General features: G+C 65.6%; 73 protein-coding genes. 32 read left to right on the forward strand and 41 right to left on the reverse strand.

Features of this window, described 5'->3' with window-relative positions; all coding sequences use genetic code 11:
* Nucleotides 1-68 precede the first annotated feature (68 nt).
* From G0A00_RS18200 to G0A00_RS18250, 11 genes are all read right to left on the reverse strand, one after another.
* On the reverse strand, nt 69-878 hold the full coding sequence (locus tag G0A00_RS18200; protein WP_164183326.1) for a metallophosphoesterase: 810 nt from the start codon (nt 876-878) through the stop codon (nt 69-71).
* Nucleotides 879-955: 77 nt separating this feature from the next.
* Nucleotides 956-1288 (reverse strand): RidA family protein, encoded by a 333-nt coding sequence (locus G0A00_RS18205; protein WP_066111803.1) that lies wholly within the window; start codon nt 1286-1288, stop codon nt 956-958.
* Nucleotides 1289-1302: 14 nt separating this feature from the next.
* Nucleotides 1303-2796 (reverse strand): amidase, encoded by a 1494-nt coding sequence (locus G0A00_RS18210; protein WP_164183324.1) that lies wholly within the window; start codon nt 2794-2796, stop codon nt 1303-1305.
* Nucleotides 2793-4112 carry a D-serine ammonia-lyase gene (locus tag G0A00_RS18215; protein ID WP_164183322.1) on the reverse strand — a complete coding sequence of 440 codons (1320 nt, stop codon included), beginning with the start codon at nt 4110-4112 and terminating at the stop codon, nt 2793-2795. Before G0A00_RS18215 ends, G0A00_RS18210 begins: the two co-directional genes overlap by 4 nt.
* Nucleotides 4109-4921, reverse strand: a complete 813-nt coding sequence (locus tag G0A00_RS18220; RefSeq protein WP_164183320.1) for a sulfite exporter TauE/SafE family protein — start codon at nt 4919-4921, stop codon at nt 4109-4111. Before G0A00_RS18220 ends, G0A00_RS18215 begins: the two co-directional genes overlap by 4 nt.
* Nucleotides 4922-4923: 2 nt before the next feature.
* Nucleotides 4924-6312 carry a M20 family metallopeptidase gene (locus G0A00_RS18225; RefSeq protein WP_164183318.1) on the reverse strand — a complete coding sequence of 463 codons (1389 nt, stop codon included), beginning with the start codon at nt 6310-6312 and terminating at the stop codon, nt 4924-4926.
* A gap of 24 nt (nt 6313-6336) precedes the next feature.
* On the reverse strand, nt 6337-7908 hold the full coding sequence (locus G0A00_RS18230; RefSeq protein ID WP_164183316.1) for a gamma-glutamyltransferase: 1572 nt from the start codon (nt 7906-7908) through the stop codon (nt 6337-6339).
* Nucleotides 7905-9569 carry an ABC transporter ATP-binding protein gene (locus G0A00_RS18235; protein WP_164183314.1) on the reverse strand — a complete coding sequence of 555 codons (1665 nt, stop codon included), beginning with the start codon at nt 9567-9569 and terminating at the stop codon, nt 7905-7907. The genes G0A00_RS18230 and G0A00_RS18235 overlap by 4 nt, the downstream gene beginning before the upstream one ends.
* The gene (locus G0A00_RS18240) at nt 9569-10492 is read right to left on the reverse strand and encodes an ABC transporter permease (protein ID WP_203595433.1); all 924 of its coding nucleotides are present in this window, start codon (nt 10490-10492) and stop codon (nt 9569-9571) included. Before G0A00_RS18240 ends, G0A00_RS18235 begins: the two co-directional genes overlap by 1 nt.
* A 16-nt stretch (nt 10493-10508) precedes the next feature.
* Entirely contained in the window at nt 10509-11426 is a 918-nt protein-coding gene (locus G0A00_RS18245) for an ABC transporter permease (RefSeq protein ID WP_164183312.1), read from the reverse strand.
* Nucleotides 11427-11486: 60 nt separating this feature from the next.
* On the reverse strand, nt 11487-12995 hold the full coding sequence (locus tag G0A00_RS18250; RefSeq protein ID WP_164183310.1) for an ABC transporter substrate-binding protein: 1509 nt from the start codon (nt 12993-12995) through the stop codon (nt 11487-11489).
* A 98-nt stretch (nt 12996-13093) separates the two neighbouring features.
* On the opposite strand from G0A00_RS18250, the gene G0A00_RS18255 reads away from it, so the two are divergent.
* Nucleotides 13094-13765: a GntR family transcriptional regulator gene (locus G0A00_RS18255; RefSeq protein ID WP_164183308.1), complete on the forward strand. Its 672-nt coding sequence runs from the start codon at nt 13094-13096 to the stop codon at nt 13763-13765.
* A 15-nt stretch (nt 13766-13780) separates the two neighbouring features.
* Here the strand turns inward: G0A00_RS18255 and G0A00_RS18260 are convergent, their stop codons facing one another.
* Nucleotides 13781-14392 carry a TetR/AcrR family transcriptional regulator gene (locus tag G0A00_RS18260; protein WP_164183306.1) on the reverse strand — a complete coding sequence of 204 codons (612 nt, stop codon included), beginning with the start codon at nt 14390-14392 and terminating at the stop codon, nt 13781-13783.
* Between the two features lie 149 nt (nt 14393-14541).
* Here G0A00_RS18260 and G0A00_RS18265 point away from each other — a divergent pair, with 149 nt between their 5' ends.
* The 7 genes from G0A00_RS18265 (at nt 14542) to G0A00_RS18295 (ending at nt 20926) form a co-directional block, all read left to right on the forward strand.
* Nucleotides 14542-15612: a putative urea ABC transporter substrate-binding protein gene (locus tag G0A00_RS18265; RefSeq protein WP_164183304.1), complete on the forward strand. Its 1071-nt coding sequence runs from the start codon at nt 14542-14544 to the stop codon at nt 15610-15612.
* Between the two features lie 21 nt (nt 15613-15633).
* Entirely contained in the window at nt 15634-16452 is an 819-nt protein-coding gene (locus tag G0A00_RS18270) for an ABC transporter permease (RefSeq protein ID WP_164183301.1), read from the forward strand.
* Nucleotides 16452-17213 (forward strand): ABC transporter ATP-binding protein, encoded by a 762-nt coding sequence (locus tag G0A00_RS18275; protein ID WP_164183299.1) that lies wholly within the window; start codon nt 16452-16454, stop codon nt 17211-17213. The genes G0A00_RS18270 and G0A00_RS18275 overlap by 1 nt, the downstream gene beginning before the upstream one ends.
* A gap of 65 nt (nt 17214-17278) precedes the next feature.
* On the forward strand, nt 17279-18592 hold the full coding sequence (locus G0A00_RS18280) for an NtaA/DmoA family FMN-dependent monooxygenase (RefSeq protein WP_066111832.1): 1314 nt from the start codon (nt 17279-17281) through the stop codon (nt 18590-18592).
* Between the two features lie 65 nt (nt 18593-18657).
* Entirely contained in the window at nt 18658-19452 is a 795-nt protein-coding gene (locus G0A00_RS18285) for a creatininase (RefSeq protein WP_203595434.1), read from the forward strand.
* On the forward strand, nt 19449-20216 hold the full coding sequence (locus G0A00_RS18290; RefSeq protein WP_164183298.1) for an SDR family NAD(P)-dependent oxidoreductase: 768 nt from the start codon (nt 19449-19451) through the stop codon (nt 20214-20216). The genes G0A00_RS18285 and G0A00_RS18290 overlap by 4 nt, the downstream gene beginning before the upstream one ends.
* Nucleotides 20213-20926, forward strand: a complete 714-nt coding sequence (locus G0A00_RS18295; protein WP_164183295.1) for an SDR family NAD(P)-dependent oxidoreductase — start codon at nt 20213-20215, stop codon at nt 20924-20926. Before G0A00_RS18290 ends, G0A00_RS18295 begins: the two co-directional genes overlap by 4 nt.
* Before the next feature lie 9 nt (nt 20927-20935).
* On the opposite strand, the gene G0A00_RS18300 is transcribed toward G0A00_RS18295, so the two are convergent.
* Together G0A00_RS18300 and G0A00_RS18305 are read right to left on the reverse strand one after the other, a co-directional pair.
* A complete protein-coding gene (locus G0A00_RS18300) occupies nt 20936-21718 on the reverse strand; it encodes a transglutaminase family protein (protein WP_164183293.1) in 783 nt (260 codons plus the stop codon).
* A gap of 254 nt (nt 21719-21972) precedes the next feature.
* Nucleotides 21973-22866, reverse strand: a complete 894-nt coding sequence (locus tag G0A00_RS18305) for a LysR family transcriptional regulator (protein ID WP_164183291.1) — start codon at nt 22864-22866, stop codon at nt 21973-21975.
* A gap of 203 nt (nt 22867-23069) precedes the next feature.
* On the opposite strand from G0A00_RS18305, the gene G0A00_RS18310 reads away from it, so the two are divergent.
* The 5 genes from G0A00_RS18310 to G0A00_RS18330 are packed head-to-tail and all read left to right on the forward strand — an operon-like array spanning nt 23070 to nt 30131.
* A complete protein-coding gene (locus tag G0A00_RS18310; protein WP_164183289.1) occupies nt 23070-24635 on the forward strand; it encodes an ABC transporter substrate-binding protein in 1566 nt (521 codons plus the stop codon).
* A 12-nt stretch (nt 24636-24647) separates the two neighbouring features.
* Nucleotides 24648-25571, forward strand: coding sequence for an ABC transporter permease (locus G0A00_RS18315; protein WP_066111844.1), 924 nt, complete (start codon nt 24648-24650; stop codon nt 25569-25571).
* Nucleotides 25572-25583: 12 nt separating this feature from the next.
* Nucleotides 25584-27596, forward strand: a complete 2013-nt coding sequence (locus G0A00_RS18320; protein ID WP_164183287.1) for a dipeptide/oligopeptide/nickel ABC transporter permease/ATP-binding protein — start codon at nt 25584-25586, stop codon at nt 27594-27596.
* A gap of 1 nt (nt 27597) precedes the next feature.
* On the forward strand, nt 27598-28695 hold the full coding sequence (locus G0A00_RS18325) for an ABC transporter ATP-binding protein (protein ID WP_164183285.1): 1098 nt from the start codon (nt 27598-27600) through the stop codon (nt 28693-28695).
* A gap of 50 nt (nt 28696-28745) precedes the next feature.
* Nucleotides 28746-30131 carry an LLM class flavin-dependent oxidoreductase gene (locus G0A00_RS18330; RefSeq protein ID WP_164183282.1) on the forward strand — a complete coding sequence of 462 codons (1386 nt, stop codon included), beginning with the start codon at nt 28746-28748 and terminating at the stop codon, nt 30129-30131.
* Between the two features lie 182 nt (nt 30132-30313).
* Here G0A00_RS18330 and G0A00_RS18335 read toward each other — a convergent pair whose 3' ends face one another.
* The 7 genes from G0A00_RS18335 to G0A00_RS18365 all read right to left on the reverse strand — a co-directional run bounded on the left by G0A00_RS18335 (nt 30314) and on the right by G0A00_RS18365 (nt 38741).
* On the reverse strand, nt 30314-31681 hold the full coding sequence (locus G0A00_RS18335) for an LLM class flavin-dependent oxidoreductase (RefSeq protein WP_164183281.1): 1368 nt from the start codon (nt 31679-31681) through the stop codon (nt 30314-30316).
* 99 nt (nt 31682-31780) lie between these two features.
* Nucleotides 31781-33520: an ABC transporter substrate-binding protein gene (locus tag G0A00_RS18340; RefSeq protein WP_164183334.1), complete on the reverse strand. Its 1740-nt coding sequence runs from the start codon at nt 33518-33520 to the stop codon at nt 31781-31783.
* Nucleotides 33521-33572: 52 nt separating this feature from the next.
* On the reverse strand, nt 33573-34616 hold the full coding sequence (locus G0A00_RS18345) for an ABC transporter ATP-binding protein (RefSeq protein ID WP_164183279.1): 1044 nt from the start codon (nt 34614-34616) through the stop codon (nt 33573-33575).
* Nucleotides 34613-35689, reverse strand: a complete 1077-nt coding sequence (locus tag G0A00_RS18350; protein WP_164183278.1) for an ABC transporter ATP-binding protein — start codon at nt 35687-35689, stop codon at nt 34613-34615. The genes G0A00_RS18345 and G0A00_RS18350 overlap by 4 nt, the downstream gene beginning before the upstream one ends.
* Nucleotides 35664-36608 (reverse strand): ABC transporter permease, encoded by a 945-nt coding sequence (locus tag G0A00_RS18355; RefSeq protein WP_164183277.1) that lies wholly within the window; start codon nt 36606-36608, stop codon nt 35664-35666. Before G0A00_RS18355 ends, G0A00_RS18350 begins: the two co-directional genes overlap by 26 nt.
* A gap of 4 nt (nt 36609-36612) precedes the next feature.
* The gene (locus tag G0A00_RS18360) at nt 36613-37581 is read right to left on the reverse strand and encodes an ABC transporter permease (RefSeq protein ID WP_066111858.1); all 969 of its coding nucleotides are present in this window, start codon (nt 37579-37581) and stop codon (nt 36613-36615) included.
* A gap of 218 nt (nt 37582-37799) precedes the next feature.
* Complete coding sequence (locus G0A00_RS18365; protein ID WP_164183276.1) at nt 37800-38741, reverse strand: LysR substrate-binding domain-containing protein; 942 nt, start codon at nt 38739-38741, stop codon at nt 37800-37802.
* 346 nt (nt 38742-39087) lie between these two features.
* Here G0A00_RS18365 and G0A00_RS18370 point away from each other — a divergent pair, with 346 nt between their 5' ends.
* The gene (locus G0A00_RS18370; RefSeq protein ID WP_164183275.1) at nt 39088-40524 is read left to right on the forward strand and encodes a ferric reductase-like transmembrane domain-containing protein; all 1437 of its coding nucleotides are present in this window, start codon (nt 39088-39090) and stop codon (nt 40522-40524) included.
* Here G0A00_RS18370 and G0A00_RS18375 read toward each other — a convergent pair.
* The 6 genes from G0A00_RS18375 to G0A00_RS18400 form a co-directional block, all read right to left on the reverse strand.
* A complete protein-coding gene (locus G0A00_RS18375) occupies nt 40509-40799 on the reverse strand; it encodes a hypothetical protein (protein WP_164183274.1) in 291 nt (96 codons plus the stop codon). The genes G0A00_RS18370 and G0A00_RS18375 overlap by 16 nt on opposite strands.
* Before the next feature lie 71 nt (nt 40800-40870).
* On the reverse strand, nt 40871-42367 hold the full coding sequence (locus G0A00_RS18380; protein WP_164183273.1) for an amidohydrolase family protein: 1497 nt from the start codon (nt 42365-42367) through the stop codon (nt 40871-40873).
* A gap of 23 nt (nt 42368-42390) precedes the next feature.
* Entirely contained in the window at nt 42391-43932 is a 1542-nt protein-coding gene (locus tag G0A00_RS18385; protein ID WP_164183271.1) for an amidohydrolase family protein, read from the reverse strand.
* Nucleotides 43929-44711, reverse strand: a complete 783-nt coding sequence (locus tag G0A00_RS18390; protein WP_164183269.1) for an ABC transporter ATP-binding protein — start codon at nt 44709-44711, stop codon at nt 43929-43931. Before G0A00_RS18390 ends, G0A00_RS18385 begins: the two co-directional genes overlap by 4 nt.
* Nucleotides 44712-44714: 3 nt before the next feature.
* Nucleotides 44715-45611, reverse strand: a complete 897-nt coding sequence (locus G0A00_RS18395; RefSeq protein WP_157374386.1) for an ABC transporter permease — start codon at nt 45609-45611, stop codon at nt 44715-44717.
* Nucleotides 45612-45649: 38 nt separating this feature from the next.
* The gene (locus tag G0A00_RS18400) at nt 45650-46708 is read right to left on the reverse strand and encodes an ABC transporter substrate-binding protein (RefSeq protein ID WP_164183267.1); all 1059 of its coding nucleotides are present in this window, start codon (nt 46706-46708) and stop codon (nt 45650-45652) included.
* 483 nt (nt 46709-47191) lie between these two features.
* Here G0A00_RS18400 and G0A00_RS18405 point away from each other — a divergent pair, with 483 nt between their 5' ends.
* From G0A00_RS18405 to G0A00_RS18445, 9 genes are all read left to right on the forward strand, one after another.
* On the forward strand, nt 47192-47887 hold the full coding sequence (locus tag G0A00_RS18405; protein ID WP_235953166.1) for a GntR family transcriptional regulator: 696 nt from the start codon (nt 47192-47194) through the stop codon (nt 47885-47887).
* Nucleotides 47888-48220: 333 nt separating this feature from the next.
* Nucleotides 48221-49273 carry an extracellular solute-binding protein gene (locus tag G0A00_RS18410; protein ID WP_164183265.1) on the forward strand — a complete coding sequence of 351 codons (1053 nt, stop codon included), beginning with the start codon at nt 48221-48223 and terminating at the stop codon, nt 49271-49273.
* A gap of 13 nt (nt 49274-49286) precedes the next feature.
* Complete coding sequence (locus tag G0A00_RS18415; RefSeq protein ID WP_164183263.1) at nt 49287-50366, forward strand: ABC transporter ATP-binding protein; 1080 nt, start codon at nt 49287-49289, stop codon at nt 50364-50366.
* The gene (locus tag G0A00_RS18420; protein WP_164183260.1) at nt 50363-51193 is read left to right on the forward strand and encodes an ABC transporter permease; all 831 of its coding nucleotides are present in this window, start codon (nt 50363-50365) and stop codon (nt 51191-51193) included. The genes G0A00_RS18415 and G0A00_RS18420 overlap by 4 nt, the downstream gene beginning before the upstream one ends.
* The gene (locus G0A00_RS18425) at nt 51190-51990 is read left to right on the forward strand and encodes an ABC transporter permease (protein ID WP_164183258.1); all 801 of its coding nucleotides are present in this window, start codon (nt 51190-51192) and stop codon (nt 51988-51990) included. The genes G0A00_RS18420 and G0A00_RS18425 overlap by 4 nt, the downstream gene beginning before the upstream one ends.
* A gap of 4 nt (nt 51991-51994) precedes the next feature.
* The gene (locus G0A00_RS18430) at nt 51995-52894 is read left to right on the forward strand and encodes a polysaccharide deacetylase family protein (RefSeq protein WP_164183256.1); all 900 of its coding nucleotides are present in this window, start codon (nt 51995-51997) and stop codon (nt 52892-52894) included.
* Nucleotides 52891-54246, forward strand: coding sequence for an amidase (locus G0A00_RS18435; protein WP_164183254.1), 1356 nt, complete (start codon nt 52891-52893; stop codon nt 54244-54246). Before G0A00_RS18430 ends, G0A00_RS18435 begins: the two co-directional genes overlap by 4 nt.
* Nucleotides 54246-54989: an aspartate/glutamate racemase family protein gene (locus tag G0A00_RS18440; RefSeq protein WP_164183252.1), complete on the forward strand. Its 744-nt coding sequence runs from the start codon at nt 54246-54248 to the stop codon at nt 54987-54989. Before G0A00_RS18435 ends, G0A00_RS18440 begins: the two co-directional genes overlap by 1 nt.
* A 309-nt stretch (nt 54990-55298) precedes the next feature.
* Nucleotides 55299-56315, forward strand: coding sequence for a phosphatase PAP2 family protein (locus G0A00_RS18445; RefSeq protein WP_164183250.1), 1017 nt, complete (start codon nt 55299-55301; stop codon nt 56313-56315).
* A 52-nt stretch (nt 56316-56367) separates the two neighbouring features.
* Here G0A00_RS18445 and G0A00_RS18450 read toward each other — a convergent pair whose 3' ends face one another.
* The 5 genes from G0A00_RS18450 to G0A00_RS18470 all read right to left on the reverse strand — a co-directional run bounded on the left by G0A00_RS18450 (nt 56368) and on the right by G0A00_RS18470 (nt 63003).
* Complete coding sequence (locus G0A00_RS18450) at nt 56368-57297, reverse strand: 3-keto-5-aminohexanoate cleavage protein (protein ID WP_164183248.1); 930 nt, start codon at nt 57295-57297, stop codon at nt 56368-56370.
* Between the two features lie 15 nt (nt 57298-57312).
* Nucleotides 57313-58245, reverse strand: coding sequence for a 3-hydroxyacyl-CoA dehydrogenase (locus tag G0A00_RS18455; protein WP_164183246.1), 933 nt, complete (start codon nt 58243-58245; stop codon nt 57313-57315).
* Nucleotides 58246-58258: 13 nt separating this feature from the next.
* On the reverse strand, nt 58259-60775 hold the full coding sequence (locus tag G0A00_RS18460) for a branched-chain amino acid ABC transporter ATP-binding protein/permease (RefSeq protein ID WP_164183244.1): 2517 nt from the start codon (nt 60773-60775) through the stop codon (nt 58259-58261).
* Between the two features lie 13 nt (nt 60776-60788).
* Nucleotides 60789-61664: a branched-chain amino acid ABC transporter permease gene (locus G0A00_RS18465; RefSeq protein ID WP_066111909.1), complete on the reverse strand. Its 876-nt coding sequence runs from the start codon at nt 61662-61664 to the stop codon at nt 60789-60791.
* Between the two features lie 94 nt (nt 61665-61758).
* Entirely contained in the window at nt 61759-63003 is a 1245-nt protein-coding gene (locus G0A00_RS18470; RefSeq protein ID WP_164183242.1) for an ABC transporter substrate-binding protein, read from the reverse strand.
* 176 nt (nt 63004-63179) lie between these two features.
* On the opposite strand from G0A00_RS18470, the gene G0A00_RS18475 reads away from it, so the two are divergent.
* A complete protein-coding gene (locus G0A00_RS18475; RefSeq protein ID WP_164183240.1) occupies nt 63180-63920 on the forward strand; it encodes a GntR family transcriptional regulator in 741 nt (246 codons plus the stop codon).
* Nucleotides 63921-64129: 209 nt separating this feature from the next.
* On the forward strand, nt 64130-64330 hold the full coding sequence (locus tag G0A00_RS18480; RefSeq protein WP_066111915.1) for a hypothetical protein: 201 nt from the start codon (nt 64130-64132) through the stop codon (nt 64328-64330).
* Nucleotides 64331-64457: 127 nt separating this feature from the next.
* Here the strand turns inward: G0A00_RS18480 and G0A00_RS18485 are convergent, their stop codons facing one another.
* Genes G0A00_RS18485 through G0A00_RS18500 form a run of 4 tightly spaced genes read right to left on the reverse strand, consistent with a single transcriptional unit; the run spans nt 64458 to nt 69608 of the window.
* The gene (locus G0A00_RS18485) at nt 64458-65531 is read right to left on the reverse strand and encodes a tartrate dehydrogenase (protein WP_164183238.1); all 1074 of its coding nucleotides are present in this window, start codon (nt 65529-65531) and stop codon (nt 64458-64460) included.
* An 11-nt stretch (nt 65532-65542) separates the two neighbouring features.
* Nucleotides 65543-66625 carry a tartrate dehydrogenase gene (locus G0A00_RS18490; protein WP_203595435.1) on the reverse strand — a complete coding sequence of 361 codons (1083 nt, stop codon included), beginning with the start codon at nt 66623-66625 and terminating at the stop codon, nt 65543-65545.
* A 13-nt stretch (nt 66626-66638) separates the two neighbouring features.
* On the reverse strand, nt 66639-68642 hold the full coding sequence (locus tag G0A00_RS18495) for a tripartite tricarboxylate transporter permease (RefSeq protein ID WP_164183236.1): 2004 nt from the start codon (nt 68640-68642) through the stop codon (nt 66639-66641).
* 9 nt (nt 68643-68651) lie between these two features.
* Nucleotides 68652-69608, reverse strand: a complete 957-nt coding sequence (locus G0A00_RS18500) for a tripartite tricarboxylate transporter substrate binding protein (RefSeq protein WP_164183234.1) — start codon at nt 69606-69608, stop codon at nt 68652-68654.
* A 225-nt stretch (nt 69609-69833) separates the two neighbouring features.
* Here G0A00_RS18500 and G0A00_RS18505 point away from each other — a divergent pair, with 225 nt between their 5' ends.
* The 3 genes from G0A00_RS18505 to G0A00_RS18515 all read left to right on the forward strand — a co-directional run bounded on the left by G0A00_RS18505 (nt 69834) and on the right by G0A00_RS18515 (nt 73010).
* Nucleotides 69834-70772, forward strand: a complete 939-nt coding sequence (locus G0A00_RS18505; RefSeq protein ID WP_164183232.1) for a LysR family transcriptional regulator — start codon at nt 69834-69836, stop codon at nt 70770-70772.
* A 69-nt stretch (nt 70773-70841) separates the two neighbouring features.
* On the forward strand, nt 70842-71744 hold the full coding sequence (locus tag G0A00_RS18510) for a LysR family transcriptional regulator (RefSeq protein WP_164183229.1): 903 nt from the start codon (nt 70842-70844) through the stop codon (nt 71742-71744).
* A 102-nt stretch (nt 71745-71846) separates the two neighbouring features.
* Nucleotides 71847-73010 carry a mandelate racemase/muconate lactonizing enzyme family protein gene (locus tag G0A00_RS18515; RefSeq protein WP_164183227.1) on the forward strand — a complete coding sequence of 388 codons (1164 nt, stop codon included), beginning with the start codon at nt 71847-71849 and terminating at the stop codon, nt 73008-73010.
* 63 nt (nt 73011-73073) lie between these two features.
* Here the strand turns inward: G0A00_RS18515 and G0A00_RS26405 are convergent, their stop codons facing one another.
* Complete coding sequence (locus tag G0A00_RS26405) at nt 73074-73244, reverse strand: hypothetical protein (RefSeq protein WP_203595436.1); 171 nt, start codon at nt 73242-73244, stop codon at nt 73074-73076.
* 357 nt (nt 73245-73601) lie between these two features.
* Between G0A00_RS26405 and G0A00_RS18520 the strand changes: the two genes are divergently transcribed.
* Nucleotides 73602-73880: a hypothetical protein gene (locus G0A00_RS18520; protein ID WP_203595437.1), complete on the forward strand. Its 279-nt coding sequence runs from the start codon at nt 73602-73604 to the stop codon at nt 73878-73880.
* A 75-nt stretch (nt 73881-73955) separates the two neighbouring features.
* Nucleotides 73956-74933, forward strand: coding sequence for a murein L,D-transpeptidase catalytic domain family protein (locus tag G0A00_RS18525; protein WP_164183225.1), 978 nt, complete (start codon nt 73956-73958; stop codon nt 74931-74933).
* A gap of 72 nt (nt 74934-75005) precedes the next feature.
* Here G0A00_RS18525 and G0A00_RS18530 read toward each other — a convergent pair whose 3' ends face one another.
* A complete protein-coding gene (locus G0A00_RS18530) occupies nt 75006-76178 on the reverse strand; it encodes an amino acid ABC transporter substrate-binding protein (protein WP_164183223.1) in 1173 nt (390 codons plus the stop codon).
* A complete protein-coding gene (locus tag G0A00_RS18535; RefSeq protein WP_164183221.1) occupies nt 76153-77154 on the reverse strand; it encodes a PQQ-dependent catabolism-associated beta-propeller protein in 1002 nt (333 codons plus the stop codon). Before G0A00_RS18535 ends, G0A00_RS18530 begins: the two co-directional genes overlap by 26 nt.
* A 212-nt stretch (nt 77155-77366) precedes the next feature.
* Here G0A00_RS18535 and G0A00_RS18540 point away from each other — a divergent pair, with 212 nt between their 5' ends.
* Nucleotides 77367-78941, forward strand: coding sequence for a PQQ-binding-like beta-propeller repeat protein (locus tag G0A00_RS18540; RefSeq protein ID WP_255455359.1), 1575 nt, complete (start codon nt 77367-77369; stop codon nt 78939-78941).
* A gap of 66 nt (nt 78942-79007) precedes the next feature.
* Nucleotides 79008-79595 carry a c-type cytochrome gene (locus G0A00_RS18545; RefSeq protein ID WP_164183217.1) on the forward strand — a complete coding sequence of 196 codons (588 nt, stop codon included), beginning with the start codon at nt 79008-79010 and terminating at the stop codon, nt 79593-79595.
* Nucleotides 79596-79612: 17 nt separating this feature from the next.
* On the opposite strand, the gene G0A00_RS18550 is transcribed toward G0A00_RS18545, so the two are convergent.
* Entirely contained in the window at nt 79613-80389 is a 777-nt protein-coding gene (locus G0A00_RS18550) for an ankyrin repeat domain-containing protein (protein WP_164183215.1), read from the reverse strand.
* A gap of 131 nt (nt 80390-80520) precedes the next feature.
* Nucleotides 80521-80940 (reverse strand): hypothetical protein, encoded by a 420-nt coding sequence (locus G0A00_RS18555; RefSeq protein WP_164183213.1) that lies wholly within the window; start codon nt 80938-80940, stop codon nt 80521-80523.
* Nucleotides 80941-81092: the final 152 nt, after the last annotated feature.

Consider the following 81092-nt stretch of genomic DNA (forward strand, 5'->3'; position numbering starts at 1 on the left):
AGTCCCTGAAGCGAATAGCCCCCGGCCAGATGGCCGGGGGCTTTTTCATGCGCTGACCGTTGCGCCGCTCAGAGGTCCTTCAGCAGGTCATAAGTGGCGGAGCCCCGCCGCAGCGTGTCGACCCCGGCGCGCAGCAGGCTGCGCTGGGTCGGGCTGAGTTCGACGCTCGGCTGCCAGACCTCGGCCCGGCCCAGCCCCTTCACCCGCACACCATTGGGCAGCACGCTCTCGTACGACAGGTGGTGGTGGCCGTGCACGATCAGCCCCGCGCCCATGTCGCCGGCCAGCCGGTCGATGAAGGAGAACCCGTGGCGGTTGCAGCTTGGCGCTTCGTGGCTGACCAGCACATCGGCGCGCTGCAGCCCGAGCTTGGCCACGTCCGAGGGGAAGATCGTGCTGCGGTGGCGGCGCGGCAGGCCGCCTCTGTGCAGGGCGGAGGGGTGGCTGGCGGCGATCATATCCTCGGGCGAATGCACCTGCGCCGGGCCTCTGCCATCCCAGACCCGGCCCCGCACCACGCCGCCCAGCCCGGCGATCGCGGTGCCCATGCCGGTGGCCTGCACAACCTTGCCGTCGAGCAGGTTGCCCGGCATCTCGTCATGCAGCAGATCGCAGATCTCGTCGGTTTCCGTGTCGTGATTGCCCGAGATCGTCCACCATTTGATGCCGCGCGCGCGCACGTCCTGCAGCGCGCGGCGGGCGGTCTCGACCTGCGCCGGATCCTTCGCGGCATCGGCCAGATCGCCAAGGATGATCACCTCTTTGGTCTCGGGTCCAAGCGCCTTCAGCAGCGGATCCCAGCGGCCATGCGGATCGCCATAGAACAGCACCCCCTCGAGCAGGAGAGCCCATTCGGACTGGTTGAGATCATCTTGCATGGCAGGTCCTTCCGGCGGCAGTGATCCAGCTAGACCACGCAGCCGCCGGGAATGCAAACCTGCCCCAAAGGCGCGGATCAGCCCTCGGCGATCACCGTGATCTCGACCTTGGCGTCGATCATCAGCGCGCAGCCGATGGTGGTGCGCACCGGGTAGGGCTCGGGGAACATCTCGGCATAGACTTTGTTGAAGGCCGGGAAATCCGCCGGATCGGTCAGGTAGCAGGTCGCCGACATGACATGCGACAGGTCGAGCCCTTCCTTGGCGAGCGTCGCCTTGATGTTCTCGAGGCACTGGCGCGTCTGCGCCTCGATGCCGTCGGGGATTTTGCCGTCCGGCCCGAAGCCGAGCTCGCCGGAAAGATAGAGGGTGCTGCCAGAGCGGCGGGTCTTGGAGAGGGGGATGCTCATGAGTTGTCCTTGGATCAGTCGAAGGTGAGAAAGCCGGGCGCGTCCGACAGCTTCGGCGCCTTGGCCAGTGCCGCGATGTCGGGTCCGCGCGGGGCGAGATCGGAGAGGCCAGCGATCACTGCCTCAAGCTCTGCCGCCACCGCCAGCACGCCCAGATCGTCGTGCCGCTTGCCGATGATCTGCAGCCCGAAGGGCATGCCATTGGCATCCGTCCCGCAGGGGATGGTGATCGAGGGGTGGCCCGCGATGGTCGACGCATAGGCCATGGCGAGCCAATGGTAATAGCTCTTGGTCGGCACGCCGTCGATCTCGGTGGGATAGAGCTCGTGCCAGTCGCGCGGCGAGATGCAGACCGCCGGAGACAGCAGATAGTCGGTGGTCTCGAAGAAGCCTTGCCAGTCGCGGTAAAAGCGCGCCTGCCCAAAGATCGCCTGCGCCACATCCTCGGCGGAATAGCTGCGGCCCTCGGCAACGTTGTCGCGGACGTTGGGGCCGACCAGTTCGGGCTGCTCGTCCACCAGTTTCGCATGCACCCCAAGGAATTGCACCGCGCGCAGCACCGAGAAGATGCGGTCGGCGTCGCTGCAGTCGGGGGTGGCGTCCTCGACCTGCCCGAAGAAGGGCGCCAGCTGCGGCATGATCTTGCGGAAGTGGTCGCGGATGAGGCTCTCGGTCGGGGCAAATCCGAAATCCTCGGTCACCGCGATCTTCAGTGACGACAGATCGCGGCGCGGCAGATTGGCGAAATCACCGGCGGACCAGAGCGTCTTGCCGTCCATCACCGTGGTGAAAGGATCATTGCGGTCGGGACGCGCGAGCACCGAGAGCATCAGCGCGCAATCGGCCACGTTGCGCGCCATGGGGCCGGAGGTGGGCAGCGGGATCAGCCCTGCCGCGCGGGTGTTGCCGGGCACCACGCCGGGGCTGGGGCGATAGCCGACGATGCCGCAAAATGCCGCCGGGTTGCGCAGGCTGCCGCCGGTGTCCGAGCCGGTGGCGAGCGGGGCATAGCCGCAGGCCAGCGCCACCGCCGAGCCGCCCGAGGATCCGGCGCAGCTGCGGGTGATGTCATGGGGGTTGGCCGTCACCCCGTAGACGCGGTTGCGGGTGTTGGCCCCGGCGCTCCATTCGGGGTTGTTGGTCTTGCCCATGGGAAAGCCGCCCGCTGCGCGCATGGCGGCGACGATGGCGTCATCCTTGGTGGCGATATTGTCCTTGAACGCCTCCGAGCCAAAGGTGGTGGGCAGGCCGGTGACGTCGATCATGTCCTTCACGCCGAAGGGCAGACCGTGCAGCGCCCCCAGTTCCTTGCCTGCGGTCACATCCGCTTCGGCCTGTTTCGCGGCCTTGCGCAGCCCGTCGAAATCGCGGGCGATCAGCGCGTTGACGGCGGGGTCCACCGCTTCGACGCGGGCGATGCAGGCCTCGGCCAGTTCCACCGGCGACAGCTGCTTGCGGGCGATCAGGCTGCGCGCCTCAATGGCCCCGAGGTCGGCGGGATTGGTCATGACGAAACTCCTTTCAGATCGAAGCGCGGGCCGAGCGCGCGGCCCTTCGCGACAAAACCTTGGTACTGCTCCTCGGGCACGAATGCGCCGCCGGTGGTCCAGATCACATGCACGGCGCGCGCCGGATCGACGGTGGGCATATGCATGGCCCGGAAAGCGCGGCCCTCATGGGTGTTCATCAGCATCTGCGGCCCGCCAAAGCCCGAGGCGGCCGAGGGCTCCAGCCGCAGCCCCTTGGTCTCGGCCAGCGCGAGCCAGCGGAAGAGATCGTCGTCACCGACGGTGAAGACCCCCGCCAGCCGCCGCTGCATCCGCTCGGCCACCAGTTGCGACATGGTGGCGACGGCCATGCCGTCGGCCTCGGTGCGGTTCGACAGGCCAAGCTCGTAGACCGAGGTTTCGCGGCCCAGCCCCTCGCGCATCTGCACGAGCGCCGAAGGGGCCTGCACCGGCTCGACGAAGAACGGGTGCACGTCGGAGCCAAAGACACCGCGCGCGCCATGAGCAATGCCGCCCGGTGCGCCGCCGATGCCGCAGGGCAGATAGAGGATCAGCGGACGGTCGGCGCCGATGGAAATGCCCTGCTCGGCCAGTTGCTCTTTCAGTTCGGCGGCGGCGGCGCTGTAGCCCTTGAACAGCAGCAGCGAGTCCTCGTCGTCGACGAAATGGGTCAGCGGATCGCGTGCGGCGATCTCGCGCGCGGCGGCGACGGCCTGCGAATAATCGGTCTCATGCTGCACCACCTCGACGCCGAGGCTCTGCAGCCGCGCCACCTTCCATGGCTTGGCGTCATGCGACATATGCACCGTCGCCTTATAGCCAAGCGCCCGCGCCGCGATGCCGACGCTGAGCCCGAGGTTGCCGGTGGAGCCGACGGCGATGCGGCGCTCGCCAAAGAAGGCGCGGGCATCGTCGCCCGCGAGTTTCTCGATGTCCTCGCCATCATAGAGCAGCTCTGCGCCGCGCGCCTGACTGACGGCGATGCTGAGCACTTCGAAGACGCCGCCGCGCGCCTTGACCGACCCGGCGACGGGCAGCGCGTGGTCTCCCTTGACCAGCAGCGTGCCGTATTCGGGAGCATCGTAACCAAGCGCGGGGCGCAGATCGGCGATATCGGTGAGGGTCGAGCGGATCACGCCCGAGGGCGCCAGTTCCGGCCAAAGCTCGGCCATCAGCGGCGCGAAACGAGCCCATGCGGCCTTGGCCCCCATGACGTCGGCCATCGCCTGCGGGTCGGTCTGCGGGGCATAGCCGGGATTGGTCCAAAGCACCGGCTCGGCTGCACGCAGCCGCTGCAGGAGGGTCTCGTCGCTCATCCCATCAGCGCCTTGCGCAGCATGTTCCCGGCCAGCACCAGCACGGTCAGCGCAAACACCAGCCGCAGGCGGGCGGGGCTGAGGCTATGTGCCAGCTTCACGCCGGTCGGCACGGTCAGCAGCGAGGTCACCATGATCAGCAGCACCGCAGGCAGGTTGACGTAGCCCACCGTGCCCGGCGGCTTGCCGGTGATTTCCCAGCCGGTCAGCAGAAAGGCGATGAAGCCGGGGATCGAAATCAGCAGGCCGAAGCCGGGCGAGGTGCCCACGGCGCGATGCGGCGGCACGTTGTAGGCGGTCAGCAGCGGCACGGTGAAACTGCCGCCGCCGATGCCCATCAGGGCCGAGAAAAAGCCGATGATGCCGCCGTAGATGGCGCTGAGCCCGCGCCCCGGCAGCGTGTCCGACAGCCGCCAGCTTTTCTTGCCGAGCAGCATGTAGAGCCCGAGGCAGACGCCGACGATGCCGAACACCAGCTGCAACTGGTGGCTGCGCAGCACGGTGGCGGCCAGCACGCCCAGCACCGAGCCGATGGCGATGAACGGCCCCCACGTCTTGATCAGCTCGACGCTCACCGCGCCGCGCTTGTGGTGCGAGGTGACCGAGCGCAGCGATGTGACGATGATCGTGCCGGTGGAGGTGGCGACGCAGATCTGCATGAGCTGGTTCGGCTCATAGCCGAGCCCGGTGAAGACGTAATAGAAGGCGGGTACGAGGATGATCCCGCCGCCCACGCCAAGCAGCCCCGAGATGATCCCGGCCACCGCGCCCGCGGCGGCGATGACCGCGAAGAGAATAAGATATTCCATGCTCAGTCCTTCGGCGCGCCGTGCTCGGCGAGGTCACAAAACAGCCCGGTCATGCCGATCAACGCCTGTTTCGAGAGCGGCTTCAGCACATGCTCGTTCGGAGCGTGCTGGCTGCAACCGGCATAGGAGTGGGGCACCCAGATGGTCGGCAGGTCGAGCACTTCTGCAAAACAGTCGTTGGGCAGCGAGCCGCCGAGGTTGGGCAGGATATGCGGGCTCTGGCCGGTGCTCTTCTGCAGCGAGGCCGCGGCGAAGCGCACCCAAGGGTGATCGGGGTCGAGCCGGGTCGCGGGGAAGGATCCGCGGTCGGCAGAGGTGATCTGAACCTGCTGGAAACCGTGCGTGTCGAGATGGCGGCGCAGCGCGGGCAGAATGTCATCCACATCGGTGCCGACGACGAAGCGCAGCTGGCAGGTGGCGCGCGCCCAGCCCGCGATGGCATTCACCGGCGCCTCGGGCACGCCCGAGATCATCGCCAGCACCGCAAAGCTGTTCCAGCCAAAGACGCGCTCGGACATGGTCAGGCTCTCTTCGCCCCAGTCCGGGTCGAGCGCGATGCCCGATTTCACCTCAGGCAGCGCCGCCAGCACCTCGCGGATGCGCGGGGTCAGGCTGTCGGGGCGCCATTCGGGCACGTTGATCTGGCCGCGCCGGTCGGTGATGCAGGCCAGTGCATGGGCGAGGATGATCGCAGGGTCGGCCAACAGACCGCCGAAGTTGCCCGAGTGGTTGGCCCCCTCGCGCAGCTCGACCTTGAGATCGAACAGCGCCCCGCCGCGCGAGCCGGTGAAGATCGTCGGCGCGTCGGGCGACAGGCGCGGCCCGTCCGAGGCGATCAGCACATCGGCGGCCAGAAGCTCTTTGTGTTCTTCGCAGAAGGTCTTGAGGCCGGGCGAGCCGTTCTCTTCGCCCATTTCGATCAGCACCTTGGCGTTGAACCCCAGCTTGCCCTGCGTCTCGATCAGCGCCGCCATGGCGCGCAGGTTGATCAGGTGCTGGACCTTGTTGTCCGCCGAGCCGCGACCATAGAGCCGGTCGCCCTCTTCGGTGAGCGTGAAGGGCTCCAGCCCCTCTCGCCACTGGCCCTCTTGCGCGCGGATCACATCGCCATGGCCATAGGTCAGCACCGTGGGCAGACTCTCATCCTCGATACGCTGGCCGACGAGCAGCGGGCCGGTGCCCTCTTGCGGGTTGTCGAAGATCTGGCAGCTGAAGCCCATCGCCTCCAGCATCGGCGCCATCGCCTCGGTGAGATAGGCCATCAGATGCGGCGCACCGCGCGGGTCCTGACTTTCGGTGGGGCGGGCGACCAGATCGGCAAGTTCGCTCTGGAAGCTGCCGCTGTCGAAATACTCGGTGATGGCCGCAAGGGCGGTGTCGCGGGGGGACATGGGGTCTCTTTCTTGCTTCGTCGGTCAGTCGGCAGCGATCCCGTCGCCCCAGGGCGAGAAGGTCTCGGTGGTGCCGGAATTGGTGGTGCCTTCGCGCAGAACCCCGGCGGGGCAGGCAAAGGCGAAGGGGAAGGGCAGGCGCTGGACCATGGCCAGCGGGTGCGCGGCGGCGAGCGCCTCGGTGACGGGACCTTCGAGGCGTTCGTCGGCCACCACCTGCGCCCCGCCCGAGACGTCGATGCGCGGCGCTTCGATGGCCTCCTGCATGGACATGCCCTGCTCGATGATATGGCCCGAGATCTGCCCGACGGCGGGCATGATCTTGCGCCCGCCGCTGGCCCCGAGGGCAAAGCGCTTGCCGGGGGCCTCGCCGATCACCGGGCAGACGTTCATCAGGCAGCGTTTGCCGGGGGCGAGGCTGTTCGGCCCGCCCGGTGCGGGATCGAACCACATGATACCGTTGTTGAGCAGCATGCCGGTGGAGGGCGAGACCACGCGCGAGCCGAAGATCGACAAGAGCGTCTGGGTCATCGCGACCATATTGCCGTGACGGTCGACGATCGAGAAATGCGTGGTGCAACCGGGGGCCTTGGCCGATTCATGGTCGCCCATCCCCTCGAGCCGCGCGGCATAGGCGGCCTTGAGCGCCTCCGCGCGGGCCAGATGCGCCTTGGGCGCGGCGGCCTCGGCGGCGTCATAGCCCTTGGTCCAGCCGGTGACGGCGTGGCTCAGCGTCGGTCCGGCGGTGAGCCCGGGCAGGGCAAAGAGCCGCCCGTCGCGATAGGGGATTTCCAGCGGGTCGGACCATTGCGGTGCATAGGCCGCGAGATCGTCCATGGTCAGAAAGCCGCCCTTGGCGGTCACATCGCCCGACAGCATCGCGGCGATATCGCCCTTGTAGAAGTCCTCTGCGCCCGCCTGCGCCAGATGCTCCAGCGTGGCGGCGTGGCGCGACTGGTCGAGGCGAATGTCCGAAAGCGCCGTCCAGCCAGAGCCCTTGGGCCATTGCCCGTCTTCGAGGAACATGGCGGCGGCGTCCGGGTCCTGCGCAAGATCGCGCGCCGAGGAGGCGATGACCAGCGCCGCGTACCAATCCACGTGCAGGCCTTTCTTGGCGAAACCGATGGCCGGCGAGAGCAGGTCTTTCCACGGCATCCGGCCATAGCGCCCATGCGCGGCGGCGATGCCCGCGACGGTGCCGGGCACCGCGACCGACGAGCCGCCGATGACGTTGCGGTCCTCGACCACCGCGTCCCACGGAAAAAGGTCCGAGGCCTTGCCCGCGCCCGACAGCGGATAATGCGCCGGATCGAGCGCGGCGGAACTGCGCATGCCGTAGTTCAGCGCATGGGCGCGGCCCTCGTCCTCGCGCCAGATCATCATCGCGCCGCCGCCCATCGGGCCGGACATCCATGGCTCGAGCACACCGATGGCGAAGCTCACCGCCACGGCGGCATCAAGCGCATCGCCGCCCGCCTTCAGAACCTCGGTCCCGGCCTTGGCCGCAAGCGCGTGTTGGGCCGCGACGACGCCGCCCGAAGTGGCGGTGACGCCGGGCTTGCGGGTGGTCTGCGATGGAGAGAACGAGCCGCTCATGCCAGACCTCCCATACCCATGACGCCGGTGGCGGGGGGCAGTTTCGACACGTCCGGCACGTCCCAATCCTGTCCGGGCTGCGCCGCGAGCAGCTTTTGCGTATAGGCATGGCTGGGGTTGCCAAAGACCTGATCGACCGAGCCGCGCTCGACGATCTCGCCCTGCTGCATGACGATGAGATTGTCGCAGACCTGCGCCGCGACGCGCAGGTCGTGGGTGATGAAGAGCACGGTCAGCCCCATCTTGTCGCGGATTTCATTGAGCAACTTGAGCACTTCCTTCTGCACCGACACGTCGAGCGCCGAGACCGCCTCGTCGGCGATCAGCACCTTGGGTTCGACCATCAGCGCGCGCGCAATGCAAATGCGTTGACGCTGACCGCCGGAAAACTGGTTGGGGTAGCGGTTGAGCGCATCGGGATCGAGCCGCACGATCTTCATCAGCTCGCGGGCCTTTTCCATCGCCTCGGCGCGGTCGCGGCCAAAGTTCACCGGCCCTTCGACCAGTTGGTCGCCGATGGTGCGGCGCGGGTTGAGCGAACCATAGGGATCCTGAAACACGATTTGGATCATCTTGCGGTAGGGATGCAGCGCGCGCTTGGAATAGGCGGCAATGTCAGTGCCCTCGACCCAGACGTGGCCCGCGTCGGGATCCTCCAGCCGGATCAGGCATTTGACCAGCGTCGACTTGCCCGAGCCGCTCTCGCCGACGATGCCGAGCGTCTCGCCGCGGCGCACGGCAAAGCCGACGTCCTTGCAGGCGTGCACGATGCGGCCGGGGCGGAACATATTGCCCTTCACGTGGTAGGTCTTTTCCAGCCCTTCCACCTTCAGCATCTCGACCCGCCCTTCGAGGCTGGGCTGCGCGGCGCGCTCGCGGCGCGGCACCGCGTCGATCAACAGGCGGGTGTAGGGGTGCTGCGGGCGGTTGAGCACCTCTTCGGCGCTGCCCTGCTCGACGATGCGCCCGTGCTGCATGACCACCACCCGGTCGGCAATCTCGGCCACCACGTCGAAGTCATGGGTGACGAACATGATGCCCGCCGAATGCTTTTCACGCAGTTCCTTCAGCAGGTGCAGGATCTGCGCCTGCGTCGACAGATCGAGCGCCGTGGTCGGCTCGTCGGCGATCAGCAGCGCCGGGTCGAGCGCCAGCGCCATGGCGATCACGATGCGCTGCCGCTGCCCGCCCGAAAGCTGGTGCGGGTAGCTGGAGTAGATGCGCGCCGGATCGGGCAGTTGCACCTCGTCCAGCAGCTTGATCGTCCGGGCCTTGCGCTCGGCGGCGGGCAGGCTGGTGTGCTGCTCGAACATCTCTTCGATCTGGTTGCCGACGGTGTAGCAGGGGTTCAGCGCCGACATGGGCTCCTGAAAGATCATCGCCATGCGGCGCCCGCGCAGTTTCGAATGCTCGGACGGGGGCAGTTTCAGCAGGTCCTTGCCGTCAAAGATCACCTCGCCCGACGAGGGCACCAGCGCTTTCGGCAGCAGCCCCATGGTGGTGAAGGAGGTGATCGACTTGCCCGAGCCGGACTCGCCGACGATGCAGACGATCTCCTTGGGCATGATCTCGAGGCTCAGCCCCTCGACCGCATGGGGCCGGTCGCCGCCCTTGGGCAGATCGACGGTGAGATTGCGGATGGACAGGATGGGATCGGTCATCAGTTTCTGCCTTCGGGTGCGGTGACGTCGCGGATGCCGTCGCCGAGCATGTTGATCGACAGGACGAGGAAGAACAGCGCCACGCCGGGAATGGTGATGAGCCACGGCTCGAAGAGCAGCATTTCCTTGCCCTCCGAGATCATCAGCCCCCACGACGGGGTGGGCGGCTGCACGCCGAGGCCAAGGAACGACAGCGCCGCTTCGAGGATGATGGCATGGGCCATCTCCAGCGTGAAAATCACGATCAGGTGGTTCATCACGTTGGGCAGGATGTCCTTCCACAGCACCCGCGGCAGCGAGGCCCCCAGCACTTCGGCGGCGGCGACATACTCGAGCTTGCGCACCTGCATGGTGGCGGCGCGCAGCACCACGGCGAAGCGGTCCCAAAGCAGCAGCCCCAGCACCGAGACCACCACCATCAGCGAGCCGCCGAAGAGCGCGACCACCGCCAGCGCCACCAGCACCACCGGCATCGCAAGGCGCACATTGATCAGGAAGGTCACCGCCATGTCGACGCGGCCTCCGAAGTAGCCCGCGAGGATGCCCAGCACCGAGCCGATCAGCGCCGAGATGGTGGCGGCCAGCAGCCCGATCATCAACGAGATGCGCGCGCCATAGGCCAGCCGGGCCCAGAAGTCGCGGCCCAAGGCATCGGTGCCCAGCCAATGCGCCTCGTCACCGCCCATGAAGACGGGCGGTTTCATGCGGGCCAAGAGGTCCTGATCATAGGGGCTGTAGCTGGTGAGCAGCGGCGCGCAGAGCGCGACAAAGATGATGAGGCCCATCACCAGCGCGCCGAAGATCAGCCCGCGGTGACGCAGGGCGCGGCGCAGCATCGCCTGACGGGGCGAGAGCGGGGCTTCCTTGGGGGCGGCGTTGGAGGCGGTCATGGCGGGGCTTTCGGATGCGGTCGTGTCGGTCATGTCGAGGCGCCTTCGGTCAGCCCACGCGCAGGCGCGGGTCCATCCACGCGTTCAGCACGTCGGCGAGGAAGGTGAACAGGATGTAGAACATGGAAAAGACGAGGATCAGCGCCTGCATCACCGGCAGGTCGTTGCGGCTGATGCTCTCCCACGCCAGATAGCCCGCGCCATGCAGCGCAAAGATCGACTCCACGACGATCGAGCCGCCCAGCATGAAGCCCATCTGCACCGCAGCGAGGCTGATCACCGGGATGATGGCGTTGCGCAGCGCGTGTTTGAACAGCACCTTGCGCGGTGCGAGACCCTTGGCGCGGGCGGTGCGGATGTAATCGGCGGACAGCACCTCGATCATCCCGGCGCGGGTCAGGCGCATGATCGCGGGCGTGGCGTAATAGCCCAGCACCACCGTGGGCAGGATGAAGTGTTTCCAGCTGTCCGAGCCCGAGGCGGGCACGAGGCCGAGCTTGATCGAGAAGACCACGATCAGGATCAGGCCGAACCAGAACGACGGGATCGCCTGACCCACGACCGAGATGAAGAGCGCGGCGCGGTCGATCAGCGAGTTCGGCCTCACCGCCGCCGCAACGCCCATCGGGATGGCGAGGATCAGCGCAAACGAGATCGCCAGCAGGCCCAGCGTCATGGTCACGCCAAGCCGGTCGCCGATGATCTCGGTGGTCGGCAGATCGAAATACCAAGAGCGCCCCAGATCGCCGCCCGCAGCAGAGACCAGCCAGTCGGCGTATTGCACCAGCACCGGGCGGTCGAAACCATAGCGTTCGGTGATCGCGGCGATGTCCTCGGCGGCGGCGTTCTCACCGGCGATCGAGATGGCCGGATCGCCCGCCATGAACAGCAGGCTGAAGCTGATCGCCGAGACGGTCAGCGCGACCAGCACCGCAAGACCGAGGCGTTTGAGGATATAGAGCAGCATGGGGTGTTCCTGTGGTCGGGTCTCGCCCGGCCCCGCGCGGGGGCCGGGCAGGGCCAGCGGTTACTTCCAGCCGAAGCTGAAGAAGCGGACCAGTTCGTCATCGGTCGGGGTGAACTCCATTTCGGGGCTCATCACGTAGTTGACGTTGTAGGTCCACAGCGGCACCCAATAGGCCTCGCTGGTGATCTTGCTCAGCGCGTTGGAGTAGAGCGCCTGCCGCTCTTCCTTGTCGTTGGTGCTGTCGGCGGCCTCGATCCAGTCGATCACCTCCTGATCGCGCGCATCGTCCTGCGGCCCGCCGGTGAAGAACTCCGAGGTGATCGCCGAAGCGTCTGCCACCGAGTTCGAGCCCCACGTCAGGAAGGCCATCGGCACCTCGCCCTTGCGGTGCTTCTCGCGCAGGGCCGAGTACTGCATGTAGTTGAGGTTGGCGTTGATGCCGACCTTGCCCAGAAAGCCCATCATCGCCTCGGCGTAGGGCCGGTTGCGGTAGGCGTAGAAGTCGATGTCGAACCCGTCGGGATAGCCCGCCTCGGCCAGCAGTTCCTTGGCCTTCTCGGGATCGTACTCATAGCCCTCGACGCTCTGGTCGCAGGCGAATTGCGCGGGCGAGCAGGCGGTGTCGATCACTTCCGACGAGCCCTTGACCAGCGCATCGACGATCGCCTGACGGTCGATGGCGTGATAGACCGCCTCGCGCACCCTCTGATCGGTCATCGGCGTGTCGCCAGCGCGGCCAGCGGCATCCATGGTGATGTAGCCGACGCGCATCGCCGGGGCGTTGACCACTTGGTACTTGCCCATACCGTCGAGCTTTTCCGCCTGATCGGCGGGCATGTTCCACAGGAAGTCGAGCGTGCCGTTGAAGAACTCGGCGATCTGCGTGTTGGTGTCGGGGACGGTGCGGATGTCGACCTTGGCGACCCCGGCCTTGCCCTTCGGCCCGCCGTAGTAATCCTCGAACCGCTCGAGCACGAAGTGCTTGCCCGGCTCCAGTTCGGTCACTTTGAAGGGGCCGGTGCCGACGGGCTTCAGACCCATGCCGCTCGGGCCAACTTCGGCGTAATATTCATCGGGATACATGGCCACGGGGCCGGCTAGGAATTCCTCGGCCGCCGGGAAGGGCGCGCCCAGAATGATCCGCACGGTGTAGTCGTCGACCTTCTCGGCGTGGTCCATCCAGCCGACGTTGGCCATGTTCTTCACGCCGTTTTCGGGATCGGTCACATAGTTGACGGTGAACACCACGTCATCGGCGTTGAACGGCTCGCCGTTGTGAAAGGTCACCCCCTCACGCAGCTTCAGTTCGAGCGTGACATCGTCGATCCACGTCCACTCGGTGGCAAGGTTGCCCTTATACTCGCCGGTGTCCGGATCGCGGTACAGCAGGCCATCCCAGACCGAGTGGTTGAGCAGCAGACCCTCGCGCGCGGTGTTGAAGTAGACATCCGCGGTTTCAAGCTCCTTGTTGAAGGCCATGTTCACCGTGTCACTCGCCTTATCCGCGAAAGCGGGGGCAGAGAGACTCGCGCAAAGCGCGGTTCCGGCGAGAAGTTTCCACGTTTTCATGGTGTTGTCCTCACTGTTGGCGTTTTCGTTATTTGTATTCTTTTGATTATTCCTGTATACAATCTGGGGGGATTGCATATCGTCAAGGATTTTTCTCGATGTCCGACAACTCCAGAACCGCCACCCGGATTTGCTCAATTATCGAGCAGCGGATCGCGTCGGGTGCATATCAGGATGGCGACAAGCTGAGCGAAGTGGCGCTGGCCGAGCAACTTGAGGTGTCGCGCACGCCACTGCGCGAGGCATTTCTGACGCTCGAAGCGATTGGTCTGGTGGAGTTGATTCCGCGCCGGGGGGCCTTCGTGCGGCGGCCCTCGATGACCCGTCTGGTCGAGATGTTCGAGGTGATGGCCGGGCTCGAGGCGTGGTGCGTGCGGCTGGCGGCGCAGCGCATCACACCGGCGCAGCGGCTGTATCTGCGGCGCGCGGCGCAGGATTGTGAGGCGGCGCTGAAGGAGGGCGCGGCGGATCGCTACTACGAGGCGAACAACCGGCTGCACGGCATGATCTACGAGGCGTCGGGCAATCAGGTGCTCGCCGAAGAGGCGAAACGCATGGACCGGCGGCTGCGACCGTTCCGGCGGCGGCAGCTCGACGTCACCGGGCGGCTGGAGAAATCCATGCAGGAGCACACGAGCATTCTCGACGCGATGGAGCGCGGCGAGGCCGATCACGCCGCCGAATTGATGCGCCAGCACATCAACTCGCTGAGCAGCACCTATGATGTCTATCTCGCCTCGCTGGGCGAGGATGCGCGCGACCGGCGCTGAGCACTGCCAAAGGCGTCAGGGCGCGGGCTGCAGATAGTCGAGCAGCTGGTCCCGCACGTCGCGCAGGTTGTTTTCAAAGGCGAAATCGTTGCGCGCGGGCCCGCCGAAGAACACGCCGTCGATGGCGATCGAGGTCAGCCGCGCGGTGCGCTCGGGATCGACCTCGCGGAACCTACCCTCGGCCATGCCGTCGAGGATGGCCTGTTTCAGCGTCTCCCGCTCGCGCGCATAGAACTCGTCGATGATCGCCAGCGCCTCGGCATCGCGGCTTTCCTGAGCGCCAAAATCGCTCATCAGCTTGACCATGCGCATCAGGCGCGGCGCGGCCTCGATGGTGGCGTCGATCCACACGTCAGCCGCGCCGAGCGGGGCACCGACATCCTTGGGCAGATCGTCGAACATCACTAGAAAGTCGTCCACCGCGTGCCGCAGCGTGGCGTGCACCAGCCCCTCTTTATTGTCGAAGTAGTGGTAGAGCAGCGCCATGTTCACGCCGCAGGCCGCCGCGATCTGCCGCATGGTGATCGAGGCAAAGTGCTGATTCGCACAGAGCTGCAGCATCTCGTCGAGGATCTGCGTGCGCCGCTCGGCCGGATCGAGCCGTTTTCTGGTTGCGGTCCTGGCCATGGGGACTCTCCGTTCACGCCGCGCCGTCGTAGCGAACTCATCAGCTGATTAATAGCGCATTTTTTATACATATTAAAAACTTGATTTTAACTATTCAACGCTCGTTTAGTTAGAGCATCGAACATCTCTTTCTCTCCCGGAGACACTCCATGCGTATTTCCCGACTGCTTCTTCTGCTTGCTTCCGCGGCCTCGGTCGCCTTCACTGCGCCCGCTCAGGCGCAGGAGAAGGAGACGTTCAAGGTAGGTTATGTCGTCTATGTGGGCTTCATGCCTCTGGCTTGGATGCGCACCGAAGGGCTGATGGAGGCGTGGGGCGAGAAATACGGCGTCGACGTCGAGCTTATCCAGATCAACGACTACGTGGGCTCGATCAACCAGTTCATCGCAGGCGATCTCGACGCGGTGGCGGTGGCGGGCATGGACGCGCTGACCATGCCGGCGGCGGGCGGGGTGGATACCTCGATCTTCCTGATCACCGATTATTCCGACGGCAACGACATGCTGATCTCGCGCAGCGCCGAAAAGGTCGAGGACCTGCTCGACGATGAGGTCTGGCTGCTGCAATACTCGGTCTCGCACTACCTGCTGAACCGCGCGCTGGCCGAGGCCGGGATCACCGAGCCGTGGCGGGTGAAGAGCGTGAACATCTCGGATGCCGAGATTGGCGCCGCCTATGTCACCCAGCCCGAGATGAAGCATGTGGCGACATGGAACCCGATTGCCGCCGAGATGCTGAACCAAGTGCCCGAGAGCAATGTGCTGTTCGACAGTTCGGACATCCCCGGCGAGATCATGGATGTGTTCATCGCCCGCACCGAAACGCTGGAAGAGCATCCCGAGTTCGCCAAGGCGCTGACCGGCGCATGGTATGAGGCGATGGAGACCATGGCCGCCGAGACCGGCGATGACCAGCCGATGGCCGAGGTCATGGCGTCGGCCATGGGCACGGATGTGGCGGGCCTGTCGGTGCAGGTGGACCAGACGCATTTCTTCACCACGCCCGGCGATGCGGCGGCCTTCCTCTCGGCGGACAGCAGCCGCGACATCATGGACAAGGTGCGCACCTTCAGCTTCGAGCAGGGCCTGTTTGGGCAGGGGGCTTCCAGCGTCGACGCCATCGGCATCGAGGTCGGCGGCACGGTGCTTGGGGACGAGGGCAACGTGAAGCTGCGCTTTGATCCGAGCTTCTCGGAGATGGCCGCCGCGGGCGAGCTGTAATCGGCGACCCGAGACGTTTCCATGCGCCGAGCCATCAACCGGCTTCCCTCCCGCAGGAGTAAAATCCTGCTGGGCGCGATGCCCTTCATTCTGGTGATCGCGGTCTACGCGGTCACCTCCGAAGCGCGGCACGCCGTCGATGCTTCCGACAAGCTGATGCCGGGCCTCGAAGCCTTTCGCACCGCCATGTCCCGCCTGATCTTTCAGGTCGACATGGCGACCGGCAAGAAACTCTTCTGGGCCGACACTTGGGCCTCGCTGTCGCGGCTGGGGATCGGCCTTGGCCTGTCGGCGCTGATCGGCCTCGTCATCGGCGTGCTGGTGGGGTTCATCCCCTATCTGCGCGCCATCTTCGAGCCCTTCTTCGCCGCGCTCTCGCTGGTTCCGCCGCTGGCGGTGCTGCCGATCCTCTTCATCCTCTTCGGCCTTGGCGAACTGTCGAAGACCGTGCTCATCGTCTTTGGCATCGCGCCCTTCATCATTCGCGACGTGATGCTGCGGGTGTCGGAAATCCCGCGCGAGCAGATCGTCAAGGCACAGACCCTTGGCGCCTCGACGTGGCAGATGATCCTCGGGCTGGTGCTGCCGCAGGTCGTGCCGCGGCTGATCAGTTCGGTGCGGCTGTCACTGGGGGCGGCGTGGCTTTTTGTCATCGCCGCCGAGGCGATCACCGCCGAGGCAGGCCTTGGCTACCGCATCTTCCTCGTCCGGCGCTATCTCGCGATGGATGTGATCCTGCCCTACGTCGTGTGGATCACCTTCCTTGCCTTTGCGATGGATTACGCGCTGCGCCTCGCGCATGACGCGATCCCCTGGACGCGCTTCCGGGAGGGCGGCTGATGGCCATCATCACTTTCGACAATGTCTCCAAGACCTATGGCGAGACCGTGGTGCTCGAGAACATCAACCTGTTCATCGACGACAACGAGTTCCTTGCGGTGGTCGGGCCTTCGGGGGCGGGCAAATCGACGCTGCTGCGCATGCTGCTGAGCCAAGAAGCCCCGAGCGGCGGGCAGATCCTCATCGACGGCGAGCCCATCGCGTTAGAGCCCATGCCCGACCGCGGCATCGTCTTTCAGCGCTACTCGGTGTTCCCGCACCGCACGGTGATCGGCAACGTCATGACCGGCCCCGAATGGCAGGCGGCCCCTTTGATGGGGCGGCTTTTCGGCAGCGCCCGCGCCGATCTGCGCGACCGGGCGCAGGCGATGCTCGATCGGGTCGGGCTGGGCGGACATGCGGCGCTTTACCCGGCGCAGCTTTCGGGCGGACAGCAGCAGCGGCTTGCCATCGCGCAGGCGCTGATGACCAAACCCAAGGTGCTGCTGCTCGACGAGCCCTTCGGCGCGCTCGACCCCGGCACCCGCAAGGCCATGCACCAATTGGTGCTGGAACTGTGGGAAGAGCATCAGATGACCGTGGTGATGGTGACCCATGATCTCTCCGAGGCGTTCCACCTCGGCACGCGGGTCATCGCCGTGGACAAGCGCCGCCACGATCCGCACGCGCCGCACCGCTACGGCTCGATCATCACCTCCGACTTCGAGGCCAAGCCGCGGCTGGCCCGCAGCCTGCGCCGCGCCGAGCGCGCGGCGGGCTGATCCCCCCCCCCTTCCTCCCGAACTCAGCCAGCTTTGGCTGGCGCATTTGCAAGGACGACCGACAGATGACCGACAAACGCTTTCACCTCGCATGGTTCATGAATTTCACCCCCGACGAATGGCGCGCGCCCTTTGGGCAGGGCGGCTACCCGTGGGACGGGCAGTTCTACATCGAGATGGCGCAGACGTTGGAACGGGCCTGCTTCGATTACATCATGATCGAAGACAAGCTGATGGTGCCCGAGACCTTCGGCGGCGACCGCAAGTTCTCGCTGGCCAACGGCATGATGGCCCCCAAGCACGATCCGGCGCCGCTGGCGGTGGCCATGGGCATGGCGACGCGCAACCTTGGCGTCGTCGCCACCATGTCGACCATGGCCTATCCGCCCTTCATGCTCGCCCGTCTCAGCTCGACCATCGACAGTCTGACCAAGGGCCGCTTTGGCTGGAACGTGGTCACCTCTGCCGAGGATCTGGCCGCGCAGAACTTCGGCATGGACGTGCTGCCCCCGCGTGAGCAGCGCTATGCCATGGCCGACGAATATATGGATGTGGTGGGGCAGCTCTTTGACAGCTGGGACGCCGATGCCGTGGTGCTCGACCGCGAGAACGGCGTCTACGCCGACAGCACCAAGGTGCGCAGCATCGATTTCGAAGGCGAGTTCTTCAAGGTGCGCGGGCCGCTCAACACCGTGCCCTCGCCGCAGAAGCGCCCGGTCTACGTGCAGGCCGGTGCTTCGCCGCGGGGCCGCGATTTCGCCGCGCAGCATGCCGATAGCATCGTCTCGGTGGCCAATGGCATCGAGGGTATGAAGGCCTTCCGCGATGACATCCGCGCCCGCGCCGAGAAGATCGGCCGCAACCCCGACGACATCAAAGTGCTGTTCTGCGTCACCCCCACGCTTGGCGAGACCGAAGAGGACGCCCGCGCCAAATACGAGCGCGGCACCACCGCCGATCATTTCGTCAACGACGTGCTGGCTTCGATCTCGGCGATCACCGAGATCGACTTCTCGCAATACGATCTCGACAAGCCTCTGCCCGAGAAACTGGTGACCAACGGCGAAAGCGGCACGCTCGACAAGTTCCAGCAATGGGGCAGCGGCAAGACCCTGCGCGAACTGGCCGCTGCCGAGGGCGGCGGGCTGGTCTCGTCGATGGAGCTGATCGGCACCCCGGCGCAGGTGGCCGACAAGATGGGCGAGGCGATGGCCGAAGTGGGCGGCGACGGGTTCCTGATCACCACCCCGGTGCTGCGCGTCAGCCGCCATTACCTTGTCGAGATCGCCGACGGGCTGGTGCCCGAACTGCAGCGCCGCGGCCTCGTGCGCACCGAGTACAAACACCAGCTGCTGCGCGACAACCTCAAGGAATTCTGAGGACAGTCGCGAGAATGCGCGGGCCTCATCGCGGGGCCCGCGCGGCAACAAGGAAAGCCTCGATCATGACCAGCCCCGCCCAACCGCCCGCACCCTCGCCGGTTCTGATGGCCGAGATGACATGGCCCGAATATGCCGCCGCGCTGGAGCGCAACCCGGTCGTTTTTCTGCCCACCGGCGCGCTTGAGCAGCACGGCCCGCATCTGCCGATGGGCGTGGATCACATGCTGCCGCTGGCCATCGCGGAAGAGATCGCCCGCGACATCGGCGGCGTGGTCGCCGCCCCCGTCTGCTATGGCTACAAGTCGATGACCCGCTCGGCGGGCGGCCCGTTCTTTCCCGGATCCACCGGGCTCGACGCGGCAACACTGACGGGCATCGTGCGTGACATCATCCGCGAGTTGGTGCGCCACGGCGTGCGGCGGATCTGCGTGCTCGATGGCAACTACGAGAACCTGTGGTTCCTCAACGAAGGCATCGATCTGGCGATGCGTGATGCGGCGGGCAAGGATTTGCGGGTCATGTGCCTGCAGCATTGGGATTTTCTCACCGAGGACACGCTGGCGCAGGTCTTCCCCGAGGGCTATCCGGGCATCGAGCTGGAACATGCGGCGGTGCTCGAGACCTCGCTGATGATGCATTTCTACCCGCATCTCGTCCGCACCGATCTGATCCCCGACAATAAGGCCGCCTACGCTCCGCCCTATGACGCATGGCCGCCGCATCGCGACTGGGTGGCGCCCGAGGGCAACCTTGTGTCCGCCGCCGGAGCGAGCCCCGCGAAGGGCGCGCTGATGGCCGAGCAATATCGGCGCGACATCGGCGCTGCGGTGCGCGGCGAGTTCGGGCTCGGCGCATGAGCGCTGCGGGACGGGTTCAGTTCGATTTCACCGGCCAGAATGTGGTGGTGACCGGGGCCAGCCGCGGCATCGGGCAGGGCATCGCCGCCGCCTTTGCCGCTGCCGGAGCGTCGCTGTGGATGCTGGCCGAGGATGACGGGATCTACTCCGCTGCCGACGCGCTCGGTGCCACGCCACTGCGCTGCGATATCCGCGCGCCCGAGGCTGTGGCCGAGGCGCTGGCCCCGCTCGGACGGATCGACGTGCTGGTGAACAACGCCGGGATCGAGCGGCCGACGTGGCTCGATGATCCGGCGGCGGGCAAGGTGGCCGCGGAGGTGCTGAGCATCAACGTCATGGGCACCGAGCATGTCACCCGCGCGGCGCTGCCGAAGATGGGGCAGGGCGGGCGCATCCTGCTGACCTCCTCGATCTGGGGCAAGACGGCGGTGGCTGGGTTTTCCGCCTATGCGGCGTCGAAACACGCGATGCTGGGGCTGATGCGCAGTTGGGCCAAAGAGCTTGGCCCGCGCGGCATCACGGTCAACGCGGTCTGCCCCGGCTGGATCGGCACCGAGTCCGCGCTTGCCTCGGCGCACGAGATGGCGCGGGTAGAGGGGCGTACGCAAGAGGCGGTGATGGCCGACATTCTGGCGGCGCAGGCGATGCCGGGCCTGATGCTGCCGCAGGATATCGCGGCGCTTTATCTTTTCCTCGCCAGCGATGGCGCGGCCTGCATCAGCGGGCAGGCGGTCTGCATCGACCGCGGCGAGACGCTGGCATGAGCGGCCCGCTGACCGGAGAGGTGGCGCTGGTCACGGGCGGCAGCCGGGGCATCGGGCGCGCCATGGCGCTGGCGCTGCGCGAGGCCGGGGCGGCGGTGGCGGTCTGCCATCCGCGCGATCCGCAGGCGGCGGATTTGCCGCAAGACATCCTGCAACTGCCCGCCGATGTGACCCTTGAGACCGAGGTCAGCGATATGTTCGCCAGCCTTCAGGCGCGGCTCGGCCCGGTGACGCGGGTGTTCGCCAATGCCGGTATTCTCGACGAGGCCCCCCTGCGCGAAACCTCTGCCGAGGCGTTCGACCGGGTGATCGCGGTCAACCTGCGCGGCGCCTTCCTGACCGCGCGCGCGGCGGCGCGGCAGATGCAAGGCGGGCGGATCATCTTCACCGCCTCGGATCTCGGTTATCTTGGCGCGGCGAATACCGTAGCCTATGCGGCATCGAAGGGCGGGATCATCGCCATGACCCGCAGCCTCGCGCGGGAACTGGGGCCGCAGATCCTCGTCAATGCCATCGCGCCCGGCCCGGTGGAGACCGATATGACCGCTGGCATGACCCCCGAGGCGGTGGCCCGCGATCTTGCCACGCCGCTTGGCCGCTTCGGCACGCCCGAGGAGATCGCCGCCATGGCGGTGTTTCTCGCCGGGCCGGGGGCAGGGTTCATCACCGGACAGGTCTATGGCGTCAACGGTGGCTCGGCGATGTACTGACGGCGCGCCTCAGCCGGGGATCTCGGTCACGCTCACCTCCTGCCGGACCAGCGTCGCCGGGGCCTGCGATTCCATGAAGGCGATGTCATAAGCGTCGCGCCCCACGGCGATCAGCGCCAGCGCGTCCGGGCGGCACATGCCGGTAGGGTCCACCGGGTGCCAGCGCCCCTCCAGCCAGACCTCGGCCAGCGCGTGGAAGTCAGGCGGTGTGACGCAAGGCCCATAGGCGGCGACCATACGCGCGGGGATCTGCGCCGCCCGCACCATGGCGCAGAAAAGATGAGCATAGTCGCGGCACACCCCCTGCCGCGCCGCGAAGGTCTCCAGCACGTGGGTGTCGGCATCGGAACTGCCAGGGACGTAGTCCAGCTCGGCCTCGATCCAGTCGCGGATCGCCAGAACCTTGGCGCCGCCCTGCAAATGCCCGAAGCGCCGCGCGACGAAGGCGACGAATTTATCCGACAGGCAATAGCGCGAGGGCCGGATGAACGGCGCGGCCTCGGTGGTCAATTCGTGCAAAGGCGCGGCGCGGAGCGTCTCAAGCGGCAGATCGGGGCGCGTCACCTCGACCTCGGCGCGGTAGCTCAGCCGCATCTCGTCGCCGGGCACCTGCACCCACAGGCGGCTTCCAAGGTCCATGTCGCCCGCGATCCGCGTCACCTGCGCATCCCCCAGATCAAGCTCGGCGCGGTTGACCGTTTGTCCTGCGGTCTCGGCGGCTTCGATCACAAGGGTGACCGTGTTGGGCATGGCGAACTGATAGTGCATCTCTACGTCGATCATCATGCGCATCCGGCACCCCCGGTCTGATTGGCCCACTCGGTCTCAAGATGGCGCGCGCGCCGCGCTTGTCACGCAATCTTGGACCTGCGCCGGAGAGGTATGGGCAAAGCGCGCGATTCCGACGGGAAATGGCGGAAAATCACGCGCGACGGGGCGCGCCAACGGATGAAGATGCATATTCGATTGGCATTTTCGCGGTACCCAAAATTTTGCTTTGGGGGTGCTCCATAACCTGAAGTTCAGGGCGGGCGGCCTCGCGGACTTCAATGCGCCCGCCTTGGGGCGGTGACCGCCAGCATGTGCTCGACGAATTTCCGCGCGATCAGGGTCTGCGGTTTCAGCGGGTTCTGCAGCAAATAGATCGGCACCGAGAGTTCCTCGGCCAAGGGACGGACGACCGCGCCAGCCGCCTCGAAGAGCTTTGCGGATTCCTCGTCGACGATGCCGATGCCATGGCCGTCCGCCGCCATTCGGCACAGCATCGCACCATGCGCCACATCCACCTGACTGCGGATGCTGTAGCCCGCCATCAGCATCGCCGCCTCGAACTTCTTGCGGATCTCATCCGCCGCGCTCAGCGAGAGCAGGCGTTCCTCGTGCAAATGGTCCAGCCGGATGTGCTTTTCGGCGCAAAGCCTGTGGCCGCGCGGCAGAATGCAGACCGACTGCAGATCGAAGAGCCGGGTCTTTTCGACCATCTTGTCTTCGCTGCGCGCCTGCGACACGCCGATATCAAGCTCGCCGCGCGCCACCAGTTGCACCGTCTCGGGCGAACTGCGCGAGCGGAAAGACAGCGAAAGATCGGGGTATTCGTGCAGGAAGTCGCACATGGTCTCGGGCAGCCACGCGGTCGAAAGCGCCGGGATACAGCTGATCTCGAGCCGCGCGTGCTCCAGCCGCACGAGGCTTTGGGCAAAGCTCTCCAGATGGCCGAAACTTTCCGTCAGCCGGGCCGCTTCGAGATAGAACGAGCGGCCCTCGTCGGTGGGTTGCAGCCCTTTGGCGCCGCGTAGGAACAGCCGCACCCCAAGCTCTGTCTCCAGCAGTTTCAAGGACTTGCTGACGGCGGGCTGCGAGAGATCCAGCCGTTCTGCCGCCGCCGTCACCGAGCCCGCCTCAAGCGCGGTGACGAAGATTTCGCACTGTCTGTAATTCATGCCAAAGCCATAACTCAAAGATATATACATGCCCCAAACATAATTTGACAGAAAAGATAACGCTTGGGCAAGCTGAGGTTACTCCATGGCCGGAGGGGGCCGCAGAATGCTCCCCGCCAGTTTCCGGAATTGCTGATTTTCCGACTTAACCCCGTGGCTTAGCCGCTTCGGGGAACAGAAACCTACAGCCAACAGGGACTGACATGACACGTATCCTCCCCTCTCTGCTCTCCCGCTCGGGTCTGCGCTCGGTGACCGCCTCGCTGCTGATGGCCACCGCGCTGCCGCTCGCTGCTCTGGCCGCGCCCGAAGGCGAGCTGCGCATCGCCGTGGGCGCTGACGCCACCACCTTCCATCCGCATGTGAACTCGCTGCCGGTGGGCAATGCGGTCGACGGGCTGGTCTTTCAGCAGCTGTTCCGCATCGACGGTGACAACAAGGTGGTTCCGGCGCTGGCCAAGGAGTGGGACTGGTCCGAAGACGGCATGACCTTCACCGTCACCTTCGAGACCGGCCACAAGTTCAGCAACGGCAAGCCGCTCGACGCCGAGGCCGTCGCCGCCTCGTTCAACCAGCTGCTCGACCCCGACAGCGGCTCGATCTACGCCGGTCTCTATGCCTCGCTGGGCGAAGCCGAAGCGCAGGGCGAAGACACGGTGGTCTTTCACATGGCCGAAAAGAATGGCCACGTGCTGATGCTTCTGGCCAACACCGCCGCCAGCATCATCGACACCGAGGCCAATGCCGAGATGGGCGCCGACTACGGGTTCTACCCGGTCGGCTCGGGCCCCTACATGGTGGATGAGTTCATCGGCGGAGAGCGGTTCAGCCTCGTGCCGAACCCCGATTACGAGGGCCCGCGCCCGGCGACGCTGGAAAAGATCACCTTCATGGCGGTCCCCGAGGACGGCTCGCGCATGGCGCTGCTGGAAACCGGCGAAGTGGACATCGTCGACCGCGTTCCGGCGGAATCCATCGACACGATCAACGCGCTCGACAATGCCGAGGTGATCCTGCCCGACAGCATGTTCTCGATCTCCATGGAAATGGTGCTGAACGGCCCGCTCGAAGACAAGCGGGTGCGCGAGGCGCTGAACATCTCGCTCGACCGCGATGGCATGGTGCAGGGCATTCTTGGCGGCCTCGCAACGCCTTCCGAAGGGCAGGTCGGTCCGGGCACCGAGGATGCGCTGCGCGTGAGCTTCGAGCCCAAGCCCTATGACGTCGAACGCGCCAAGGCGCTGCTCGAAGAGGCGGGCTATGGGCCGGGCAACAAGCTCGAGCTGACGGTGAACTGCCCCAACGGGCGTTACATCAAGGACGCGCAGGTCTGTCAGGCGCTGGTCGGCCAGTGGCAGGCGATCGGCATCGACGCGCAGGCCCGCGTTCTGGACCTGCCGAGCTGGTCCGCCGCGCACCGCGTGCCGCTGGAAGAGCGCACCTATGACATGTCGATGATCGGCCGCGCCACAGCGGGGATCGACTTCACCCTCTACCGCCTGTTCCACACCGGCGTCAGCGCCAACACCACCGGCTTCAGCGACGAGCGCGTCGACAGCCTGCTGGCCGAGGGCCGCGCGACCACGGACATCGACGAGCAGAAAGAGATCTACGCCGAAGTGCAAAAGATCATCTGGGACGAAATGCCCTTTGTCTTCCTGTGGTACCAGAAGCAGGCGATCGGCATCTCGGACAAGGTCGAGGGCTTCACCATCCGGCCTGACGAGACCATGCTGTTCGACGACGTTCACGTCTCGGTCGACGGCTGATCGGGGACGGCCATGTTTGTTCTCAAGAGACTTCTCGTCGCGGTCCCGACCCTCTTCGCTGTCAGCCTGCTGGCCTTCTGGTTCGTGGCCCTGATCCCCGGAGACCCGGCCGCGCAGCTTGCGGGCAACATGGCCACCGACGAGGAGATCGCCGATATCCGGCATCACCTCGGCCTCGACCGCCCGCCGTTCGAGCGCTACGCGCTGTTCCTGCGCGGCGTGGTCGATCCCGAGGTGGCGACCTCCTACCGCACCAGCCGCCCGGTGGTTCAGGAAATCACCGAGCGGCTGCCCAAGACATTGATCATCGCCGTCGGCGGGCTGGTTATCGGCCTTGCCTTCGGGGTGGTCACCGGGGTGATCTGCGCGCTGCGGCAGGGCGGGTGGTTCGACGCCACCGTCACCGTGCTGACGCTCGCGGGCATCTCGATGCCGATCTACTGGCTGGGGCTGTTGTGCATCTGGCTGTTCGCCGTGACGCTGGGCTGGCTGCCAGCAGCCGGAGCGGCGACACCTGCGCATTATGTGCTGCCGGTGCTGGTGGTGGCGACACGGCCCGCCGCGCTCTTCAGCCGGCTTGTCACTGCCAACCTGCTGGAGGTGATGGGCAAGGATTACCTCGACACCGCCCGCTCCAAGGGGCTGGCCGAACGCACGGTGATCCTGCGCCACGCGCTGCGCAACTCGCTGGTGGCCGCGGTCAGCGTCGCCGGGGTGCAATTCGGCGGCATGCTGGGCGGCTCGGTGGTGACCGAGACGGTGTTCGGCGTGCCCGGACTGGGGCGGCTTCTGGTCAGCGCGGTCGGCAGTTCCGACTATCCGGTGATCCAATACTGCGTGCTGCTCTTTGCGGTGTTCTTCGTCCTCATCAACCTTGCGACCGACCTGCTCGGCCAGTGGCTCGATCCGCGGACCCGCGACTACGCGGCCGCCTGACAGGCAGACCTCATGACAATGACATCCACCACAGACGATATCCCCGGCGGCGCCGAGACCGGCGCCCGGCAAGGGCTGCTGCGGCAGACGCTGCTGCATCCAAGGCTCAAGACCCTGCGCCGCATCGCCAGTTCGCCCAAGGGCGCCATCGGCCTCGCGCTGGTGACGGTGCTGACCTTCCTCGCCTTCTTCGGTCCTTGGCTGGCGCCGCTCGATCCTTACAAACAGGATTTCATGGCGACGCTGCAGCCGCCCTCGGCGGCGCATTGGTTCGGTACCGATCAGCTGGGCCGCGACGTGTTCAGCCGCATCCTTGTCGGCGCGCGCTCGTCGCTGGGCATCGGCGTCGGCGGCGTGGCGGTGGCCTTCGTCATCGGCGTGCCGCTGGGACTGGCCGCAGCCTATGTGCGCGGCACCTTCGACCAGCTGCTGATGCGCGGCGTCGACATCATGCTGTCCTTCCCCGACATCGTCTTTGCGCTTGCCGTCGTGGCGATCCTCGGGCCGAGCACGTGGAACGTGATCCTCGCGGTGGGCATCGTGTCGATCCCGGTGTTCATCCGCACCACCCGCGCGGTGGCGATGAGCACCCTGTCGGAACCCTTCGTTGAAGGCAGTGTCTCGCTCGGCTGCTCGCCGCTGCGGGTGATGGCGCGGCACGTGCTGCCCAATATGGGCGGCATCCTCGTGACCCTGTGCAGCCTGCTGTTTGCCTCGACGCTGCTCAACGCCTCTGGCCTCAGCTTTCTCGGCCTCGGCACCCAGCCGCCGGAACCCGAATGGGGCACCATGCTGGGCGAGAGCCGCTCTTACATTCGCAGCCACCCCTATATGGCGACCTTCCCGGGCCTCTTCCTTGCGCTCTCGGCGCTGGGGTTCAACCTGCTGGGCGAGGAGCTGCGCAACATCTACGACCCCACCGCCGCCAAGCGCCGCAAGGGGCAGGGGATGCTGGCGCGGCTGATCTCCGGCGGCAAGGCGCTGCCCGCCACCCCGCGTGAGAGCGCCGCCGAGGCCAAGGCGCGGCTCGGGGTGGCCAGCGATGCCGCCGCGCTGGGACGCGATCTGGAGATCTCCTATCTCACCGAGCGCGGCCAGCTTCCGGCGGTGCGCGGGGTTGATTTCGCGCTGCGCCGCGGGCGCACTCTGGCGGTGGTCGGCGAGTCCGGTTCGGGCAAGAGCACGCTGCTGCGCGCCGTCGGCACCCTGCTGCCGCGCGGGCAGGCGGTGGTCTCGGGCGGTGAGCTGGAGATCGCGGGCAAATCCGCCGCGCATCTGTCGGGCAAAGAGGTGCAGGACCTGCGTCGCCGCCATATCGGCATGGTGTTTCAGGATGCCGCAAGCGCGCTCAACCCGGTGATGACCATCGGCGCGCAATTGGCCGAGGCGCTGACCTCGGGCACCAGCCTCAGCGCCGCAGAGGTGCGCGCCCGCTCCATCGACCTGCTCAAGGCGGTGCAGATCGCCGATCCAGAAAGCCGCCTCTCGGCCTATCCGCACCAGTTCTCGGGCGGGATGAAACAGCGCATCGTGATCGCCATCGCGCTGGCGCAGGAGCCCGAGATCCTGCTGGCCGACGAGCCCACCTCGGCGCTCGACGTGACCATCCAGCAGCAGATCCTCACGCTGCTGCGCAAGATGCAGAAAGAGCGCGACATGGCGATGATGCTGGTCACCCACGATCTGGGGCTGGTGGCGCGCTATGCCGACGATGTGGCGGTGATCTACGCCGGGCGCATCGTCGAGGTCGGGCCGGTGGACGAGGTGTTCCGCAACGCCCGCCACCCCTACACCCGCGCCCTGCGCAACTCGACGCCGAAGCTGCGCCACGATGGCTCGACCCGGCTGCTTCCGGCGATCTCGGGCGAGCCGCCGATGCTGGGCCGTCTGCCCGAGGGCTGCAGCTTTGCGCCGCGCTGCGCGCGGGCCAAGGGCCGGGCGCCCTGCATGACCATTGCGCCGGACCTGCAGAGCTGCGGCGCGGCCTCGGTGGCCTGTCACTTCGCGCAAGAAGAGGAAGCCTGAGATGCCCAAGGACATGCAGCAAGAGGTCCAAACCGGCGCGGATGTGGTGCTGGACGTGCGCAACCTCAGCGTCGATTTCCCGGTGAACAAATCCTTCTTCCGCACCGGCGCCACCAAGGTGGTGCGCGCGGTGCAGAACGTCAGCTTCTCGGTGCCGCGCGGCGGCTGCTACGCCATCGTCGGGGAGTCCGGCTCGGGCAAGAGCACGCTGGCGCGGGCAATCGTCGGGCTGGTGAAGATGACCGCGGGCGAGGTGACCCTTTGCGGGCAGCAGCTGTCCGGCCTCACCCCGCGCGAGCGGCGGCAACTGCGGCGGCGGGTGCAACTGGTGCTGCAGGATCCGCGCGCCTCGATCGACCCGCGGATGCGCGTCTATGACGTGCTGCGCGAGGCGCTGGTGGTGCATGGCATCAAGGGCGGCAAGGACGATCAGCGCGCCCGTATCGAGCGGGTGATCCGGCAGGTGGGGCTGAGCGTGGCGCACCTCGGGCGCTTTGCCAATGAGCTGTCGGGGGGCCAGCGCCAACGCGTCGCCATTGCCCGGGCGATCATCCTCGAGCCCGAGATCCTCGTGCTCGACGAGCCGGTGAGCGCGCTCGACGTGTCGATCCAGGCGCAGATCATCAACCTGCTGGTGGAACTGCAAGAGCGGCTCGGGCTGACCTATGTGATCATCACTCATGATCTCGCGCTGGTCAGCCATTTCGCCGACAGCACCGGGGTGATGTACCTCGGGCGCTTCGTCGAGCAGGGACCGGCCCGGCAGATCTGCGACAGCCCGCGCCACCCCTATTCCGAGAGCCTGCTGTCGGTGGTGGCGGGCGAGGACCCGGAGGTGGAGCGCAATCGCGAGGTGGTGCTGCTCGAGGGCAATATCCCCAGCCCGCTCGATCTGCCGACCGGCTGTGCGTTTCACACCCGCTGCCCGCATGCGCGCGTGATCGCCGCGCGGATCGATCCCGCATCGCGCCAAGAGGTGGCAGGCCGCAGTGTGCCGCGCCTCTGCGTCGAAGCCACTCCGCGCGCCGAAACCGGCCCCGCGGGGTGCCTGTGCCATTACCCGCTTGCCGGCGCGCAGCCGGTCCCGACTGACAACTGACCAAAACATCCCAAAAGATATCCCGGTGCAGGCCGGGAAAGGAGACGAAGATGTCCACGACCCAACGCCGCATGAAGATCGGCATTAACATGGTGCAGAACGGCGGCCATAACTCGGGCTGGCGCCACCCCGATGCCAACGCCGGTATCGCCAATGATTTCAAAGGCTACGCCAAGATCATCAAGCAGGCCGAGGCGCAGAAGATCGACTTCATGTTCCTTGCCGACGGTGCCGCCGTGCGCATCCCGCACAAGGATGCCGAGGAACTGAGCCGCCACGGCCATATCGACCGCTTCGAGCCGATCACCCTGCTGGCCGCCATGTCGGCGGTGACCGAGAGCATCGGCCTGATCTGCACCGCCTCGACCACCTACAACGAGCCCTATGCGCTGGCCCGCAAGTTTGCCTCGCTGGATCATATCTCGGACGGGCGCGCGGGCTGGAACGTGGTCACCGGCTGGAGCGAAGAAGAGGCGATGAATTTTGGCCGCGACACGCTCATGGAGCATTCCGAGCGCTATGAGCGCGCCAATGAGTTCTTCGATGTGGTCACCGGCCTGTGGAACAGCTGGGACGATGATGCCTTCGTGCGCGACAAGGACGAGGGCCGCTATTTCCGCCCCGAGGGGATGCATCTGCTCAACCACAAGGGCAAACACTATCAGGTGCGCGGCCCGCTGAATCTCGAGCGTTCGCCGCAGGGCTATCCGGTGATCGCGCAGGCGGGCGGCTCGGGTCCGGGGCGCGAGCTGGGCGCGCGTATCGCCGACATCATCTACACCGGCCAGAAGGACAAGGAGATCGCCAAGGAGTTCTACGCCGACATGAAGGCGCGGGTTGCCGCGGCGGGTCGTGATCCGGCGCAGGTTATGATCATGCCGGGCATCATGCCGATCATCGGCGCCACCGAGGAAGAGGCGCAGGCCAAGCTCGACGCGCTGAAGGCGCTGGTCCACCCGGAGGTCGGGCTGCAGCTGATCTCGAAGATGTTCGGCGATCTCAGCGCTTATGATCCCGACGAGCTGGTGCCGCTGCCGCTGCCGGAGTCGAACGGCGTCAAAAGCGCCATCGAGCAATGGGAGCGCCGCCTGCGCGAGACCCCGATGACCATCCGTCAGGTCTATGAGGAGATCTCGATCTCTTCGGGCCACAACGTTTGCTGCGGCACCGTCGAGCAGATCGCCGACGTGATGCAGGACTGGTTCGAAGATGGCGCCTGCGACGGCTGGAACCTTATGGCGCCCTATATGCCCGGCGGCGCAGAGGATTTCATCAACCTGCTGGTGCCGGAACTGCGTCGGCGCGGACTGGCGCAGAGCGAATATGAGGGTGGCACGCTGCGTGCACGGCTGGGGCTGGAGGCCAAGCCCAACCCGCTGGCGGGCCGCGTTTCGGAGAGTTCGGAATCCGAAGAAGCGATCGCCGTCTCGCACTGAGCGCGGCAGATGCATTGATGGTCGCCTTGGGGGCTGCTCCCGTCCCCGGCGCCGAGAGGGCGGGCCTTCGGGCCCGCTCTTTTCGTCTTGCCCGGCCGCCGGCGCGCGTGAAATTGTCAGCTGACAAAAAAGCCCCCCGGCGTAGCGCCGGAAGGCAGTTGGGAAGAAATTTTCGTGGGTCGTCAGGCCATTGTGGTCTCGCGCTCACGAGCGGCGGTGTAGCGGTTCACATGCGCTGGCAGCCCGAGGTTCTCGCGCAGGGTGCGGCCTTCGTATTCGGTGCGGAAAAGCCCGCGCCGCTGCAGTTCGGGCACCAGCAGGTCGGCCACATCCGCAGCGCCGCCGGGCAGATGCGGCACCGTCAGGTTGAAGCCGTCGCAGGCACCCTTGTGGAACCAGTCTTCCATGACGTCGGCGATGTCGGCGGCGGTGCCGATGTAATTGCTCGATGCCTGTCCGGCCTGCTCGAGATAGAGATCGCGGATCGTCTTGCCCTCTTGCCGGGCGCTGGCGATCAGCCGGTCGGCCCAGCCGCTGAGGCTTTCATTGTCCCCCGAGGGTTTGAAATCGGCGGGGATCGGCTCGTCCAGCGGCAGCCCCGAGAGATCGCCAAAGGTGTCGGCAAGGAACGACAGGCCGACCACCGGCTCGATCAGTTCCTGCATCATTTCGAATTTCTCCTGCGCCTCCTCGCGGCTCTCGCCGATGTAGGTGCGGAAGCCGGGCATCACCCGCAGCGCATCGGCGGGGCGTCCGAATTTGGCCAGCCGCTCGCGCATGTCGGCGTAATACTCCAGCGCCTCTTCGACGCTGCGCGCGGCGGTATAGATCACCTCGGCGTGCTTGGCGCCGATGTCGCGCCCGGCGGGGGAATTGCCCGCCTGCACCAAGATCGGACGGCCCTGCTCCGAGGGGCGCGCGTTCAGCGGCCCGCGCACGCGGAAATGTTTTCCCTCGTGGTTGAGCCGGTGCATCTTCGTCTCGTCAAAGAACAGCCCCGAGGCCTTGTCGAGCGGGAAGGCGTCTTCTTCCCAACTGTCCCAGAGGCCGGTGACCACCTCGACGAACTCGGCGGCGCGCTCATAGCGTTCGGTGTAGTCGCGCACCTGTTCGAGACCGAAGTTCTTGGCCTCTTCGTTCGACCACGAGGCGACCACGTTCCAGCCCGCGCGGCCATGGCTCATCAGGTCGAGCCCGGCAAAGCGGCGGGCGAGGTTGTAGGGCTCGTTATAGGCGGTGGAGGCCGTGGTCACGAGGCCCAGATGCGTGGTCACCGCCGAGATCGAGGCCAGCAGTACCGTGGGTTCGATGTCGGTGATGTAATGGCCGAGGCGGGCCAGTGAGCCCTTGGGGGTGTCCTTGGCGCGCACGCCCGCGCCGTCGGCAAAGAAGATCATGTCGATCTTGCCGCGCTCGGCATGTTTGGCGACGGTGTGGAAATGCTCAATCTCGCTGGCGCCATTGGCCGGCACATCGGGGTGACGCCACGCAGAGGGGTGATAGCCGACGCCACGCATCGACAGGCCGAGCCGCATCTTTTTGTCAGTCATCTCTTGGATCCGTTCCTTACGGGGATGTGTCCAGGGCTGTGCCTTGGTCGAGGTCCCGGGCGCGGCAAGGCGCCCGGGGCAGGTCGCTGCGGGCCGGGGTCAGTAGACGTAGCCAGCCTTGGTCATGAAATCGCGCGCGATCTCGAGGTCGTACTCGATGGGTTTGAGCAGTTCCTTGGCGTATTCCGGCGCGGTGAAGGGCATGGGAACCGTACCCGGCGCGCCAAAGCCGCTGGCGATCTCCTGCACGATCTGCTCGCGCGGCATGGCGTGGCTGAAGGCCTGACGCACATAGGCCGCAGCCTCGGCGGCGCGCGACGGGTCCTCGCGGCCAAGCGGCGTATCGACGCCGGTGCCAAAGACCGGGTGCTGCAAGTTGTAGCAGACGTGCTGCCACTTATAGCTGTCGTAGGTCTGCACCTTGCCCCACGAGGGGTCGATCGTGTCGACCAGCGAGCCGATGTCATACATCGGGTCATGCGCGTCGATCTCGCCCGATTTCAGCGCCGACAGCACCGCGTCCGAGCCTTGGATGTTGACCACGTAGAAGGTCTCGACGTTGCCGGGTGTCTCTTGCCAGTAGTCGGCGTTCTTGGCGTAGACGAAGGCCTTGCGCATCTGGTCCTGCCCCTGACAGACCCACGGCCCGGTGCCGACGCCGCCTTCGGCGGTATAGGTCGAGCCGTCGGACAGGGTGACCTCATAGCTGCCGTTCCACGTGTTGAACGGATGGGCGCGCAGATCGCCCGGCGCAATGCCTTCCAGAACGTGCTTGGGCATCACCTGCATGGCGTTCATCACCCAATGTTCAAACTGGATGGTGAAGGCGGGCAGATCGACGGTGACCTCGTATTTTCCGGTGGCCTTGAAGGCATCGGGCGAGCCGAAGATCTCGACGAAGGGCGCGTTGAAGGCCGAGGCATAGGCCGGGTCCATGATCATCTTCCAAGTGAAGATCACATCCTCGGCGGTGAACTCCTCGCCGCTGTGCCACTTCACGCCTTCGCGCAGCGAGATGACCCATTGCTTGCCGTCCTCCGACATGGTGTGGCCGGTGGCCAGCGCCGGGGCGATCTCTTTGGTTTCCCAGTCTTTATACTCGTAAAGGCGGTTGAACACCGGCCCGAAGACGTTCGAGTCCGAATAGCCGCCGGTGTACATCGGGGTGAGGTTCTGCGGCGGCTGCCACGAGGCGAAGGCGGCGGTGGCACCGCCCTCGGCCCCTTCGATCGTCCAGTTGTGCGGATCGGGGAAGAACACCGGGTTGAAGGTGGTGCCGGTAAAGCCCGAGAGCTTGGGGTTCGTGGCGATCACATCCTCGGGGTAGAACAGGATGGTCATCGGCTGGATGTCGTACCAGCGCTTTTCGAAGCGGTGGATCGCCTCCATCCGCGGGCCCTCTTCGCGGGCGGCGGCGTAATCCTTGAGCGAGGCGTCAATCTCTTCGTCGTTGACGTAATAGTAGTTCTGCCCGTTCGGCGGGAAGGCCGTGGACGAGAAGAGGTTGTTCGGCATCGGGGTGATCGAGTTGTAGTAATAGCGCTCGAGATAGGCGTCCCAGCCGCCCTCGGCGTGGCTTTTGCCCTCGCCATTGGTGCGGCGCGGGGTGATCACCGACCACGGCACATAGCTCGACTGCACGTCGATCCCCAGCTTCGAGATCTGCTGCGCCGCCAGCGTGCCCCAGATCATCCGGGCGGGCTGGTTGTTGGGGATCATCATATACATCTTGAAGAAGGGGGCCGCGGCGCGGCCCATGCCCGGTGCGGACCCGGCCAGTGCCGCTGCGGCGGCGCCGGTGGTCTTCAGGAAGTTTCTGCGTGTCTGGTTCACTTGCATGTCGGTTCTGGTCCCTGTTGGTGCGTTATGGTCGTGGCTTAACTGTGGTGGCTTAACTTTCGGGGCCGAGCGGTTCGGCCGGGGCCGGCTCGTTCAGCGGGTGGTGGCAGGCGAGCGCGTGGCCGCGCTGGGTCTTCATCGGCGGCTCATGCGCGGCGCAGACCGCGCTGGCGCGCGGGCAGCGGGTGTGAAACCGGCAGGCGGCGGGCATGTTCATGGCGCTGGGGATCTCGCCGCGCAGCGTGTTGCGCGCGGCGGGCCGGTCGGGATCTGGCACCGGGATCGCGCTCAGCAGGGCGCGGGTGTAGGGATGGCGCGGCGCCTCGAAGAGCGTGTCCACATCGGCGATCTCGACGATCTTTCCCAGATACATCACCGCGACGCGGGTGCTGAGAAACCGCACCGAGCTGAGGTCATGCGAGATGAAGAGATAGGTCAGCCCCAGTTCCGCCTGCAGCCGCGCCAGCAGGTTGAGGATCTGCGCCCGCACCGAGACGTCGAGCGAGGACACCGGCTCGTCGAGGATCAGCAGCTCGGGGTCAACGGCGAGCGCGCGGGCGATGCCGACGCGCTGGCGCTGGCCGCCCGAGAACTCATGCGGGTAGCGGTCGGCGTGATGCGGCTCCAGCCCCACCAGTTCCAGCAGTTCCAGCACCCGCGCGCGCCATGCGGCGGGCGGCAGCAGCGCGTGCACCCGCAGCGGCTCGGACAGCGTTTGCGCGATGGTCCAGCGCGGGTTGAGCGACATATAGGGGTCCTGAAAGACGTATTGCACGCGGCGGCGCATGGCCAGTTCGGCCTTGCGGTCGTCGCCGCCCAGCGTCGCCAGCAGGTCCTGCCCGCCGAGCAGCACCTCTCCGCCGCTGGCACCGATCAGATGCAGGATCGAGCGCGCGGTGGTCGACTTGCCGCAGCCGGACTCGCCCACGAGGCCAAGGGTCTGGCCGCGCGCCACGGAAAAGGAGATCTCGTCGACGGCGCGGATCACCCCGGTTTGGCGGCTGCGAAAGAGGCCGCGTTTGGTCACCGGGTAGAGCTTCTGCAACCCGCGCACGGTGAGCAGGTCGGGATCGGGGATGGCGAAGGGGGCGGTCATGCGGCGTCCTCCTCGATCAGCGAGCCGCGGCGCAGGCAACTGACGGCATGGCCGGGCCCGCTGGCGGTCATTTTCGGCAGGTGGCGGCGGCAGTCCTCCTGCGCTTCGCCGCAGCGCGGGTTGAACTGGCAGCCGCTGGGCCGCTCCGCCGGGTTCGGGGGCTTGCCGCCGATCGCAGGCAGGCTCTGCGCGCCCTGCTCATAGCGCTGGTCGATGCGCGGCGTGCTGTCGAGCAGCGCGCGGGTGTAGGGGTGCTGAGGGTCGCGAAAGACCGTGCGCGCCGCGCCGCTCTCGCAGATGCGGCCCGAGTACATCACCGAGATCCGGTCGGCCATGCGCGCCACCACCCCCATGTCGTGGGTGACCAGCAGGATCGAGGTGTGAAAGCGCTCTTTGATCTCATCCAGAAGGTCGAGGATCTGTGCCTGAATGGTCACGTCGAGGTTGGTGGTGGGCTCGTCGGCGAGGATCAGCGCCGGATCGCAGAGCAATGCGCGGGCGATGCAGACGCGCTGTTTCATGCCGCCGGACAGCTCGTGCGGGAACTGGTTCAGGCGGCTGGTGGCATCGGTGATGCCGACCTGCCGCAGCAGGTAGCCGACGCGCTCGCGCGTCTCGAGCCGGCCCGCCCCGGAGTGCCATGCGTAGATCTCGCCCAGTTGCTTGCCGATGGTCAGGATCGGGTTGAGCGAATGCGCCGGGTTCTGGAACACCATGGCCATGCGCTTGCCGCGCACGCGGCCCATGGCTTTTGCGGATTTGCGGGTCAGATCCTCGCCCTCGAAGACCACCTGTCCGCCGGTCACCTGCGCGCCCGCTGGCGGCAGCCCCATCAGCGAAAGCGAGGTCACGGATTTGCCCGAGCCGCTTTCGCCGACAAGGCAGAGTGTTTCCTGCCGCCCGACGGCGAGATCGACACCCATCACCGCGGGTACCGCGCTTGCGCCCTTGCCGAAGCTGACGCTTAGTCCGCGCACCTCGAGCAGCGGCGCGGCACCGGGTGCGGGATCACCGGAGGGATCGCGGGAGGGGTCACGGGACAGGGGATCATTTGACGCGGGGGTTGAAAGCATCGGACAGCCCATCTGCAAGAAGGTTGAAACCAAGAACCGTGATGAAGATCGCCGCGCTCGGGGCGATGGAGGCCCAGGGCGAGACCTTGAGGTTCTCGTAGTTGAAATAGAGAAGCTGGCCCCAGCTGATCGCCTCGGGGTCGCCGAAGCCGAGGAAGCTGACCATCGCTTCCGACAGGATGGCCGAGCCGATTCCCAGCGCGATAATCACCACCAGCGACGGCATGGCGTTGGGCAGGATGTGGCGCATCAGAATGTCGCTGCGGGTGGCGCCGATGCAGCGGGCGGCCTCGACGAACTCCATGCTTTTCAGGCGCATGAACTCGGCGCGGGCGATGCGTGCGATGGGCGGCCAGCCGAAGAGACCAAGCAGCACGACGATGGTGCTGAGGTTGAGATAGGGGATCTCTTCAAGCGGCGTGCCGACCACGATCACCCCGAAGAGCCGGACCACCGCGAGGATGACCACGAAGACCGGCAGCACGAGGAAGAACTCGGTGATGCGCATCATCACCTCGTCGGCCCAACCGCCGACATAGCCGCTGATGCCGCCGATCAGCAGCCCCAGCACCGAGGCGACCAGCATGGTGCCGAGCCCCACCGCCAGCGCCGTCGGCGCGCCATAGACCACGCGGGTGAAAACGTCATAGCCCATACGGTCGGTGCCGAAGGGATGCGCGAGGCTGGGGGCGGCGCGCGAGCCGAAGTTGAGCATCGCCGACTGGTCGTCGGCGGAATAGGGCGCGATCAGCGGCGAGAGGATCGCCACCAGCACCACGAAGCTCACCAGCACAAGACCCAGCATGCCGGTGCGGTTGCGGCGGAAGCGCGACCAGCCCTGTGCCCACATGCCGCGCGGCATCTCGGGCCGTGCCGCCTTGGGGCTCGCGGCTGGGGTGAGAGGATCAATCGAGGCCATGGGGTCAGTCCAGTCTGATGCGGGGATCAATGAGCACGTAGGCGATGTCGGTGAGCAGCGTGGCCAGCACGAGCATCACCGAGATCGCCATGGTGACGCCGAGGATCACCGGGTAATCGAGCTGCTGGATCGCGTTGATGTAGAGGTAGCCGACACCGGGCCACGTGAAGACGGCCTCGGTCACCGGAGCGGTGCCCAGCATCAGCCCGAAGAGGATCGCCAGATAGGTCAGCACCGGGATCAGCGCGTTGCGCAGCGCGTGGCCGTAGATGATGCGCCGCTCGGGCAGGCCGCTGGCGCGGGCGGCGGTGACGAAGTCATGGCGCAGGATGTCCACGAGGTTCGAGCGCATCAGCAGCGTCAGCGCGGCGGTGTTGAAGAAGGTCAGCATCGCCACCGGCAGCACCATATGCCACAGCGCGTCGAGCGTCGGGCTGCCCCAGAGCGGCGCGCGCATGGAATAGGCGCCGTATGAGGGGAAGATGCCCAGCCAGTAAGAGAAGATGAGGATCAGCAGGATGCCGACGAAGAAAGCGGGCAGCGACTGGCCGAGCATGGCGCTGGCCATGACCCCGAAGTCGGTCTTGCTGTACTGGCGCACGGCGGCGGTCACGGCCATCACCGTGGCGATGGCCAGCGCGATGAGGATGCCGGGGACCTGTATCTTCATGGTCTCGGCGCCCCAGACCGTGATCATCTCCCAGACCGGCTGGTTGTAGATGATCGAGGTGCCGAAATCGCCCTGCAGCAGATTTCCGGCCCAGATCAGGTAGCGGGTCACCGCCGGCTGATCGAGCCCGTAATAGGCGGTCATCTGGTCGATGGCCTGCTGGCTGATGCCGGGCCGTTCGGCAAGGAGGATTTCGATCGGATTGCCCACGGCGTTGACCAGCGCAAAGACGATGACGCTGACGCCGATGAGCAAGATCACCGAGAAGATGAGACGGCGGATGATGAACTGGGTGACCTGCAAGCCAAGCTCTCCCGTTGCCGCAAGGCGGGGATCAGCGCGCCTGCAGCCTAATGATTTCAATTGGTTCTGATGGGGTCAGGATGAGATGCCGCAGCCCGTAGGGTCAAATTCCAAATAATAGGTATGCATCGAACTCAGGTTATGGGGCGCGGCGCGGTCATAACCGAAAAACCCCCGCTTTTGGGGCGGGGGCTTTGGGGTCGCAGGTGTCTGGAAGGTCAGCGCAACTCGGCGGCGGTCTTTGTGGCGCTGGCGGGGGGCGGGGCCAGCGCGGGGCCGAGGCTCTCGGCGTGGGCCAGCGCCAGTTCGACAAAGCGCTTCACCTGACTGGTGCGCGGGCGGTGGCGGGGCAGCAGCAGCCGCACCTCGGAACTGACCGTGGGCGCGAAGGGGCGGCAGACCACCAGTTCCGAGAAAGCCCCAAGGTAGAGCGGGTTGAGCAGCGCCACGCCCAGACCGCGCGCCACCATGGCGCAGATGCTGGGGGCCATCGAGGCTTCGGTGATGATGTCGCGCTGCACCCCGGCGCGGGTGAACAGCTCATCCACCTGAGCGCGCAGATCGGAGGTCGGGGTGAAATTGATGAAGCGCTCGCCTTCGAGGTCCGCCGGGCAAAGCGCGGGCCGTTCGGCCAGCCGGTGGCCGCGCGGCATCACGCAGACATAGGGGCGGCTGTCGAGCGCGATATGCTCGATCTCGGGATCGTCGATGGGATGGGACGAGACACCGATGTCGAGGCTGCCGGAAATCAGCATGTCGACGATCTTGACCGTGCTGCGCGCATGTAGCGCCAGTCGCGCGGCGCTGTTGCTGCTCTGGTATTCCATCACGAGGTCCTGAATGAAGCCGGTCGACAGCGCGGGCATCACCCCGACCGACAGCATCGTGCCCTTCATGTTGCGGATATCCGAGGCGGCTATCTCGATCCGGTCGAGGCCGCGATAGAGCCGGTTGATCTCTTCGAACAAGAGCAGCGCGTCGCCGGTGGGGCGGACCCGGCCCGGGCTGCGCTCGAACAGGGCAAGCCCGGTGTCATACTCGAGGTTCTGCAGCATCTTGCTGATCGCGGGCTGCGAGACGCAGAGACGCGAGGCGGCGCGGCTGACGGTGCCGGTTTCAATGACGGCCTTGAAGGCCTCGATCTGGCGGACGTTCAACATGCTGGGCCCGGATGGCTATTTCGGGAGCGGCGCGGCGGGCATCCCGGAGCGACCCCCAAGCGCCTGCGGCTAAGGTAAGTGAAGAATAAATCTTCGGGCGCTCCGAGGTTTAAGTCCGAACTTGTGCAAGATTTCCCTCCGCCGCGCAGACACTGCTTGCAGAACCGGCGTTCGCTGCGCCGACACGCCGAGTTTTCAGCACGCCGAGAAAGCCTGTGCGCCCGGGATGATCGCCCCCGCCGGGAAAAACACGCGCGGCGGAGAGTTTCCGCCCCCGCTTGTGATCCGCATCAAGTCTTCGCTGCGCGGGCCGCGCTAAGCTTTGGACAAAGGAGCCAAAAGCGCCATGCCCCAAGACCGTTCCAAACGCCGCGGCCTGCCGCCCCGCGTGCTTGCCTGTCTCTACGCCGGGCTGGTCGCGCTGCCGATGCTTGTGGCGCTGCTTTCCGAGCCCGGCCATTGGCAAGGTGCCATGCGGCTGGCGACGGCTTGCGGTATCGCGGCGGCGGTCATGGTTCTGGCGCAGATGGTGACCAGTGGGCGGTTCGAGGCGATCTCGGGCCGCATCGGCATTGATGTGACCATGGCGTTTCACAAATGGGCGGCGCCGCTGGCGCTGCTTTTGGCGCTGGTGCATGTGCTGGCCTTCATCGGCCTGCCCGACCCCGACCGCCCCGGACGGCTCGCGCGGAGGATCGACTTCGTGCTCTCGGGGCCGGGGCTGTGGGATGCGCGGATCGCGCTGGGGCTGCTGGCCTTGGTGGTCGCGCTGGCGCTGCTGCGGGACCGGCTGCCGATGCGCTATCAGCTGTGGCGGGCGGGTCATGCGCTTGGCGCGCTGGGGCTGGTCGCGGCGCTGCTCTGGCATGTGCTGAGCGATGGCCTGAGGGGCATGGGAACGGCCCTGCTCTGGATCGGGCTGGCGCTGGCGGTCTGCCTGCCTGCGGTCTCGGTCTACGCCCGGCGTCTGGTCCGGCGCGGTGCCGCGCCTTGGACCATCGCCGAAAACCGCCACGTCGCCGAGCGTCTGTGGCTGCTGCGTCTGGCGCCGCCGCAAGGGGCCGCGCTGGCGTTCGAGCCGGGGCAGTTCGCGTGGTTGGCGTTCGGCGCAAAGCGGCTGCCGCTGCATGACCATCCGTTTTCCATCGCCTCTGCGCCGGGGGAAGACGGCCTGCGGTTTCTTATTCAGGAGGCCGGGGATTTCACCGATGGCATCGGCGCGCTGCCTGCGGGCACCGCAGTGTCGATGGATGCGCCGCACGGCAGTTTCGTGCCGCGCGGGGAGGGGCCGCTGATCCTTGTGGCCGGCGGCGTCGGGATCGCGCCGATCCTGTCGATCCTGAGCCATCTGGCGCGCAGCCGCAGTCAGCGGCAGGTCCGCTTTGTCTATGCCGCCCGCAGCGCCGGGGCGATGGTGCCGCCCGAGCTGTATCAGCCCGCCTGCGCCGCGCTTGGCGTCACGCCGATGCTGGTATCGGACCGGGCCGAAGATGTGACCGAGTTGCGGCTGCTGCGCGGGCCGATGAACGCCGCCCTGCTCGAGAAAGCCATGGAGGGGCTGGAGCCCTCGGCCTGCGAGGTGATGATCTGCGGGCCGGGCGCGATGATGACCCTCGTGGCCGACAGCGCGCTGGAAATGGGCGTGCCGCTGAGTTGCATCGACTACGAGCGTTTCAGCTATGGGGCCGGGCCGAGTTCGGTGAAGGATCGGCTGCGGCTGACGGGGTTTGCGGCGCTGCTCGGGTCGGTTCTGGGGCTGGTGCTGCTTTACTGGCTGGCCTGATCCGCCAGCCAGTTGACCAGCGCGGCGCGCGCCTCGTCATCGGGGGCGTGGTGCATGGCCAGAAAGCGGTTCAGCCGGTCCTTTCCCGCGCGGTCGTCGGGATCGGGCAGCGCATAGGCGATCGCCTCGGTGCTGCGGTGGCACTTTGCGCAGGTGTCGGACCATGCCTGCCCGCCGGGGGAGGGATCATCGGCAACGCAGGGCCCGACCGCTCCCACACAAAGCAGGCCCGCGATCAGCACGGCGCGGCGGCGCGAAGAAGCTGGCAGTGGCATCGGCGAGATCTCCGGATCAGCGGAGCACCATGATGCCGCGCGGCGGCCTATCGGGCAAGATGCGCGCGCCCTCAGCCAAGCCGCCGCCGCAGCCCCACGTCCCGCGCCGAGGCCATGTCGTACATCGCGCGATAGGCGGGCAGATAACGCGCCACCTGCGCATCGGCGCGGTCCATCTGGGCGCGCTTGCCTGCAAAGAGCGCGCCAGCCTCCTCCAGAAGCGCCGCCTCGTCGACCCGCAGAAGGCGGCCCTTCTCGGTGACGATCTCTCCGGCGACCATGGTCATCCGAAGCGATTGGCCCAATTCGCAATGCACCAACTGCCGGGGCAGGTTGTTGAGCGGCACGAAGGGCAGGGCGCTGAGGTCCAGCAGATTGAGGTCCGCAGGCGCGCCGATCCCCAGCGTGCCCAGACCGGGCTCGCGCATCGCCCGTCCGCCGCCTTCGGTCGCGGCGCGCAGCACCTCGGGTGCCATCGGCCAATCCTCATAGCGCGGACGGTCCAGCGTGTGCACCAGCGCGGCGGTTTTCATCACGCTCCACATGTTGATCGCGTCGTCGGCGATGGCCTCATCGACGCCGAGGCAGAGCGGGATGCCCCTTCCGAGCATGTCGCGCCACCGCATGATGCCGCTGCCGAGGCGCAGGTTCGAGATCGGATTGTGGGCCACGCTTGCGCCGCTTTGCGCGATGAGGTCGAGATCGGCGTCATCGACCCAGATCGCATGGATCACGTTCATCCGCTCGGACAGAAACCCCAGATCCGCCGTGTAGCGCACCAGCGAGCGCCCGCCGAGGCACTCCTCGCCATAGACCCGCTGCAGTTTGGTCTCGAGCATATGGGCATAGAACGGCAGGTCGTGGCGCTGGCTCAGGTCGTCGAGCGCGGCGAAATACTCGGGCGTCACGCGCTGCGGTGCCGAGCAAGAGACCGCCGCCTTCAGCCGTCCACCTTCGGCGCCATGCCATTGGCCAAGGAGGTGATCGTAAAGCTCCAGCAGGCGCGGGGCGGGGCAGGGTGAGGGCTGTTCGAGCGGTGCACGCAACTCGCAAGGCAGCAGGTCGCGCAGGAACGGCAGCTTGTCGAGTTCCGGCACCTCCGGCTGATCCAGCGCCAGCCGGGCGCGCATCCCGCTGTCGAGATAGGCCTGCGCCACCGCGTCGATGATCTCGGGCGTCGGCTCGGGCACGAAAAAGCAATCGTCCTGCACCGAGGTGGTGCCGGTCTTCAGCATCTCGATGCAGCCAAGCATGGTGCGCAGATAGGCTTCGCGCGGGGTGGGGCGCAGCACCTCGAGTTCGGGGCACTCGTAGAGCATGAAAATCTCGAGCGGCAGCGACGGCAGGCGGCCCTTCATGTGATTGACCGACGAGTGGAAATGGCCGTTCACGAGGCCGGGCATCAGCAGATCGCCGCGACCCTCGACCACCGCCGCATCGGGCGCGGGCTGGGGGGCGCCGATCTCGGCGATACGGCCATCGCGCACCAGCAGATCGCAGGGCGCGGTCAGTCCGTCATGCGCCTGCAGATCAAGCAGGCGCACGTTGCGAAAGAGGGTTTCGGGCATGGTCTGTCCTCTCGGGCTCCGGGTCAGTCGCGGGAGGAGCGGTTGTAGAAGGGCGTTCGCGGGGCGGTGCCGGTGATATAGCCGTCGTAGAAGTTTTCGACCTCGCCAAAGACCTGATCGCGCAGCCAGTGGCGGTGCTGCTCTTCTTCGTCGCGCGGTTTGGCCAGCGCCTCGGCGATCTGCGCCAGGACCTCTGCGCGGTCGATGCGGGTGAAATTGCCGTCGCGGTAGATCACTTCGCCGTCGATCAGCACCTCATGCACGTCCTTGCATTTGGCGCGGTGGATGAGCGCGTCGAGCGGGGCGATGTCGGGGTCCTGATAGGGATAGGTGGCGCTGTCGTAATCGAGCACCACCGCATCGAAGCGCCGCCCCGGATCGAGACGTCCGATCTCGGCACCGAAGGCGGTGGTCAGCGCGCCATGTTCGGAGGCCATGCGCAGCACGCCGGTCGGCGTCGGCACGGCGCTGTGATCCATGCCCGGCACGCGGTGCACGGTCAGCGCCATACGCATTTCCTGAAGCATGTCGCGGTCGTCGTTGATGCCTGCCTCGTCGATGCCCATGCCGACCACGATGCCGCGCTTGCGCAGCTCCATCAGCGGCAGCATCCCCGAGCGCAGGCGGAAGTTGGACGAGCAGTTGTGGCACACGCAGGTGCCGGTTCCGGCGCAGATCTCGAGGTCTTCTTCGGTCATCCACACGCCGTGGCCAAGGGTCAGCTTCGGGCCGAGAAGTCCGAGCTTTTCGAGATGTTTGACAGCGGTCGTGCCGGTACGCTTGAAGGCGTATTCCTTCTGATAGGCGGTCTCGAGCAGGTGCATATGCATCGGCACACCGTCGGCGTCCGAGCGCTCTTTCATCGCCAAAAGCCCGTCGTCGGTCATCCAGTGCAGGTTCGCCGGGGCAAGCTGAATGCGCGCGCGCGAATTGCCGTTGCTGTCGCGCAGATGCTCGTAAAGCGCCATATATTCGGCAAAGCTCATCTTCTGCTGGCCGAGGTGCTCGGCCATGGCGCGCCCGGCTTCGGGCGGCAGGCGGCGGCAGAAATCCTCGTCGGCCTCGTAGACGAACCGGTTCTGCTCGCGCACCGCGTAGCAGTAAGAGGCGCGCATCCCCACCGTCTCATAGGCTTTCAGCACACCGCCCGCCGAGGCTTTGACCTGCTCCAGATCGCCGGTGGCCCAGCCTTGGATATGCTGCACTGTGGTGACGCCCGAAGAGATCATCTCGAAGGCCGAGAACAGCGTGTCGAGATAGGGGTCGATCTTGCGCATCGACAGCCGCGCGGCGAACCACAGTTCCAGCGCGTAATCGGGCGCGCCCAGCTGCAGCGGGGTCAGGCCGATGTGGTGGTGGCTGTTGACCAGCCCCGGCATCATCAGGTGATGCGGGTAATCCGTGGTCTTGGCATCGGGATAGGCGGCGGTGATCTCGGCGGCGGGACCGACGGCGAGGATGATGCCGTCTTCATGTGCCAGTGCCGCGTTTTCGATGATATCGGGCGAGACATCATCCTTTGCGCCCGAAACGATCCAGCGGGCGGTGACGATTTCGATACTCACGAGAATTCCTGTTCCTTGAAGGATTTTTCCACTTCCTCGGCCAGCAGCGCTTCGCAGCGGCGCGCGAGGTCGGTCATTTCGGGGCTGCGCAGGTCGCGTGGGCGGGCCTGATCGAGGCGGATCTCGGCCTTGATCTGGCCGGGACGCGCGGTGAAGACGACGATGCGGTCGGCCAGCGCCAGCGCCTCGTCGATCGAGTGGGTCACCAGCAGCACCGAAGCGCCCGAGCTTTCCCAGACATCGAGCAGATGTTTCTGCATCCGGGCGCGGGTCTGGATGTCGAGCGCGGCAAAGGGCTCGTCCATCAGCAGCACCTTGGGTTTCATCGCCAGCGCCCGTGCCAGCGCGGCGCGCTGGCGCATCCCGCCGGACAGCTCATGCGGGCGCTTGTTGCCCGCGCCGACCAGGCCGACGAGACGCAGCAGCCGCTCGGCGGCCTCATCCATCTCGCGCGGCGACTTGCCAGCGATGCGCAGACCGAAGGTGATATTGTCCTTCACCGTCAGCCACGGATAAAGCGAGGCTTCCTGAAAGATCAGGCTGCGTTCGGGCGAGGGTTCGGTGATCTCCAGAGCGTCGAAGGTGACAGATCCCTGCGTGGCGTCTTCGAGCCCGGCGACGATATAGAGCAGCGAGCTTTTGCCACAGCCTGAGGGCCCGAGCAGCACGACGAACTCGCCAAGCGCCACATCGAGTGTGAGGTTGCGGACAGCGGGGACCGGCTCGGGGCCGTCCGGGTTCCAGGTTTTCGAGACGTTCTTGATGGACAGTCCGAGCATGGGTCACACCCCTCCCACGGGGCTGGGACCGACCCACCAAAGGACCTTGCGCTGCACGTAGCGAAGCGCCTGATCGAAGGCAAAGCCGGTGATCCCGATAAGTGTCATGGTGAAGAAGACGAGGCTGGCGTTGAACGTGTTGCGCGCCAGCATGGTGACCTGACCGAGGCCCGAGCCGACGCCCACCGCCTCGGCGATGAGCACCACCATCCACGCGGCGAAAAGGTTCATGCGCAGGGTGACGAAAAGGTCGGGCAGGATCGCGGGCAGGATCACATGGCGGTAGATCTGCCGTTTCGAGCAGCCCATGATCTTGGCCAGTTGGATGTAGTTCTTGGGCACACTGTCGATCAGCGACAGCGTCGCCAGCGTCATCACGAAGAAGATGGCGATGAACACCAGAAAGATCGCGGGCGGGTTGCCGATGCCGAAGACGAAAACGGCGACCGGGATCCATGCCACCGGCGAGATCGGTGCCAGCATAGTGACCATCGGCAGCATCAGATTGCCGAAGATGCGGAAGTAGCGGATCGCAAGCCCGATCCCCAGCGACATGATAAAGCCCAGCCCCAGCCCTGCGGTGACCCGCAGCGAGGTCCAGCCGATGACCCCCAGCACCGACCAGAAGGATCCGCCTTGGCTGAGCGCCCCGGCGCGCTGGCCGTTGGGGTCGAAAAAGCGGAACTGGTCGGGCAGATTGGCCAGAAAGATATGCGGTGGCGGCAGCAGCAGAGGGTTTGCCCACCCCCGCCACCATGCGAGCTCCCACAAGCCCACGAAGATTGCGAGCGAGGCGAGAGACCACAGCGCCGGGGCCAGTTTGCGGGCCAGATTGCGGCCCGCGGGCGGACGCGTTGGGGCGGATAGTTTTCTCTCGTCACTCATGGTTCCGTCGCTCATGGGAGGCTCCTGTGCTCATTCTTGGCTCAATGGGGTCTTCAGGCGGTCTTGAGCGCGAGCTGCTCGTAGAGGTCGCCGTTCTCGGCGATCACCTCTTCCAGAAGCGTCCAGTCAACGGCCTCGGCTGGAAGCGTGTTCTTGACGTAACCCATGGCCTGCATCGAGGCCGAACGTTCGACGAAGAACTCGGTATTGTTGCGCTGGTCGATCATCACCGGCTGGCGCGACTGGGCCAGCTTCAGCGCCTCGAGCGAGGTTTTGTAGTAGGTGCCCACCGTGTCCTCGAGCGCCTTGTCGGTGTCCTGCTCGGACTGCAACTGCGCGGTCATCATCGCCTTGATCACCGCTTTCACCGCGTCAGGGTTCTCTTCCAGCAGCGGGATGCGCGCGGCCAGCACGCAGTCCGAATAGCCCTTGCCGTAGACATCCAGCCCGTCCGACAGCACCGAGGCGCCCGCGCGCTCCTGCAGACATTGCGTGGCATAGGGTTCGATGTGGCAGACCGCGTCGATCGCGCCATTGATGAAGGCGGCGGCAAGCTCGGGCGAGGTGTTGAAATATTTCACGTCGACATCGGCAAAGGACATGCCCGCGGCGGTCAGATAGTCATAGGGCAGCACTTCGAGCGTGTCGGCCTGAAAGGTGCCGATGGTCTTGCCCTTGAGATCCTCGGCCGAGGTGATGCCTTCGGCGCCGACGAAGATGCAGCCCTCGACACCCGCGCCCGCGACGATGCGCACCGGCGCCCCGGCATCGACCAGCGTGATGAAGTTGGAATAGGGGATGACCGAGACGTCGACCATGCCCGCGCCGAAGAGCGTGACCACATCGGTGGTGGTCGGGGTCACGACGAAATCAAGCTCGACGCCGTCGTCCTTGGCCAGTTCACGCTCTTTGGCGAGGAAGATGCCGAGGTTGCACAGGCCCGCGCCGTGGGTGGCCTTGATGGTGGTCATCCCGGCGGCGGCGGCCTCGGAGGCGCCCATCAGCCCGGCGGGCAGCGCAAGGCTGGCCGCAGCGGCGGCACTGCCTTTGAGAAAGCCGCGTCGGCTGGCCATCTGGATGTTGTGATAGGTGTTTCCGCAACGTTCGCACATGTCTTTGTCCTCTCTGTTGGGCACGGACAAAGTGGCGGGCGGTCTTTCGTTCAGGCAGGCCGGGCCAAATCGTCCATGACAATTTTTCTCGGCACGCCAACCAGAAGAAGAGGAGCGAACACTGCCATATGGCATTTATGTCAGTGGTTCAGCGGGCAGTGTGCCCTCTCTGCGCTGAGATCAGCCTGAGCCGATCCGCGGCGGACGAGAGGGAAATTGCGCCGAAATTTCTTTGCCGCGCTCGGCGCTGTCGCCTTATTGAGCAAATGGAATGCCAAATTTGCATAATTTAAGCGATCTGGATCCGAGGAGGGCCCGGATCGGCGAGGTTGTGGCGAATCAAATGGTTGCGGGCGCTTTTACGCCGGGACGTGTGCGATGACCGGGTCGGCGGCTCCGCGCTATGCGCGTGATTTGGTTGCATCGCCCTGCGGCATGGGCAAAATGGAATGCCACAGGATTACTTGTCTGAGACACTTTGCCTTGAGCCAGCCTCTTCCCGAACTGACCGCCGTTCCCCCGGTCACGGACTCGCCGACTGCGATTGCCCAATGGGTGGCCGAAGTGCTTCGCGATCGTATCGTCAAAGGCGAGTACCCGCCCGGCTCTCGGTTGGTGGAGCGGCGCATCTCGGCGGAACTGGATCTGTCGCGCACGCCGGTGCGCGAGGCGCTGAAGCTGCTGCATCAGGACGGGCTGATCGAGATCTCGCGCAACAAGGGTGCGCAGGTGGTGCAATGCAGCGCCGAAGAGGCGGTGCAGCTTTTCGAGGTGATTGCCTCGCTCGAAAGCCTTGCCGCCGAGCGCCTCGCACGGACCATCACGCCCGCGCTGCTGGACGAGCTTGAGGACCTGCACGCGCAGATGATGGTGTTTCACAAGCTGGGCAACCACACCGATTACTTCGACACCAATTCTGCGATCCACGATTTTATTGTCGAGAACTGCGGCAATCCCATCGTGCATGACGCGCACAAGCGGCTGATTGCGCGGGCGCGCTATGGCCGGTTCATGGCGATCCACAGCGCCCACCGTCTGGCGCAATCGGTGCAAGAGCATGAGACGCTGATGGAGGCCCTGCGCAGCGGCGACGCGGTGGCGGCGGCGCAGGTCTGGCGCCAGCATCTCCAGCACACCGGCGAGACCTTCGCGGCCGTTCTGGAGGACGGGGAGGGTTAGGCCCCTTTCGCCCGCGTTCACGAAACATCCCAACATGGTTGCCCCGACCCGCTGACCGGCGGGCGCGAGTCGCTGCGTACTGGCTTTCCGTAAAATGGGATGCCATTTGGCTTCGCGGTTAGCCTGCAGGCCGGGCAGGGGTGCAGTTCAGCCGCACAAACTTTGGTCGTTTTGAGAAATTATGCGATTTTCATGCCGTATCTCTCGCCAGAGGGCCAGAAATCCTGCGTAAGTCAAATGGCATCCCATTTGAGGTCGGCGCCAGAACCGGCCCTTTTCACCAGCCAAACCCTTTGGCCAACGCGCCTTGCAACCGACAGAGAAGGAACGCCCATGACCCGCCTCACGCACCGTGGCCTCACCCGCCGCTCGCTGCTCAAGACCTCGGCCTTTGCCGCCGCCGGAACGCTGGCCACGCCCGCGCTGCTGCGCGCGCAATCCTCTGAACTGGTGATCGGCTGTGCCGGATCGCACACCGCGTGGATGGAAGAGATCGTCGTGCCTCATATGAAAGAGGCGATCGGCGCGGATATTCTGTTCGAGGGCACCAAATCCTCGGTCAACCTTGAAAAGATGGCCTCGAACAAGGACCAGCCGTATCTGTCGGTGGTGCAGATGGACGACCCGGTGATGATCCAAGCGGTCGAGGCCGATCTGCTGACCCCGATCACCGCCGAGGCCGTGCCCAATATGACCGACCTGCGCGGCGATGCGGTGCATATGGACGGCATGTGGTGCAACTACGTCCAGCCTTGGGCGGGCGTGGCTTATAACACCGACTATTCCGAGGGCGTGCCGTCGTGGGACGCGCTTTGGGATCCCGCCAACGCGGGACAGGTGATCATCCCCTCGCTGCAGAACACCGAAGGCATGTGGACGCTCTTTGTCGCGGCGATGCTGGGCTCGGGCAAGCCGTTCTCGGAAGCGCAATACGAGATCGACGCTGCCTTCACCAAGCTCGAGGAGCTCAAGCCCAACCTGCTGTCGGTCTATTCGACCATGAGCCAAGCCTTCAACTTGCTGGAGCAGGGCGAGATCACGCTGCTGTCGGGCAATTTCTCGTCCTACACGCTGCCGCGCAAATCCGAAGGCGTGCCGGTCGATCTGGCCGCGCCGAAGGAAGGCATCTTCGCCATGCCGTCGGGCATCTGCCTTGTGAAGGGCGGGCCGAACCCGGAGTTGGCCGAGGCCTATGTGAATGAGATGCTGGGCGAGAAGATGCAGTCGGCCATCGCCGATTTCGCCTCTTCGGTGCCCGCCAACACCACGGTCAAGGCGGGCGCGGTGATCCCCGAGGGCGTGCAGATCTACAGCCCCGACTGGGCCTTCGTCGCCGCCAACCGCCGCGCGTGGATCGAGCGTTTCGACAAGCTGATGGCGCTCTGAGGCGATGTTGGACATGACCCAAGACCCCACTCCGGGCGATCGCCGTTACCTCGACGTTTGGGGCGTTGCGAAATCTTTCAAAGGCACAAGCGTCATGTCCGGCATGAACTTCCGGGTGGACCGGGGAGAGCTTGTCTCTCTCCTCGGTCCCTCGGGCTGCGGCAAGACCACGCTGTTGCGCATCATCGCCGGGCTGATGGAGGCCGACGAGGGCTCGGTGGTGCTGGGCGGGCGCGACATCAGCCGCTTTCCCGCGCATAGACGCAACGTTTCGGTGGTGTTCCAGAACTACGCGCTCTTCCCGCATCTGACCGTGGCCGAGAATGTCGCCTTCGGGCTGCGGGCGCGCGGCACCCCCAAGGCGCAGATCGCTGGTCCGGTCGACGAGGCGCTGCGCCTCGTGCGGATGGAGGGATTTGCGGGCCGCCCGATCTCGGCGCTGTCGGGTGGTCAGCAGCAGCGCGTCGCCGTGGCGCGGGCGCTGGTGGTGGGGCCGGATCTGCTGCTGCTCGACGAGCCGTTCTCTGCCCTCGACCGCAAGCTGCGTGAGACCATGCAGGTGGAGCTGAAATCGCTGCTGCGCGACCGCGGGATCACCGCCATCTTTGTCACCCACGATCAGGAAGAGGCGATGGGCGTGTCGGACCGGATCGCGGTGATGAACGCCGGGAAGATCGAGCAGTTTGCCGACCCGTCGACGCTCTATGCCCGTCCGGCCTCGCCTTTTGTCATGGATTTCGTCGGGCTTTCGGCGACCATCATGGGCACCGTCGCCGCCTCCGAGGGCGGGCTGCTGACGCTCGACACGCCCTACGGAACCTTGCGCGCCCGCGGCGATCTGCCGGTGGGCGGCGCGGCGCAGATCGGCGTGCGGCCCGAGCTTATCGCGGTGGGGCAGGGCGAAAACAGCCTGTCGGTGGTGCTGGAGGACGTGATGGTACTGGGCTCCAAGACCGTGCTGCATGGCCGCGCCGCCGAGGGGGACCGCATCCTGTGCGAACTGCCCGGCATCCGCAGCGGTCTGGCCCGTGGTGAGACCGTTCAGCTTGGCTGGGAGATCGCCGACACGCTGGTCTATGGAGGCGCCGCATGATCCGCCGCGTCGACCGTCTTTCGCTGCTCGCGGTCCCCGCGCTTGGGTATCTGGCGGTGATCTATGCGCTGCCGCTGGTCATGCTGTTGGCCAAATCGGTGCGCACGCCGGATGGATTTTCACTCGCCGAATACGCCGACTTCTTTGCCGACGAATACAACATGCGCGTGCTCTGGCGCACGCTGCGCATTGCCGGGCTGACCACCTTGCTGGCGCTGGTCATCGCCTATCCCACCGCTTTCGCCATGAGCCGCGCCAAGGGCGGATGGCTGACGGTCTTTCTGGTGGCCATGGTGCTGCCGATGTCGCTGGGGGTGGTGGTCAAAGCCTTTGCGTGGTCGATCCTGTTCCGCGCCAATGGTGCGCTCAACGGGGCGCTGCAATGGATCGGCCTGATCGACCGGCCCATCCGAATGATGTTCACCGAAACCGCGCTGATTGTCGGGGCGGCGAATGTGTTCCTGCCGTTCATGGTGCTGCCGATCTACGCCGTGGTGCGCCAGCTTGACCAGCGCCTGCCCGAAGCCGCCGCCTCGCTAGGGGCCACGCCGATGTTTCGCTTCTTCAACGTCACGCTGCCGCTGACCCTGCCGGGTGTGGTGGCGGGCTCGGCCTTCACCTTCTCGCTGGCGGTGTCGATGTATGTGATCCCCTCGCTGATCGTCGGCGAGCGCCAGCAGACGCTGTCGATGCTCATCGCCCGCTCGTTCCTCTATCTCCGCAATGAGCCGCTTGGCTCCACCATCTCGGCGGTGCTGTTGGGCATCGCGGTGCTGGTGGTGGTGCTGTCGAGCTGGCTGGCCCGCAGGCTGGGAGCCCGCACATGACCCAGACAGACCGTATCTTCCGCGCCCTCTCGTGGAGCATGGGGCTGGCCTGCGTCGCCTTCCTGATGCTGCCCATCGTGATCACCATCGCGGCCTCTTTCACCTCTTCGCCGGTCTACACGCTGCCGCCGCCCGAATGGTCGCTGCGCTGGTACGCCTCGCTGGGCAAGCGCAGCGGGCTGTGGGACGCGGTGCTGCTGTCGCTGAACCTTGCGCTGATTTCCACGCTGATCTCGCTGGTGCTGGGCACGCTGGCCTCGGTCGCGGTCACCCGCGGCCAGTTCCGGGGCCGCGAGGCAATCGCCACTTTCGCCGTCTCTCCGTTGATGATGCCGGGGCTGGTGGTGGGCGTGGCGCTGCTGCAGTTCTTCCGCGAGATCGGCCTGCGCGACGCCTATTGGTCGCTGCTGCTGGGCCATATCGTGATCACGCTGCCCTTCGTGATGCGCACGCTTCTGGCCTCGATGGCGGCCTTCGACTTCTCGCTGATCGACGCGGCGCGGACGCTGGGGCTGAGCTATCCCAAGGCGATCCTCAAGGTGCTCGTGCCAAGCCTTGCGCCCGCCTATCTGACCTCGGGGCTCTTCGCCTTCCTTGCTTCGATGGACAACTACCCGATCTCGATCTTCCTCACCGACGCGCGCAACAAGACGCTGCCGATCAAGATGCTGCAATACCTCGAGGAACAGCCCGATCCGTCGCTGGCGGCCATGTCCTCGGGGCTGATCCTGCTGGCGATCATCGTGCTGGTCTTTGGCGCGCGCACCGTCGGCCTCAACCGTATGATCCAAGGGTAAGCGCATGAGTTTTGACAGGGACGACCGCCGCGACTTCCGGGGCTATTTCGGCGCCGAGCCAGCGCCTTGCTGGCCGGGGGGCGCGCGCCTCGCCGTCTCCTTCGTGGTCAACGTGGAGGAGGGCGCGGAATATTCCATCGGCGACGGCGACGCGCGCAACGAGGTCACCTATGAGATCCGCGAAGAGGTCGAGCACGCGCCGGATCTCTGCATGGAGAGCCACTTCGCCTATGGCACGCGGCAGGGCTATGCGCGGATCGCCAAAGCCTTTGACAAGGTGGGTGCCAAGGCGACCTTCTCGGCCTGCGGGCGGGTGGCCGAGCGCGCGCCGTGGCTGCTGCAGGACGCGGTGGCGCGGGGGCATGAAGTCTCCTGCCACGGCTGGCTGTGGGAGCGTCACGCCAATATGGCGCGCACCGAGGAAGAGGCGGTGATCGAGCGCACCCATGCCGCCATCACCCGCGCCTGCGGTGTGGCCCCGGTGGGCTGGCACACCCGCTCTTCGGCCTCGCTGAACACGCGGCCCCTGCTGAAGGCGCGGGGCGATTTCCTCTATGACAGCGACGCGTATGACGACGATATCCCGCGCATGGACGGCGGCCATGTGATCCTGCCTTATGCGTTCGATACCAATGACATGCGCTTCTCTCCGGGGGGCGGCTTCGTACAGGCGCGCGATTTTTCGGACTATGTGATCGGCGCGTTCGAGCGGCTCTATGACGAAGGCGGCGCGGCGGTGCGGATGCTCTCGGTCGGTCTGCATCTGCGGCTGATCGGCCGCGCTGGCCGGATCGCGGGGCTTGAGGATGTGCTGGCGCATATCTCGGCCCGCGAAGGGGTGTGGATCGCCCCGCGCCGCGACATTGCTGCGCACTGGGCGCAGGTGCAGGAGGGTCAAGTATGAGCGTGATGGAACTTTCCGCCTGCGATCTTGCCGCCGAGGTGCGCGCGCAGCGCGTCACCCCGCTTGAGGTTGCGCAGGCCGCGCGGGCGCGTGTCGCGGAGATGAACCCGCAGCTGAACGCGCTGACGCTGGTGAACCCCCGCCTTGAGGCCGAGGCCGAAACCGTGGCCGCGCGCCTTGCCAAGGGTGAGGATCTGCCGCTCGCCGGGGTGCCGGTGGTCATCAAGGACAACATCTGGGTGAAGGGTCTGCCGATCACCCAAGGCTCGAGGCTGTTTGCCGATTTCATCGCGCCAGAGGACGCGCGGGCCGTGGCCCGGCTGCGCGCGGCGGGGGCGATGATCCTCGGCATCGGCACCTGTTCCGAGTTCGCCTGCAAGGGCGCCACCAAAACGCCGCTGCACGGCATCACCCGCAACCCTGTCGACCCGTCGCGAACGCCGGGTGGTTCCTCTGGCGGCTCGGTGGCCGCTGTGGCGGCAGGGATGGCGCCGCTGGCGCTTGGCACCGATGCGGGCGGCTCCAGCCGGCGTCCGCCTGCGCATGTGGGGGTGATCGGCTTCAAGCCGACGCAGGATCTGGTGCCTTACGGTCCCGGCTTCGACGAGCCGGTCTGGGGGATCTCGGTCATCGCGCCAATCGCGCGCCATATGGAAGACATCCAGCTTGCCATGTCGGTGTTGGCAGACGTGCCGCAGGCCGAGCCGCTGCGCGGGTTCTTCGCGGCCGCTGCGGATTTCGGCCTTGGCCAGCTGCTGGACCCGGACGTCGATTTGGCCTTCGCCGCCGCGATGGATGCGCTGCGCGGCGCCGGTCACAGTCTGACCGAGGCGGCACCCGAGTGGGCAGGGCTGGACGGGATGGCCATCATGCCGCTGCAATATGCGGGGCTGGCTGCGCTTTTCGGGGATCGCTGGCAGGAGGATCCTGCGCTCTTTGACCCCGATCTCGGCGCGCAGATTGACAGCGGCCTGCGGCTCTCGGGCCGCGCGGTGGCGCAGGCGCATCAGGCCGGGCACCGCATGGCTCAGATCCTGCGCGATTTCCTCACCCGCTTTGACGTGATGATCACCCCGACCACGCCCTGCGCCGCATGGCCCGCCGAAGACAGCGCGCCCGCCACCATCGCTGGTGCCGCCTGCGGCGGTCGGGATCACGCCGCCTTCACCCCGCAGGCCAACCACTCCGGCTGCCCGGCGATTTCGCTGCCCTGTGGCCGGGATCGCGAGGGCCTGCCGCTGGGCCTGCAGATCATCGCCGCCCCGGGCCGGGACGCGGCCCTTCTTGCGCTGGCGGCAGAGATCGCGCCGCTTTTGAAGCGCATCGACATCTTTCAGAAAGAGGCCCCGTGATGCGTCTGCTTCTCGTCAATCCCAATATGACCGTCGCGATGACCGACAGCATGGCCGCCATCGCGCGGCAGGTGGCTGGCGACCGGGCCGAGATCGTGCCGGTCACCGCGCCGCGGGGATTTCCCTATATCGCCTCGCGGGCCGAAGCGCAGATCGCCGGTGGCATCACGCTTGAGATGATCGCCGAGAATTTGGAGGGGATCGACGCGGTGATCGTCGCCGCCTTCGGCGATCCGGGGCTGGCGGGCGCGCGCGAGATCTTCGATCTTCCGGTGGTCGGCATGGCCGAAGCCTCGGTGCTGTCGGCGGCCATGCTCGGCGACCGTTTCTCGATCGTGACCTTCTCGCCGGTGATGAGCCGCTGGTACAGCGATTGCGTCATGGCGACCGGCCTCGGCGCGCGGTTCACCGGCGTGCGCACGCCTGCGGGACATGCCGCCGATGTGCTGGCAGCGCGCGACGCGCAGCGCGCGGATCTGGTTGCTCTGGCGCGCGCGGCGGCGCTGGAAGATGGCGCCGACGTGGTGATCCTCGGCGGGGCACCGCTGGCGGGGCTGGCACCGGAAATCGCGGGCGAGGTGCCCGCCATCGTGCTCGACCCGATCGCCACGGCAACGGCGCAGGCAATCACGCTAGCCTCGCTGCGCGCGGGCTTTGCCAGCCGGGCCTGCAAGCCGATTGCCAAACCCTCGGTCGGACTGTCGCCTGCGCTGAGCCAGATCATCGCGACGGGGGCCGCGTGATCGGCTAGACAAGGCAGCGCATGACGCGCGGATGCCATTTCGGGCGCGTCATCCGGCATCAGATTCTTGAACAATTGCGGCAGGACCGGGCCGCCGCCGCAGATCCTCTGCGCGCGGGCGAAACGGTGTTTCGGTGGACCTCCAGAGGCCCAAGACGATCGGCAAAGAACCACCTGCGGATCGGGCGGATCGCGAATTGGCGGGACTCCGCCTTCACTTATGGGTTTGCTCCCCTAGATGTCAGAGTCTCGATAAATTGATTTAGATGGCCATGCCGAACCCCAATGCACTGTCGAAGGGAGCGAGAAAATGATCCCTTCTCTCGCCTTCTTCACCTTCTGCATCGGCTACGCGCTGGTCTCTTTTCTGGTGGCCGTCCTGTTCCGCGATGGGGTTCTCGCGGATGTGCTCGGCACGCTGACCTCGGAGCCGGATGTCTCGCTCTGGTATGTGGCGGTCATCGCGGTGCTGGTCTCGGTCTGGGCCTTTCATGCCGAGACCCGGCGGGGCGTCGCCAAGGGCAGGGCCGCCGCCAATGTCGCCATGGTCTACGCCGCGGTGCTGGCGCTGCATTTCGGCTTTACGCTGTTCAAGACCACGATGCCGCAGATCGTGCCCTATTACGCCGATCCCTATCTGGCGCGGTTCGATGCATGGCTGCATGGGCAGGCGGATCCTTGGGCGGTGATCAACCGGCTGTTCGGCCCGGACATGATGCTGAGCCTCAGCCCGCTCTATCACGGGCCGTGGCTGATCGCGGCGCTGTTGTTTCCGGTCGTGCTTGTGACCTGCGACGAGGATCAGGCTCGCGTGAAGCGCTATCTGGCGCTCTACTGCGCGAGCTGGATCGTCATCGGCAACATGCTGGCGCTGGGGGGAATGTCGGTGGGGCCGGTGTTTTACGACCGCCTCTATGACGGCAATCGCTTTGCGCTGCTGACCCTGACGCAGCGATATGCGGGGCTTGACGGCACCACCATGGGTGCCCTTCAGGAGTACCTGTGGGAGATGTATGCCGCGGGGCGCGAAAGCTTTGGCACGGGGATTTCCGCCTTTGCCTCGGTGCATGTGTCGGTGGCCACGGTCGTCGCGCTCTATTGCGGTGAACGCTCTGCCCTGCTGGCCTTCCCGGCGGCGCTGTTTTGCGCCGCAATCCTGCTGCTGTCGATCTGGAGCGGCTATCACTACGCCGTGGATGGCTATTTCTCGATCGGCGTCATGGCGATGCTGTGGATCTACCTGCGCAAACGCGCGGCGCCTCAGGACATGGCCGCGCGGCTTGCGGCGCAGCCCGTCGCAAGGCCGATCCGGGTGCGCCGGGACTGAGCCCGGGCGCTTTCCCGATCCATAAGCAGCCTTGCGCCGGTTCGGGTGCGGCTCAGAACCCCACGGCGTCCGCGCCTTTGGTGTCGAGGATCTCGCGGGCCTCGTCGGGGCTGGCAAGCTCCAGCCCGAGCCCTTCGATGATCTGTCGCGCCTTGGCCACCTGCTCGGCATTGCTGCGCGCCAGCTGTCCCGGACCGGCCCAGAGCGAATCCTCGAGACCCACCCGCACATGCCCGCCCATGGCCGCGGACATGGCGGCGATCGGCAGCTGGTTCTTGCCCGCGCCCAGCACCGACCAGCGGTACTGATCGCCGAACAGCCGGTCCGCGGTGCGCTTCATGTGCATGACGTCGTCGGGATGCGCGCCGATGCCACCCATCAGGCCAAACACCGTCTGGATGAACAGCGGCGCCTTCACCAGCCCCTGATCGAGGAAATACTTGAGGTTGTAGAGATGGGCGGTGTCATAGCACTCGAACTCGAAGCGGGTGCCGAGCGCACCGAGCGTGGTCAGAATGTGCTCGATCTGCCCGAAGCTGTTGTTGAAGATGATGTTTTTATTGCCGACGTAGTCGCGCTCCCATTGGTGCTCGAGGTCGGGAAAGCGCTGCAGCATTGGAAAGAGGCCAAAGTTCATCGAGCCCATGTTGAGCGAGGCGATCTCGGGCCGATGCGTCGCGGCGGGGCGCACGCGCTCCTCGATGCTCATGGTCGGCGCGCCGCCGGTGGTGATGTTCACCACCACGTTCGAGGCCTGTTTGATCACCTTCAGAAAGGGGCTGAACGCCTCGGGGGTCTGGTCCGGGCGGCCGTCTTCGGGATCGCGGGCGTGCAGATGCACCACTGCCGCGCCAGCCTCGGCGGCACCGATGGCGGCATCGGCGATCTCGGAGGCGCTCACCGGCAGATATTCCGACATCGAGGGGGTATGGATCGCGCCGGTTACGGCGCAGGTGATGATCACCTTGCGGGATTTTGCCATTGGGGTCTCCTTGGGTCAGCTTTGTTCGGCGGCGAGGTGGCGGCGCAGCGCGGCGAGGCGCGTGTCGCGGCGGTCCTGCCGTTCGCGGATTTTCTCGGGACTGCGGTCCTGCGGCCAGCTTGCGGCGATCTTCTCGGCCTGCTCGACCGAGAACACCTCGGGGCCCGCAGGCTCGGCGGCCAGTCTTGCATAGAAGCCGCCGTAGCGCGCCGCATAATCGGTGATGCCGCCGGGGGCATTGAGGTCGATAGTCTCGATCGGGCCGATCAATGTCCAGCGCAGGCCGAGCCCGTGTTTGATGGTGGCGTCCAGCCCCTCGACCGACACCGTGCCCTCGCCGATCAGCCGCAGCGCCTCGCCCAGAAGCGCGCCCTGCAGGCGGTTGAGCACGAACCCGTCGCGTTCGCGGGCCATCTTCACCGGCACCTGACCGATGGCGCTGTAGATCGCCTCGGCCGTCTCCATCGCGGCGGGATCGGTCCAGGGCGCGGGGCAAAGCTCGACCACCGGCACCAGATGCGGCGGGTTGACCGGATGGCCGACGAGGCAGCGCGCGCGGTGGGTGAGCGTCTCGGTGAACCGCGAGGCAACTATGGCCGAGGTCGAGGAGGCGATGACCGCATCAACCGGGGTCGCGGCGTCGAGCCGGGCGAAAAGCTCTGTCTTCACCTCGATCTTCTCGGGGCCGTTCTCTTGCACGAAGGCGACATCCGCCACCGCCTCTTCCAGCGTCGGGCAGGTGCGGATGCGGGCCAGCGTGCCGGGCTTGTCGTCGAGCAGCTTCTCGGTGACAAGCGTGTCGCAGAGCGCCTCGATATCGGTGGGGAAGCGTTCGAGCACGCCGGGGTCGGCGTCCCAGACCTGCACCTCATATCCGGCGCGGGCGAAGAGCGCGCTCCACGAGCGGCCGATCAGCCCGGCCCCGATGATGGCAACCTTTTGGGTCATGGAAGGTCCTTTCTCAGAGCCAGAGCACTTGCCGGCGCAGGTCGATGTCATGCGCGAGCGCGGCGGAGGGGCCGTCGTGGATGATGCTACCCCGTTCGAGCGCGACCGTGCGGTCAGAGAGTGTCAGCGCCAGATCGAGGTTGTGGTCGACGATGATGATCGAAACCTCCTGCCGCAGCCGGTCGAAGGTTTCGAAAAGCTGCTCGACCACGGCGGGTGAGAGCCCCTCGAAGGGTTCGTCCAGCAGCAGCACGCGGGTGTCGCCAGAGAGCGCCCGCGCGACCGCGGCCATCTGCTGCTCGCCGCCCGAGAGATAGTCGGCGGGGGTGTCGATGCGTTCTTTGAGGCGCGGGAAATAAGAGAAGATGCGCTCTTCGTCCCAATGCACCCCATGCCCGGTCTGACGCTGGATGCGCCCAAGCTCGAGGTTGTCCTTCACCGACATGCCAGCAAAGAGGCCGCGCCCCTGCGGCACATAGGAGATCCCGGCGCGCGCCATGGCGGCGGAGGGCAGCCCCGAGATCGTCTTGCCCTCGAGGGTGATCTCGCCGCTGCCCACCGGGGCGATGCCGATCAGCGATTTCAGCAGCGTCGATTTGCCCGCGCCGTTCCGACCCAAGAGCGCGAGGATCTCGCCCTGCCGCAGATCGAAGCTGACGTCGTTGAGGATGTGGCTCTTGCCGTAGCTGACGTTGACCTTGTCGAGCGACAGGATGGTGGCGTCCTGCACCGCGCTGACGCGCGGCTTGGCGGCGACCGCCGAGGTTCCCGAGCCGATATAGACCTCTTGTACCCGCGCGTCGCCGCGCGCCTCGTCCACCGTGCCGTCGAGCAGCACCTGTCCCTCGTTCATCACCGTGACGTGGTCGGCCAGTTCGAACACCCGGTCGATGTCATGCTCGACCAGCAGCACCGGAATGTCGCGGGACAGCGCCTTGAGCAGCAGGCCGATGCGCTCGCGCTCGGCCACCGACAGGCCCGCCAGCGGCTCGTCGGCCAGCAGGATGCGCGGGTGATTGCCAAGCGCCAGACCCAGATCGAGCAGCCGCTGACCGCCGTAGGACAGCGATCCGGCCTCGGCCTCTTCCATGCCGCTGAGCCCGGCGTAGCGCATGATCTGCGCGGTACGCTCGTTGACCTGCGCAAGGTTGCGGGCGCGGATCACCGGGTTCATCCGGCTGGGATCGCCCGCCTGCACCGCGAGGCGGATGTTCTCTTGCACGGTGAGCGAGGGAAAGAGGTTGGTGATCTGGAAACTGCGCCCGATCCCGGCTTCGGAGATCTCCTCGGGCTTGCGCCCCGAAAGCGGCTGGCCGCCCAGCGTCACCTCGCCGCTGTCGGGGGTGTATAGGCCCGACAGCAGGTTGAACGCTGTGGTCTTGCCTGCGCCATTGGGGCCGATCAGGGCGTGCAGCGTGCGGTCCCGCACCGAAATGTCGACCTCATCCACCGCCTTGAGCCCGCCGAAATGCTTGGAGATGCCGCGCGCCTCCAGCAGCGCGCCGTCCACATGGCGCTCGGGGCGCAGGAACTCGGGCAGCGGATGCACCTCGGCCTTGCGCCCGGCCATTGCCGCGCCGGTCTCGGCGGGCGGATTGAAGTGCCGCCGGATCTGTCCGGGGATGCCGATCAGCCCGTCGCGGGCGAACAGCACGAAGCCCATGAACACGAGGCCGAACCAGAACAGCCAGTTCTCGGAATAGATCGACAGATACTCGCGGAAGAGGATGTAGAAGAGCGCGCCGATCGCCGGACCCATGAACGAGCGCATGCCGCCGATCACCACCATGGCCAGAAGCTCGCCCGAGAAGACCACCGACATCGGCTCGGCCGAGGTCATGCGGTTCTTGTAGAGCAGCAGCACCCCGGCCAGCGCGGTGATCGTCGCCGAGAGTACGAAGGCGGCCAGCTTGTAGCGGTCGACCTTGTAGCCCAGAAAGCGCGCGCGCTGCTCGTTCTCGCGGATCGCCAGCAGCACCGTGCCGAGCGGCGAGTTATAGACCCGCCACAGCAGGCACAGCACCGCAAAGGCGATGAGTGCTACCAGCCAGTAATAGGGCTGGGACATCTCGAAGCTGAGGCCGAAGATCTGCGGGCGGGAGATCCCGCCCAGCCCGTTCTCGCCGCCGGTCACCTCGGTCCAGCGAAAGGCGATGGTGAACCCGAGCGCCGAGAGCGCCAGCGTCATCAGCGAGAAATAGACCCCCCGGCGGCGCAGGATCAGGGCGCCGAAGACGGCGGCGATCAGCGCGGTGGCAAGCACGGCGACGATCAGCGGCAGAAAGAAGCTGCCCTCTGCGCCCATGGCTCGGGCCGAGAGCCCGGCGAGATAGGCGCCAAGGCCGAACCACGCGCCATGGCCGAAGCTGATCAGCCCGGTGCGCCCGGCAAGGATGTTGAGCCCCATGCAAGCGAGGCCGAAGACCACCACCTCGGTCGCCGAAGTATAGGTCAGCCCGGCGGCGAGGATGAGGAAGGGCAGCACGATCAGCGCGGCTGCCGCGACAAGAAGCGGATGTATGCGGGTCATGCGTTGGATCGTCTCATTCGAAGCGGAGGATGCGCTCGCCCAGCAGGCCGCGCGGGCGCACCAGAAGCACGAGGAACATCAACAGGTAGATGGCGGCGGTGGACCATGACGACAGGCCGATGGCCACGAGCACGCCCTTGGTCAGCCCGACGAGGACAGCGGCGATGATGACGCCCCAGAACGAGCCGAGCCCGCCGATCACCACCACCACGAAGGCCAGCGTGATGACCTCGGCGCCCATCGCCGGGTGGATGGTATAGATCGGCGAGAGCAACACGCCCGCCAGCCCGGCGAGGCCGATGCCGATGCCCGCGACCACCGACAGATAGGGCCGCAGTGAAATGCCGAGGGAGCCGACGATCTCGGGGTTCTGCACCCCGGCGCGGACGATGCGCCCGAAGGCGGTCTTGTTGAGCAGCAGCCACAGCGCACCGACGGCGAGCACCGCAACGGCGATCAGGAAGATGCGGTAGCGCGAGTAGATGAAATCACCCAAGAACACCTGCCCGCGCAGCAGCTCGGGCATGTTGTAGTTCTGCGGCGAGGCGCCGAAAATCCAGCGCAGCCCCTGCTCGATCACCATGGCAAGCCCGAAGGTCAGCAGCAGCGAATAGAGCGGATCGACCCGGTAGAAGCGGGTGAAGAGCGTGCGCTCGGTCGCCATGCCCAGCCCCGCCACGATCAGCGGCACGAGGATCAGCGCGCCGAAATAACCCACATAGGGCGTGATCAGGATGGCGAGATAGGCGCCGATGGCGAAGAAGGCGCCATGCGCGAGGTTGATGATCCCGCCAAGCGAGAAGATCAGCGACAGTCCCAGCGCGATCAGCAGGTAATAGGTGCCGTCCAGCAGGCCGTTCAGCACCTGCGCGATGAATAGCCCCAGCATCGCGGCGCTCTCCTTCCTTGGGTATTTTCTTTGGATATCGGGGGGGTGGGGCAGGGGCCCTCTGGCCCGCTGCCCCGGCTGCTTTACCGGCCCATCACATCGAGCAGGTGCCGCCAGTGACGGCGGTGGCCAGCGACTCGAGCGGCTGGTCTGCGCCCGGAACCGGATCGGAGGTGGTGAAGATGTCCCACTCGTTCTGCGCCTCGTCGGCGGGCAGCGCGGTGATCGCATAGATCTCCTGAATGAGCTGGTGGTCCGAGGGACGGAAATAGCCCGGACGGCTCTTCATCAGGTCGAACTTGGCCTCCTCGCTCTCAAGATAGCCGACCAGCGCGTCTCCCGAAGCGTCGCCCGCCTCGGCCACCGCTTTGGCCATGATCAGACCGGCGTTGTAATCCCCCCAGGCCTGGTTCTCGGGCGGCTTGCCATAGGCATCGCTGAACGCCTGCACGAAGGCTTGGCTGGCGTCGTTCTGCACCAGATGGTTCCACACGTTCGGCCAAGTGCCGCGGAAGTTCTGCGCCCCCGCCGCCCAAGCCGAAACCGTGTCGAAGCCGAAGCCGCCGAGCGTGAAGTCGAGGCCGAACTCACCGTATTGCTTGAAGAAGTTGGTGATCTGCGTGCCCGCGAGGTTGAGCGCCACCACGTCCGGCTCGGCCTGACGGATCTTCAGCAGGTAGGACGAGAAATCGGTGGCGTCGGTCGGCACCAGATCGTCGCCGACAAGGTTGCCGCCATTGGTCTCGAGAAAAGCCTTGGCCGCCGACAGAAGGTCATGGCCAAAGGCGTAATCGGCGCTCAGCGTGTACCAGTTCTTGCCACCCACCATGCCCTCGCCCGCGAAATACTGGCCTTCGGCGTTCACATACATCGAGTTCTGCGTCTCGACGTGGAACATGTAGCGGTTGCAGTCCTGACCGCGCAGGCTGTCCGAGTTGCCGCCGGTGTTGACGAAGCATTTCTTGTAGCGCGCCGCGACCTGACTGATCGTCAGGCAGGAGGCCGAGGAGATCTCGCCGATGATCATGTCGACGCCGTCGCGCTCGAACATGCGCTCGGCCTTGGTCGAGGCGGTCTGCGGGTTGACGCTGTCCTCCATGATCAGCTCGACCTGCCGCCCTCCGGCGCCGCCGTTGGCGTTGATGTGCTCGACCGCCAGCTTGATGCCCATCTGCGCGTATTCGCCGAGTGGGCCGAGAAAGCCGGTGGTGGGGGTTAGGTGGCCGATTTTCAGCGGCGCGCCCTGCGCCCGAAGATAGGCGGGGGCGGCGACGGCAAGCGTCAGGCCAGCCGCTCCCGTCCGCAGGAATCCCCTGCGGCTCGTGAGATGGTTCGTCATGGTACTCCTCCCTGAGACCAATTTGCTAAGATCACCTCGGGCCCTGCCTCTTGGGGTCCGGCGGCCGATGTTCCTCCGTGGCCGTCTTACCCATGGGAGAGCCTTGCTCCTCCATCTGTGATCTGAGATCACAGTTACAGAGCGGGCTTCCGCGGTCAACTGGAGTTATGAGATAGATGAACGACGGCCTCGAACAGCTTCAGCCCGCGCGTCGGGAAACCCTTTCGGATCAGGTGCATGAGGCGCTCTGCGAGATGCTTTTGTCGGGCGCGCTCAAGCCTCGGGACAGGCTGTCGCTGCGCGATCTCGCCGAACGGCTGGACGTTTCCATGATGCCCGTGCGCGAAGCGGTGAGTCGTCTCGCGGCCAGCGGGGCGCTGAATGTCTCGCCAAAACGGGCGGTGCAGGTGCCGCTGATGACCGCAGCGGAGTTCGCCGATCTGACCGAGGTCCGGATGCTCAATGAAGGCCAGGCCGCGCGCCGTGCGGCGCTTGCCGCAAGTGAGGCAGAGATCGCCGGGATCCTGCGCCTTGCCGAGCAGTTTGAACGGGTTCTCGACAGATCCTATGGCAGCGCCGAGGCGGTGGCGGCCAACAAGGACCTGCATTTCGCGCTCTACCGGGCGTCCGGGTCTGAGGCGCTGATACAGGTGATCCGTATGCTCTGGCTCAAGGCCGGTCCGATCATCAATTACGACATCGGGGTGAGAGCGGGCGTGCCGGCGGAAGAGGGCCTGACCCGGTCGCGCACGCACCATTCGCGCGAACACCACCGCCAACTCTGCCAAGCGCTGCTGGCCCATGACGGCGCAGCGGCGGCCCATGCCATCGCCGAGGATATCCGCGTCGCCTCCGAGATGATCCGCGCCCATGCCGCCGACGAGATGGATGAGGGGCGCAGGCGTATCCTGATCTGAGGCGGCGGGGGGCTTTTCAGCTCACTTAGGCATGCGCCCGAGCCATCCCATGGCTCAGCACCGGGTGATCGGCGGTCTTGCGCTGATGCCGACGCCGAGGCTCGCGGTTGCCGTGGTTCTGCACTACCGGTGGGGCCTCGCGCCGGTCGGAGCGCCGGGCAGGTGTCCGCGCGGGCGGAAGGCGTAACTATCTAACTGAATGCAAGAAAATGAAACTGGCGGATATCTTTTTCGTGTCGATCTTTGTGGTGCTGCTGGCCATGCTGATCGCGCTCTCTTTCTTCGACCTTTGGTACGGGCTGATGGGCATCGGGCTGCTTCTCGTGGTGTTCGGACTGCTGCTTTTGCTGATCCGGCGGGCCAACCGGCCCACCTCGGCGCAGATCGCGGCGATGCGGATAAAGCACTGATCGCATCAGACGCTGAGGGCGGGCTTTGGCATGGGTGCCCTTTAGCCCGGTCACCCCTCTGGCGTCGGTCATGGTTTGACCTACCGATAGGGCGGCACCGCGGCACCCGTCGATGACCGCCCAGAGGTTACGCGAGCGCGTCGGCGATGGCCTTGCCGCAGGCCTCGGTGCTGGCCGTGCCGCCGAGATCGCGGGTGCGCAGGGCCTCTTCCGACAGGACCTGTTCGATGGCGGTGACCATGTCGGCGGCTGCATCGCCGTGGCCAAGGTGATCCAGCATCATCGCCCCGGCCCAGATCTGCCCGATCGGGTTGGCGATGCCCTGTCCCGCGATATCCGGGGCGGATCCATGCACCGGCTCGAACAGCGAGGGGAACAGCCCGTCGGGGTTGATATTGCCGGAGGGCGCTATGCCGATCGTTCCGGTGCAGGCCGGGCCAAGGTCAGAAAGGATGTCGCCAAAGAGGTTCGACGCGACGACCACGTCGAACTTGTCCGGGTTGAGCACGAAATGCGCGGTGAGGATGTCGATGTGGTATTTGTCCCAAGCGACATCGGGATAGGCTTGCGCCATCTCCGCGACACGCTCATCCCAATAGGGCATGGTCACCGAAATTCCGTTCGACTTGGTGGCCGAGGTCAGCCGTTTGCGGGGGCGTTTCTGCGCCAGCTCGAAGGCGTATTTCAGCACCCGGTTGACGCCGACGCGGGTCATCACGGTTTCTTGCATGACGATCTCGCGCTCGGTGTCCGGGAACATCTTGCCGCCGACCGAGGAATATTCCCCTTCGGTGTTCTCGCGGACGATCCACATGTCGATGTCGCCGGGCTTGCGACCGGCAAGCGGACAGGGCACCCCCGGCATCAGCCGCGCCGGACGCAGGCTGATATACTGGTCGAACTGCCGCCGGAACTGGATCAGCGAGCCCCAGAGCGAGATGTGATCGGGCACCGTCTCTGGCCAGCCGACCGCGCCGAAGAACAGCGCGTCGTGCCCCTCGACCTGCGCTTTCCAATCGTCCGGCATCATTTGCCCGTGCTTGAGATAATGGTCGCAGGAGGCGAAATCGAACTCATCGAACCGCAGGTCGATGCTGTGTTTCCGCGCCACCGCCTCCAAGGCGCGCAGCCCTTCGGGAACCACTTCCTTGCCGATCCCATCCCCCGGGATGACGGCGATCTTGAGATGATTGGGAGCCATAGTCTGTCCTTTCAGGAATTGCGGCCGCGCAATGTGGCGATCACCGCATCGGTGACCATGCGCGTGGTCGCCGCGCCGCCAAGATCGGGGGTGTGCAGTGCCGGGTTGCCGGTGGCAGCCTCGACCGCTTGCATCAGGTGATCCGCCGCAGCCTGCTCTCCGAGGTGCTCCAGCATCATCGCGGCAGTCCAGAAGGTGGCAATCGGGTTGGCGATGCCCTTGCCGGTGATGTCGAAGGCCGAGCCGTGGATCGGCTCGAACATCGACGGTGTCTCGCGCTCGGGGTTGAGGTTGGCCGTCGGCGCGACGCCAATAGAGCCGGAGAGGGCGGCGGCGAGATCGGACAGGATGTCGGCGTGCAGGTTGCTCGCCACGATGGTGTCGATGGAGGCCGGGTTCATCGTCATGCGCACGGTCATCGCATCCACCAGCATCTTGTCCCATGTGACATCCGGGAAGTCGCGCGCGACCTCTGCGGCGATCTCGTCCCACAGAACCATGCCGTGGCGCTGCGCGTTCGACTTGGTCACCACGGTAAGCAGCTTGCGGGGCCGGGATCGCGCCAGCCCGAAGGCAAAACGCATGATCCGCTCGACCCCCGCGCGGGTGAAGATCGACACATCCGTGGCCACCTCGATCGGCAGACCGGGATGCGAGCGGCCACCCTGACCGGCGTATTCTCCTTCGGAGTTTTCGCGCACGATGACCCAGTCCAGCTCGCCATCGTTCACATGGCGTAGCGGGGAGCGGATGCCGGGCAGCACGCGGGTCGGGCGGACATTGGCGTATTGGTCCAGCGGCTGGCAGATCGCGAGACGCAGACCCCAAAGCGTCAGATGGTCGGGCACATCCGGCGCGCCCACCGCGCCAAAGAGGATGGCATCGAAGGCGCGCAACTGGTCGGCGCCATCCTCGGGCATGAAGGCGCCGGTCCGCTTGTAGCGGTCGGTGCCCCAGTCGAAGCTCTCGACCTCAAAGCGAAAGCCGCCGTCACGCTCGGCCAGAGCGTCCAGAACCTCAAGGCAGGCCTCGACGACTTCCACACCGATCCCGTCGCCGCCAATGGCGGCGATCTTGTGAGTTGTCATGGTCATAGGGGTCTCCGTTTCAGAAAAGCAGGCCGGCGGGCATGCGCAGCAGCAGAACATTCGCCATGAGCCACCAGAAGCCGCTGCAGATGAGCGCGCCCGACAGGCCCCAGATCGCCCACGTGCGGAGCGGGGGACGGTCGTAGTCGGCGATCAGCATGACGACGGCAAAGGCGATCAGGCTGGTCACCAGAAAGCCGATGTGCGGCATCGCAAAGACCCAAGCCAGCATGGTGATCCCAAGCGCGATCCGCCGTCCGGCGCCGTCCTCCATCCGCAGCGCGCCAAGCCTTGGGCCGGTCGGGCGCCGCAGGTTTTGCACGATCAGCACCGCGGAAAAGAGGATCAGCGCGGCGGCGATGGTCTTGGGGAACACCGCGCCAAGATCGGACATGCCGGTGGCGGCGGAATAGATCGCGATCCCGCACAGGATGAACAGCAGCGCCAGCCCCATGCCCGGATAGTCGCGGGTCTTGATCTCGGCAGGAAGCGCGGTGCCCTCATCGGCCTGCGGCAGCGCGGTCTGCTCGAGTTGGCTGCGCCGCCGCGCCTTCCATTCGACCCAGAAGGGGAACAGCAGCGTGAGCAGCGCCGCAAGGATGATGCCGATGCTGATTGGCCGGTTGAAGAACATCTCGGGCAGCCGGTTCGAGGCATTGCCGATCAGCCACGTCTGCACAAACCCCTGCTCGGCGATCGACCCGAGCACCAGACCCAGAACGATGGGCGAGGGCTGAAATCCAAAGCGGTTCAGCACCCAAGCGATCAGACCCAGCACCACCATGAGCTGCGCGTCCTCGACGTTCGAGTGGATCGCGAAAGACCCGATGATGGTCAGCAGCGCCACGGTCGGCGCAAGCACCGCCTTGGGCACGCGGATGATCGAGTTGTACGCATAGCGCCCGATCAGCAGGCCCACCGGCAGCATCAGGATGGTCGCGATCAGCAGGCCCCAGATGAATGTGTAGACAATGTTGCCATCGGTGGTGAACAGCGTCGGCCCGATCTTGATCCCCTGCACCAGCAGCGCGCCGAGGATGATCGCGTCGGGCGGCGTTCCGGGGATGCCGAGCACCAGCGTCGGGATGAAGCCCCCGCCGACGGTGGCGTTATTGGCGGCCTCGGTGGCGATGACCCCGTCGGGATTGCCCTTGCCGAAGCTCTCGGGCTGGTCCGACGACCGGCGGGCCTCGGAATAGGACACCAGTCCGGCAATCGAGCCGCCCGCGCCGGGCAGGATGCCGATGACGGTCCCGATGACCGAAGAGCGCAGGACGTTGAATTTCCGCGTCATCGCGAAGCGCAGGCCCTCGCCGATCCGGAGCCCGCCGGTGTCCGAAGGTTTCAGATGCGGGTCGGGCGTCGCCACGAGATCGAGGATCACCGGAATACAGTAGAGCCCGATGATCGCCGAGGTCAGATCGATCCCGGCCAGAAAGCGTTGCATGCCCAGCGTGTAGCGCACGTCGCCCCCAACGACTGCGACGCCGATCATCGACAAGAAAAGGCCAATGCACGCGCCGATCAGCCCCTTGATCGTATTGCCCACCGACAGCGCGGCGATCAGCGTCAGGCCGAACATGGCGAGCCAGAAATACTCGGTTGGCCCGAAGGCGAGCGCAACCTTGGCCAGCGGCGGCGCCAGCAGCAGAAGCGCGATCGCGCCCACCGCGCCGCCCACCACCGAGGCAATCGTCGCGAGCGACACGGCAAGCCCGCCGTCGCCACGTTTCGCCATCGGAAAGCCATCGAAGGTGGTGGCGATGGCCGAAGGCGTGCCGGGCGTGTTGACCAGAATGGCGGCATAGGCACCGCCATAGATCGCGCCGGTGTAGATCGCGCCGAGGGCGATGAGGCCCGCGGCGGGATCCATTGTGAAGGTGAAAGGGACAAGCACGGCCACCGCCATGGTCGCCGAAAGTCCGGGCAATGCGCCAATGACGGTCCCAAGGATCACCCCCGCAAGGGCAAGCATCAGGTTGAACGGCGTCAGCGCAGCCAAAAGGTAGCCGAGAATGTCCATTTCAGGCGATCAGTTGATGATGCCGAGGGCCTTGGCGCTCTCCGTGAACTCGTCGACACGCTCGGCGACGAAAGCGTCCATCTCGCCATAGGGAATGTCGGTCAGCACGAAGCCGCCGCTTTCCATCTTTTCGACGAACTCGGGCTGGGCGTTGATCTCGGACACGATGTCGGAAATGCGCTGGCGCAGGTCTTCGGGCGTGGAATTGGGCACCGCCACGCCGCGATAGGCGCCGCCGACAATGTCATAGCCAAGCTCCTTGAAGGTCGGCACGTCGGGGAAGGCGGGCATCCGCTCGTCGGCGGCCACCGCCAGCATGCGCATCTCATCGCCCTGGTTCACGCCAGAGGTCGCGTAGTTGAAGCCCGCGGTGGTCTGGCCGCCAAGGATCGCGGTGATCGATGGGCCGGTGCCCGAGAAGGGCACATAGGTGGTGGTCACCCCGGCCAGCTCGTTCAGCTGCACCGCCGCGATGTTGTTGGCGGAGTTAGAGCCCGACCCCGCGAAGGTCACCATGCCCGGATTCTCTTTGGCGTAGTCGATCAACTGAGCCAGATCCTCGAACTCGCTGTCCTTCTTCACGAAGATCGCGTTGGGCGTGTAGTGGAAGTAATGCACCGGAACGAGGTCCTCTGTGGCATAGCCCACCGACCCGGCCAGCGGCTGCAGGATCGTATGGGGCAGGTTGATCCCCATGATGGTGTAGCCGTCGCCGGGCAGCGAGTTCAGCTGCGACCATGCCTGCGCTCCCCCTGCGCCGGGCTGGTACTGGATCACCACCTTCTGGCCGGTGACCTTCTCCCATTCGGCTTGCTGGAACCGCGCCGAGATGTCGCTTTCACCGCCCGCGTTGAACGGAATGATGTAAGTCATCGGCTTTGATGGAAAATCTTCGGCCGATTGTGCAGCCACAGGCCCGGTCATCGCCAAGACCGAGACAAGCAGGGTTGCGAGAGTTTTCTTCATGGTGTCCTCCTCCTAAGACGCCGCGCTGGACACGGCCGAGCGGGCAAGCGGGCGGCGCCGAGGCCCTGCTGGCCGTCCGCGCGCGCCCTCTCCCCCTTGGACCTGCGGGCTCTGCCGACAGGTCGGTGCCCCTCACTCCTCAATGTGGGCAAACAGGAGCCTAGACTGCTTCATGAAATTAATTAATTTCAGAAAATGAACTTCATTATTGCGCTGAGGTAAGTAATGGGCGAGGGCGATCTGGGGTTTTTCGTGCTGTTGGCGCGGCACGAAAGCTTTGTCGAAACCGCGCGCGAGATGGGGGTTACGGCCTCTGCGGTCAGTCGGCGTCTCGCCCGGCTCGAGGAGAAGCTGGGCGTGCGGCTGATGAACCGCACCACCCGCCGGGTCAGCCTGACCGGGGAGGGCGAGCTTTATTTCAGCAAGGCGGTCGGTCTGCTGGGCGAAATCGAAGAGCTTGAAAACAGCCTGCGGGTCGGGCTCGAACGCCCGAGCGGGCTCTTGCGGATCAACGCCACCTTCGGCTTCAGCCGGACCTATATCGCGCCCACGGTGGCCGAGTTTTCAGAGCTTTATCCCGAGGTGGAGGTGCAACTGGTGGTCACCGACGCCCCGCTGAACATCGTCGAGCAGGGGTTCGATCTGAACATTCGTTTCGGCAATTCGCCGAGCAGCAACCTGATCCAGCGCCTGCTGCAGCGGAACCGCCGCTTCATGTGCGCCTCGACGTCCTATCTGGAAAAGCACGGGTCCCCGAATTCACTGGAGGATCTCATCCGTCACGATTGCATCGTGCTGCGGCAGGAACACGACATCTACGATATCTGGAGGTTCGACGATGTGGCCGGAGAGACCGCCTCGGCGCGGGTGAACGGGCGGCTGAGCACCAACGATGGCGAGATGGCGCGCGAATGGATGCTCGGCGGTAAGGGCATCATGCTGCGCTCGGAGTGGGACATCTCGCGGCATGTGCGCGATGGTCATCTGCGGGTCGTTTTGCCAAGCTACTTCCAGACCGCCAACATCGCGGCGATCTATCCCAAGCGCCATAATCTGACAGCCAAGGTCAGCATCTTCGTCGACATGCTGGCGCAGCGCCTTCAATCCGAGAACCTGAGCGCGCCGTTCCAACTGACGCCCGAGGAACTGGGCGGCACGAACTAAAGCTCCCCGGTTCGGCTTCAGCCTGCTATTACATACGTATTGGGCATAGATCGGAGGCGTGTGCGGCATATGGACCTTGGCCTGCTCGAGGATTTTCTGGAACTGGCGCGCGAGTTGAATTTCTCTCGCGCGGCCGAGAAGAGGAACATGACCCAGCCCGCGTTCAGCCGCCGCATCCGGGCGTTGGAAGAGGCGGTCGAAACGCCGCTGATTTCGCGCACCACCCGCCAAGTGTCCCTCACCGCCGCTGGCAAGGTGTTCCAGCCGCGCGCAGAGGCGATCGTCCGGGCGCTCTGGGACGCGCGCGCCGAGGCGAAAGAGGCAGCAGGGCTCGCGCAGCGGTCGCTGAACCTCGCCGCGACACATGCGCTGTCCTACACATTCGTGCCGCGCTGGCTGATGTCCGTCGCAGGTCCGGGGCAGGTCGGCACGCTCAACTTGGTGTCCGATACCTTCCGGCAGTGTGTGCGCCTGATGGAAAGCGGCGATGCGACATTCTTCATATGTCACAAGGGGTCTGGCGAAGGTCTGGCGCTTCCCGAAAAGCAGTTTGCGCATCATCCGGTGGGCTGCGACCGGCTTGTGCCGTTCTGCGCGCCGGGGGAGACGGGTGCCCCGCTCTGGACGCTCGGGGCCGGGGCGGAGGACCTGCCGCTTCTGTCCTATGGGCCCGCGTCGGGGCTTCACCGGATCCTAGAAACCCATTGGGCGCAGCATGGTCGGCCACGGCTGAAATCGGCGATGAGTTCGGTGCTGGCCTCCACCAATCTTGAGATGGCCAAAGCGGGGCAGGGGGTCGCGTTCCTGCCGTCCTCATTGGCGGAGGCAGAGGTCGCAAAGGGCGCTTTGGTGCGGGCCGGGGCAGCGGAGTTCGAAGTGCCGCTGCAGATCGTGATCTATCGCTCCCGCTCCCGGCTCTCGCCGCATTGCGAGGCGTTCTGGAGTACGCTTACCTGCGCCGATGCCGCGTAATTTATGCCAATTGGGCATGAATATACTCTGAAACGGCATTGGAACTCTCTCACTTGGCGCGCCTAACGTCCGGCGCAGTTCACACTGAAAGGGAGCCCGCCCATGCGCATCGTCGATATCCGCGAAGTCACCAAGCCGATCGCCTCGCCGATCCGGAACGCCTACATCGACTTCAGCAAGATGACCGCGAGCCTTGTGGCCGTCGTGACGGATGTCATCGTCGATGGGGAGCCGGTGGTGGGCTACGGCTTCAACTCGAACGGGCGTTACGGGCAGGGCGGTCTGATCCGCGAGCGCTTTCGCGACCGCATTCTCGAGGCGGCTCCGGACACGCTGCTGAACGACGAGGGCAGCAATCTCGACGGCCACCGGATCTGGGCTGCGATGATGCAGAACGAGAAACCCGGCGGCCATGGCGAACGGTCGGTCGCGGTTGGAACCATCGACATGGCGGTCTGGGATGCGATTGCGAAGATCGCGCAGAAACCCCTGTTTCGCCTGCTGGCTGAGCGTAAGGGCGTGGAAGCCAATCCAAGGGTCTTTGTCTACGCTGCCGGGGGCTACTACTACCCCGGCAAGGACGACAGCGCGCTGCGCAAAGAAATGCGGGGCTATCTCGACCGGGGCTACACTGTGGTCAAGATGAAGATCGGCGGTGCCTCACTTGCGGAAGACCAGCGCCGGATCGAGGCGGTGCTGTCGGAGATCGGCAGCGAGGCGCAGCTTGCGGTGGATGCCAATGGCCGCTTCGATCTGGAGACCGCGATCGCCTATGCCAAAATGCTCCGGCAGTATCCGCTGTTCTGGTACGAAGAGATCGGCGATCCGCTCGACTATCAGCTTCAGGCGGCGATGGCCGAGTTTTATCCCGGTCCGATGGCCACGGGAGAGAACCTGTTTTCCCATCAGGATGCGCGCAATCTGCTGCGCTACGGCGGCATGAGGCCCGATCGCGACTGGCTGCAGTTCGACTGCGCCCTCTCCTATGGGCTGGTGGAATATCTGCGCACGCTCGAGGTGCTCGAACAGCTTGGCTGGTCCCCCTCGCGCTGTATTCCCCACGGCGGGCATCAGATGTCGCTCAATATCGCCGCCGGTCTGGGGCTGGGCGGCAACGAAAGCTATCCGGACCTGTTTCAGCCCTATGGCGGGTTCCCTGATGGGGTGCAGGTCGAGCAGGGGCACATCACCATGCCCGAGCTGCCGGGCATCGGGTTTGAGGGGAAATCGGACCTGATCGCCGAGATGAGGGCGCTGTCTGCCTGAGATCCGTCAAAATGCAAAAGGCCGGGGCAATGCCCCGGCCCACCTTCAGGATGTATCGCGCCGTTAGGCGGTCGCTGCCTGGTCGTGCCGTTCGCGGTGAATGGAAACGGCTTCAAGCAGAAGCTCTGGATCTTCATCGGCGGGGCAGATCCGCTGGGCGATGTCGAAGTCGGACATGCCGCGCTGCAGAAGCTGCTCGATGACGCTCGATTGCTCTTTACTGAAAATACCCATGTGAAAGTTCTCCCTCTTTTGTTGCCCAGACACGTCTTTGCCAAGACAAGGCTGCACCAGTTGGGCGATATGTGTCGTCCACTGGCGGCTGCAGAATGTTTGGGTATCCACCGGGCAGAACCGGCGGGAGCCCTCTGTTAGCACAAACCGAGAACTCGACCAACCCCCAATAACCGTCGCCCCTCGCGGCGGGGAACTGACGCTGCGGAACAAGCTGCGCGGAACTGGCGATGCAGTGCCCGAGACATGCCGAAGAGTGTGTCTCAGACGGGTGCTTGAAATGCCCCCCGCCATGAATGTTAGGATGGCCGGAAGACCGACGCCGCGACGGGCCGGCCCCGACAAATCAGTTGCCGCTTGGACCGCAAAGGAGCCACCGCCATCGAAGCTCAGTATCTCGCCGCCATCATCTTGTCGCCCTTCATCGTCGCCTTCATCTATGCGGGCGTGCACGAATACCTGCGATTCAAGTCGGAGGGGCGCGCCAGCTATGGGCTCGTCTACGACGAAGACACCGGCACGACCTATGTGACCGGGATCGCCGAGGACGATGACGGCTATGACCTCGAGGAATTTGACCCCAGCGGCTACACCAACCCCGAAGCCAAAGCCGAACCCGAGGCCGAGAAAGCATAGAAGCTCTTGCAACCGGAGCGGGCAGGCGCTGTAGTGAGTGTGACGAGCGTCGTCTGGTAGGAGGTTTACCCGTTGTTGCTCAATTCTCTCCATCGCGCCTTTGCTGGCTTGCTCTTGATCGCGCTGTCGGCCCCCCTTGCAGGGCAGGCGGCCTCTCCGGCGTCGGACATTCCTGCTTGGCTGCAAGCGCATGTGGGCACCGGCGAAGGTCAGATCGCGCCGGTGGTTCTGGAGCGGGCGCGCGCGCTCTATGTGAAAAACCGCCAGACCGGCAAGGTCAGCAACCCCTGCTATCTGGCGATGGACGCAACCCGCCCGAGCACCGCACCAAATGGCGCGCCCGGCGCCCGGTTCTACGTTATCTGCGAGGCCGACAGATCGTTTCGCGCGGTGTCTTCCGGCTATGGCAACGGACGGAAACTGCAACGCGCGGATTTCTCGAACGGGCGGCAATGCGCAAAGAATTTCAGCAATGCTGAGGGCTCGAAGCTGACCATGGGCGGCGCTTACACGACGGCGGAAACGCGGACGTCGTTCAAGGGCTACTACAGCCAGTCCGGCCAGCGGACGCCGTTCTACCGCACCTTCCTGCTGTTTGACGGTGAGGGCGACACTGAAAACGCCAGAGAGCGGGCCATCGGCGGACATCCCGCAGTCTTTCTGAAATGGCAGTGCCGGTTCAAAAACCCAAGCAGCCCGAACGCCGACAAAGAGGGCTATGTCCCTTACGGCAATCTGGTGAATTACACCGGGGGCCGCAGCAATGGCTGCACCACATGGTCGCCCGCCGTCTCTGACGACATCATCGAGCTTGTGGATGGCAACCCGACCAGCCTTTACATCTACCCCGAAGGCCGCGACATCGACGCCGTCGCCAATGCGGTCAGGACCGGCAGCTCTTTGTCACGCGCCGGGCTTTATTGGAACGCAGCGTGCCTCAGCGCCATCGGCGCGCCGAAGTTCTGGCCGAAGCGAACCCTTCAGCCGGTGATCAACAGCTGGCGGCAATCCCTGCCGGACCAGCCGCCGCGAGACTTGCCGATCTGTAAGTGAGGCATGTTGGGCCGAGCAGGGGCCCGGCCTTTGAAAAGCCCCAGCACTGACAAGGGGGGCATCGGCGTTGGGTCAATGGCTGCAGGCGGTTTCTTTGCGATCCTGACCGAGCGTGTCGAGCGTCTCTGTCTCATGCGCGAAACCAGAAATCGGGGCCACGGCGAGCACCGCATTCGAGGTGGCAAGCACAATGGGTTGCCGCAACTGCCCGTTCCATAATCGGAAATTCCCGCGGACACCCTTGTAGAGATCGACCGAAAGCTCGGGCGACCTCAACGCCTCTTTGATCCGCGAAGGCTCGGCGCTGCCGGAGTGGATCGCCGCCTCGGCAAGCGCCTTCACTGCGGCCCAGCCTGCCCAGTCTTCCGAGGACATCTCGCGGCCTGCAAGCCGGTGGAACCTCTGGTTGAGCTGCGGCGCGCCATAGCGTTCGAACGTCCAGTGCCACGCGCGGGCGACCAGCCCTTCGGACCCGACAACCGGGCGCGGCGCGTAGGTGGCATAGGGAAGGTACCGACCAAAATCCCCAAGGTCATCGACGAGCCAGACCACATCGTAACGCGCCCCCCCGGTGAGAAGCGCGATGTTGTTGTGGTCGCGGCGGCGCGGGTCATTGGTCAGTTCGAACATTCGCTCGTCGACGATCCGCAGCCCAAATTTCGCAGCCGAGCGCCGCGCTGCGGCGGCACGCTCGGCGTCGGCATCCGTCGCGCCGTGCACCAGCAGGATATCGCGCCAGTTTTGCGCCCGCAGGTATTGCGCCAGCGCGTCGCTCAGCATCATCTCGGAGGGCATGATGTGCAGCAGGTTCGGCGCGCAGTCCTCGGCGCGCCAGCGGTCGGCGGCGTCCCGGATGTTGAGAAACAGCGTGTCGGGTCCGGACAGGCGCAGAGCTTCGGACATCTGCTCGGGCGGCAGGTCCAGAAGGACCGCAAGGGGAGGGGAGGCGCCCATAGTCTGCAGGTTTCGGGCAAGCTCTGCCGGGGTGGTCATCAGCTCTGACAGCTCGAAACTGAGGCCGGTCGCACGGGCCAGAACCCGTGTGTCCCGCAGGCCCAGTTGCACCCCCTCCAGGGGTCTGTGGCGGTCACGCAGCGACAGGCCAGTGTAAAACGGTTGCGGTTCGTAATAGGGGTCGTCTGCCATGCCAAGATACACAAGGCGCAGCGGATCCTGTGCCGCGAGGGGACCGGCAAGCAGAAGCAGCAGCGCAAGCGCCCTAGCGATCGTCGATGAGGATATCATAGGGCACCCGCCCGACAGGGATCGAGGCCAGCGCCTCAAGGCTGTCGGTGTCGATCACGGTGACATCGTCTGAGAGGCCGTTGGCGACGAAGAGGCGGGTCTCATCCGCCGTCAGTGCCAGCCCCCAGGCGCGGCTGCCGACCAGCACGTAGTCGATCACCCTGCGCTTTGGCACATCGACGACGGCCACATGGTTGGCCCGCCCGAGCGCCACATAGGCGCGCTGCCCGTCCTCCGAAATCTCGAGATCGACGGGTGTCACCTGCTCGGGGCGGAACCCCGTTGGCAGGAAGGCGATGTCACCGACCAGCTTCAGGCTGGCCACATCGATGATGTCGACAATGCCCGCCAGCTCGGCAGACACCCAAAGTTCCTTGCCGTCCGGGGTCAGGGCAAAGCGGCGGGGCCGCGTGTCGACGAGAATGTCCGCGATCACCTCATCTGCTTCGAGGTCGATCACATGCACGAGGTTGGCCGCTTCCGAAGCGACAAAGACCAGCTTGCCATCCGGGGTGACTTGCACTCCCTCCGGCTCTTCGCCGGTCAGATACTCGGCGAGCAGTTCGCCGGTCTCTATGTCGATGACAGAGGCGGCGGCGTCCTCCTCGTTGGAGACGATCAGCCGCCGCCCGTCGGGGTGCAGATCGAAGGTTTCTGGCGCGGGCACGCCGCGAATGCGCCGGATCAGTTCAAGCGTCGCGGTATCGTAGATCGCGATGGTGTCGTCATCCGCGCAGCCGACGAAAAACTGCGAATGATCCGCGCTGAAATGCACGCCTCGCGGACGCGCGCATGTGTCGATCGTGCGAACGAGTTTCAAGTCAGGCGAGAGAATGCTCAGGGTGTTGCCGCGCTCGTCCGACACGATCGCCAAACCCGATTGCGCGCTGACCTGTCCCGCCAGCGTCAGCGCCAGCGCGACGGTAGCAAACACCGTGGTCCGGCGAACGGTACTGGCGATCAGACGGATGCTCATATCTGTGTGCTATTTTTTTAGACACATTTGGTTTACCCTACGTAACTTTAGAGAGATCTTCAACGCAAACCTTGGGAGGACACGGTATGCTTGATTGGTCGAGACTGGCCGCAATATCTTGTGCGGCACTTGTTGGCTCTGGTTCAGCTCAGGCTCAGGAAGAAACGTCGGCGAGTACGCTTTACGGCGACTTGCAGTCGGTGACCCAAAGCATGCTTTCGCGAGCGGCCGGAGATGGGAATAACTTCCTGCACACCAACGCAAATTACGCTCAGACGCGCTATTACCCAGCGAGTCAGATCAACACGGGCAACGTGAGGAGCTTGCGCCCGGCTTGGATCTTTCAGACCGATATTGTCGATTCGATGGAGACGTCGCCGATTGTCGTGAACGGGGTGATGTATGTGACCACCGCGTTCAACGAGGTTTACGCGCTCGATGCGCGCACCGGCAAGCAGATCTGGCACCACAAGCACGCCATGGGCCCAGTCACCACCTATTGCTGCGGTCCCAACAACCGCGGCGTGGCCGTTGCCGGGGACAGGGTGTTCATGGGAACGCTCGATGCCAAACTGGTGGCGCTGGATGCCAAGACCGGCAAGCAACTCTGGGAGACCCAGATCGCCGAAGCCGAGCTGGGCTATTCGGAAACCATGGCGCCGTCGGTGGTCGAGAATATGGTGCTCATCGGCACGAACGGCGGGGAATATGGTATCCGCGGCTTCGTGAAGGCCTTCGATACCGAAACCGGTGAGCTGATCTGGACCTTCAACACTGTCCCCGAGGATTCAGTGGGGGTCTGGGCGACGCATGACGCCACGGGACGCGACATGCATCGTGACATCGACGCCGAGAAGGCGGCACTGGAAAGCATGGGCGATCCTTATGAGACGCTGGGCGGCGGTGTGTGGCAAAACCCGGCGGTCGATCTCGAGACGCGGCGCATCTACTTCGTCGTGGGCAACCCCTCTCCAGACCTCGACGGCAGCCTGCGGCCGGGTGACAACCTCTACACCGACAGCCTTGTTTCGGTGAACCTCGATACCGGCGAATATGTCTGCCACTTCCAGTACATCGCCCATGACGTCTGGGACCTCGACGCGGTGTCGCCGCCGATCATCACCACGGTGACGGACGATGCTGGCAACGACGTCAAAGGCATCCTGCATGGCGGCAAGACCGGCCATGTCTATGTGCATAAGGCCGACGACTGCTCGTTGATCCGCTACTCCGAAGCGATGGTGCCGCAAGAAGACATGTGGACCCTGCCCACCGCCGAGGGCGCACGGATGCTGCCGGGGGCCAATGGTGGGGTCGAATGGTCGCCGATGGCGATCGATCCGAGCCTGCACCTGACCTATGCGATCAACCTGCACCAGCCGATGACCTACACGGTGCGCTCGACACCATACCCCGAGGGGAAGATCTGGCTTGGCGGCTCGTTCGATGTCATCCCCGATGAGGCGCAATGGGGCAACGTGACGGCGGTCGACTACAACACCGGCGATATCGCGTGGCAGGTCCGCACTGCCGAGCCAATGATCGGCGGCATTCTGGCGACGGCGGGCGGCCTTGTGTTCACCGGCGAGGGCAATGGCCTCTTCAAAGCCTATGACAGTTCTAACGGCGGCGAGCTTTGGCGCTTTCAGGCGGGGGCCGGCGTAAATGCGCCGCCGTCCAGCTACACCGTCGAAGGCAAGCAGTACATCGTCGTCGCCGCTGGCGGCAACGCGCAGCTCAACTACAAGCGCGGCAACAACATCATCGCCTTTACGCTCGCGGACTAGAGCCGAGTGTCATGGCATCGGGGCGGGCCTTCCGGCCCGTCCCTTTCGGCGAGGGGAGATCAGGGAATGAAACAGGTCATGTTTGGGTTGGTCCTAGCAGCCGCCGTTGCCGCGCTGTCCGCTCAGACCGGCGCAGCCAAAGACGGCTTTGTGCTCGAGGATGAAGTTGCGGTCTGCGCGGGGTGCCACGGCGAGGAGGGTGTCCCCATCGATGAGGCCTACCCGGTGCTCTGGGGGCAGCAGTATTTCTACATTTACACTCAATTGCGCGACTATGCCGCCGGACGCAGGCAGAACGACATCATGACCGACATCGCCGCCGAGTATGACCGGGATCAGGCGAAGCTGTTGGCCGAACACTTTGCGGCGCAGACCTGGCCCGAGGTTTCCGTGCAACTGCAGGACGGAGACCTCGCGCTGGCCGAAAAGGGCATCACCGGCGGCCAGTGCAGCGCCTGCCACGGCAAATGGCAGGGCGACAGCCGGATCCCGCGGCTCGCCGGTCAGCAGCCGGACTACCTCGCGCAGACCATGCGCGACTTCAAGAACGACGTGCGAATGAACGCCCCTGACAAGAACAGCACGATGAAACAGCTCGACGATGCAACCATCGATGCGCTGTCGCGCTATCTGGCGAGCCTCGTCATCCACTGAGCCTCAGACGGCGGGGGTCAGCGCTGCAGCAGATCGGCGAGCGCGCTTTTTGTGGCAAGATCGGCGGCCCGCTTTCCGTCGTTGTCGCGCAGCCCCGGATCGGCGCCCGAGGCCAGCAAAAATGCCACCATCTGCTCATGCCCGCGTCCGGCGGCGATCATCAGAGCGGTGCGCCCCCTGTCGTCTTGTCGGTCGAGTGCCGCGCCCGCCTCGATCAGCGCGCGCGCGGTCTCCACGCCATCAGCCGCCGGTGCATCATTGGCATGGCCCGCCGCCCACATGAGGGCGGTCAGATCATGTCCCCAGATCCGGTCGGCATCGGCCCCAGCCGCGAGCAGCGCTTTGACAACGCCGGGAAAGCCGCGCCCGGCGGCATAGGCCAGCGCGCCCTTGCCGTGCCTATCCTCGACGCCCGGATCGCCCCCGGCCTCGAGCAGCATGGCCAGTATTCGCGTATCGCCATCGAAGGCCGCCGCCATGACCGGGGTCACGCCTTCTCGGCTGGCGGCGCCGACATTGGCTCCGGCGGAGAGCAGGGACGCCACGATGCGCCGCCGTCCGTTCTGAACCGCAGCCAGCAGCGGCGTCACCCCTCTGACGTCGGGCTGATCGATGGCGGCGCCACGCGCGAGCAGGTCGGTGACAATCTCCCGCGCGCCGCGCGCAGCGGCCATATTCAGCGGCGTTGCGCCAATCCGGTCGCGGGCCTCGACCGAAGCGCCAAGATCCAGCAGCCTCTTCGCGATGTCAGGGCAATCCAGCTTGGTGGCGTCGAACAGCGCTTCGTTGAGCACGCGGCCCTCCAACTTCGCGTGCGACTGGTCGAGGCGGCTTTCAAGTGCAGAGCAGGGCGGCGACGCGGGCTGGGCCGAGGCAGCGGCGGCGCTCAGCAAAAGCAGACCAAAAGCACCGCGGCCTCGGCCCCTCATCGGACGACGAACACGCCGCGAAAGCCCTGCGTGTCCAGACCTTCGACAAAGAAGCGATACTCGCCGGGCCGCTGCGGGATGAACCAGATATCGATCTCGCCTTCGTCATCGAATTCGACCGCATGCAGCCCATAGGGTTTCACTTCCTTGTCTTCGATGACCACCTGATCGATCCAGCTTTCGCGGAAAAGCTCGGGCGCAAGCAGCTTGTACTCCTCCAGCCCGTCGCTCTGGATACGCCACCGATAGTAGCGACCGGCATCGATCTCATAGCGCGTGATCGAGAACCCTTCAGATGCGCTCAGGTTGAGCGGCTCCAAACGCTCGGCACGCCGTGTCGCATCCTCCGCAGTCGCTCCGGTTGCTGCGGTGAGAACGATGAGCGACGCCCAATAGTGGCCACGGGGTCTCGGCATGGCGCTGCCGCCTTTCTTTCTGCGCCAGAAGACATAGAGCAAATCTAGCATCAGCCAGCACATCGGGCAATTCGCGGCGCGCGGCCCTCGGGCGCCACGTGTTGCAACCAAGTTGAAATGTCACCGCGTCTGCAAAGCAGGAATGTCATCAG

The sequence above is a fragment of the Salipiger sp. PrR002 genome, from assembly GCF_010500775.1.
Classification (GTDB): domain Bacteria; phylum Pseudomonadota; class Alphaproteobacteria; order Rhodobacterales; family Rhodobacteraceae; genus Salipiger.

Excerpts from the sequence above, each read along its gene's own strand:
- G0A00_RS18200 (WP_164183326.1), bottom strand. The coding sequence starts at position 878 with ATGCAAGATGATCTCAACCAGTCCGAATGGGCTCTCCTGCTCGAGGGG.
- G0A00_RS18205 (WP_066111803.1), bottom strand. The coding sequence starts at position 1,288 with ATGAGCATCCCCCTCTCCAAGACCCGCCGCTCTGGCAGCACCCTCTAT.
- G0A00_RS18210 (WP_164183324.1), bottom strand. The coding sequence starts at position 2,796 with ATGACCAATCCCGCCGACCTCGGGGCCATTGAGGCGCGCAGCCTGATC.
- G0A00_RS18215 (WP_164183322.1), bottom strand. The coding sequence starts at position 4,112 with ATGAGCGACGAGACCCTCCTGCAGCGGCTGCGTGCAGCCGAGCCGGTG.
- G0A00_RS18220 (WP_164183320.1), bottom strand. The coding sequence starts at position 4,921 with ATGGAATATCTTATTCTCTTCGCGGTCATCGCCGCCGCGGGCGCGGTG.
- G0A00_RS18225 (WP_164183318.1), bottom strand. The coding sequence starts at position 6,312 with ATGTCCCCCCGCGACACCGCCCTTGCGGCCATCACCGAGTATTTCGAC.
- G0A00_RS18230 (WP_164183316.1), bottom strand. The coding sequence starts at position 7,908 with ATGAGCGGCTCGTTCTCTCCATCGCAGACCACCCGCAAGCCCGGCGTC.
- G0A00_RS18235 (WP_164183314.1), bottom strand. The coding sequence starts at position 9,569 with ATGACCGATCCCATCCTGTCCATCCGCAATCTCACCGTCGATCTGCCC.
- G0A00_RS18240 (WP_203595433.1), bottom strand. The coding sequence starts at position 10,492 with ATGACCGACACGACCGCATCCGAAAGCCCCGCCATGACCGCCTCCAAC.
- G0A00_RS18245 (WP_164183312.1), bottom strand. The coding sequence starts at position 11,426 with ATGCTGCTCTATATCCTCAAACGCCTCGGTCTTGCGGTGCTGGTCGCG.
- G0A00_RS18250 (WP_164183310.1), bottom strand. The coding sequence starts at position 12,995 with ATGAAAACGTGGAAACTTCTCGCCGGAACCGCGCTTTGCGCGAGTCTC.
- G0A00_RS18255 (WP_164183308.1), top strand. The coding sequence starts at position 13,094 with ATGTCCGACAACTCCAGAACCGCCACCCGGATTTGCTCAATTATCGAG.
- G0A00_RS18260 (WP_164183306.1), bottom strand. The coding sequence starts at position 14,392 with ATGGCCAGGACCGCAACCAGAAAACGGCTCGATCCGGCCGAGCGGCGC.
- G0A00_RS18265 (WP_164183304.1), top strand. The coding sequence starts at position 14,542 with ATGCGTATTTCCCGACTGCTTCTTCTGCTTGCTTCCGCGGCCTCGGTC.
- G0A00_RS18270 (WP_164183301.1), top strand. The coding sequence starts at position 15,634 with ATGCGCCGAGCCATCAACCGGCTTCCCTCCCGCAGGAGTAAAATCCTG.
- G0A00_RS18275 (WP_164183299.1), top strand. The coding sequence starts at position 16,452 with ATGGCCATCATCACTTTCGACAATGTCTCCAAGACCTATGGCGAGACC.
- G0A00_RS18280 (WP_066111832.1), top strand. The coding sequence starts at position 17,279 with ATGACCGACAAACGCTTTCACCTCGCATGGTTCATGAATTTCACCCCC.
- G0A00_RS18285 (WP_203595434.1), top strand. The coding sequence starts at position 18,658 with ATGACCAGCCCCGCCCAACCGCCCGCACCCTCGCCGGTTCTGATGGCC.
- G0A00_RS18290 (WP_164183298.1), top strand. The coding sequence starts at position 19,449 with ATGAGCGCTGCGGGACGGGTTCAGTTCGATTTCACCGGCCAGAATGTG.
- G0A00_RS18295 (WP_164183295.1), top strand. The coding sequence starts at position 20,213 with ATGAGCGGCCCGCTGACCGGAGAGGTGGCGCTGGTCACGGGCGGCAGC.
- G0A00_RS18300 (WP_164183293.1), bottom strand. The coding sequence starts at position 21,718 with ATGCGCATGATGATCGACGTAGAGATGCACTATCAGTTCGCCATGCCC.
- G0A00_RS18305 (WP_164183291.1), bottom strand. The coding sequence starts at position 22,866 with ATGAATTACAGACAGTGCGAAATCTTCGTCACCGCGCTTGAGGCGGGC.
- G0A00_RS18310 (WP_164183289.1), top strand. The coding sequence starts at position 23,070 with ATGACACGTATCCTCCCCTCTCTGCTCTCCCGCTCGGGTCTGCGCTCG.
- G0A00_RS18315 (WP_066111844.1), top strand. The coding sequence starts at position 24,648 with ATGTTTGTTCTCAAGAGACTTCTCGTCGCGGTCCCGACCCTCTTCGCT.
- G0A00_RS18320 (WP_164183287.1), top strand. The coding sequence starts at position 25,584 with ATGACAATGACATCCACCACAGACGATATCCCCGGCGGCGCCGAGACC.
- G0A00_RS18325 (WP_164183285.1), top strand. The coding sequence starts at position 27,598 with ATGCCCAAGGACATGCAGCAAGAGGTCCAAACCGGCGCGGATGTGGTG.
- G0A00_RS18330 (WP_164183282.1), top strand. The coding sequence starts at position 28,746 with ATGTCCACGACCCAACGCCGCATGAAGATCGGCATTAACATGGTGCAG.
- G0A00_RS18335 (WP_164183281.1), bottom strand. The coding sequence starts at position 31,681 with ATGACTGACAAAAAGATGCGGCTCGGCCTGTCGATGCGTGGCGTCGGC.
- G0A00_RS18340 (WP_164183334.1), bottom strand. The coding sequence starts at position 33,520 with ATGCAAGTGAACCAGACACGCAGAAACTTCCTGAAGACCACCGGCGCC.
- G0A00_RS18345 (WP_164183279.1), bottom strand. The coding sequence starts at position 34,616 with ATGACCGCCCCCTTCGCCATCCCCGATCCCGACCTGCTCACCGTGCGC.
- G0A00_RS18350 (WP_164183278.1), bottom strand. The coding sequence starts at position 35,689 with ATGCTTTCAACCCCCGCGTCAAATGATCCCCTGTCCCGTGACCCCTCC.
- G0A00_RS18355 (WP_164183277.1), bottom strand. The coding sequence starts at position 36,608 with ATGGCCTCGATTGATCCTCTCACCCCAGCCGCGAGCCCCAAGGCGGCA.
- G0A00_RS18365 (WP_164183276.1), bottom strand. The coding sequence starts at position 38,741 with ATGTTGAACGTCCGCCAGATCGAGGCCTTCAAGGCCGTCATTGAAACC.
- G0A00_RS18370 (WP_164183275.1), top strand. The coding sequence starts at position 39,088 with ATGCCCCAAGACCGTTCCAAACGCCGCGGCCTGCCGCCCCGCGTGCTT.
- G0A00_RS18375 (WP_164183274.1), bottom strand. The coding sequence starts at position 40,799 with ATGCCACTGCCAGCTTCTTCGCGCCGCCGCGCCGTGCTGATCGCGGGC.
- G0A00_RS18380 (WP_164183273.1), bottom strand. The coding sequence starts at position 42,367 with ATGCCCGAAACCCTCTTTCGCAACGTGCGCCTGCTTGATCTGCAGGCG.
- G0A00_RS18390 (WP_164183269.1), bottom strand. The coding sequence starts at position 44,711 with ATGCTCGGACTGTCCATCAAGAACGTCTCGAAAACCTGGAACCCGGAC.
- G0A00_RS18395 (WP_157374386.1), bottom strand. The coding sequence starts at position 45,611 with ATGAGCGACGGAACCATGAGTGACGAGAGAAAACTATCCGCCCCAACG.
- G0A00_RS18400 (WP_164183267.1), bottom strand. The coding sequence starts at position 46,708 with ATGTGCGAACGTTGCGGAAACACCTATCACAACATCCAGATGGCCAGC.
- G0A00_RS18410 (WP_164183265.1), top strand. The coding sequence starts at position 48,221 with ATGACCCGCCTCACGCACCGTGGCCTCACCCGCCGCTCGCTGCTCAAG.
- G0A00_RS18415 (WP_164183263.1), top strand. The coding sequence starts at position 49,287 with ATGACCCAAGACCCCACTCCGGGCGATCGCCGTTACCTCGACGTTTGG.
- G0A00_RS18420 (WP_164183260.1), top strand. The coding sequence starts at position 50,363 with ATGATCCGCCGCGTCGACCGTCTTTCGCTGCTCGCGGTCCCCGCGCTT.
- G0A00_RS18425 (WP_164183258.1), top strand. The coding sequence starts at position 51,190 with ATGACCCAGACAGACCGTATCTTCCGCGCCCTCTCGTGGAGCATGGGG.
- G0A00_RS18430 (WP_164183256.1), top strand. The coding sequence starts at position 51,995 with ATGAGTTTTGACAGGGACGACCGCCGCGACTTCCGGGGCTATTTCGGC.
- G0A00_RS18435 (WP_164183254.1), top strand. The coding sequence starts at position 52,891 with ATGAGCGTGATGGAACTTTCCGCCTGCGATCTTGCCGCCGAGGTGCGC.
- G0A00_RS18440 (WP_164183252.1), top strand. The coding sequence starts at position 54,246 with ATGCGTCTGCTTCTCGTCAATCCCAATATGACCGTCGCGATGACCGAC.
- G0A00_RS18445 (WP_164183250.1), top strand. The coding sequence starts at position 55,299 with ATGATCCCTTCTCTCGCCTTCTTCACCTTCTGCATCGGCTACGCGCTG.
- G0A00_RS18450 (WP_164183248.1), bottom strand. The coding sequence starts at position 57,297 with ATGGCAAAATCCCGCAAGGTGATCATCACCTGCGCCGTAACCGGCGCG.
- G0A00_RS18455 (WP_164183246.1), bottom strand. The coding sequence starts at position 58,245 with ATGACCCAAAAGGTTGCCATCATCGGGGCCGGGCTGATCGGCCGCTCG.
- G0A00_RS18460 (WP_164183244.1), bottom strand. The coding sequence starts at position 60,775 with ATGACCCGCATACATCCGCTTCTTGTCGCGGCAGCCGCGCTGATCGTG.
- G0A00_RS18465 (WP_066111909.1), bottom strand. The coding sequence starts at position 61,664 with ATGCTGGGGCTATTCATCGCGCAGGTGCTGAACGGCCTGCTGGACGGC.
- G0A00_RS18470 (WP_164183242.1), bottom strand. The coding sequence starts at position 63,003 with ATGACGAACCATCTCACGAGCCGCAGGGGATTCCTGCGGACGGGAGCG.
- G0A00_RS18475 (WP_164183240.1), top strand. The coding sequence starts at position 63,180 with ATGAACGACGGCCTCGAACAGCTTCAGCCCGCGCGTCGGGAAACCCTT.
- G0A00_RS18480 (WP_066111915.1), top strand. The coding sequence starts at position 64,130 with ATGAAACTGGCGGATATCTTTTTCGTGTCGATCTTTGTGGTGCTGCTG.
- G0A00_RS18485 (WP_164183238.1), bottom strand. The coding sequence starts at position 65,531 with ATGGCTCCCAATCATCTCAAGATCGCCGTCATCCCGGGGGATGGGATC.
- G0A00_RS18490 (WP_203595435.1), bottom strand. The coding sequence starts at position 66,625 with ATGACCATGACAACTCACAAGATCGCCGCCATTGGCGGCGACGGGATC.
- G0A00_RS18495 (WP_164183236.1), bottom strand. The coding sequence starts at position 68,642 with ATGGACATTCTCGGCTACCTTTTGGCTGCGCTGACGCCGTTCAACCTG.
- G0A00_RS18500 (WP_164183234.1), bottom strand. The coding sequence starts at position 69,608 with ATGAAGAAAACTCTCGCAACCCTGCTTGTCTCGGTCTTGGCGATGACC.
- G0A00_RS18505 (WP_164183232.1), top strand. The coding sequence starts at position 69,834 with ATGGGCGAGGGCGATCTGGGGTTTTTCGTGCTGTTGGCGCGGCACGAA.
- G0A00_RS18510 (WP_164183229.1), top strand. The coding sequence starts at position 70,842 with ATGGACCTTGGCCTGCTCGAGGATTTTCTGGAACTGGCGCGCGAGTTG.
- G0A00_RS18515 (WP_164183227.1), top strand. The coding sequence starts at position 71,847 with ATGCGCATCGTCGATATCCGCGAAGTCACCAAGCCGATCGCCTCGCCG.
- G0A00_RS26405 (WP_203595436.1), bottom strand. The coding sequence starts at position 73,244 with ATGGGTATTTTCAGTAAAGAGCAATCGAGCGTCATCGAGCAGCTTCTG.
- G0A00_RS18530 (WP_164183223.1), bottom strand. The coding sequence starts at position 76,178 with ATGATATCCTCATCGACGATCGCTAGGGCGCTTGCGCTGCTGCTTCTG.
- G0A00_RS18535 (WP_164183221.1), bottom strand. The coding sequence starts at position 77,154 with ATGAGCATCCGTCTGATCGCCAGTACCGTTCGCCGGACCACGGTGTTT.
- G0A00_RS18540 (WP_255455359.1), top strand. The coding sequence starts at position 77,367 with ATGCTTTCGCGAGCGGCCGGAGATGGGAATAACTTCCTGCACACCAAC.
- G0A00_RS18545 (WP_164183217.1), top strand. The coding sequence starts at position 79,008 with ATGAAACAGGTCATGTTTGGGTTGGTCCTAGCAGCCGCCGTTGCCGCG.
- G0A00_RS18555 (WP_164183213.1), bottom strand. The coding sequence starts at position 80,940 with ATGCCGAGACCCCGTGGCCACTATTGGGCGTCGCTCATCGTTCTCACC.